The organism is Stenotrophomonas sp. TWI809 (assembly GCF_039673205.1).
Taxonomy (GTDB): domain Bacteria; phylum Pseudomonadota; class Gammaproteobacteria; order Xanthomonadales; family Xanthomonadaceae; genus Stenotrophomonas.
Window position 1 is genome coordinate 1 of record NZ_JBDJLE010000012.1, and the last position, 115,343, is coordinate 115,343.

Genomic DNA, 115,343 nt, shown 5'->3' on the forward strand with positions numbered 1-115,343 from the left:
CGCGTCGACCGCGCCGCGAGGCGCGCGCGACCCGCGGCCGCGGCGCGCGGCCCCCGGCCATGCCGCGCAGCGGCGCCCACAGATCCGTGGCCAGGTACCCCGACCATGCCAGGCCCCACAAGGCGTCGTGCAGCTGCGCGGCGGTGATCTCCATGGGCGGGCTGCCGGCCCGCCCCCCGTGCGTGCCCACCGCGGTGACCAGCTGACGCGCGAAGTACGCGCCACCGTCGGCCAGCACCTGCAGCAGCGCATCCTGCAGCGGCGACAGCGCGGTTGCCACTGCAGGCGCGGGCAGCGTTTCTGCCGCGAATTCCTGCAGGTGCAGCGAGACCAGGCCGTCCTCCTCGCCGAGCCGCCCGTGCCCGGCCCACACCACGGTACCCGTGGCGAGCAGCGCATCGAGCATCGCCGGCGCGTAATCGACCACGCGCGCGGGCAGGATCTGCTGTTCCCACACCGACGCCGGCAGCGCCACGCCCGCCAGCAGTTCCACCACGCGCAGCACGCCGTCGATGCCTTCCAGCGCACCCGGCCCGCGGTGAGCGATGCCACGTGCAGCCTGTTCGGCATCGCTCAGCAGCCCATGCCGCTCCAGCAACAACAGGGCATAGGCGTCGCGCGCGACCGGCCGGGTCGCCTCGCGCGCCGCCTGCAGCGAGCGCACCCGCAACCGACGGAACACCGCCTCACCCACCCATTCGTGACGGGCCAGCGGCGCCGGCTCGGCGGCCGCGCCGACGGCCTCGGCATCGCGACGCGCCACACCGAAACGACCCTTGAGCAGCTTGCCCTGCGCTTCCAGCTGCGTGAGTGCCGCATCGGCCACGGCCACGCCCAATCCAAACGCGGCCGCCACCTCGGCCGTGGTGAACGGCGCATGGGTACGCGCATATCGGCCCAGCAGCTCGCCCAGCGGGTCCGATGAGGCCTGCAGGAAGGGCTCGGGGATGCCGCGCGGGAGGGTGACCCCCAGCGCATCGCGCAGCCGCGCAGCATCTTCGATGGCGGCCCAGTGCAGGCGGCCGGCGATCTGGACCTGGATCGCACGCCGCTCAGCGGCGAGATCGTGTAGATGCCCGGCAGGTTCGTCATCGACCCGCCGCAGCGCCATCGCTTCATCGGTGAGCGGGCCCAGTTCCCGCAGCAGATCGGCCGCCCCTTCCTTGCCGCGCGCACGGCGGTCGGGCGCCAGGCGCTGCAGCTCGTTGCCCACCTGCTCCACCACGGCCGCATCCAGCAGTTCGCCCAGATCGACCTGGCCGAGCAGATCGCCCAACAGGCCGCTGTCCAGTGACAGCACCGACGCACGGCGCTCGGCCAGCGGCACATCGGTGCCGTACATGAACTCGGCGACATAGCCGAACAGCAGGTTCGCCGCGAATGGCGACGGTACCTCGGTAGTGACATCGGCGATCGCCACGCGGCCGTCGGTGAGCCGCTGCATCAGCACGCCCAGCGCATCGAGATCGTAGACGTCCTGCAGGCACTCACGCGCGGTCTCGATCAGGATCGGGAACTCGGGGTAGCCCTGCGCGATGGCCAGCAGTTCACCGGCGCGCAGGCGCTGCTGCCACAGCGGCGAGCGACGACCCGGCGTGCGCCGCGGCAGCAACAGCGCGCGTGCGGCACATTCGCGGAAGCGCGCAGCGAACAGGGCCGAGCCGCCCACGGCGCGCGTGACGTCGCTGCGCAGACGCTCGGGCTCGAACAGGAACAGCTCCGCGCCCGGCAGGCGCCCCTGTGCGTCGGGCAGCCGCGCGATGATGCCGTCGTCGCTGGCGACCACTGCTGGATCCACGCCCCAGCGTTCGCGGATGCGCGCGGCCACCGCCAGCGCCCACGGATCGTGTACGCGCCGCCCATACGGCGAATGCAGCATCAGCCGCCAGTCACCGGCCTCATCGCGGCAGCGCTCCAGTACCAGCGTGCGATCGGTGGGCAGCACGCCGGTGGCCTCACGCTGTTCGGCCAGCAGGCCGGCGATGTTGGTGATCGCGTTGTCGGCCAATCCGCAGGCCTGCAGCCGCTCGCGCAGCCCGGCCGGCAGGCCCGCTTCCGCGGCACCGGCATCCAGCGCACCGATGAAGGCACCCACCGCCTCGCCCAGTTCGGCCGGGCGGCCCACGCCCTCACCGCGCCAGAACGGCAAGCGCGCCGAACGCCCCGGCGCGGGGGTTACCACGACCTGGTCATGGGTGATCTGCTCGATCCGCCACGAGGTGGCGCCCAAGGTGATCACATCGTTGACCCGTGATTCGTGGACCATCTCCTCATCGAGCTCACCGACCCGGCGCGACCCGGCACGCTCTTCGCCTTCCGGAAGCACCACACCGAACATGCCGCGGTCCGGGATGGTGCCCCCGCTGGTGACCGCCAGCTGTTTCGCGCCCGGCCGCGCGCTCAGTGCACCGGTGTCGCGGTTCCAGACCAGCCGCGGGCGGAAGCCGGCGAAATCATCGGAGGGATAACGCCCGGCCAGCATGTCCAGGGTGGCATCGAACGCGCTGCGCGGCAGCGAACGGTACGGCGCAGCGCGGCGTACGCGCGCATACCAGGCCTCCACGTCCAGTGTTTCCATCGCCGCGGCGGCCACTGTCTGCTGGGCCAGTACGTCCAGCGGGTTGCGCGGCGGATCGATCGCCTCGATCTCACCGGCCAGCATCCGCTCCACTGCCACGGACGCATCGATCAGGTCGCGCCGCGTGCGCGGGTAGACCAGGCCGGTGGAGATGCCCCCGACCTGATGGCTGGCCCGCCCCACCCGTTGCAGCGCGCTGGCGACCGAAGGTGGCGCGGCGACCTGGATCACCAGGTCGACCAGCCCCATGTCGATGCCCAGCTCCAGGCTGGAGGTCGCCACGACACAGCGCAGCTCGCCGGACTTGAGCGCCTGTTCGATCTCGCGGCGCTGTTCCTTGGAGACCGAACCATGGTGCGACCGGGCGATCAGCGCGTCCGCTCCGGCGGCCCGCCCGGCGGTGCCGCCGTTGAACGACCCGTAGTGCTCGGGGGCAGCCGCCGCCATCGATGCACGCGCCGGGAGCTTGCCACGGGCGACACGGTCGGCATGCAGTTCATTCAACCGGGCAGTCAGCTTTTCGGCCACGCCCCGTGAGTTGGCGAACACAATCGTCGAACGTCGCGCCAGCACCTGGTCCAGGATGCTGGCCTCCACATGCGGCCAGATCGAGCCGACCCGGCCCGCGGACGCGGGTGCATCGGCGGCAGCGGGATGCGGCGGAATGTCGGCCATGTCCTCGACCGGCACCACGATCCGGACCTCCAGCGCCCGCTGCGACGGCGGATGGACCACGGTGACCGGACGGTCGCCGCCGAGGAACCGCGCGACCTCCTCCACCGGGCGCACCGTGGCCGAGAGCCCGATGCGCTGCGCGGGCACCTGCAGCAGGGCATCCAGCCGCTCCAGGCTCAACGCCAGGTGGGTGCCGCGCTTGCTGCCGGCCACCGCGTGGATCTCATCGATGATCACGGTATGCACGTCGCGCAACGTCTCGCGCGCCTGTGAGGTGAGCATCAGGAACAGCGATTCGGGCGTGGTGATCAGGATGTCGGGCGGACGCCGCAGCAGCCGCGCCCGCTCTGCCGGGGTGGTGTCGCCGGTCCGGATCGCGACGGACAGGGTGACCGCCGGATCGCCACGCCGCGCACGTTCGGCGCTGACGCCCTGCAGGGGTATCTGCAGGTTGCGCTGGACATCGGCGCCGAGGGCCTTGATCGGCGAGAGATACAGCACACGGGTGCCGCGCTTCTTCGGCGCCGACGCCTCCGGCTGCGCATCGCCCGGCTGCTCATCGCTGGGAGGCTCACCGCTGCGGAACAGCTGGTCGATCGCCTGCAGGAACGCGGCGAGGGTCTTGCCCGAGCCGGTCGGCGCGATGACCAGCGTGTGCTGGCCGGCGCTGATCGCCGCCCAGGCATGGTCCTGCACGGGCGTGGGCGCAGCGAAGGCTGCCGTGAACCAATCGCGCGTGGCCGGAGTGAAGGTGGCCAGTGCGCCGGGGGCGGGGTCGTTCGAGGTGGGCATGGATCCGGATGTCATGGGACGCTCGCCCAGCGACGGCCGCGAGCGCAATGGAACCAGACTAGGGTATGCCGCGTCGGGCATCCGTCAATCGGCGCGGGACCGACGCGTCTCCGCCTGGCACCACCCGCCCCTGAGCCCCCGCCACTCGTCCCTTCATCACCCACATCCGGCCCCAGGCCAAGGCCCGCGGGCCTCTGCGGGAACACACTCGCTGGCATCGACCACGCCGCCGCCGCAGGAACGACCCTCATGAAACGACGCGATTGCCTCAAAGCCGGGCTGACCCTCCCGCTGCTGCCGATGCTGCTCAAGGCCGGCCCTGCCTTCGCAGCGATGCGTTCGAGGGTCCGGCCGGGCGCTGCGGGGTGGCCCGCTGCCGCCGAGTGGGACCGATTGTCGCGTGCGGTCGGCGGTCGGCTGTCGGTGCCGCAGTCCCCCTTCCTCGCTGACGCCGCCACCCGGGCCGCCGCGCTGGAACAGTTGCAGAATCCATTCTTCCTCGGCGATGCGCCCGCGCTCACCCAGACCAGTGGTTACTTCGGCGCGTGGCGGTCAGTGCCCAGCGCGAAGATGGTGGCCGCCGCCAACAGCGCCGAGGTGGCCGCGGCGGTGAACTTCGCCCGCACCCACCGCCTGCGCCTGGTTGTCAAAGGAGGTGGGCACAGCTATCACGGCACCTCCTGCGCGCCGGATTCGCTGCTGGTCTGGACCCGCGCGATGAACCAAGTCGAGCTGCACGATGCCTTCCTCGCCCACAACGCCCGCCCGGGCACGGCGCCGCAGCCGGCAGTCAGCGTCGGCGCCGGGGCGATGTGGATCGATGCCTACGATGCGGTCACCACCCGCGGCGGGCGCTATGTCCAGGGCGGCGGCTGCACCTCGGTGGGCGTGACCGGCCTGGTCACCGGCGGCGGCTTCGGCAGTTTCTCCAAGGCGCATGGCACGGCCGCGGCCAGCCTGCTCGAAGCCGAGATCGTCACCGCCGACGGGCAGATCCGCACCGTCAACGCCGACAACGAGCCGGACCTGTTCTGGGCCTTGAAGGGGGGCTGCGCGGCGAGTTTCGGGATCGTCACCCGGATGACGCTGCGCACCCATGACCTGCCCGATACCTTCGGCGGCGTCTCCTGCCAGATCCAGGCCAGCGACGACGCCAGCTGGCGGGCACTGGCGGCAGAGATGCTCCGCTTCTACCGCGACACGCTCTGCAACCCGCACTGGGGTGAGCAGTTCACCTTCAAGGACACGCGGCGGCTGTCGATCTCGATGGTGTTCCAGGGCATGTCGCGGGACGCCGCCGAGGCGACCTGGACGCCGTTCCTGGACTGGGTCCGCGCACGACCGGCCTATACCATCACCGAACCCTTGCAGGCACTGGCGATGCCGGCCAGAGACTTCTGGGACGCGGATTTCTTCCGCCAGCACGCCCCTGCCCTCATCGCCGAGGACACCCGCGAAGGCGCCTCCTCCCGGCACATGCTATGGAAGGGCGACCAGGGCCAGGTCGGCTGGTTCCTGCATGGCTACGCATCGGCCTGGCTGCCGTCGGGATTGTTGGACGATGCGCAGCGTGAGCAGGCGGCCGCCGCGATCTGTGCCGCCGCCGATCACATGGATGTCGGCCTGCACTGCAACAAGGGCCTGTTCGGCGCACCGGCGGCCGCGCTGGCCGCCAGCCGCGACACGGCCACCCATCCGGCGGTACTGGACGCCTTCGCGCTGGCGATCATCGGCAATGCCAGCGGGCCGGTGTATCCGGGCCTGGGCCGGACCGTGGATGAGCCCCGGGCAGGCCGGGGCGCCTTGAACGTGGCGCGCGCCTACCAGGCCCTGAGCGTGGTGGCGCCCTCGGCCCCGGCCTATGTCTCGGAGAGCGACTACTTCCAGCAGGACTGGCAGCAGGCGTTCTGGGGGCCGAACTACCCACGGCTGCAGGCCGCCAAGCGCCGCTACGATCCGCAGGGCCTGTTCGTGATCCATCACGGCGTGGGCAGCGAGGACTGGAGCGCGGACGGCTTCGAGCGCATCGGCGGCTGACGGCGCGTCGGGCAACATCTACGCCGCCGCTCCACCCTGGGCCTTGCCCAGCTGGGCGAGCACGCTGCGCAACGCCTGCTGCGCACGCCGGTTCTCCGCCGGCGTGCCGAGGGTGATCCGTACCCAGGTGTCATACGGGGCGAACACCCGGGCGATGCGCACGCCCTGTTGCAGCAGCCCGGCGGCGACGACTGCATGGGGGTGCCCGGTATCGACGAACACGAAATTGCCGGCCGCTTCAGTCGAGCGCAGGCGCAGCCCGCTCAGGACCTGCTGCCAGTGCTGCCGCTCCGCCGCCACGCTGCGCCGGACCTGGGCCACGTGGGCGGGATCGGCGAGTGCCGCCGATGCAGCGGCCAGCGACAACTGGTTCTGCGCGTGCGCGCCGCCGACGCCGCGCTGGCGCAGTGCCTCGGCGAGCGCCACAGGCACCAGCGCATACCCGACCTGCAGCCCGGCCAGCGCATGGATCTTGCCCAGCGTGCGGAACACCACCACGTTCTGGCCCTGCCGCAGCAGCCGCACCGCGCTCAACGTGGCGGCATCCTCGCGGTAGTCGAGGTACGCCTCGTCGACGATCACCCGCGTGCGCGCCTGCGCGGCGCTCACGAAACGATCGAACTCGGCCCCGGGGCTCAGCGTGCCGGACGGGTTGTGCGGATTGACCACGAACAGCGCGCGGGTATCCGGCGCGATCGCCGCCAGCAATGCGGGCAGATCATTTTCCAGCTGCGCGTTCAACGGCACTTCCACGGCCCGGCCGCCAAAGGGCCTGGCCGCATCCACCAGGGCGCCATACCCGGGCACGCTGTAGATGAAACCGCCCGCGCCCTGGCTCAGCGCAAGATGCTGGCCCAATGCTTCGAGCACTTCACCGACGATGACCTGTTCGGGCGCGACCCCTTCCAGCGTGGCGATCTGGCCCTGCAACGCCTGCAGCTGCGCGGCGCTGACATACCGCGGCGCCTCCGCCAGCGCACGCTGTACCGCGGGCCCGACCCGAGGTGACGGGCCGTAGCTGCTCTCATTAAGATCCAGCCGCAGCAGGTCCGTGGTTCGGCCGGCGGCCGTCACGGCGGCCGGCGCGGGCGGCGCAGCGGATCCAGCGGCCGGCGCCAGCGCGACCGCTGCGGCACTGGTCAGCCCGGCACGCAGCCAGTGGCGGCGCTGCGGGTCGGCAGGCAGGTGGCCTGCAGTCGTAGAACGGGTCATTGGAAACGGGCCTCCAGGCGTGCGTAGTAGTAGGTGCCACTCCAACCGAACGGCGACAGCTCGCTGTACGGGAACACGCCAAAGGTATCCGCGCCGGAGACCTGCGGGGTGGTCGCGATGTTGCGCGTCGGATAGGTGTTGAACAGATTGTTCGCGCCCAGCACGACAGTGACCGTGTCGGTGGCGCGGAAGGCGATGTCCAGATCGGTGACCCAGCGCGCCTCCAGTTTCTGGACCACGTCGACATTGCCAGCACTACCCGCTTCGGTCGGCAGCGTACGGAACCGGGTCGAACCCTGCGCGAAGGCGGCGACATTGGCCGCGCTCTGGTTGGTTGCCGCCACCCCTTCGATCTCACCGTAGCGGTGCGTGCCCAGGTGGATGCCCCAGCGGCCGACATCCCAGCCCAGCGCGACGGTCAGATTGTCGCGCGGCTGGCCTTTCTCCACGCGGGTGCGCTCGGTGACATCGAACAACGGCGTGCGCACGCCGAGCGCGGTGAGCTGCGCCGGGGTCGAGGCGACATGGGTCAGCTCGGTCTTGTTGCGGTTGTACGCGACGGTCGCGGTGAGCCTGCCATAGTCCGCCAGCTCCCAGCGGTAGCGCGCCGAGGCGTCCACGCCGGTGGTACGGGTATCGGCGGCGTTGCTGAAGTAGCGCACGCTGGTCACGCCCGGCGAGCCCAGCGCGGCCAGGTAGTCACGGATCGCGGTCGACCCGGCCGCATCAACGAAGTTGCTGGAGAGGAAGATCCGGTCGTCGATGTCGATCCGGTACACATCCACCGATGCGCTCAGCCCACCGATGCCCCAGGTGAGGCCCGCCGTGACATTGGTCGCCTGCTCCGGCTCCAGCGAGCGCGCCCCCAGGGCACGCGCTTCCACCGTATCCACCGGTGCGGTGCGCACCAGCACATACTCGGGCACCCCGGTCACCGCGTTGTTGAGCGTGCGGCTGCTGGTCGAACTGAAGTACTGCTGGGCCAAGGCCGGCGCATGGAAGCCGGTGCTGACCGAGGCCCGCACCGCCACCCCGCCGTCGAGCTGGTAGCGCAGGGCCAGCTTGCCATTGGTGGTGCTGCCGAAATCGCTGTAGTCCTCCCAGCGCCCGGCCAGCGAGACCAGGAAGCGATCGGTCACATCGGTTTCCGCTTCGGCGTAGGCCGAGACGTTGTGACGGTGATGGTTGCCGGCGTCCGCCGGCTGGATGCCCGCGAAGCCCTGCGAGCCGATCGTCGGCACCGCGCCGGCCGAGGGGCCATCAAGCACCCGCGCCGGCCCCCAAACGTATGCGTTCAGCTCACCGGGTGAAATGCCGTAGGTATCGCGGCGGAACTCTGCCCCGAGCGCCAGCCGCAGCGGTGCATGCCAGCCCAGCTCGATGCTGTTGTTGGCATCCAGATTGGTGGTCCACTGCGAGGCCTCCAGCGCACCGTTGTAGAACGCGGTGGGGCTGGCCGCACCCAGCGTGGCGTTGAGCGTGTTGCGGGTGCGGTAGACCAGCTTGTTGCGGCCGTAGACGCTGCTCAGGTCCCAGTGCCAGTCGCCGAGCAGACCTTTGATGCCTGCGCCGAGCGAGGCGTTGGTGCTCTGGGTATCGACCCACGGCAGGAACCCGTCCGGGTAGATCGCGCGCACGTTCTCGACCTGGCCGGCGCGGCGCAGGGAGGCGTTGGAACTGCCCTCGCTTACTCCGTAGCCGCCAAAGGCATACGCCTCCAATCCTTCAGCCCAGGCGAGCGGCTTGCGCAGGTTGCCGAACACGGTCTTTTCCACGGTGTCGGCCGAGTCGGCGAAGCGCCACAGGGCATCGCGGTCGATGGTGGCTTCGCGTGGGTCGGCCACGGCACCCGCCGCCGCGCCCCCGATCGGTGCCAGGCCGGTGCCGGAGCCGAAGGTGCCCGACGGCGCCACCGGCGCACCGTTGCGACCGATCCCGAAGTACTGCTGACGTGTATCGGGCAGGGCGCGGTTGGCGGCCTTGCGATCACGATAGTCCCAGGTGAGGTGCAGACCGCCGCCGTCGGCAAAGGCCACGCCGGTGTCCAGGGCGACGGCGGTGGTGCCACCGCCGCCATCGCGGGTGGTGCCGCGGCTGACCCGCCCTTCGAAGCCGGCATCCTCGCGCAGCACGATGTTGATCACCCCGGCAATGGCATCGGAACCGTACTGGGCTGACGCGCCATCACGCAGCACTTCGATCCGCTCGATCGCACTCACCGGGATCGCATTGAGATCGGTCGAGACCGCGCCTTTGCCCACCGTCCCGCCGGTATTCACCCATGCACTGGCATGCCGCCGCTTGCCGTTGACCAGCACCAGGGTCTGATCCGGCGACAGCCCGCGCAGCGTTGCCGACCGGATATGCGTGTTGCCGTCCGGTGTGGTCGGGTGCGGGAAGTTGAACGAGGGCAACAGCGACTGCAGGATCTGGCTGATATCGGTATAGCCGCTGCTGCGGATGTCCTGCGCGCCCAGCACATCGATCGGCACCGGCGATTCGAGCACGGTGCGGGCCTGGGTGCGGTTACCCAGGACGGTGAGCTGGTCGAGCTGGGTGACCGCGGGCGCACTTGCCGCGGTTTGAGCATGCACCGGAACGGCGGTGAACAGGCTGGCAAGCACGGCGACGGACAGGCGGCGACGTCGCAGCGCGGTGGTGCGAGGATTCATGACAACTCCGAAGAGATCGGGCATCACGCCCGAGGAAGACGATGGAACAGCGCAGGCGGTACGTCAGCGGCGACATCGCCGTGGCAGATTCGAAGCAGGCAAGACACGTCCCCAGGTGACCCTGCCGGACATGTTGCAAACTTGTTGCAGAGCGTCAATCGGTGCGGACACGTGCATTCGCGCCGGGCTGCTCAGGTGGGTAACGAGCGCGGGGCAAGTCACTGATTTCATTCGGCGCGGCCAACGGCGTCGCACCGAGGTCCTTACTTCCGGGCATATCCAGATAGCCAACCGTGCGCGACCGGCAGTGCCTGTACCCTGCCCGCATCTGCCCGCCTGCGCAGACATGACAATCCGCAGGTGCAGCCGCACCCGTGCAGGCGTAGCCTGCCCGCAGCCTGCCGCCAACGGAGATCGCCCCGTGATTACGACCTCGCCTGCCCGCCGTGTTCCTGTCCTGCTCGCACTGGCCATCGCCGGCGCACTGCTGCTGCCGCGAGCCGACGCACATGCGCAGGCCCCGTCCACGGCGAGCACACCGGCCACCCCCTCGTTCAATGCCCTGCTCGATGCGCAGACGATGGCCGCGATCAACGCCGATCCGGAACTGCGCACGATGCTCGGCATCAGCGACGATGCAGGCGGTGATCTGTCCGGCCAGCTGACCGACGTCTCGCTGGCCCGGCGCGAGATCAACCGCCGCTTTCTTGTCGACAACCTGGCGCAGATCCGTGCCTGGAAAGGTGCACCGCTGGATCCGCAGCAACGCCTCAGCGACGGCCTGGCGCGCTGGTTCTACCAGACCCAGATCGATCTGATGGCCGTGCCATGGGCCGCGGCCTGGTTGCCGGTCGGCGGCAGCACCTACGCGATCGACCAGTTGTTCAGCCTGCCGGTCAACCTGCCGCAGTTCATGGACAACCAGCATGCGGTGACCGACGACACCAGCGCCCGCCGCTACATTGAACGGCTCCAGGCGATGGGCACCAAGCTGGACCAGGTCCGCGCCAACGTCGACATGCAGGCCCAACAGGGCGTGGTGCCGCCGGCGGTTGCGCTGGAAGGGGCGGCCAACCAGTACCGTGCCCTGCTGAAACCGGCGCCGCAGGACAGCCTGTGGGTGCAGTCGTTGCAGCGCAAGCTGGACAAGGTCCCGTCCATCCCGGCGGCCCGGCGCGCTGAACTGATCGCGCAGGCCACCGCTGCGGTGCGAGACGCGGTGAACCCGGGGTATCAACGCCTGCTCGACAACGTGCAGGCCACGCTGGCGACCCATCCCGGCAACAACGGTGTGTGGGCACTGCCCGAGGGCAAGGCCTACTACGATGCCGCGCTGCGCTGGTATACCAGCACCGACCTGGATGCCGATGCGATCCACCAGATCGGCCTGCGCGAAGTGGCGCGGCTGGACACGGCGATGGATGACCGCCTGAAGCAGCTGGGCCTGCGCGAGGGCAGCGTGGCCGCCCGCATCGAACAGCTACGCAAGGACCCGCGCTACCTGTATGAGGACAGCGACGCCGGCCGCAGGCAGCTGATCGGCGACATCGAACAGCGCCTGCGTGATCTTGATCCGATCCTGCCGACCTACTTCGGCCATCTGCCGACGCAGGAGCTGCTGGTTCAACCGGTACCCGCGCACATGCAGACCACTTCGCCCGGCGGCTACTATTACCCACCGGCGATGGACGGCTCGCGGCCGGGCACCTTCTTCATCAACCTGGGCGATATCACCTCCAATACGCGCTGGAGCATTCCCACCCTCACCTATCACGAGGGCTCGCCGGGGCATCATTTCCAGATCTCGATCGGCCAGACCCTGACCGCGCTGCCGATGCTCCGCCGCAGTCTCAATCCCAGCGCCTTCAGCGAAGGCTGGGCACTGTATGCCGAACAGCTGATGGCCGAGACCGGCGTGTACCGCGACGACCCCGCCGGTGATCTGGGCCGCCTGCAGGCCGAGATGTTCCGCTCGGTGCGGCTGGTGGTCGACACCGGCCTGCATCGCAAACGATGGACCCCCGAGCAGGCCATCGCCTACATGCAGGACAAGACCGGCATGACCCCGGCGGATGTGCGCATCGAGGTTTACCGCTACCTGGTGCAGCCCGGTCAGGCCGCCTCCTACAAGATGGGCCAACTGCGGCTGTTGGAACTGCGCGAGCAGGCACGCCGGGAGCTGGGCGACCGCTTCGACATCCGTGCGTTCCACGACCTGATCCTGGGCAACGGCGCCATGCCGATGACGGTGGTCAGCCAGGCCGTGGACGCCTGGATCGCCGCCGGCGGACCGGCCTCCACCCGCACCCCCTGAGCCCACCACGCAGGCACCGGCGCGATGCCGGTGCCTGCGTATAAATACCTAGCGACTTACCGTGTAACTCCGGTTGTCCGTCGCGTGGGCGGTGCGCAGAGTGTCAGCAGGGTCGGCCCGTCGCGCGCCCCACTGACGACACTCTGGAGACTGTCATGCCGCGCACCTCATCGAGCCTGCTGTTGGCGCTGGTCCTGGCCGGCCCCCTGCTGCTGCTTCCTCCTCCGCTGGCGGCGCAGCCCGCGGCGGCCAGCGTTGATGCCCAGGCCGTACAGGCACTCACCCGCATGGGCGCAGCCCTGCGCGCGCTGCCGCACTTCACTCTCAACGCCACCACCAGCACCGAGTACGTGCTCGATGATGGCCAGAAGATCGCCCTGCCGGGCACCGTCGCGTATCGCGTGCTGGGACCGGACCACTTCTTCGTGGAGATACAGAGCGAGGACCAGCACCGCCAGCTGTTCTACGACGGCAAGGCGCTGACGATCTACTCGCCGCGGCTCAAGTACTACGCCACGCTGGATGGCCTGAACAAGAGCAGCCAGGCGCTGTTGACCGAATCGGCGACGACGTATGGCATCGAGTTGCCGCTGGCGGATCTGTTCCTGTGGGGCACGCCGGCGTTTCCGACCGATCAGCTGCAGTCCGCGCTGCGCATCGGCAGCGCCCGCATCGGTGGCGAGGCAACCCAGCACTACGCCTTCCGGCAACCCGGGGTGGATTGGCAGGTCTGGATTTCCGACGCGACCCACCTGCCCCGCCAGCTGGCGATCACCAGCCATAGCGACCCCGCGTTGCCGACCTACCAGGCCACGTTGAACTGGGATACGCGGCGCGCGGTGACCGCCAGGGAGTTGGCGTTCGATCCCAAGGGCGCGACGAAGATCGTGTTCGTACCGGTCGCGCTGGCCGTACAGACCACTGACGGGGAGAACTGAGCATGGACCGTTCCGCTTGCCTGCGCGCCACGCTGGCCCCGGCCCTGATGACCCTGATGCTCGGCGCCGCGCTGCTGCCTGCCGACGCCGACGCGCGCCCCGGGCTGCGCGGCTTTGCCCATCCCTCGATCGCCCATGCCGGCGGCTTCGGCGGCGGCGGTCTGCCTCATGGAGGCGGCGGGTTCGCGCCGCACCCGCCGGGGCCTGGCCCCGCCCCGCATCCAGGTCCGGGCCCGCGCCCGGAGCCCGGCCCGCATCCTGGCCCAGGTCCCGGTCCCCACCCTGCTCCGGGGCCGGGTCCCGGCCCGGGACCTCATCCTCCAGGTCCTGGACCAGGCCCAGGCCCTGGCCCTGGACCTGGACCCGGTCCTGGCCCCGGGCCGCATCCGCCCGGGCCACCCCCTCCGCCGCCCCCGCCGCCGTACTGGGACCATCCGTTCTGGGACGCCGCCGCGTTCACCGCAGGCGTGGCCGTCACGTCGGCCGTGATCGGCTCGGTGGTGTACTCCTTGCCGGTGGACTGCAGCACGGTCGTCGTCAATGGCATCGGCTACCAGCAGTGCGACAACGCCTGGTATCAGCCGCGCTATGCGGGCACGACGGTGCAGTACATCGTCGTGGATGCGCCGCGATGAGGTGTCGGCGGCATCGGGCCTGGCTGGCGCTGCTCGCCCTGCTGGGTGCCGCGCCCCTCGCCGCGCAGCAGGCGCCGGCCGGATCGGCGTCCTCCGACGACATCGCACGCAAGCTGGCCGATCCCGGTGCGGCGCTGATCTCCGTGCCGTTCCAGTACAACTACCAAGGCTCGGTCGGGCCTGGCGGCGACGCGCACAACCAGCAGTTGAAGATCCAGCCGGTGATTCCGTTCGTCGGCGACAGCGGCAAGTTCATCCTGCGCCCGATCCTGCCGCTGAGCTGGAACCAGTTTCCGCAGGACAAACACGGCACCGGCGATCTGTTCGTGCAGGGGTATTACATCCCCAAGACCGCGGCGGAAGCGCATGGCACCGAATTCGGCTACGGCTTCGCCGCGCTGCTGGACACCGCTTCGCACGACAGTCTGGGCACGGGCAAGTACTCGCTCGGCCCGGCCTTCATCCTGGTCCACAAGACCAAGGCGTGGACCGTCGGCGCACTGGCCAACCATGTCTGGTCCGTTGCCGGCGATGACGACCGCGAGGATGTCAGCAGCACCAGCGTGCAGCCGTTCGTGACCCGCAACCTGCCCGGTGGCTGGTCACTCAGTGTCACCTCGGAAACCAATTACAACTGGAAGGCGGCCAGCGGCGATGCCTGGACGGTACCGCTGGGTGCCACCGTCTCCAAAGTGCTCAGGCTCGGGCATACCCCGATCAGCATCGGTGTCGGCGGCTTCTACAACGTGGACCGGCCGCAGTACGCCAGTCGCTGGACCGGCCGGTTGATCGTGACCCTGGTCTTTCCCGAATGAGGCTGCTTCCCATGAACCGTTCTCTTCTTGTCGGCACCGCCCTGATCCTGCTGGGCGTGGCCCCCCTCGGCTGCAGCACCTCCACGCCCGCACGCAGTGACGCACCGCCCTCCACCGAAAAGATCGAGGCGCAGAACCAGGCGCGTACCGCCACCGCCGCAGTGCTCTCGCGGTTGTATGCCGCGCAGCCCGGTGCACGCCAGGCCGTGGAGCAATCGGCGGGTTACGCGGTCTTCCGCAGCTTCGGGGTCAAGGTATTGATTGCCGGCGGCGGCGGCGGGCATGGTGTGGCCATCGACAACCGCAGCGGCCGCGAGACCTTCATGCGCATGGTCGAGATCCAGGCGGGCCTGGGCTTTGGCGCCAAGACCTTCGACCTGGTCTGGGTCTTCAAGACGCCCGAGGCGTACCAGGACTTCATCACCCGCGGCATCGAGATCGGCGGCCAGGCAACGTTGGCAGCGAAAGTGGACAGGGCCGGCGGTGGACTCACCGGCGCGGTGCAGATTTCCGAGAACGTCTGGGTGTACCAGATGACCGAAAGCGGCCTGGCGGCGGAGCTGACCGTCAAAGGCACCCGCTACTACCCCGACAAGACATTGAACTGAGCCAGCAGGCCAAGGAGTTCCCATGCATGGCCATCCGCTGGTCTGGATCGTCAGCCTGTTCGTGCTGCCCCTGGTGGCGGCGCTGGTGCTGAGCCTGTTCGTCCGCCACCGCGGCATCAGTGCCAATGCGGTGCTGGCCTGGTTCGTGATCGTGTGCTGGTGCGGGGCGCTCGGGGTAATTCTCTCGCAGGTGTGGTGACCCGCGCTGCCGGCCAGCGGCCGGCACTACCTGTGCATTGCGTGTTCGCCCTGCCCGCGCTGCCGGCCAGCGGCCGGCACTACCTGTGCATTGCGTGTTCGCCCTGCCCGCGCTGCCGGCCAGCGGCCGGCACTACCCAGGCAGGCGAGCACCCCACGGTTGTGCCGGCCGCTGGCCGGCATCACAGCGATTGCCCCAGCTCGATGAAGAGCACGTTCTCGCCGCCTTCGCGGAATCCCATGCCGAAGATCAGCGGGCCGACCCACGAATCGAAGCCGAGGAATACGCTGCCGTTCCAGATGCCGTCGCTCAGTGACATGTCGCTGCGCCGCTGCCAGGCATTGCCGTACTCCACCGTGCCCCCGACCTGCGCCGAGCGGCCCAACAGCTTGCCCAGCTCATAGGTATAGCCGGCGAACCCGAGCGCATAGTCCTGGCCAGTCAACTGGTTGTGCTGGAACCCGGCCAGCCGCCAGCGCCCACCGAGGCGGTAGAGGTTCTGCACCGGCGCCGTGCCCGACGCGGTCACGTGATAGCGCAGCCCCAGCTGCAGCGCATGCTTGCCAAACGATCTGGCGGCCACGGCATCCAGATCGATCTGCCCGAAGCGGGCATCTGCGCCGAGGCTCGGGCTGGACTGGTACGTCCCCGCCGTGACGAGATAGCCATCGCGCGGGAAGTACACGCTGTCGATATCGTCCAGGGTCGCCTGCGCGATCCACGCGCCCTCGTCGAAGTTCACCCGCGGAATGGTGGGGTCGCCCACTTCCACCTCCGCATTGCCGGTATACCGCTGCACGCCGACCGACAGCGCCAGCACATTGGACACATTGCGGAACACGGCCAGCGTCGCACCGGTACGACGCACGCGATAGCGCGCGATCTTGTCGCCGGCATCGTCGTAGAGATTGAAGCTGCGGGTCTGGAACCCGCCGCCCGCCTGGAAGGCGTAACGATCGTGCAGATCGAACGGATGATAGTACTGGCCGGTCAGACCCGGCTCGCTGCCGATCTGCAGGGCGATACGCGCTTCGGCACCGTAGGGCGACAGCGGCGAGAACAGCAGGCCGGCGCGCAGGTTGCTTTCGTGGTTGCCTTCCAGATCGTTGCTCAGGCTGAGCCCGGCTTCCAGGTACACCGGTCCGTTGGGCTTGGCATACGCGGACACCACCACGCCGGTGCGTCCGTCACGCTCCTTGACCTCATAGTTGATGCTGGCCAGCGTTCCCATGCCGTAGGCGCGCAGTACACCGGCCTGCATCGCCTCGATATCCAGCGGCGCGCCGACGTGGACCGGGAGATAGGACAGCAGCAGCGCATCGGCATAGCCGGTGTGGTTGTCGACCTCGACAAAGTCGATGGTGGCCGGTGCCACCGGATGCGTGCGACCGGCACGCTGGGCGGCCAGTCGGGTGTACTCCTGCGGCGCCTGCGCGAACGCCTGCAGCGCCGGCGCGGCCTGGTCGGCGGCGAGCTGGCCGATCCGCAACGCCTCGGGCGCCTTGTCGAAATCGCCGGTGGCCACCTTGCCGGTCAGATCGGGCGAGATCAGCAGATCCTGCGCGCCCAGACTGTCCAGTTGTGCCTGCGCGCTGCGGGTGGTCAGGAAGCCGCTCAGCTGGCTGATCACATCCACCAGGCTGGCGTCGCGATCCAGCGCGCTCAAGGGCGTGCCGACGTCCACCGCGATGACCCGGTCGGCCCCCATCGCGCGCACCACGTCGATCGGCACCTGGTTGGACAGGCCGCCATCAAGCAGCACGTGCCCGTCGATCACCACCGGCCGGAAGATGCCCGGCAAGGACATGCTCGCGCGCATCGCCATCGGCAGGCTGCCTTCGGCCAGCACCACCGGCATGCCGGTATTGATGTCGGTGGCGACCGCCCGGAACGGGATCGGCAGGTCATCGAAGCGGCCATTGACCCGGCCGCCGCCGGTGGCGCGCTCGAACAGGGCGATCAGCTTTTCGCCCTCGGAGACCCCCCCGGCCAGTGCCACCGCCTTGCCCTCGCCGCCGAGCCCGATGCCGATCGGTGCCAGCTGTGCGTAATCGTCGGCCTTGCGCCGCAGCGAGCGCTCACGGCGTGGCAGGGTGTCGGTGAACAGGCTCAGCCATTCGGTGCTCAGCACCAGCTGCTCGATCTGCTCGGGCGTGGAGCCGGACGCGTACAAGGCACCGACCAGCGCGCCAGCACTGGTACCGGCGATGCAGTCCACCGGAATATGCAGCGCCTCCAGCTGCTTGAGGATGCGCACGTGTGCGATACCGCGTGCGCCGCCGCCGCCCAGCGCCAGCCCGATCCGTGGCCGGGTGTCACCCGGGCCGCGCACGCCGCAGTGGTCTGCCTGGCCTGCGGGCGCGGCAGCGACCACCGGTTCGGCAGCCTGCAGCGGCGACACGGCGACACTGGCGCACAGCCACGCCACTGCGAGCGCCGAGGCGCGCGACGCCGGGTGCCCGGGGCGTTTCAGCGCCACGCGCTGCCGACCTGGATGTAGAACGTGTCGTCTTCCGGGCCCCACGCATAGTCCACGCCGACATGCATGCCCAGCTGGCGGGCGATCAGATAGCGCACGCCGGCGCCTTTCGACACCTGGCTGGCGCCGTCGCTGAAACTGTTGTGCCGGCCCCAGGTGCGCCCCGCACCAACGAAGCCGATCAGCGCCCAGCGCTGGGTCATGTTCCAGCGCAGCTCACTCTCCAGCACCGCAGCCCGCGTGTCCTGGTAACGCGCCGAGCCGATGCCGCGCAGGTCGATGTAGGGCAGTCGATAGAACGGAATGTCACCGTTGGCCCAGCGGGCATCCGCGCGCGCGCCGAGCACGAAATGCCTGCCCATCGGCCAGTAACCGAAGGCATGCCCGCGATAGCTCTGGAAACTGGCATCGCTGCCGATCCCCGGCAGATACGCGTTGCCTTCGATCATGCCAAGCCAGCCACTGGAAGGCGTGAACGGGTTGTCGCGCGAATCGTACTCCAGCGACAGGCCCAGCCCGGAGCTGCGCTTGGACAGTTCGTGTGGCTGGAAACGATCGCGGTCGGAGGCGACATCGAAGCCGATATCCAGATCCATGTAGATCCAGGCCAGGCCGACATAGAGATTGCGGTCACCCAGGCGCCGGAAGCCCTGCTGGAAGGACATCAGGCCGTCCATGTTGTAGTCGATCTTCTGCGCGGGCAGCACCGTGCCGGGCGTATAGAAGCCCAGGTTGAACGACGCTTTGGCCACGCCGCCGCGGTAGCGCCAACGGTCATCGTCGAAGTGCAGCGAGGCGCCCACGCCATACGCTTCGCTGCCGTTGGAGGTGCGCATGGCCCCACCGCCGTAGATGTCCGGCGTAACCATCTTCGGGGCACCGTCCTCGCCCGTCGCCCCCGAGGACGGTGGGCGGTGGAAGAACGCCAGCGCCACGCCACCGCCGTTGCCGACGGCCGGATCGGTGACGATGATCGGAACCGGCAGAAAGCCGCGGTGCTCCAGCAACCAGCGCGACATGTCGAACCGGCCGTCTTCGGCGTCACGGAACAGGGACGCCCGTGGCGCCGGAGCGGCCGCGGGCGCCGGCGCAGGCGATGGAGCGGCGGGCTGCTGGGCAATCGCGGCGCAGGGCGTGAGCACGCCCAACAGCGAGAGCAGGCGTACGGCATGGCCGATCGACACGGGGGCACCTCGGGGATGGGAAGCCAAGTGCGCGGGCCCGTGCCGGTGGGAGGGAACAGCCCGGCGCGGGCCCACGCGGTTGAACGCATCTCAGGCCGTGCCGCAGTGATCAGCGTGCGGCGGTCGTGCCCGGCGGGAACGCAGCAAACAGCTTGTCCAGGCCGGCTTCCACCGCCGCGTTGACCTTGTCCGGCGAGGTCGGCACGGTGCCGCTGGCGGTGCCGCGCCAGACCGCCTGCTTGGTCTTGGCGTCGAACATATCCACGACCAGCGTGCCGACGTCATAGGTGTGCACCGTGGTGGTGGCATTACCCATGGCCATCCCGCCACCCCAGCCGCCGCCACGCCAGCCCCAGCCGCCCATGCCCGTCCCGGAGTAGAACGTATCCAGGGTCTGCTTCTGACCGGTGGCGATATGCGCCGCCAGGGCGATGTCGCCGTTGGGCGCTTCGCGCAGGCCCTTGGCCTGCAGGCGTGCGTTGATGCCGTCGATGATGCGTTGCTGCACCAGCGGCGAGCTCGCCTGGGGTTTCATCGCCCAGGTATAGGTCTTGTAGGAGGCGAAACTGGCTGACGGATCGAAGTCGGTCTTGACGGTCGGAGTGGATGCACAGGCGACCAGAGAAGTCGCCAGGACGGCGATGGCAAAGGCTTTCATGACGCGAGTCTCCAAAGGCGGGATGGAAAGACGCGCTGCGGTCGCAGCCGTCCTGGGGCGGGCCGTGGTGGCCAGTGGTTCCAGCCCCACGGTAGTGCACTGCCGGCCACGCGTAATGCGCATAACTACGGTAGAGAGGCGGGAAAAACTACCGAGTCAACGCGGCGGATTGATCACCACGTATTGCACGGTGGTCCCGGCATAGCGCGGCTCATACCAGACATTGCCGCACTGCTGGTAGGCCATGCCGTTGATCACCGTGGTCACGCAGCTGGGCGGAACCGAATTGACGATCGAACCGATCACCGCCGAGGTCACGGCCACGCCCGCCGTCACCGCTGCAGCGGTGGCGAAGGGATGATCGTCCCAGTGGTTCCAGTGGTCGTCGTGGTAGTTCACATCCACATTGACGTTGCGGTTCACGTTGCGATTGACGGTGCGGTTGCTGTCGATGTTGCGGTTGATGTTGGCCCCGCGGTTCACGTTGCCGCCCTGCGGGCGCTGCACCGGGCGGTTGATGCTGGTATGCGCACTGGCGCGCGCGCCACCGCCATGGAAGCCGCTGCGCTGCGCGCTCGCCGATGCGGACACGGCCAGCAACACCACCAGCAGCATGCCCGCCGCCAGGGAGGAGGCCACGAAAAAGCGGTTGATCACGATACGCATGTCAGTTCTCCTGCCCAGCATCGGTGACGACCACCGCGACCGGCACCAGCTTGATGCGGGCCGCATCGGCCGGCGGCGTGAACTGGAAGGCGGTCGCGGGCACGGCGCTGCGCGTGTCCCAGCGCAGGTGGGCGCGATACTGCGGCAGCGCCGGATCATCCAGTGAGGTGATCACCAGCTTCTTCGGCAATGCGGTGGCCTTGCTGACCCACAGCTGCCAGTCCACGCCATCCTGCTTGAACGCGTACTGCTCGATCGCCTCGCCGTCCACCGTGCCACCGCCGATGTGCAGCGCGCCACGGATGGCGGTTTTGGGCGCCTTGTCGGTGCCCCACAGGAACATGTCGGCCAGCGGCATGTCGATGCCATAGCGGGCGGCGGCATCGTCCACCAGTTCGCCCAGCGTACTGTTCAGTCCGTCCACCTGGGCGTAGTACTTCAGGCGCGGCGAATACAGCGACAACGCCTTGCCGTCGTAGAACAGCTGGCGCAGCTGGCGATCGCTTCGCAGCTCCAGGAACAGCTGGTTCGGGGCGCGCACCTTGTAGGTCACCACACCATCCAGCTCCACCTTCTGGCCGTCCTCCAGCACGATCTCGGTGCTGGCATCGGAGGTCAGCGAGAACTGCTTGAGCGCACGCAGCGCAGCGCCCATGCGGTCCAGAGCGGCCAACGCCTCGGGATCGCGCTCGGGCGCGTCGGCCGGTGCAGCCGGGGGGGAGACGGGAGTGGCAACACGGGTGGCGCCGTGCGCGACGGGCGCCAGCGCCGCCAGCATCAGGCAGGCCGACCACGCAACCGGGGGAATGGCAGAGGACATGACCGTTACTCCATGGCACGGTAAACAGTGGCCGCCGTCAGGCGACCGGGATCAGAAGCCGCCGCTGATCGACAGACTCCACGGGTCGCCTTCGAAGCGGTTCTTGACGCTGAATTCGCCGACATAGCGGAACGACACATCCACATGCTCGCCGCCGGACCATTTCTTGCCGTAGGTCAGCACCGGGCCGATACCAAACGAGCGGCCTTTGAAGCCCCCCAGGCGGTCGGCGGTGTCGCCCTTGTCGTCCTGCAACTGCTGGATCCAGCCACCAGCCGCCCCGAACCCCCAGCCACTGGCGGTGCGCTTGACCAGCAGCGCATCAGCCCGTGCGACCACGCCGTTCTTGTAGTCGGTATCGTCGTTGCGGGTGTACCAGTCGGTGGCGCCCAGCACACTGAATTCCAGCGTGCCCTTCTGGAACAGGTGCGTGTAGCCCACGCTGGGCGAGAACGTCCAGATGTTCATGCCTGGATTGGCCAGCCGGTTCGGGTCGTACTTGGCGGTGGGCGCATATACGTATACGCCGAAGGAAAGGTGCTGCACCTCGCTGATGTGGAACCCGGCGATCACCGGGGCGAAGTACACGTCGAACAGATTGGAGGCATGGTCCTTGGTCTGGAAACGGTTGCCCAGTGGGCCTGCCAGGTTGGCGGTGACCTCGGCATCGATGTACGGCACGGTCAGCATCGAGGCGAAATTCCAACGCCCGGCCTGGGTCGGCCATACGTACACCCCGGTGGCAGCGGTCAGGTTCACGTCGGCCTCCAGGCCCAGCGAGATCTGCCCGGCGATGGGCGCGGGGCGGTCGCCGCTGATCTTGCCGTTGTAGCGGATGTAGCTCAGCGACCACTGCATGCCCGGCTCCGGCGGAATCACACCGGCGTACGAGGTGATCTGCATGCCGGTGATCGAGCGCCCGAGCGCGCCCTCGGTCGCCCATGCCGGCGCGGCGGACAGTGCAGCCAGCGAGCCCAGCGCGAGGGCCAGTGGCCAGCGACGCGGCAGGCGGAGAAAGGACATGGTCATGCGGTGGCCCTCCGGCACGGGTGCAGGTTCATGGATACGCACCTCACAGCGGCTCCGGCTCCGGCGCCGGCCGCGTGGCACGCTGACGTTCGCGGACATCGGCGATGTCGCGCTCCAGGAAATAGTTCAGGAACGTGCGGATCACCGCGATCGCGGCCAACTGACCGATCGCGTCCCAGCTGGTGTAGATCGACGATTCGATGATGTCCGCCGAGAGCTGCATGGTCAGCCCGGCCACCAGCCAACGCCCGTAGCCCAACCACAGGTCGCGGCGCTCGACGTTGGTCAGGTGGCCGCGCAGCGCCAGCCGCACGGCCCTCACGAACACCACCACGGTGGCCATCGCGATCAGCACCAGGGCCATCGCATCGATGATCACCACCACCGGTTCGGTGATGGCGATCAGCCACGCCTTGAGAGGAAGCATCGTCGGGGCTCCGGTAGGCATCGCATTGCGGGGCGTTCGGGTTCATCCGCGCTCCACGCAACGGAAGCCGAGGTGGCAGGTGGAGGTATCGATGGGCTGCGCCATGCGCGCCGCAGGCCGGTAGCGCCTGCAGTAGTTCGGCGCACACAGGTGTGAGCCGCCCTTCATCACCCGGCGCGGAACCGCGCTTCGATCGCGCGGGTCGTGGCTGCGCTCACGCAGCCCGCCACGCGGATTGTCGATCGCGCAGCACGGCTTGCCCTGCAGCTGGTCATGCTGCTGATACCAGTCGCGGGTCCATTCCCAGACGTTGCCGATCATGTCGTACAGCCCGTATCCGTTGGGCGGATAGCTGCCGACCGGTGACGTCCAGCGGTGGCCGTCCTCATCCAGGCTCTGCCAGGGAAATTCGCCCTGCCAGGTATTGGCCTGGTGGCGGCCGCCGGGAATGAGGGTGTCGCCCCAGGCGAACTCACCCCTCTCCTGGCCGCCACGCGCTGCGAATTCCCACTCGGCCTCGGTCGGCAGGTCCTTCTCCATCCACCGGGCATAGGCCAGCGCATCGGCGAAGGTGACGTGGACCACCGGGTGATCCTCCAGGCCTTGCAGGCTGGACAGCGGACCCCGCGGATGCCGCCAGTCTGCCCCGGGAATGTAGTGCCACCAGTTGTGTGTGTTGCCCATGTCCACCGGGTGCGGAGGCTGCACGAACACCACCGAGGCCGGCTGCAGCAGCGCCGGGTCCGCGCCGGGATAGTCGCGCGGATCGGCTGACTGCTCGGCTGCGGTGACGTGGCCAGTGGCCTGGATGAAGCGGGCGAACTCCCGGTTGGTCACCGGGTAGCGATCGATCCGGAACCGCCCTACCCGCGCCTTGTGCGCCGGACGCTCTTCAGGATAGTGATCGTTGGAGCCCATGCTGAAGACTCCGCCAGCCAGCTCGATCATGCTATCGGCCACGACACTCATGCGAACGGCGCCACGTTGAAGGTCATGCTGACGATCGCCAGCAGGCCAAGCAGCCACAGCAGGCCGGCGGTGATCAGGGTCAGCGAGATCGGGTAGTGACTCTCCCCGTGGATCAGGCCTTCGCGGATCATCTCCTCGCGCTCGGCACGCAGGCCCTGCATGTAGCGGATGTGATAGAGGATGCCGAGGGTCAGCAGCACCATGCCGAGGCCGACCAGCGCGATGCCGAAGTTGCGTGGCGCATGCGGACGCAGGCCGACGCCGGGCACCTCCAGCATGTGGCCGAAGAACTGATAGATGGTGAAACCGAAGCCGATCAGCGACAGCGCCGTGCGGATGATCGACATCAGCGTGCGGTCCGCGCTCATGCGCGTGCGCTGGAATGACATCCCGGTGCGCCGCGAGGAGAGCTCCATCGAGGTGGCATCGGCACCCCCCAGCAGCGTTTTGGCCTGCTCGATGGTGAGCGCACGCTCGGTCAGCTGCTCGCGGGGGTCCTGGGCACTCATCGGCTGGTCGTCTCGTGAGGGGGTCATTTGCGGTGCAGGAAGTAGCTGGCGATGCGGGTAGTCGGTCCGCGCAGGATCAGATACGGCAGGAAGCCGAGCACGACCGCGATGACGAAGGCTTCTACCGGATACTTGAACGCGCCGAACATGCGGAACTGGTAGATCACATCCATGCCGACCCCCAGCAGAAGAATGCGGGCGGTTGCGGTGACCCCTTCGCGCCAGGCGACCAGCCGGTCACCAGCAGAGCTGTGCGCCATCAGCCAGGCATAGGGCGCCTTGCCCGCCTTGGCATCCTTGATGCCATCGATCAACGCCGCGATCAGCGCCATCGTCGGCTGCAGGAAGAAGCGGAAGGTCATGGGGCCATCCGCGCGATCGATCATGTCGGTCCAGAAGCGCGTCAGAATATCGATCACCAGGAGCATGGGCGGGATCCTTGCGTCAGGCCTCCAGCTTGGGCGCCGCCCGGTAGCCACACAATCGAGTTGTTACTGCAACCTCTCCAGTATTTTTACTGCGTCCAACGCGTGGAAAGGCAGCGCTATGCTCAGCGATATCGCGTCCGCTGCCCGCTGCAGCCGCGCCTTCTCTTTCTTCGCCACGGGCCCCCCATGCACTTGGACCAGCACCACTACTCCCTGATGCGCGGCGGACTGGTGCATCGGCTGCTGCAGGCCGCCGGCATGCTGCGCGGCACCGCCCGCCTCTCGCTGTGGATGGCCGCGGCATTGGTGGTGATCTCGCTGGCGCCGTTGGTGGTGCTGACCGCGCGCGCGGGCACCCTGTGGACGCTCCCCCCGGGCATGCCGTTGCTGGGGGACTACGCCACCCTCGCCCGCGTACTGCTGGCGATGCCTCTGCTGGTGATTGCCGCACCGCGCTCGGACACCTTGCTGCGCAATGCGTTTCGCCAACTGACCCGCGCCGGCCTGGTGCCACCGCAGCGACAGGGCAGATTGACCGCGCTGCTGGCGAAGGTGCGCCGCTGGCGCGATGGCTGGCTGCCTGAAGCGCTCTGTGTGGTGATCGCATGGCTGCCGCTGTTGTTCGGCACGGACAGCGTGAGCCTGCTGCCGGGCGTCGCCGACTGGCGCCTGGAGCACGGTGCATTGACGGCCGCCGGACGCTGGTACGAATGGGTCGCCGTGCCGCTGTTCCGGCTGGTGGCGTTGCTCTGGCTATGGCGCTTCGTGCTGTGGACCGGCCTGCTCTGGCGGCTGCCGCGTGTAGGGCTGGCACTGCACGCAGAGCACCCGGATGGCGCTGGCGGCCTGGCCTTCCTGGGCATGGCGCAGGAACGCTTCGCGGTGCTCGCCCTGGCCGGCGGCATCCTGGTCGCCGGTGCGTGTGTCAATCATGTTCACTATCTGGGCGAGAGTCTTTATGACCTGCGCCACCTGCTGGCCGGCTATGTCATCGGTGCCACGCTCCTGCTGGTGGCGCCGCTGCTGGTCATGATGCCGAGCATGATGCGGGCCAAGCGCCATGCGCTGTACCGCTTCGATGCGCTGGGCAATCGCGCCGCGGCGCTGTTCGACCAGCGCTGGCGATCAGGGTCACGACAGGAGGCCGACACGGACTCCCTGCTGGACCATGGTGATGCATCCGCGTTCGCTGATTTCAGCGGCGTCTACAAGGGCCTGGCCAGCATGTCGGTGCTGCCGTTGAACCGCTGGAATCTGCTCTGGATCGCCCTGCACGCCGTCGTGCCTCTGCTGCCGCTGGTGCTGCTGGCAATGTCGGTGGATGAGCTGGCCCGCAAGCTGCTCGGCATCCTGGTCTGACGGCCCTCGCCATTAGCGGGATCAGCCCTTGCGCAGGCCGCGCAGCGAGCGCGACACGAACGATTCACCCTTCAGGGCGGCCGCCACCGCCGGCAGCAGGTCATCGCCTGCGTCGGATTTGAGCACATAACTGCACGCACCCAGGGCCATCGCCTGCGACACCATCTGGGGCTCGGCATGCACCGTGATGAACACCACGCCCAGCACGGGGCGTTGCAGGCGCAGCCGACGTGCGGCTTCCAATCCGTTCATTTCCGGCATCGCGATATCGGTGACCACCACATCCGGCAACATGCTCTGCGCCGCCTGCACCAGCGAGGCGCCATCCTGGACCAGGCCAATCACCTGGAACTGCTGGGACAGCAAGCCACGCAGCTGCCGCCCCATCGCGCATCCATCTTCGGCCAGCAACACACGGACAGCATTCATCGCACTCGCCCGCTCGATGCCTGCCACGATGGTGTGGCCAGACACAGTACGGTAACAAGGGAAAAACAACCGGTGGCGGGCAAGTAAATCTACTTGCCCATCCGCAGGCGGGCGGCCTAGTGACGGATCAGACCTTCCAACTCGGCCTTGCGCACCAGCTCCAGCGTGCCATGCACGCCCAGCTCCTGCATGATCGCGTACTTGTGCGATTCGATCGTCCGCACCGATACCCCAAGCTCGTAAGCGATCTGCTTGGAGCGCAGGCCGCGCGCCACGTATTCCAGGATGCGCAGCTGCTTGTCGGTCAGTACATACTGGCAGCGACCCGATGCCACGATCGCGTTGGCCGCCAGTGTCGGGGTCACATAGGTCTGGCCGTCCATCACCCCATTGATCGCGCGGACCAGTTCATCGCCGGCCGCGCTTTTGAGGATGTAGCCCCGCGCACCGGCCCGGATGGCCTCGGCCGCCATGCTCGATTCGTCGTGCATGGTGAGGAACACGAAGGGCGTCAGGCAGCCCTCGCTGCGGGCCTGACGCATCACGTCGATGCCGCTGATACCGGGCATGCTGATGTCAGAGACCACCACGTCCGGCGATTCGCGGCGTAGCGAGTCCAGCAGTTCCTCGCCGGAGGACACCAGTACGATCGATTCGAAACAGTCCATCAGCAATCTCTCGATACCCTGCGCCACCAGCATGTGGTCATCGGCGACGACCACCTTGCGGAACGGTACGGACATCGACTGCGCGCACGAAACGCCCATTGCATTGTCTCCATTGGTTTCAATCTTCCCCTGATTGACCTGCAGGTGCGACCGCCATCGCCCACTACGCCGGGCGTGATGGCATCCCGTTCTGTCGTCCCGGTGCATCTGCAGCCAGCCGAACATGCGATCCGCGCCGTGATGGGATCGTGATGCGATGCACGCCATCACGGCGCTCGACCCGCAGCGTGTTCAGGCCGGCATTCAGCGTCTCAGCGTGTCTCGTGGACATTCCCCGAAGACATTCCGGTACGTCACCGAGAAGCGTCCGAGATGCCCGAAGCCCAGCCGCAGGGCGATGTCGGTCACGCTGTCGTGCGTGTCCCCCTGCAGCAATGCGCTGCGCGCGCGGTTCAAGCGGGCCAGCTGGTGCCAATGGCAGGGCCCATGTCCGTAGGCATCACGAAACAGACGTTCGAGTTGGCGTTCGCCCACGCCCAGCGCGAGCGACAAGGCGGCACTGTCGAAGGGCCGGTCCAGATGGGCTTTCAGATAGCCCTCGGCCCGCTGCACCACGGCAGCGCGGTGGCGTTCGATCCAGCTGCCATCGGCACGTCGTTGCGGCCCGGCATCGGCGGCACTGACGGCATCCACGAACACGCCCAGCAGCACCGCCGACTGCGCCGCCAGCTGCTCCGGCGTGATCAGGCCCTGCCAACGGGCGGCCGTGTCCAGTGCGGAAAAGACGCCGTAACGCAGTGCCTGCGCGTGCGCAGGGGTGGCCGGTCGGCTGCACCAGCCACGGCGTGGCAGGCGCAATTCGCGGCCTACCCGCGCCACGGCCTCGCGCTGCAGGACCTCGCGTGGAATCAGCAGCACGGCCCACTGCCAGCCCCCGGGCTGCGGACGCACATTAAGCTCGCTGTCCTCGGCGAACACCATCACCTGGCCCGCGGGCACCCAGCGTCCGTTGGCCCACATCGGCTGCTGGCAGGACACGGCCATTGCCAGTGCGATCAATCCTTCGCCGAAACTGCCGCTGGCGAAAATCGGCAGCGTATAGGCGCCACTGTCCAGGCTGAACTCCGGAAAGACCAGCCGCTGCAGGCACGCGCGAAAGTGTCCGGCGGCGAGCAGACGCTGTTCGAAGCGGGTGTCGCGCACTACCCCCAGCAACGCATCGGCGTCGAAGCCATCGACGACGAAGCGGCTGTACGGGGCCATCGGTTCGTCCATGCCAGTTCCTCGAACAGGTCGGAAATCGGATAGCGCGACGGAGCACAAGCTGTTTACATCGGCGCGATTGTGGGGCGGAAACGACATCGCTACAAGCGGTGACACGCTGCCCCGCAAGCGTGAAACGCATCACATTAAGACCTGTCCGGGGGAGGCGTTGCGCGCCTCGGGGACGGGCCTCGATCCGAAGCTTCCTCACGCACCCACCGAGGTCCACGTGCGCGTCAACGCGTCTGTTACGCACATCGCTCATGTCGACAGCACCCGTGCAGCAGCATCGGACGATTCGGTCAGCCCCACCACCTCCACACACCCATCACCCGCGCTTCGCATCGCATTCACGCACGTCCTGCCGCTGCTGGTCGGCTGCCTGCTCGGCCAGTTGTTGCCAACGCTGGCGCAGATGCCCGGGTTTCGCCTGCACGTGCTGTGGATTCCAGGACCGCTCTTGATGGGCTGGTTGCTGTTCACCCCGCGCCCGCAGTGGCGCACCTGCCTGCTGGCGGCCGCGACCGGTACCGTGCTGGCGTCCGTGCTGGTGCCATTCGTCGGACTGAGTGGGCTGGTGGCCAGTGCCGGTGAACTCGTCCTCGTGGCCGCCGCGGCCTGGCTGCTGCTGCGCTGGCGCGGCACGGGTTCGCCGCTGGAGGGATATCGCGATATCGCGTTGTTCGTCGTGCTCGGGGGCATCGCGCTTCCCGTATGCGTGGCGTGGTGGCAGATGCTCGTCGTTCCCGATGCGCCCCGCGGGCTGGCCGCACCGGGCGTGCTGCTCACACGGCTGCTCTGCAGCAGCGTGAGCTACCTGCTGATCGTGCCGGCGGTGGTCAACATCGCGCGGGTGCTGCAGACACCGGAACGTCGGGCCGGCTGGCGTTGGCGTACCGTCGCCGTCGCCGTGCTGCTGTTGGGCGTGCTCGGCGTGATCTGGGGCATGGACTGGCCCGAAGGGGTCATGACCCCGCTGCTGGTGCTGGCCCCCATTCCGCTGCTGATCTGGGCGTTGATCGTGTTCGGGGTCAGCGGCGCGGCGGTGTGCATGCTGGTCGTGGCGGTGCTGGCGATGCAGTTGAGCATGGCCGGTATAGGACCGTTTGCCTTCTGGACACCCGAGCGCAACCTGATCACCGCCCAGGTGTGGACCTTGGGCACCAGCTGCGCCCTGCTGTTCCTTGGCGCGCTGTCCGAACAGAAGCTGTCCAATCACCTGAAGCTGCAGCAGGCCTATCGTCGGCTGGGGGAGGTGACCGGGCGGATGCTGGTGGTGCAGGAAGAAGAGCGCACACGCATCGCGCGCGACCTGCATGACGACGTCAACCAGTCGCTGGCGGCGATCTCGATCTGCCTGAGTACGCTGCGCAACCAGATTCCCGACGCCGAACGCCACAGCGTGGTCGAGCTCCAGGACCAGCTGTTGACGGTGTCCAATGACATCCGGTCGATCTCCCACGAACTGCATCCGAGCATCCTGCGTTTCACCGGCCTGGCCAGTGCCCTCGATGCGTTCTGCATCAAGCGCAATGCACGTGGCGCGCTGCGCGTGCGATGCCGGATCGAAAACCCGCCCCGGCTCGGTGACGACCGCGAGCTGAGTCTGTTCCGGATCGTGCAGGAAGCGGTGAACAACGTGGACAAACACGCGCATGCCAGTACCGCCCATGTGCTGGTGACGGTGCGCGGCGAGCAACTGCTGCTGCGGGTCGACGACGATGGCATCGGCATGCCGGTAGCGGGCAGCACGCCGGCGGCGCCGGGGCTGGGCATGATCAGCATGGAAGAGCGCGCACGGCTGCTGGGTGGCAGCCTGCAGATCGGTTCCAGCCCGCTGGGCGGCACCCGTGTCGAAGTGCGCTTTCCGTTGGGTGATGCGGCGACCGGGCTGCCGCCGGTGCGCGTGGTCGCGCACCCGTAAAGATACTGAGGCCGGACGCGTAGAAAGGCGGTTGTACGTGCCGCATCGGCCGGACACAGTGAACCGACACTTGCCCGTGGAGCGCCCCATGCACTGGAATGCCCTGCCCTCCCGCTGCCGCCATGGCGCGGCCCTGCTCGCGCTGACCTGCGCATTGACGGCGTGCACGTCGTCTCCGCCCCGGTCGACCGCGGCACCGCCGACCGCTGCACCCGCCGCCGTGCCTGCCCCCGCCCCGGTGCCGGAGCTGCGCCCCGGCATTCCGGCCGGCTACCTCGGGCGCGCACTGCCGGACAGTCTGGCCCTGTTGCCGGCGCCCCCGGCCAAGGGCTCGGCGGCATTCGCCAACGATCAGGCCGTCCATCGGGCGGCGCAGCAGCTGCGAGGCACGCCCCGGTACGCGCTGGCGACCACGGATTCGGACCTGCACTTCCCGCAGGTGGCCAACACGTTCTCCTGCGCGCTCGGGGTGCCGATCAGCCAGCAGACATCGCCGGCGCTGTACCTGCTGCTGCAGCGCACGCTGGTCGATGCCGGGCTGGCCACCTACGCCGCCAAGGACCATTACAAGCGCACACGCCCCTTCGTGTTCTACAAGGAAGGCACCTGTGCGCCCGCCGATGAGGCCTCCCTGCGGAACGACGGCTCCTATCCGTCCGGGCATACCGCCATCAGCTGGAGCTGGGCCCTGCTGCTGACCGAGCTGAGCCCGGACCGCGCCGACGCCCTGCTCGCACGTGGCCGCGCGTTCGGTGAAAACCGCCTGATCTGCAACGCGCACTGGCAGAGCGACGTGCTCGAAGGGCGTGCGGTCGCTGCCGGCGCGGTGGCGGCCCTGCATGCCAATGCTGATTTCAACCGCGACATGGCGCTGGCGCGGGCGGAGATCCAGTCGCTGCGCAGCAACAGTGTGCAGCCCAGCAACTGCGAGGCGGAGAAAGCAGCGCTGGCCATCCCGATTCCCGGGGTCCTCTAGCGCGCGGCCGTGCGTGACCCGCGACCCGTGCCATCCTGCGCCGATCTCCCCCAAGGCGCAGCGCATGGCACAGGTCCAGATTGTTTCCGATGGCGTGAACTACCGTCATCAGATCCGCAGTGGCGAGCACGTCCTGTTGGCCGACGAGCCCGTCAGCCGCCATCGCACCGTGCAGACACCATCCTCACCTGCGCCTGACAGTTGAAAAATAGTGTGCTCCGCGTGCATCCACCCCGCCACTCCCGCCGTAACTAAGGGTGCGTCATACCGGCGCATCCATTTGGGAGTTTTGGTCATGAAGATCCAGTTCGCAGGCCTCGTACTGATCGGTTGTCTTGCCGCCACCGCGTCCCCGCTCGTCTTCGCGCAGGCCCCGGCCGCGCCGATGGCGGCGCACAGCAATCCGATGGTCGGCGGTGCGGCGATGTATGCCAACAAGGACATCATCGACAACGCCGTCAGTTCCAAGGACCACACCACGCTGGTTGCCGCGGTCAAGGCCGCCGGCCTGGTCGATACGCTGAAGGGCCCCGGCCCGTTCACCGTGTTCGCGCCGACCAATGCGGCCTTCTCCGCGCTGCCCAAGGGCACCGTGGAGGGACTGCTGAAGCCGGAAAAGAAGGCCGACCTGACCAGGATCCTGACCTACCACGTCGTCCCCGGCGCGGTCACCAGCACCGATCTGATGGCCAAGATCAAGCAGGGCGGTGGCAAGGCGAGCCTGACGACGGTGGAAGGTGAAGCGCTGACCGCCCGTGTCGCCGGCAAGGGCATCACCCTGACGGACAGCAAGGGCCAGGTCGCGCAGGTGACCATTGCCGATGTGAAGCAAAGCAACGGCGTGATCCATGTGATCGATAAGGTCCTGATGCCGTAACCGGAAAAGGCGGCCGCAGATCGCCAGCGGCCGCCCCGGGTGGGAGGAAGAGATGACCTGGCGCGCCGTCTTCAGAACGATGACGGGGGAGACATCACGCTGTGCGGACGACGCGCCAGGTCAAGACGGTCCCTCGCCGGCGCACGGGTGCGCCGGCGGGGTATGGGCAGAGAGGTGAGCAGGCGGCCCCGTGCGGCTTCAGCGCGGCAGTGCCTTGCCCGACAGTTCGACGCGCCGGTTCGGTGCCAGACAGACGATCAGGGCCTTGCGCTGCGCCTGCTCGCACTGCACCAGCGGATCGGCCTTGCCGCGCCCTTCGGCGATGATGGCCGCCGTCGGCACTCCGCCGGCCACCAGCGCATCGCGCACGGCTTCAGCGCGCCGCTGCGACAGCACCAGGTTGTAGCGGTCGCTGCCGATCCGGTCCGTATAGCCGATCACCTGGATGGTCTGCACCCGGCTTGCATCCCGGACCTGCTGCAGCAGGGCGTCCACGTTCCGGCGCCCCTCGGGGGTGAGCATGGCGCTGTCGAAGGCAAACATCGCGTCGGCTGCCAGCCGCAGCGGCTCGCTCGGCATCGGCGCGGGTGCGGGGGGCGTCGGGGGGCGCGGCGGATCAAGCACGGCCGCACAGGCCTGCGGCTTCCAGTGCGCCGTCTGGGCGATCCCCTTTCCATCGAAGTCGACCTTGAACTGGCAGGTGAAATAGTCCCCGCCCGGGCTGCTGCGGAAGTTGAACAGGTAGTTCCATTCGCGCACGCCCCACATGCCCTCGCCGAAATGCGGGGTGCCCAGCAGGGCGTACAGTTGGCGCTTGCTCATGCCACGGGCGAACAGGCGCAGAGTGTCGACATCCACGAACAGGCCCTCCTTCAACGTGGCTTTGCGGGGATCCGGGAAGTTCGCCGCATCGGTGTCGGCGGTGTCGGCGGTCGCAGTGGACGGCGTGGTGCGTTGTTCGCCGTGGCTGGCGCAGGCGCCCAGCAGCAGGGCCGCCAGGCTCAGGCCCAGTGACCGCAACAGCGGCACCTGGGTGGTGGATGTGGGCTGCATGGACATGGTGTTCCCCCTGTATGCGTTGAATGCGGACCGCAGGTCCGGTGCCGGCAGCGCGCCGGCACCGGAGGCAGTCACCACTGGATGCCGGCACCTACCGCGACACCACCATCGCCGCGGCTGTTGGTCGAACCGCTGAACTTGTAGATCCAGCGCCCGCCTTCGGAGACCCCCGAGATGCCCACCGCCACGCCGGATTCACCGTTGAAGCTGCCGGCGGCGAGCGAGGCCATGCTGCGGCCGGCCTCATAGGGCTGCGGCAGGGCGGCCACCGCCATCGCCGAGGCGACACCGGCCGAGGCACGGTTGTCGGTCTTCTGCAGGTTGCGGTCGAACGAGTCCATGCGCTCGTCGGTGTAGGCCTTGGACCAGTCCAGGGTCTGGGCCATGCCGCTGCGCAGCTGGTCCACGTTGACGGCATCGGTCCCGGCGGTACCCGGGGCGACGTTGCGCACCGTGGTCGGCCCGGTAGCCGTGCTGCCCAGGGTCACGCTGTTGAGGTTGGTGGTGCCGTTGACGTTGGTGTCGTAACGGATCGTGCCCTGCTGGGAGGCCTGCAGCTGGCGGACGTTGACCGCGTCGGTGGCGTCGCTGCCATCAGCCACGTTGGCGATCTGCCGCTCCGCACCACTGCTGCCTACCGAGACCGTGTTGGCCCGATCGGCCACCGAACCGGCGCCCAGCGCGACGCTGTTGCTGCCCTGTGCGCTGGCTCCGTTGCCCAGCGCCGTGGCGTTGTTGCCCGCGGCGGCGGCGCCGGCACCACCGGCCACGGCGTTGTCGCCGGAGGCCGAGGGCGCAGCCAGGTTCTGCGTGTTGTTGACCTGGAACATGCCGGAGGTACCGTTGTTGATGTTGTTGATCTGCGTATCCGTGTAGGCCTTGGACTCGTTGATCGCGTAGTTCACGCCGTTCTGCAGCTGGCCCACATTGACCGCGTCGTAGCGCTCGGAACCATCGGCCACATGGGTGACCTTGCGCTCGGCCCCGGTACTGCCGACGGCCACTTCGCCCACCGAACTGCTCGCCCCGGTCTGGCCGTAGGCACCGGTGTACCCCGTCTGTGCCCCCACGCTGGCAACCGAGCCGGCGCCGAGCGCAACGCTGTTGTCCGCACTGGCGCTGGCGCCGTCACCGATGGCCGCACTGCCGCTTCCGGCGGCGCTGGCCAGCGGCCCGATCGCGATGCTGTCGGCACCGCCCGCAGTGGCCGCGCCCTTGGTCGAGTTCACCTGCACGTACTGGCTGTTGCCACCCGGCTGGATCTGGTCGATGCGGGTATTGAGGTTGGTCAGCGAGGCATCTACCGCCGAGAAGGCCACGGTGACGTCGCTGTAATCGTTGGCGATGACACTGCCGTCGGTGGCGATGGAGGAGATGCGGAAGGTCGGCGCCGTCCAGATCCCGGTGTTGCCGTCGAAGTTGGTGGTGCCGCCGAAGTACCCCACCAGCGCATTGTTGGTCTGGAACAGCTGGTTGCCATTGACCGCATCCAGGCTGCCGGCCTGCACGCGACCCTCGGCCAGGTTGGTCAGTGCGACCGCCGCGCCACTGGCATCACCGGCCAGGGTGATGGTGTTGGTGGCATTGCCGCTGGCATCGGCGTCGTACTTCACCGCCAGGCGGTCCACGGTGTCGGTCTGGTCGGCGACGTTGGCCAGCGAGGTGCTGACCGCATCGAAGGCACTGCCGACGTTGTCATAGCTGCCGGCGGTGACCTGGCCATCGCTGGCGACGTTGTTGATGGTGTAGCTCGGCGCGGTGACCATGCCGTTGGCATCCAGCGCAGCGCCGCCACCGAGGTGGGTGGCCACGGCCTGGTTGGCAGCGAACAGCTGGGCCCCGTTGATCGCTTCGCTGCTGCTGGCGGTGACACTGCCAGCGGCCAGGTTGCTGAGCGTGGTAGCACCGCCACCGTTGCCCAGTGTGGCACTGGCGTAGTTCACGCTGCCATCGGGATTGAGGTCGTAGCGCAGCGCGCCCTGTTCGGACGCCTCCAGCTGGCCCAGGTTGACTGCATCGGTGGCCTCGGTGCCCGCGGCCACGTTCGCCACCTGGCGTTCTGCACCGACCGCACCGACGGACACCGTGTTCTCGCGGTCGGCCAGTGCACCGGCACCCACCGCGACGCTGTTGGCGGCCGTGGCCGAGGCACCCGTGCCGACCGCGATGCTGTCCAGGCCCGCGGCGGCGGCTTCTGCCCCGGTCGAGTTGATCTTCAGATAGCGGCTGCCAACACCGTTGCGGATATCGGTGATCTGCGTGTTGAGGTTGACCAGCGAACCATCCACCGCGGAGAAGGCATCGCTGGCGTTGTCGTACACCCCCTGCGCGACTGCCCCGCCGGTGGAGATCGTGGAGATCTGGAAGCTCGGTGCGGTCCACGCGCCGGTGACCGGATCGTAGGCAGTGACGCCGCCGAAGTAGTCGACAATCGCACTGTTGGTGTCGAACAGCTGGGCGCCGTTGATGGCCTCGGTGCTGGTTGCGTTGACCGCGCCGTTGGCGAGGTTGGCGATCGTGGTGGTGCCGGTGCCGCCGCCGAGGGTGACCCGGCGGAAGTCGGCGCCGCCCGCGCCATCGTCGTCATAGGTCACCGCGAGCGTGCCGACCGCATCGATCTGCGAGATCGCGCCCTGCAGCTGGGCCACGTTGACCGCGTCGGTGGCGGCGCTGCCGGCAGCCACGTTGCTGATCTGGCGCTCACCACCGGCGAAGCCGACCGAGACTTCACCGGCCGACACCTGCTGCCCGTTCAACCCGTAAGCACTGTAGCCGGCCTGCGCGCCGCGGTTGGCGGCCGATCGGTACCCCAGCGCCACGCTGTTGGCCTGGTTGGAGGTGGCTTCCGCACCGAGGATGGTCTGGCCGTTGGCGGTGCCCGTCGCACTATCGCCGACGACCACGGAATGGCCCATGCGCGCGGCGTAGTCGGCGGTCGGGACGCCGGTGGGGTCGGTCGGATCGTTGAGCCCGGCGCCGGGGAACGCGATGCTGGCGTCCTGCCGCGGCAGCTCATGACGTGCGTTGGCGCCGATCACCACTTCCTTGGAGCCGTTGGCAAACGCCCCATCGCCGACCAGCACCTGGTAATCCTGCGCGGCATTGACCGCCCAGCAGTCCACGCTGGCCACCAGCAGGTTGAGGCACTTGTTCGACCATGCCGGCGACCCGTCCGGCAACACCAGGCCGAGCAGGCCGTTGGGATCGCCGTTGTTGATGTTGTAGATGTAGCTGTCGGAAGTGACGCCGCCGATCAGGGTCAGGTGCGAGCTGCCACCGGTGCTGGCGTTTCCCAGTCCATCGAGCAGCGTGCCGACCGGGCTCAGGTTGACCACCGGCAGGCCCAGCACGTTGGTGACCGAGTAGGTCTGCATCACGTTGGCGCTGCTGACTGCCAGGTTGCCATTGCGCACGTAGCCGTCGCCACCCAGCAGACCCTGCGCGGTGGGTCCGACCAGCTGCGAGAGCGAGCCGACCAGGCCACCGGTACCGATGATAAGGCCGGCGTTCGGATCGGCCGGGGCCGGTCCCTTCGGGCTGCCCGGCGGCAGCGACGTCGGTGCCGGGAACACGGTACCCAGTATCGGCGTGGTGACCGCGCCGACCGCGCCGAGCACGGGAGTCGTGATCGCACCCACCGTCGTGCCGACGCCATCAAGCAGGCCGCCGACCGCACCGCCCACACCGTTCAACAACCCACCGAGCGCGTTGCCCAATCCGTTCGGCGCCAGCGCCATCGAGCTGGTCTGCACGGCGCTGACGCCGGCATCGACGAGCTTGGGATTGCGGTCGGCCGCATCGACCACGTGGCCGAGCGCATCCACGCGCACGCCGCCAGCGACATTGCTCGCCAGCGATGCCTGGACCGCGTCCGGGGCATCGGGCGTGACCGTGGCCTCGGCGATCAGCGTCGCCTTGGCCTCCACCTCGGCCGCCGCCAGCCGTGCCTGTACTGCCGCATCGACGTTGGCCTCCAGTGCGGCCTTCCGCGGCGACGGCGTCGCGACGGCCACGTTCGCCGCCGCCTTCGCCTCGGCGTTCACTGCCCGTGCCGTATCCGCTGCCGCGGTGAGTCGCGCATCGGCCTTGACCGGCACGTGCACCGTCGCTGCGGTCGGCGCAATCGAGGCGACCGCGTTGGTATCGGCATGGGCATTCAACCCGGCACCGTTGCTGGTACCTGCCGCGATGCCCAGATCGGCCAAGGCTGCCACCTGGCCCCCGGGTGCGGCAACGCGCCTGGGCAGGTCCGCGTTGGCCTGCGCAGCGGCATGCACCTGCAGCGCCGCCCGGTGGGCCGTCGGTGTACCGAGGTTGAGATTGACCTTGGCATCCACGCTCAGCAGGGGGGCCGTGCCACGATCACGTGCCGCGGCTGCCAGCGCCACGTCGGCATCGAGCTTCACCGGCAGCGGTGCGGTGTACTTGGCGGTCAGTGCCTGCAGGTCGGTGAGGGTCTGGTTCTCACCCGCCCATGCACTGCCCGTGCACAGGGCCAGCGAGAGGCCCAGCGACAGCACCGACATCGGCACCTTCAGATGCACCACCACCGGACCAGCCGCCAGGCTGCCGCGCGCGGTGGCGATTTCGGAGACGACCACCAGGGCGTTCAGCCGGTGGCTCCACACCAATCGAAAGATACGGTTCATCAGGTATTCCCCCGTTTACGAATGCGTTGAACATCACCGGTGCCTGACGGCACGTGGATGTCATTACAGTCGAGGGGTCAAACCGTGAGCACTTCATTCCGGCAGCGCAAACGTGCGTTCCGGCAAGACGAGGGGTAAAACCGGCAGGCCTATGGGCAATTTCGGCAGGTTGCCGAATATGTGCACGGCGGGCGCGCAGCTGCCCACGTAAACCCTCAGGCCGGGCTGCCCATCTGGGCCGGCGCACGCATCAGCGTGTCGCGCGGCAGCTCGCCGAACACGCGGCGATAGTTGTCGGCGAATCGCGAAAGGTCCCACAGCCCGCAGCTGAGTGCGATGGCTTTCACCGATTTTCGGCTGGAATCGGCCATCGACAACCCACGGCACGCCGCGCACAACCGCAACATCGACAGATACCGGTTCGGCGAGGTACCGAACAGATCTTCGAAGGCATACCGCAATGCGCGCTCGCTTACACCGGCGGCATCACAGATTTCATTCATATAGATATAACGACGCAGATTGAGCCGCATGAAGTTCTCGGCGCGCTGCGCGATCAGATAATGCGTGCGCCGGCCACGGCTGCAGGTGGGGTGGTCATCGCTGCCCGCGCCGAGCAGCGCCTGGATGTGGTCATGCAGAAGGGCGTCCACGGCGTCGGCCGGCAACGTCCCGCCCTGCCCGAGCAGCGCTTGCTGGACATCACCGTAGCGTTGCACCAGTCGCGCTGCGTTGCTGCCTGTGCCGGCCTGGAAGAGGGAGAGGGCCTGCCCTGAGGGCAAGGTGCTGCGCAGGCTCAGCTCGGTCAGCTTGCGCTGAACGCGCTGCATCGGCGCGAGCAGCAACGTCAGGTGGGTGCCGGCGCTGAGCGTGAACTCGCTGATGCCCTCCGGCAGCACGGTCAACGCCATCCCGGCGGCCAGCGGCATGCCATGGCACCAGCTGACGTTCTCATTGGTGGCGTGGATCAAGCCAAGCAGGCACCAGTCCTGGGGCAGCATGAAACGACCACGGAAATGAAACCCGCTCACCGCGGTGCAGAACAGCGCTTCGTCATGCACCTGCGATTCGATCGCGGCACGCGGGCCGTTGCCATCGAGCAGGACCATCTCCAGATCGCACACGCGCAGGACACCGCTGAGCGAGGTCAGGTCGAATGCCCGCAGCCCGCTGTCGATCTGGTCTTCCACCACACCATCTACCATGACAGTGATGCCCCCTTTGGCCTGGAAACCCGATGCCTGCGCCGCATGGCCACCGGGTGCGCACTCCTGCGTTTTCCTGCTGCGCATTCTGTTGCGGCCAACCCGCCGCGACGATGCCCGCCAGCCCGCCCATGTAACTCGTTCGTGACCGCAGCTAAATCATTCACTGATCGCAGCTAAATCATTCACTGATTGCAGCTAAATCATTCACTGATTGCAGCTAAACCCCTCAGCCGATGCGACAGCGATTGTCGGCGAAGCCTTCGATACGCATTTTTGGCAATTATGCCCGAACTGGACGCCAGGTAAACAGAATCACAATCATCGTCACAACTGTGTCCGAAACCGTTGAAACCCAACGTTAAAGCGCGCTCGCATGGCGTCAAATAGTTGACATCACATCGTCATCACATAATCTCTACCCGGGCTTCACTTTGCCGCCATTACATCAGGGCTCATGCACGACGCACACGCGGCGCGAAGTTTCTAAAGTTGACCCCACGCCTGCCGATTTTGTGTATTGGATCCCACGTGATTCGTCGAGCATCGAATTCAGGACGCGCGGCGATACCGACGCGGTGATCGAGAAACAAGGGGAACGCCATGGACAGCAATCTTCGTACGCACTGCCCTCATTGCCGACGCCGCGTTTCGGCAGCAATGACCGCACTGTCCAGCGCGATCCGCCTCCAATGACGTCGCCCGGGCTCCGCCCGGTCGATAGCGCAGGCCTGCAAGGGCCGCACCGCGCAGGATGCGCGGTCGTGATGGCGGTCCTGGCGGAGCCAGGCAACACCATCGGTACCAGGGGCTGTATCCGCCCGTTCGGGCTCTGATTGGGAAATGGAGAAACCGTCATGAATGCATCCGTTCGCAAGTTCCTCGTTGAAGAAGATGGCGTGACCGCGCTCGAATACGGCCTGCTGGCCGCCGTGATCGCGGGCATCCTGGTGGCGGTGGGTAAAGACCAGATCACCGGATTCTTCGAAAATCTGTTCACCAAGCTGGGTGAAGTGGTCGACGACGCAACCGCGGCCGCGGCCTGATCGACTGTCGTTGACTGCCTGCGCTGTCGCCCGGCTCTCCCCGCGGCGACGGCATGGCACGCAAGTGCGTCGTACGACCGATTCGGGGGACATAACGCATATGGAACTCCTTCCCCTGGTGGCACTGCTGCTGGGCGTACAGGTCGCCATCCATGACCTGTACGCCCGACGGGTGTCCAATCGCGGGTTGCTGTTGGCCACCGGCGTCGCGCTGGTCGCGCTGGCGTGGCAGTGGTGGATGGCTGGCCGCGGATTTCCGGGCACGCACCTGCTCGGCTTCGTACTGGGATTGCTGTCGCTGCTGCCGTTCTATGCCATCGGCTGGATGGGTGCCGGTGATGTGAAGTATTTCGCCGTGCTCGGCCTGCTGCTCGGCGCGGCGCCATTGCTTCCAATCTGGATCATCGCCAGCCTGCTCGCCGGTGCGCATGCGACGTGCGTGATCGTCGCGCGGCGCATCGCGCCTGCGTTGTCCCATTCCGGTCCGCGTCCCGAGACGGACAATGCGGCCTCGCGCCGCCTGCAGCCGGTGATCGCGCAGTGGCGGCAGGCGCGCCAGGGCCGGGTCGGCATTCCCTATGCGGCGTACCTGGCCTTCGCCAGTATCTGGTGGGTCCTGCAGCAGCCATCCGGCGGTGCCGCATGAGCATCACCGCCAGCCCCCTCCGCCGCCCGACGCGGCAGCGCGGCATCGCGACCCTTGAGTTCGCGCTCATGCTGTTGTTCGGCCTGTTGCCACTGCTGCTGGTCACCTATTCAGGCGTGATGATCATGGCCGTGCAGCAGACGCTGTCGGCGGCGTCGGCGGAAGGCGCACGTGCTGCGTTCCGCCATGCCACGCCGACCGAACGCCGCACCGCCGCCTGCCTGGCGGCACGACGCTCCATGCAGTGGCTGCTCACTTACGCCAAGCAGACCCCCGATTGCGCCGCGGCTGGCGCGCCACCGATCACCGTTTCCACGCCCGCGCCCTGCGCCGACCTGCCGGCCGCGCAATGCATCCGCGTGGAGGTGAGCTACGACTACCGCGCCCACCCCTTCCTGCCCGGTACCGGGCGCGTGTACGGCTGGGTAATGCCACGGGCGCTGCGCAGCACCGCTGTCGCCCAACTCGACCTCGGCGGCAACTGATGACCTTCCGGAGAACCGCATGCTCAAGTTGACCCGCATCGCCGCAATCCTGTTGATCGGCCTGGCGGTGATCCTGGCCATTGTCGCCTTCGGGGTGAGCCGCCGCGCCAGCGAGGCGCCGCCCGGCACGCCGGCGACCGCCACTGCTCCTGCACAACCTGCCACCTGGCCGGTGGTCGAGGCGGCCGGCGCCTTGCCGGCCGGGCGACCGATCACAGCCGAGGACCTGCGCATCGCCGGCCATCCTCAACGCCCGGAGGGCGCCTACACCTCGATCAACGCCCTGGTCGGCGCGGTACCGATCCAGGACATCCCGGCAGGCACCCAGATCCAGACCGCGCAGATCGCACAGGGCTTTTCGCTGCGCCTGAATCCCGGCGAGCGCGCACTCGCGGTGCCAGTGGACGAACTGGTGGCCGCAGGCAATCGCATCCAGCCGGGCGATTTTGTCGATGTGTTCCTCAACCTGCGCGCGTCGGGCGGGTTGCGCGACGACGGTGACGCGCAGACGCGGCTGCTGTTGTCGCGGCTGCGCGTGCTCAGCTATGGCGCGGATGATCTGCAGAGCGTGGCCAGCATGCCCGCCGATGGCAGCGCGCCTGCACCCGCCGACAGCCGCGCACAGGACATCACTGGCGCAGACTCCTCGGCCGGCGCATCACGCAATGATGGAACCACGCAACCGGCACGCAGCGCGGTGCTGGCGGTGCCGGTCGCCGAGGCGAACCGGCTGCTGCTCGGCGCCCAACAGGGGAAGCTGTTCCTGGCGCTGCGCAACCCGGCTGACATCGCGCTGCCGGACCAGGCCTTGTTCCCGACCCCCGGCCGCGTGCTCAGCCCGCGCCGCGAGCTTTCCGCCGACGAACGCCTTGCCCTGCAGCGCCCGGAAAATGATGCCTACGCCGGCATCGACACCGACGCACTGGCCGGACGCGGGCGCAGTTCCACCGCGGCACTGCCCGTTCCCAGCAGCGTCCCGCGCCGCGCTGCACCGCGCGCGGACCGGGGCATCGAAATCATCCGTGGTGACATTTCCTCCCCTAGCGGGTCGCGTTAAGCCCATGCCGAGACAGCCCATGACCGAACGCCCCACCCTCGCGCGCCGCCTCTCCCACGCCCTGCCGCGCTGCCTGCTGGCCGGCGTGTTGATCAGCAGCCCGCTGCTGGCCAGCGCCGAGGCGGAGCTGGTGCTGCAGACCCGCGAGCAGCGCCCGTGGTCACTGCCTGCCAACCTGGAGCGGGTGGCCATTGCCGACCCCAGCGTGGCCGACGTGGTGATGCTGCGTGGACGCGAGGCGCTGCTGGTTGGCAAGGCGCCCGGCAGCACCACCCTGCTGCTGTGGCGTAATGGCAACCGCGAGCCGGAACGGCTGCAGGTGGAGGTGCGCAGCGCCGTCCAAGGCGCACTGAGCGCGCAGGGCGGTGGCACCGAGCTGATCGTGCAGGACGGTCAAGGCCTGCTGCAGGGTCTGAGCCCCTCGCTGCTGGACCACCAGAACAGCGTCAAGGCAGCCGCCATGGCGGTCGGCAAAGACGGGCAGCTGGCCGATGTCTCCACCATCGCCAGTGGCGGCGTGGTCCAGGTCGAGGTGAAGATCGTCGAGTTCAACAAGTCAGTGCTGCGCCAGATCGGCATGAGCTTCGGTAACAAGAATTTCAACCGCAACAACGGCTTCTACTACGGCATCACCCGGCCGGGCGCGACCCTGCCCGGCGTGTTGCCGGCAGGCGAATCGGCAGGCCCGGACGACGTCATCATCACCAACCCGCTTTCCTCGGCGTTCGGGCTGGTGTTCAAATCCCTCACCCACGGCTGGGACGCGAACATCGACCTGCTGCAGAGCAACGGCATGGCCCGGGTGCTGGCCGAGCCGACCCTGGTCGCTTTGTCCGGGCAGAGCGCGAGCTTCCTGGCCGGTGGCGAGCTGCCGATCCTCGAGCCGCAGGGCCTGGGCACCACCACGGTGACGTTCAAGCCCTTCGGCATCGGCCTGACCGTGACGCCGACCGTACTCGGGCCGAACCGCATCGCGTTGAAGGTCGCCCCGGAAGCCAGCGATCTCAACTATGCCGCCGGCATCACCTACAACGACGTGCAGGTGCCCTCGATCACCACGCGCCGCGCGGACACCACGGTCGAGCTCGGCGACGGCGAAACCTTCGTGATCGGCGGGCTGGTCAGCAACAACGTCAGCTCCAACGTGGACAAGGTGCCGCTGCTCGGCGATCTGCCGATCATCGGCTCGTTCTTCCGCACCCTCAACTACAAGAAGGAAGAGAAGGAGCTGGTCATCATCGTCACGCCACGCCTGGTGCAGCCGCTGGCCCAGGGCACCGAAGTGCCGCTGCCGGGCCAGCGCGAGGCATCGCCGAACCTGCCGGTATGGGGCGCCTGGCTGCTCAGCCCGGCCTCCTCGGACCAGCTGCCCGGCTTCTCGCGCTGAGCCCAATGTCAGGAACCCGCCCCTCATGTCCGCCACTCTGCAACTGGTCCAACCACGGGATGCTTCGATGAAGCTCGTGCTGTTTGCACCGGACCGCGAACTCGCCACCCTGCTCTCGGCGTTGCTGCCGTCGCTGGGCGTGGTGCAGTGGCTGGACAGCGCCGCACCGGCCTCGGCGCTGGAGCCGCTGCGCGACACCGGCTGTGTGGTGCTGCTGGACTATCGGCATGAGCAGGCGGCATTTTCCGCCGCCTTGACCCGGCAATTGCAGGCGCAGGCACCGGAGCTGCCGCTGGTGGCGATCGGCTCCACCCATGCCGACCACATGGATGGCGTCGTGGCTGCGCTGCGCGCCGGGCTGCGAGATCTGCTCGATCTGGACAGCGCGCCGCAGGAGATGGAGGCGGTGCTGCGCCGTGCTGCCTCACTCGCCGCGCAGGGCCGCAGCAGCGTTCCGGCCACATCACCGGCACGTGCACCCATGGTTCTGCTGCTGGGCGTGCGGCCTGGCGTGGGCAGCAGCACCCTGGCGGCGCACCTGGGGGTGCTCGCCCAGCAGACCGATACGGCCCATCAGGGTGCCCCGGCCGCGACGGTGCCCGCCGGTGCGCAGACCCTGCTGCTGGATCTGGGCCAGCCCACCGGCGATCTGACGCTGTACCTCAATGTGGACCCCACCTTCCATTTCGACGACGCACTGCGTAATGCCGGGCGTATCGATGCGACGCTGGTGCGCACGGCGCTGGCCCATCATCCCAGCGGCGTCACCCTGCTCGGCCAGCCGCCCGGCATGGAAGGCGCCACGCTTGCGGATCCGGGCATGCTGATGCAGCGCCTGCGCAGTGTCTTCCACACCGTGCTGTGCGATCTCGGCGGTGTCCCGCTGCGCCAGTTGCCGGTGTCGCTGCTCAACAGCGCCGATGAGATCTGGCTGATCGCCGACCAGTCGATCGGCACCCTGGTCTCGCTCGACCAGATGCTCCGTCATCTCACCCAGGTGGGCGCGCGCGATGCCCGCGTGCAGCTGATCATCAACCGCCACGACGATGCCAGTGGACTGAGCCCGGCGCAGATCGCCGCCCGCTTCGAGCTGCCCCTGTTGGCAGTGCTGCCGGATCGGCCCACACTGCGCTCCAGTGCCAGCCATGGCCGCCTGCTGCTGCAGGATGCGCCACGCGACCCGTATGTGCGTGCCCTTGCCCCGCTGTTGTCGCACCTGGATCCGACGGCCCCCGCGCCGGCCAGGGGCTGGCGGGAACACCTCGCCCTCCGCCTGAGTGGTTCCCCATGGAAGACAAAGTGACCCCGTTCCCGACTGCCACCGCCCGCGCCGACGCCGGCACAGAGGCCGAGCACGGCGTGCAGCCGTTCGAGCAGTCCGAGCAGTACCAGAAGGTGCTGATCGCCGCACATGAGCATCTTCTCAACAGCATCGAGGACGAGCGCATCGATATCGATGCGTGGGCGCCGGACACCGTGTCGCGCTACGTGCACGCGCAGACCGCCGGCTTCGTCCACGAATGGAGGATCCCGATCAACGAAGCCGAGAAGGACATCGTCGCCACTGCGCTGGTCAAGGAGCTGACCGGCTTCGGCCCGCTGGATGACCTGCTGCATGACCCGGAGATCGAGGACATCCTGATCAACGGCTACAAGGACATCCACGTTTCCCAGGGCGGCATGCTCAAGCGGGCGCCGCAGCGTTTCAGCGATGACAGCCACCTGCTGCGGATCCTGCGCCGGATCCTGGCCCCGCTCGGGCGCCGCCTGGACGAGTCCAACCCGATGGTGGATGCGCGCCTGCCCAACGGCGGCCGCCTCAATGCCATCATCTCGCCGTTGGCCGTGGATGGGCCGATGGTCTCGATCCGCAAGTTCCGCAAGGACCCGTTCACCCCCGATGAACTGCTGCGCATGGGCACGTTCGACCGCCCGATGCAGGCGCTGCTGCATGCGATGGTCCTGGGGCGCTGCAACATCCTGGTGTCCGGCGGCACCAGTTCGGGCAAGACCTCGCTGCTCAATGCACTGGCCAATTACATTCCAGCCAACGAACGCGTGATCACCGTTGAAGACACTGCCGAGCTCTCGCTCAACCATCCACACGTGGTGCGCCTGGAAAGCCGTATCGGCGGCGCGGACGGCAACGGCGCGATCAGCATCCGCGATCTGGTCCGCAACAGCCTGCGCATGCGCCCGGACCGGATCGTGGTCGGCGAAGTGCGTGGCGCCGAAGTGCTGGAAATGCTGCAGGCGATGAACACCGGCCATGACGGCTCGATGGCCACCATCCACGCCAACTCACCGCGCGATTGCCTGTACCGGATCGAGATGCTGGCCGGGTTTGCCGGCTTCCAGGGCAGCGAGGACAGTCTGCGCCGACAGATCGCCAGCGCCATTGATTTCATCGTGCAGATCTCGCGACTGGGCAGCGGCCGCCGCGTGCTCATCTCGATCACGGAAATCACCGGGGTCACCGACAACATGATCGCCACCCAGGAGATGTTCCGTCACGAAGTGCAGATCGACGCCGATGGCAACGAGTACGACCGTTGGGTCGGGCTCGGCTTCCAGCCGCACTCGCACAAGCTCGAACCGTTCCGCCGGCAGCTGCGCGAAGCACTGGGCGGAGGCTTCTGAGCATGGCCTTCGTCCTGCTCCTGTGCAGTGCGGCACTGGTGCTGATCGCCCTGGCCGTGGAGCTGTGGGGCGGCGCTGCCGCACGCGAGCAACGCAGGTTGTCGCTGCAGCACGCCGAGCAGCGGCTGGCGCGTCCGGACACCTCGCCGCGCCTGGCAGGCATGGGTGACAGCCAAGCGCCGATGCCGGTGAGCACGGCGCCGGCGGGGCTGCCTTGGGACGCGTTGATGCAGCGCGCTGCACTGCCGACCGGTTGGCGGGTACCGCTGCTCATCCTCGCCGCCGCGTCGCTGCTGGCCTGGATCGCCAGTGCACGCCTCGGCACGGTGTGGGCTGCGCCGATTGTCCTGGTACTGAGCGCTCTGGCGGCCTGGTTCTGGGTGTCGCGGCGGATCAACCGTCTGCAGGCCAAGCTGCTGCGCCAGTTGCCGGATTTCCTCGACAACCTGGTGCGCCTGGCCGGTCTGGGCAACAGCCTGCAGATGGCCTTCCAGACATCGGCCGCGCAGATGCCGATGCCGCTGCGGGGCCTGCTCGATGCCACCCTGTCCTACACCCGCAGCGGCCTGGACCTGGACCGCGCGCTGGCGCAGGCCGCCCAGCCCTATCGGCTGGAAGCCTTGAATGTGCTCTCGGTGGTGTTGGGCGTCAGCGTGCGCATCGGCGGCCGCGCCGATCAGATCCTGCAGCGCATGGCCGATTTCATGCGCGATCTGGATCAGGCCCAGCAGGAACTGATGGCCACCACCTCCGAGACCCGGATGTCGGCCTGGGTGCTCGGCCTGCTGCCACCGATCAGTGCCGTACTGATGGCGATCACCAGCCCGGATTTTTTCCAGCCGATCCTGCACGAGCCGCTCGGCCACAAGCTGCTGCTGTGGGCATTGGGACTGGAGCTGATCGGCGGCTTCCTGCTGTACCGGCTGGCCAAATCCATATGAGTACCTGCCTGCACGTCCAGATCGGAGTCCCGCATGACCAGTAGCAGCTGGTGGATCGCCACGTTGTTGGTGCTCGCCGCCGGCGTGGCCCTGTTGGGGGTGCGTGGCTGGGTGCTGAGCGGACGCGAACAACGCCACCAGGATGCGTTGCAGGCCGCATTGCGGCCGCGCGATGTGGCGGGCACACCGGCCGCCCCACCCCAGCCGGCGGTGAGCCTGCGCCAGCGCTGGCTCAAGGGTGTCGCCGCGTTCGGCCAGCGCTTCAACGGCGGGCGTATCGAAGCGGCACTGCTGGCTCCGGAAGATCGGCTGCTGCTCGATCAAGCCGGATGGAACACCCACGCCGGCACCGCGATCTTCCTCGGCCTGCGCCTGTTGATCGCGGTCGCCACACTGGCCCTGGTGCTGGCCTTCAACCACAGCACCGGCTTCAGCCGCGCGATGGTGATCTTCGGCGCGCTGGCGTTCGGCATACTGCTGCCGAAATTCGCCCTGCGTGCCTGGGCGATGCGCCTGCGCAGACAGGTGACCGCCGAGCTCCCGCTGCTGATCGACCTGTTGCGGCTGCTGCAGGGCGTGGGCTTCAGCATGGACCAGAGCCTGCAGACCCTCGGCGACAAACTGCGCAACGCGGTCCCGGTGCTGGGCCGGGAGATCCACCAGGCCAACATCGCCTACATGCATGGACGCAGCCGGGAGCAGTCACTGCGTCGCCTCGGCGAATCATTCGATGACGAAGACCTGCGCAGCCTGGTGCAACTGATCCTGCAGGTCCATGCACATGGCGGCGCGGTGCAGGAACCGCTGCGTCAATTCAGCCTCCGCCTGCGCGAGCAGCGCCGTTCCACGCTCAAGGAGAAGGTCGGCAAGCTCTCGGTGAAGATGACCGTAGTGATGATGTTGACGTTGTTGCCGGCGTTGATGCTGGTGCTGGCCGGTCCGGCCATCATCGCCCTCGCCTCCGCCCTGACCAAACTGGATTGAACGCCATGCGCCACGCCGTGCTTCCCCGCCTCTGCCTGCTGCTCGCCGCGACGGCTCTCTGCGCGGCCTGTTCGAACGTGCGCAACGGTTACCGCCAGGACCCGATGGCGCTGGCGTCGCCGGAGGTAGCGCCCCAGGACGACAAGCAGCTCTACGCCGAGCTGATTTCGAAGATGCAGCAGCAAGGTGCGTACTACGCCTCGCTCGCGCACGTGGATGCCTATCGGCAACGGTATGGCGACAGCCCTCAGCTGCGGCTGTTGAATGCCGATGCGCTGCGCGAAACCGGCCAGCGCGAGGCCGCGCTGGCCATGTACGGCAGCCTCACCAACGGGCCACAAGCCGCCGCGGCATGGCACGGCCTGGGCCTGATCGCCGCCCGCGATGGCGACCCGGCACGGGCCGAGCAGGCACTGGCGAAGGCGGTGCAGCTGCAACCGTTGAACACGGGCTACCTGGGCGATCTCGGCTTCGCCCGGCTGCGCGCAGGTGACTGGACCCGCGCGCAGGAACCGCTGGCCAAGGCCGCCGAGCTTTCGCCGGGCAGCGCCAAGGCGAATGCCAATCTGGCGGTGTGGGCACTGCTGCGTGGCCAGACAGCGATGGCCGAGACGATCATGCGCAATGCGCGCCTGACCGACGGTGCGCAGGCAGAGGTGCGCCGCCTGGCCGAGCAACTGCGCCAGCAGGCGACCCCCGCACCCTCCGTGCAACGCGCGCCTGCCAGCGTCGCGGCAGCGGCAGCCGCGCCCGCGCCCGGGCCCCGGCCCGTCGCGCTGCCTGCGCCGCAGCCGGCTGCCCCGCGGTCGGCCTCGCGCCACGTGGCGGTGGACACCGATCGCCGCACCAGTGCCGATGCCCGCCTTGCGCCATCGATGCTGGAACGCTTCAGCACGCCCTCTCCTGCCAGCGAGACCACGCCATGAGCCAGCTGCGTCGCATGCCTGTTCCCCTCCTGCACACTGCCCTGCTGCTGATGCTGGTGACCTGGGCGGTGCCCGTGATCGCGCAGCAGGCACCGCTCACCGGGCAGATGCTGGGCGGACAGGATGGCCCCACGGCCGTCACCACGCCGCTGCCCCCGCCCGCACCCGTTGAGCGCGTTGAGCCCGTACCGGCTTACGTGGAACGTGCCCCTGCATACGCAGCCGCCACACCTGCCGAGCGCTACACGCCGCCCGCACCGCCACCGCGCGGCGAGATCGGACAGACCACCCGCGACCTGCTGCGCATGCAGGCCCAGGGCACCCATGCCGGGGCGCGACTGCCGATCCTGGGTGACCAGGCCGCCGCCAGCTACGCGCGCTACCTCAAGAGCTTCGAGCACGAGATTCCCGAGTTCCTCAAGACCAGCGTCAAGAAGGACGGCGCTGACACCAACTAAGGAGGGCAAGGCCATGTACCACTCCAGCGCCTACGCACCCCGGCCGTCCCGACGGCGGCTGCGCGGCGGGATGTCGGTCACCATGATGCTGGTGCTGCTTGGCCTGGTCGGCATGCTCGGCCTGGTCGAAGTGGGCTATCTGTACTGGGCCAAGCGGGATGCGCAGAAGGTGGTCGACCTGGCCTCGATGGCCGGCGCGCAGCGGTTGGACCTGTGCAGTGCCGACCGCCGTGACAACAGCGCCGCCCGCGGCAACGCGCAGAAAGACAACGGCTTCACCGGCACGCTGGCAATCCAGTGCGGCAACTGGAACCCGGGCCGCGGCGCGGACGATCATTTCAGCATGACCCTGGACGCGGCCAGCCCGCTCAATGCGGTCAAAGTGGTCGCGACGCGCTCGGTCGTGCCGTTCTTCGGCCAGAACACGCGCCTGCCCACGCTGCGTGCGGAGGCCGTGGCCACCCGTGCACCGCCAATCGCGGTGTTCTCGGTGGGCTCGCAGTTGCTGCGGGTCAATGGCAATACGCCGCTGGGCAATGTGCTCAACCTGGTGGGCGTCAATCTGGACCGCACCACCCTGCTTGGCTATGACGGATTGGCCCAGGCGAACGTCACGCCGGGCGGCCTGCTGCAGGCGCTGGGGATTCCGGTCAAAGCCAATATCGGCGTCGCCGAGTTCAACGCACTGCTGGCCGCCAACCGGGTCTCGCTCGGCCAGCTGCTGGATGCCACCGCGACGGTACTGACCAACAGTGGGGTCGCCAACGTGGATCTGCGCGCGCTGCGCAATGCGCTCGCGGCGAAGCTCGATCTCAATCAACTCAATGTCCAGCTTGGCAGCACCGATGCCGCGGGCGGCCTGTTTGCACACATCGTGGCTCCCGAAGGCCCTGCATCTCCGGCATTGCAGGCCGACGTCAACGCGCTGGACCTGATCACCACCAGCATCAGCATCGCCAGCGGCGGCAACGGGGTCGCCGTCAACAATCTCGACATCCTTGGCATGGTCAAAACGCAGGCGGCGATCATTGAACCGCCGTCCATCGCCATCGGCGGTGTCGGCACGCGCGCCTACAACGCGCAGGTCCGGCTGAAGATCAACATCGATACTGGCGGCCTGGCGCTGCTCGGCCCCATACTCAACTCGCTGGGCATCCGCCTGAACCTGCCGATCTATGCCGACGTGACCAACGCGATGGGCACACTGGAGGCGTTGAACTGCGGCGCGACCCCGCCAACGGCGACGGTGCGGGTGCAGTCGTCGCTGCTGCGCGCCTGCGTAGGCCGTGTGGATGCGGCCAATCAGTTTTCGCAGCGCAACGTGTGCGATACGGGGCTGCAGAACGAGCAGCTGCTGACCCTGCTGGGGGCACCACTGGTCACCGACAAGATTTCCCTCAATGCGCTGACCCGCGATGAGAGCATTACCCTGGCCGCCGGGGAGACCGCGTCCACTTATTTCAACCAGGCCCAGGTCGGCACAGCCGTCTCCGGCCTGGTCAGCGAACTGCTGCGCGTGCTGAGCAACGTGCTCACCCCGGGCAAGCAGGGCAGTAGTGATGCCACAACGGCCGCCCGCCTGGCAGATCAGTATCTCAAGGCGGCCAATCCGGGGAACGGGTTCTACGATGCCAAAAAGACCATCGAGCTCCTGCGCATGGGTGATCCGTCCCGCGGCATCGGTGCGCTGGGTGACTGGGAACTACCCAACGCCGTGCCCTACCCATGTGGCCTCCTGAACCTCGAGACCTGCTTCAAGCCGGGCTCGGTCTGGGTCGGATACAACGCCACGGTCACGGGTGAAGGCATGGGCGGACTAAGTGGCGTGCTGGGCCCCATCCTCGGTGGTCTGGTCATCAACCGCTGCAACAGCCTGCTCAGCACGCTGCTCAACTACAACAACTGCGTCAAATCCAACCTGGCCGCTTACATGCAGACCCGGCCCGGCGGTCTGCAGGATCTCGGCGACGGCACCGGGGTGATCGACCCGGGCACCGACCAGTTCCGCTGCAGCGGCCTGCTGTGCCTGGCACTGACCCCGGTGCTGGAGAGGCTCAAGCCGCTGCTCAACGGCGTCGGCATCCTGCTCTCGCAGACCCTGGCCCAGATACTCGGGCTGGAGCTGGGCCGGACCGACGTGCACATGCAGTCCATCCAGTGCAGCCCGGCGCAGTTGGTTTATTGACGCTGCGGCGAAGTGCAGACCACGCGATTGTGCGTGCTAGACTTCGGCGGGGACTTTACTTCACTGATAATCCACTCGTGGATGGCCTGAATATGCGAGAGAGAAAAGGGGTTGGCTCCATCGTCGCGCACGCGCTGACCGGTGGGATTGTGTTGCTGCTGACATTGAGCGTCGTCCCGCAGGCCCTGGCCGCGCGCGCACCGCGTGCCGAGCCGGCCGTGGATACCGCCACGCGCCCGGCGCCGGTAGTCCGCAATACCGTGGATGAACTGCGCCAGCTGGTGGATTCCAAGCAGCTCACCGAGCTGCGCACCACCTATAACGGCAGTTATGGTGCCAGCCTGCTGTTCAATACCAGCACGCTGAACTATTACGTGGCGCTGTTCCACGAGAAGGACTTCTGGCGCGTGATCAAGACCGATTCGGTCGACAACGCCGAGAAGGTCTACCGCACGTTCGTCGAGCAGACCGAGCAGCTGGCGCAGGTGTATATCGACACCACCCGCCTGCAGGCCGGCAAGCGCTATACCGAAAACCTGGTCGCCTACAACGAAGAGCGGCTGCGCAGCCTGCAGCAGGAAGCGGATCTCCAGCGCCAGCAGTCGCTGCAGGTCAGCGCCTCGCTGGAACAGGCCAAGCAGCAGGCGGTCAGCCTGAGCACGGACCTGCGCAGCAGCCACAGCGAACTGGACGCGCTCAACCAGCGCATCCAGACATTGCAGGCCCAGCAGCTGAACCCGGCACTGTCGCTGCCCTCGGCCGAAACGGCCACGCCGGACCCTGCTCCGCAGGGCAACCCCGCCAACCTGTAACGGCATCCGGCCCTGTAGTTGCGGGGCACGTGACCGACGGCGCCGATGGCGCCGTCTTTCTTTCCGGTGCAGTACCCTTGATGGCGCAGACGTACTGCGCATCAGCAAGGAGTGCACCATGCCCGTTCCACGCCCCCGTAGCGCCCTGTCCCGCGCGCGCGCCGCCCTGGTGTCCTCCCGCACACGGCTGGCCGCGGCCCTGGTTGCAGCGCTCGCCCTGCCGGTCGCCGCCCCTGCCGCCCCGCCCTCGCCTCCATCGCCTACATTGCCGCCACTGTCGGCCGAAGCATCCGATCCCAGGCTGCTGGGCTGGATGCAGGGCGCGCCGCCGCCGGAAGACAAGCGCATCCGTTACACGGATGACGACTATTTCAGCTTCCCCAAGCTGCGCTGGACGGCCTGCCATTTCCGCCAGTTGATGCCCACCGTGGGCGTCAGCCGGGGACCGGGTGCCGCGCATGACCTGCCGCGTCGGCTGGATGCCGCGATCGACGCGCTGTCGTTCACGCCGACCGGCACCAACAGTCAGATGACCTGGGCACAGTCGCTGTCGGCCAACTACACCGACGGCATCGTGGTGCTGCACGACGGGGTGGTGGTCTACGAACGTTACAGCGGCTGCCTGGACGAGCACGGCCAGCACGGTGCGATGTCCGTCAGCAAGTCGATGACCGGTCTGCTCGGCGAGATGCTGGTCGCCGAGGGGGTGATCGATGAAACCCAGCGCGTCAGCGCGATTGTTCCCGAGCTGAAGGACAGTGCGTTCGGCGATGCCACGGTCAAGCAGGTACTGGAGATGACCACGGCACTGCGCTACAGCGAAGACTACGCCGACCCCAACGCCGAGGTCTGGGCGTTCTCCGCGGCGGGCAGCACTCTGCCCCCGCCTGCCGGCTACACCGGGCCGCGCAGCTATTACGATTACCTGCAGACCGTGCAGAAGCAGGGCCGCCACGGCGAGGCTTTTGGCTACAAAACGATCAATACGGACGCGCTGGGCTGGATCATCGCCCGGCGTACGGGGCAGTCGGTTGCACAGTTGCTGCAATCGCGGATCTGGCAACGGCTTGGTGCGGAGCAGGATGCCTATTACACCGTTGACTCCAGCGGCACGCCGTTTGCGGGTGGCGGCTTCAATGCCGGCCTGCGTGATCTGGCCCGCGTCGGCCAGCTGCTGCTCGACGACGGCACGGTCAACGGTCAGCCCATCGTGCCCGCCGCCGCGATCGCCCGGATCCGCGCGGGTGGCAACAAGCAGGCCTTCGCCAAGGCCGGCTATCCCCAGCTGCCGGGCTGGAGCTATCGCGGCATGTGGTGGATATCGCACAACGACCATGGCGCCTACATGGCGCGCGGCGTGCACGGCCAGGCGCTGTACATCGATCCCACCGCACGCGTGGTGATCGCGCGGTTCGGCTCGCACCCGGTGGCCGGCAACAGCGCCAATGACCCGACCACCCTGCCGGCGTTCGATGCCGTGGCGCGCTATCTGATGGACCGCCACTGACGGCAGTGAGTGCCGACGATGCCTGCATCTCACCGGCAGGCATCGTGCACCAGGTCATCCATCCGCCGGCTCAGGGCCAGGCTCGGGCGGTCACCCGCCTTCGCGTAGGTTGTCTCGCGCTGGCGGCGCGCGGCATCGCATCGGACCGGATCGGCATGCACCGAGATCACTGCGCCCCGGAAGGCGGCTGCCGGCTGCACGTTGCGGCGCGGCGACCGGCGCGGGCGCGCCGGTGCAGTCTCTGCGCGCCGTTTGGCCTTGAGCTCCTGGCGAAGCGATTCGATGTACAACGTATTGGCGCGCGTCTCCGCAGGCGGCGGCATGTCACGGATGCGCTCGGTCCGGCCGGTGCACGGCGTGGACTGGTACTGACGGCTGCCATGCACGACACAGGTGTGCACCTGCTGCGGAAAAGCCTCGCTCGCTGCAGCGCTCATCATGATGGCCAACATCCATACAGACACGGCTCAGCTCCCTCCACGAGGCTGCAGCATGTCCGTGGCCCCTTATCCCCGGCCGTGACCTGCCGCACGCTGGACGCGCGACGCGCATGATCCCGACACGACGTCAGTACTACGCCCTACCCCGATCCTACGGCGTGGCGCCCACATGCAGCTCAAGCACCTCATCGCCCAGCGCATCGATCTCACCGGTGGGCCGCCAGCCGAGGTAACGATAGAAGCCGTGCGAGCGCACCGCCGGATCCGCTGCACACCCCAGGATCAGCCGCGTATGGCCTGCCTCGACCAGATCGGCGATGGCCAGATCCAGCAAGTGCCGACCGATGCCCCGCCCTTCATGAGCCGGCAGCAACGCCAGGACCACGATCTCCCCGCCTTCGCGATCGCCAAAGCAATACCCGACCATCCGCCCGTGTTCGAGTGCGATATGGCCCGGCAATGCATCGTCACGGATACCGGCCGCCCAGCTGTCTTCGGTGATGCCCAGTTCGGCCAGCTGTGCGGCGGAGAAGGCGTTCTCGCGGGTGCGTCCGCGCAGATCGATGCAGGTAGCGGCATCGTCGGGCAGCGCACGGCGGTAGTGAAGGTGATTTATCATGGCGCATGGATTGCAGTGAGTTTCAGGCGGCAAGCATACGCGAGCGCCCCGCTTCCGGCCGCATTGCCTCGGAGAACGACTTCTGGCGGGACCCCCAGCTGCCGTGGGTTGAGTCACGTCGCGCGTGCAACAGCCGGGCCTGTTACCGCCCGCACAGTCATCCCACCTGGTCGATCGGCGCCGTGGACGCGGGTGAGAGCATGTTCAGCGGCGCGCCTGGCGGACAGCACCGCCTTCAACCCGGCACCTTGGTCATCGTGCCGGCGCACCGTGTACACGCCTGCAATCCAGCGCCCAACACCGCCTGGAGCTACCAGATGCTGCATCTGGATGCAGCATGGGTGGCGGCAGTCACGGAAGACAGGCACCCCATCGACAAAGACGCCCCAGCGGCGCCGCTGATCCGGATCGACCGCAGCCCGGTGCGCTACCGGCTGTTCTGCGACATGAATGCCCTGCTGTTCTCCAGTGTCGATCCCGGTGAAAAGGAAGCAGCTGTCGTCGCTTTCATCGACGATCTCGACGTCCTTGCCGGGGCGCCGGTTCCCGCCCCGCACGCAAGTGCAGCGCAACACCGGCGACTGCAGCCAGCATTCGCCCTGCTGGACGCCGCGCCGATGTCGAGCGTGTCGCTGGCCGATCTGGCCACATGCACGGGGATGGACCGCTACGCGATGATCCGGGCGTTTCGCAATGCCACTGGACTGACGCCACATGCCTGGCAGCTCAATCGGCGGATCAATCTCGCCCGCGAGCGCCTTGGTCGAGGGCAACCGCTGGCCGAGGTCGCACACGCGCTCGGCTTTGCAGACCAGAGCCATTTCCAGCGCCTGTTCAAAGCTCACGCCGGTATTACGCCAGGCCGTTATCGCCGCTGAGTACTGCGCAATATCGTGCAATACATCGCCGCGCAACATCGGCACAGTCAGGCGCCCCATTGAAGCCTGCCCGCCCCCTATGGAACAGTTTCTGCTCGTTGCTGCCGTGCACTTTCTGGCGCTGCTGTCGCCCGGGCCGGACTTCTTTCTGATCACCCGCACCGCAATCCATCAGGGCTGGCGTGTTGCAAGCGGCGCATGCATCGGGGTTGCATTGGCCAATGGTGCCTATATTGCGCTGGCGTTCTCCGGCGTCGCGGGGCTGCAATCCGGCAGCGCGCTCTTTCGGGTGATCCAGATAGCGGGCTGCGCCTTCCTGCTGTACATCGGCCTGCTGTTCCTGCGCCATGCCGGGACCGCCTCACTGCGTCTGCCTGGCGAGCAACCGGCGGAGCTGTCCCGCCCGGCTCAGCGTTCCGCGTGGATTCGAGCCCTCGGACTGGGCGCCGTCTCCGCCCTGCTCAACCCCAAGAACGCCCTGTTCTACGCCAGCCTGGCGGCCATGTTGAGTGGGCCGGACAATACCGCCGGAACACGGCTGTTCTACGCGGTGTGGATGTTCGCGGTGGTGCTCGGCTGGGACCTGTTGATGGCCGGTATGGTTGGGCGCGCGGCAGCGATGGACCGATTCAACGCAGCGCTGCCGTGGATCGAGCGCCTGTCTGGCGTGCTGCTGATCATCCTGGCACTGGCGGTATTGGGCGCGATGGTGATCTGAGCAGCTTCGGCGCCTGTGACCCAAACGCAGCGGGCCCGGCATTGCCGGGCCCGCGAGCGGATTACAGGAAGCGGTAGTCGAACTCCAGCCACAGCTGGCGACCGTAGGGGTCGTAGTTGCCGACCGGGTAGAACGGCCAGCCACCGCCGTTCTTGTCCGCCGGTGGGCGGCTGTCGCGCAGGTTGTTGACGATCAGGCCGAGCGTGGCGTTGTCATTGAGCTTGCGGTACAGACTGGCGTTGTAGGTCATGTACGGGGCGATGCGGCCACTGCCATCGGTCTTGGGCAACGAGCCGTAGCGCATGCCATACAGGGTGGCGGTCCAGTCATTGATCGCCCAGGTGACGCTGCCGTTGACCTTGCTGCGCCACTGGTAGGAATCCAGCGAATTGCGCTGATCCTGCACGTCATCGCCAGCGAACTGGCGGTAGCTGTGATCGATCACCAGCGAGTACGCCACGCGGGCCGAGAAGCGACCATAACGGCCTGCATCCCAGCGCAGATTCGACTTCAGGTCGATGCCGCGCACGGTTTCGGAGGCGGCGTTGATCGGGTTGATCAGCACGCGCACGACCTGGTTCGGCTGCACTGCGGCATCGGCCGGGTTGCGGATCACCCGGCGCAGTGCATCCTGGCATTGTGCCGAGCCGATATCGCGTGCGTCACCGCCCACGGTCTGGCCGAGGCGGCAGTCCGCTTCGTCCTTCAGGATGCGGGTCGCATCGAGATTGGTGACCTCATCGTCGATGCGGATGTCGTAGTAGTCCGCCGTGACGTCCAGGTTGGCCGAGGGCGACCACACGAAGCCCAGGCCATACGATTTGGCGGTTTCCGGCTGCAGCTGCGGGTTGGCGCCGCTGGTGTAGTCGATCGCCAGCCCGCTGAAGTCACAGTCGTCATACACCTGGCCGGCACTGCGGCAGCGCCAGTAGTCGGTCATGCCGGGGTTGTAGCCACGCGTTTCGGTCGCGAACACGTAGTTCATGTCCGGCGCGCGGAAGCTGGTCGCCGCACTGGCACGCAGCAGCAGCGTATCGAACGGACGGAACTCCAGGCCGGTGCTCCAGGTCGCCTTGCCCAGGTGGTCACCGGCCGCGCGGTACTGGTCGTAGCGTCCCGCCACGGTGGCGGTCAGGCGCTCCAGCAACGGCAGCTGCAGTTCCACGCCGGCTGCGTAGCGATCACGTTCGCCACCGGCGGGGATGCCTGCGTTGAGATTCCAGAACACGCCCTGCGCCAGTGCCGGGTCCGGGCGGTTGCTGTAGCCCTGGCTGCCCGCTTCGACGACGGCTGCCAGCGCGGCGCGGCCACCGGGCAGATCGAACAGCTGGCCGTTGACGCTGACGCTGGCTGTCTGCAGCCACGCGGCGTTGCGGCTCTCGTAGCGGCCCGACAGGCCTTCATACTCGCCCGGGGTCAGCGGCTGATACAGGCGTGATGGATCCGGTGCATACACCTCCACGCCATTACGGGTGCCCAGCTGCGGGCCGAGCATGTACGTATTGATGTCGATCAGCAGGCCCGGGCGCTGCGTCTTGTTCTCATAGCGCGAGCGGCTGTAGGCCGCTTCGTAATCCCAGTCCGAGCCGCCGATACTGCCACGCGCGCCCACGTTGAATGACCAGGACTGCTCCAGGAACCGGTTGGCATTGCGCTGCACGCCGCCGATCTCTTCCGGTGCGAAACGCCGGTACCAGCTTTCCAGCTGACCGCTGTTCTGGTTGTAGAAGTAATTGCGCGAGGAGGTCCAGCTCGGTGCACGGGTGTTGTTGTAGATACGCGCGGTGCCGATGGCCGCATCGGCGAACAGTTCCTGGCGATCGTTCAAGCGCCACGTCACCGCGCTGTAAGCATCGATGTTGCGCTTCTCGGTCTGCACGGTCCAGAACGTCGGCGCGGCCTCATTACTGCCGCAGTATCCGCCCTGGCGCGGATTCTGCGCGCGGAACACGCTGCCGCCATACAGCGTGCTGGCGGCATCGCAGCCGTCGGTACCGGGATCGATGTAGTTGTTGGTGGAGGCGTTGCGGCGATACGCCACCGCCGTCGCCAGCGGTGCCACGCCACGTGGATCATCGGTCAGCGAATCCATGAAATCGCGCTGCGAGCCGTAGATCGCCTTGCGGTTGGCGATCTCCAGCCCGAAGATCGCGTCCCAGTTCTCACCCGAGCCGCCGCCAACCGCCTGCAGCCGCTGGTTGTCGCCCCCGCCCTGTTCGGTGGTGCCGGCGCGCACATTGATGCCGACGCCGTCGTAGGTCTTCTTGAGGATGATGTTGACCACACCGGCGATCGCATCCGACCCATAGACCGCCGACGCGCCCCCCGCCAGCACTTCGATCCGGTCGATCAGCGCACTCGGGATGTTGGCCAGGTTGACCACATTGACCGAGCCTTCGTAGGCCAGCGGGTAATCCGACTGGCGGCGACCGTTGACCAGCACCAGCGTGCGGTTGGGGCCGAGGCCACGCAGGTTGATGGTGTTGGCAGCCGGCGTGAAGGTGTTGCCGAAATCCTCACCCTGCACGTTGCCGGTGTTCTCGGTCAGCGCGCTGAGCGCTTCGAAGGCGCTGCGGTAGCCCTGCGCCTCGATCTGCTCCTGGGTGATCACGGTGACCGGCGAGGGCCCTTCCACGCTGGCGCGGGGGATGCGCGAGCCGGTGACCGTGACCGCATCGAGCTGGGTGGGCGCATCGGCCGCGTGGACCACGGAACCTGCGCCGAGCAGGGGCAACAACGACATAACCAAGACCCGCCGACGCAGCGGGCGATACAGCACAGACATGCAGATTTCCGGTAAAAGAGCTACGTCCCGGCGCGGACAAGCCCGTGCCAGAGCGTAGTGAGGGAGGGGCCGTGATTCTGCTGAACAGGCGGAAAAGGAGGAAATGACCGCCCGGGATATGCTTATCGGGATTTTGCCTAAGCCCTGCCCTGCAAGGATTCCGCATGCGCTTCATCCAGACCTTCCAGCTGTATCCCTTCCTGGACACCGTGGTCAGCCTGGTCGCCGCGTTCGTGCTCGGCACCTTGATCGGCGCGGAACGGCAGTACCGCCAGCGCACCGCCGGACTGCGCACCAATGTGCTGGTCGCGGTCGGCGCAGCGGCCTTCGTGGATCTGGGCATGCGCATCGCCGGCAACGCTGAAGCCGTGCGGGTGATCTCCTACGTGGTGTCCGGGGTCGGTTTCCTCGGCGCCGGCGTGATCATGAAGGAAGGCATGAACGTGCGTGGCCTGAACACCGCCGCGACGCTGTGGTGCTCGGCGGCGGTCGGTGCGTGCACCGGTGCGGACATGCTGGCCGAAGGCGCGCTGCTGACCGTGCTGATCATCGCTGGCAACACGCTGTTGCGCCCGTTGGTCAACGCGATCAACCGCATCCCGATCAATGAGGCCGCCTCTGAAGCGACCTACGAGGTGCGCCTGAGCGTGGACCCTGCGGCCACGCCCCTGGCACGCGAACGCCTGGTGGACGCACTGGAGGCCGCGCAGTACCCGGTCAGCGACGTGCAGGTGATCGAACACGGCAACGGCCCGGTGGAGCTGGTCGCGATCCTGGTCAGCACCGCCGTCAGTGCCGATGAGCTCGATGCCGTGGTCGCGCGGCTGCAGCGTCAGCCCGGCGTGGTGCATGCCAACTGGGAAGTCAGCACCCGCGATTGATCCGCGCCCTGCCCGGAACAACGAAAAACGGCGGCCCTGCGGCCGCCGTTTCCGTGATCGCCCACGCGCCTTGAATCACGCGTCGGCAGGCAGCGCGCTCTGACGGCTCACCAGCGCGCTGAAACGGGCCAGCGAGCTCAGGTGGTGATGCACCAGCGCCAGCCAGCCGCTGCGGTGCCAGGCCACGACGGTGGCGTCCGGCAACGCGGCGAACTTCTCCACGTCCACGACCTGGAAGCCATTGATCGACATCTGCCGGCCATCGGCCAGGGTGACGTCGATGTTGCGGTCGATCAGCAGTTCGTTCTCGATCAGCGCGGCGGTGAAGCGACGGGTCTGGTCATGCTCGCGCGTGTAATCGCCGCAGAAGCGCATCGCGTTGTCGACAATCTCGGTCGCCTTGCCATCCTGGAACAGCGGCACGCCGTCCTCGCTCTGGCCCTGGTTGACCTGCTTGGCGGCCGAGTCGAGCGCGAGCACGTATTCGTCCTGCTCACCCGCCTGCATGAACACGAACGGGTAGCGGCGCACGTACGCCGGCACGTAGCTCTGCTCGTCCCATACACCATCGGCAACAAACAGGTTGCGCTGGGCCAGGCCGACGGCCACCAGCGGCATCGCGTCCTTCCCGGTGAAAATGATCGGGTAATGCTGGGCCAGCGAGCCGAACTCGCCGATCACGGCGGGGATCGCATTGGTGTCGGCAGCAAAATGCGCGGTGTCGGGCACCAGGCGCCAGGCGGCATGCAGATCCGAGCGCAGCGGCACGGGCGTCTGGTAGAACAGCGGACCGGTGGCCTGGGACGGCGCAGCGGCGGGCGGAGTCGTGGTTTCAGCAGTCATGGATTAAGTCGGATACGTCGCGCCAGTCAGCCCGGGCGCGAAAGCGGGAACCGCATTGAACGGCCACTATAACGTGCCACGTCCGTGGTTTTTATTTCAATCACGCTGGATTCCCCGCGCCGCGCGAGTGTCCGGTGAGTCCACGTCAGTCCGGCACTGCCTGATCGGCGATACAGGCGCCGTCCCGGAAGCGAGATACACGCCGCTACGAGCGGGCCGGATCCGACACGGTGCGCAGGTCCGACGTGTTTACCCGGCCGTGCGCAAGCCACTGCTGCGCGCCCTGCCCCGGCAACGCCTCACAGCACACCGTCCAGCGGGCCGGCGGCACCGGTCAATACGGCGCAGGCGTGATCCTGCAGCTCCTCACCACTGGCTTTGTTGCCCGCTGCCAGGTCCAGCCGGGTGGCCAACAGCACGAATCCGGGCGCACCGGCGGGGTCCGTCTGCCCGGCCACCACCAGCGACCAGTTGCCGATATCGGCGGGCTCGGCCAGATGAGCGGCCAGCAGACGGACCGGATTCGCGGTGAGCGCGGCACCCGGCAGCTGGCGGGCGAGATAGGCATGCCCGCGCAGCGGCTCCGGCAGTGGCTGCCAGTCCGCGCCGATGGAGGGCTGCAGCCGGCGCAGCTGGGTCAGGACATCGGCCCGCAGGCAATCCACGTGGATGTGCAACTGGTGCTGGGAACGCCCATGCGGCGAGTTCAAGGCCAGGCTGGCCACGTCGCGCGGCAGGGACCGGCCCAACGCCTGCTCGGTGTGGCTGCGGGCGGCCCAGGCCGCGGCGAAGTAGTTCGGCGCTCCGGCCCGCAGCAGCGCGGGGCTTTCGATCCCCGTGACCCGGTCCAGCGGCAACACCAGGAACTGGTAGTGGCCGTGCGAATCCTTGAGCAGCACATCGCGGCGCTGCGCCTCGGCGGCCACCGCCAGGCAGCTGCCACGGGGGGCGGCAGCGTCGGCGCAGTCGCGCTGGATGATGCCCCACAGGGCGTCCGGATTGGCGGGCGGCTTGGCCGGCGGCCGGGCCGGCGTGGCGCAGGCTGCCAACAACAGCAGCGCACAGGACAGGAAGAATCGGGCGATCACGGACAGGCTCGGACAAGGATGCGGGCCCGGCCGGCAGTGCCGGTGGGCGGGCGCGATTGTACCGTGCCGGTTCTGTCGCTTCCGTGTCAGTAGGTGCTGTACGGCACCTCGACCACCACCGGCGCGGCCGGTGCCGGCGGCAGCAGGGTGTAGCGATCCAGCGCGCCATTGTCATCGGCGAAGCGCTGCGACTGCACCTGCAGGCGGTACGTGGTGGTACCGAACTTGATGCTGCCACCACTGGCATCCAGCGCGGCCCCGGCCGGCAGCAGCAGGCCGCCGAGGTCGCTGTAGCCGCCGCCTTCCTGCGAGAAGACATGGTCGACCAGCTCGCCCTCGCGCGCCATCGCGAACACATGCGGGTCGCCGTGCCGGCGGTTGTAGTCCTCGTTGCCGAGCAGATCGGCGATCCATACCCCGGGCAGCCGGTAGCGGGTTTCCAGCGCGATCGCATCGAGACGGTCGCTGTCCACCACCAGGCAGCACACTGCCTGCTTGTTCTCGCGGTCCAGGATCGCGAACCGCTCGCCCTTGGCAACCTCGCCCGGCAGGATCGCAAACGGCTGGTTCCTCAGCACCGGCTCGGCGCCACTGGCCGAATGCAGGTTGCGCCAGCCACCGAACACGGGTGCGTCCGGCTCGGCCGCCACGGCGTTGCCGGCCATCATCATTCCCAGCGTCACGATCACTGCTGCGGTGATCTTCCTGCTCTGCATGCGCTACTTCCGTTGGTTGACCTGTCGCGGCGACATCGCCGGACCTCACAAGACCGCGACACTATGCGCCAGCGGGACGGCCGCGGGCAATCGGGGCCGTTCAACCGATCACGATGTAGTCACTGACCAGCGCAATGCCCTGGTGCTCCCCGCGCTCAAGCTGCACATACCGGCCGCCGACCTGGTCGATGGCGAGACAGTCATCGACCTCCAGCAGGGCATCGGTATGCGGCTTGAACCAGCTGGCATCGCGCAGCGCCTTGGCCTTGTGCTTGGCCTCTTCGACACTGGTGGCGACCAGCAGCCGGTAGTCATGGGCCTCGCCCAGCGCGCCGGCGGCATACCCGCCGAGATTGAGGAAGTAGAGCCGCGGCGCGCCCGCGGCCGGGGCCACCTCGCCGAAGCGCACCCGGTACGCCTCGACCCCATCCACGGCGAGCCAGCCATCGACATGCAGCCCTTTGCGTTCGCCGAACCACTCCTGGCGCAACTGCGGGTAAGCCTCTTCGATGACATCGACATTGGCGAAGGCCACATCGTGGACCTCGATCCTGGCCCGGGCATGGCGCCCGCCAAGCATGAACACGTGCAGCACCTGCGACTCCCGGCATGGCCGATCTGAGGGGCCGCCAGTGTAGCGCGGGCGGCCGTTGCGCCCGGCCCCATCAGCCGCGCAGGCTGCGTCCCACGGTCGCGGGGTCCCCACCACGCGGCGATGCACACGGCGGTGGTATGGTCGGCGCCTGACCCCGCAGGAGCGACCCGATGTCATCCCTTTCCCGATATCCCCTCGCCGCGATCATGCTCGCCGGCACCCTCTCGCTGGCCGCCTGCGTCAGCACGCCGGGCCCGGAGATCAAGGGGCCGGGCCTGTGCAAGGCCGATGCCCTGGGCTGGGCCATCGGCCAGCCGGCCGACCAGGCGAACATGCGCAAGCTGCTGCTGCAGAGCGGCGCCGGCCTGATCAACCCGATCGGCCCGGCCACGATCACGTCGCGCGACCTGCGCAAGGATCGCCTGCGCGTGTTCATCGACAAGGACAACGTGATCACCGCCGTCCGTTGCGAATGATGCCCCGCGGGTAGAGCCACCCCATGGGTGGCTGCCCTGAAACCCGCGATACGCCGGCACAGCCACCCATGGGGTGGCTCTACCCGTGGGTGGTGCAGTCGCAGCTGCCCCATCCGCGCGTCTTCGCGGTCTGGCCGATGCCCGGATTGAACGTATTGCTCGGATCCAGCTGCTGATAGAACGCCGCCAGCGGCGGCTTGGCCGGATATAGATGGCCGACGTTGTGTTCGGCTGGATACTCGGCACCGCGTGCATCCAGCAGCGTCCACATCGCGTGCTCGATGGCTAGCGGATCCTCGCCCTTGCGCACGATGTAGTCCTGATGGAACACATGGCACAGGAAGTGCCCGTAATACAGTTTGCCAGCCAGGCGTGCGTCGAGTTCCGCCGGCAGGTGTTCCACCCACTGGCGGTCGTCGCGTCGCAGTGCCACGTCCAGGGCCACGATGTCTGCGACCTCGCCGCGGTGCACTTCGCGATAACGCACGGCCGCGCCGGCCACGGCGAAGCGATGCAGGAACGCCTTGCGCCCCTCCTCGGCCGTGCACTGGAAGAAGTCGCCCTCGCCATCAGCGAAGTGAGTGCGCAGGAAGGTTTCGGTTGCGGCGGCATCCTCCGCCGAGACCTTGAGCAGCAGATGGTGCTCGTAACGGTCACGGAACTGGCCCATGCGCGTGGGCAGATGGCGTGGCAGGCAGCGCATCGCCCACTGGATCACCCGGTCGGTGACCCCGCGCAGGCCCAGGCTTTCGAACCAGCCATCGACGCGGCTTTTCAGCGCGAACGCGGCCGGCACCCGGGCCGTACCGAAGCGATCGATGAGCAGGAAGGTGTCCTTGCCATAGCGCTCGCCGATGTCATACGCCTCGCGGTGCAGGTACTCGCCGGAGATCGGCAGGCGTTCGAACGCGGTCAGCAGATGGCGGCGGATCGCGGTCAGATCCTCCATCGCGTTGCTGCCGATGTAGAACACCTCAGCCGGCTCGCGCGCGAAGGTATCCAGCCGCACCGCGAACACCGCCAGCTTGCCGGCCGAGCCGGAGGCCTCGTAGTGGCGGGAAGGATCGGCGTTGTAGCGGGCCGGCGTGGCCGCATCGACCTGGCGCACCTGCTCGGCATACCGCGGGTCGGAGGCGGCGCGGTCGTTGCCGTTGTCCACGTCGGCCGGCACGTAGTCGCCGCGCTGCAGCCGCTCCAGGATCTGCTCGGGGGTGTCGCCCAGCGCGATGCCGAGATGATTGACCAGCTGCAGCTGGCCGTGGGCATCGACCTGGGCGAACAACGCCATCTCGGTATAAGCCGGGCCGCGCCGCACCAGCGAGCCGCCGGAGTTGTTGCAGACCCCGCCCAGCACCGAGGCACCGATGCACGACGAGCCGATCACCGAGTGCGGTTCGCGGCCCAGCGGCGCCAGTTCCTTCTCCAGCCGGTCCAACGTCGCCCCGGGCAGGCAGACCACCTGGCGGCCCGCGTTGATCAGCTGCACGCCGGTCAGGCGCAGCGTGTTGAGGATGACCACCGGGCGGTCATAGTCGGCACCATCCGGCGTGGAACCGCCGGTGAGGCCGGTGTTGGCCGCCTGCATGATCACGATCGCGTTGGCCGCCACGATGGCCTGCAGGGCGCGCCACTGTTCCAGCAGCGTGCCCGGGCGGACCACCGCCAGCACGGGGCCATCGCCGAAACGGTAGCCCTTGCGGAAGCGCCGGGTCGGCTTGTCGCCGCACAGCACGTGTGCATCGCCGACGATCGCGCGCAGCTGCGCCAGCAGCGCTGCCGTGCCCTGGGATGGGGCGTTCATGGCGCCGCCGCGAGGCGACGCGTGGCGTCCACCAGCGAATCGGCACTGATATCGGCGATGGTCTTCGCGCCGGTGAGCGTCATCGCAACGCGCATTTCCTTGGCCATCAGGTCCAACAGGTTGGCTACGCCGGCCTCGCCCTGCGCCGCGAGCGCATACACGAACGCCCGGCCAAGCAGCACGCTGTCTGCGCCGAGGGCAATCATGCGGACCACGTCCAGGCCGTTGCGGATGCCGGAGTCAGCCAGGATCTTCAGCTCTCCCTTGACCGCATCGGCGATCGCTGGCAGCGCCCGCGCGGTGGACAGCACCCCGTCCAGCTGGCGACCGCCGTGGTTGGAGACCACGATGCCGTCGGCGCCGAACCGCACCGCATCGCGCGCATCGTCCGGATCGAGGATGCCCTTGATCACCATCGGGCCGGTCCAGAACTCGCGGATCCATTCCAGGTCCTTCCACGAAATGGACGGATCGAAGTTGTTGCCCAGCCAGCCGATGTAATCGGCCAAGCCGGTCGGGCTGCCACGGTAGGTGGAGATGTTGCCCAGGTCATGCGGGCGGCCGAACAGGCCGACGTCCCACGCCCAGCGCGGGTGGGTCATCGCCTGCAGCATGCGCCGCGCCGGCGCGTTCGGGCCACTCATGCCCGAATGCGCATCGCGGTAACGTGCGCCCGGCGTCGGCATGTCCACGGTGAACACCAGCGTGGTCACGCCGGCCGCCTTGGCCCGCTCCAGCGCATTGCGCATGAAGCCGCGGTCCTTGAGCACATACAGCTGGAACCACATCGGCCGGTCGATCGCTGGCGCCACTTCCTCGATCGGGCAGACCGAGACGGTGGACAGCGTGAACGGAATCCCCCGGCTCGCCGCCGCCCGCGCCGCCTGCACTTCACCGCGGCGCGCGTACATGCCGGTCAGCCCGACCGGCGCCAACGCCACCGGCATCGCCAGGCGTTCGCCGAACAGCGTCGTTTCCAGGCTCAGATCGGACATGTTGCGCAGGATGCGCTGGCGCAGCGCGATGTCCGACAGATCCGCGACATTGCGTTTCAGGGTGTGCTCGGCATACGCGCCGCCATCGATGTAGTGGAACAGGAACGGCGGCAGGCGGCGTTGCGCCGCTGCGCGGTAATCGGTGGAGGCGGAGATGATCATGGGTCAACCGTGGGAAGAAGGAAGCCGCGACGCGCGGGCGCGCCGGGCTTCGTTGTCGTCGAGCGTGCGCAGGGACGTGTGCACGAATTCCAGGTGCGCGTGCGCGGCGGCACGCGCGCGTTCGGGGTCACCGGAGAGCACCCCCTCCATCATCTCGCGGTGCTGGACCGACAGCGGCTCAAAGGTGCGGGCCGAGGTATAGAGCTTCTCGCGGCTCTGCGAGATGTTGGTCTGCAGCAGTTCGAACAGGCCGCGCATGACCTGCAGCAGCACCAGGTTGTGCGAGGCCTCGGCGATGGCCAGGTGGAAGGCCGCATCGGCCCGTGCCTCACCGGCGGGGTCGTCCTTGCCGTGCGCGGCCATCATGGTGTCGAAGGCCTGGCGGATCTTGGCGCGGTCCTCGTCGGTGGCGCGCAAGGCCGCATGCCAGGCGGTCGCCCCTTCCAGTGCATGGCGGATCTCCAGCACATCGAAGCGGTATTCCGGGTCACCCTGGAACAGCGGCAGGTACGGCATCAACGGCTCATCGATGGTCTGGCGGGCGCGGGCCGCCGGCTCGCTCACGTAGGTGCCGCCGCCGACCCGTGCACTCAGCAGGCCCTGGCTGGCCAGCTGCGCGATCGCTTCGCGCAGCGCGGTGCGCGAGACCCCCAGCTGCACCGCCAGTGGCCGCTCGGCCGGCAACCGGTCGCCCGGCTGCAGGTTCTGCTCACGGATCAGGCCACGCAGCTGCGCGGCCACCTTGTCGGACAGGCGTTCGTTCTTCATGCCGCCATTGTCGCCCGCGTGGCGGGCGATGGGGTCGATGCCAGTGGCCGGACTGCCGCGCATGGGCTCAGGGAATCATCCAGGTCAGCCAGTAGGCCTGCACCGTGGTGAGGATGCCGACCATCACGGTGAAGATCAGGCTGTGCTTGACCGTGAAGCGGAACAGGTCCGATTCCCTGCCGGCCAGGCCGACCGCCGCGCAGGCAATCGCGATCGACTGCGGCGAGATCATCTTGCCGGTGACCCCGCCGGTGGTGTTGGCCGCGACCAGCAGCACTTCGGACACGCCGATCTGCTGGGCCGTGGTCGCCTGCAGCGCCGAGAACAGCGCATTGGACGAGGTGTCCGACCCGGTCAGGAACACGCCCAGCCAGCCCAGGAACGGCGAGAAGAAGGTGAAGGCCTTGCCGGTGTGCGCCAGGGCCAGTGCCAGCGTCGCCGACAGCCCGGAGTAGTTGGCGATGAAGGCAAACGCCAGCACCATGCCGATGGAGTAGATCGGGACCTTGAGTTCATTGGCGGTTTCAGCGAAGGTGCGCAGCGCCGCGGCCGGGCGCATCTTCAGCAGCACGATCGCGATGACCGCACCCAGCATGATCGCCGTGCCGGTCGCCGAGACCGCATCGAACCTGTAGATCGCCTCGTACCCGGTCGGCACCGGCACGATCGGCGGCATCTTCTGTACCAGCTGATCCAGCGACGGCACCGGAATCTTCAGCACCCAGTGCTCCAGCGCGCCACCGGCGGCGAACAGCGCTTTGAATGGCGGGATGCTCCAGATCGTGACCATGGCGGTCAGGATCAGGAACGGCGACCACGCCTTGACGATCTGGCCGGTGGAATGCCGCGGCGCTTCCAGGGCCTGGGCCGCGGCTTCGGCGCTGGTTTGGGTATCGAAGCGGAAGATCCGCACCGGCTTCCACCTGCGCAGGAACAGGGTCAGGCACACCAGCGAGGTCAGCGAGGCGGTGATGTCCGGCAGCTCGGGGCCGATGAAGTTGGAGGTCAGGTACTGGGCGATTGCGAACGAACCGCCGGCCACCAGCACCGCCGGCCAGGTTTCCTTGACACCGCGCCAGCCATCCATGATCGCCATGATCCAGAACAGCACGATGAGGGTCAGGAACGGCAGCTGGCGCCCGGCCATCTGGCCGATCTCGAAGGTGTCCAGTCCGGTCACCTGCCCGGCCACGATGATCGGAATGCCCATCGCGCCGAACGCCACCGGCGCGGTGTTGACGATCAGGCACAGGCCGGCCGCATACAGCGGCTTGAAGCCCAACCCGACCAGTAGCGCGGCGGTGATCGCCACCGGCGCACCGAAGCCGGCCGCCCCTTCCAGGAACGCGCCGAACGCGAAGCCGACCATCAGCATCTGCAGGCGCTGGTCTTCGGTGACCGAGAGGATCGAGGCGCGGATGATGTCGAACTGGCCGGTCTTGACCGAGACCTTGTACAGGAACACCGCGCCGAGAATGATCCAGGCAATCGGCCACAGGCCATAGACGAAGCCATACCCGGCCGCCGCGAATGCCTGCGACAGCGGCATCCGGTAGAACAGCAGGGCGACCGCCAACGCGATCGCCACGGTGATCGTGCCGGCCAGCCACCCCTTCATGCGCAGCACGGCCAGCGCGACGAAGAAGAAGGCGATCGGCAGCAGCGCGATCAGGCTCGACAGCCAGAGGTTGCCAGCGGGGTCATACAGTTGTTGCCAGGCCTGCATCGGCGGATCTCATCAAGACGGACAGGGGTCCGCGCGGTCAGCACCGCGCGAACCAAGAACGCTCAACGACGACCATTGGTAGTACCAATATTCATGCCAGTCGTTGAAACTGCCCGCATTGAAACGCCAAACGCAGGGCGAGCCTATTAGACCATAGGTCTAGGCCCGCCTATTGGTAGTACCACTTAACAGCCGCAGTCGTTCGAGCGGCCTTTGAGCTCGACCGAGTTGCCATCCGGATCGCGCAGGCGCAGCGACAGACCGTCACCCTCCGCGCCGTAGTTGCGCTCGGCCGGTCCACTCAGGACCACGTTCAGCCCCTGCAGATGCGCGCGCACCTGTTCGGCGTCGAACGGCTCCACGCGCAGGCAGACATGCTCGACATTGCGTCCTTCCCGCCCAGGTGCTGCGCCACCTTCGCGCCCCAGCGGGCCGTCGACACTGATCAGATCGATCAGCGATTCGCCGGCATGCAGATGCACCATGCCCAACGAGGGCCGCTCGCGGGCGACCGTGCAGCCCAGGACGTCGCAGTAAAAGCGCACCGCGCGTGGGAGATCCTGCACGCGCAGCACCACATGGTCGATGCGCTGGATCTCGAAGGGACGTTCACTGCTCATGACGACTCCAGTTTTTTAGCGATACGGCTGAACACCACCAGCACGATCAGGCACAACACACTCACCCCGATAGCGATCACGTACTCACCGATGCCGACCGCGATACCGATCGCCGCGGCCATGATCAGTGAGCTGGCGGTGGTCAGGCCGCTGACCTGATCGTCGCGCGAACCGCGCAGGATCGTACCGGCGGCGACAAAGCCGACGCAGGCCACCACGGCTTCGATGAGACGGACCGGATCGACCTGCAGCAGGTCGCGGTAGCGCTCTTCCTGGAAGTGCTCGGCAATGCTGTCACCCAGCCCGACAATGAGGGCGGCAGCACCGGCGATCAGCATGTGCGTGCGCAGCCCGGCCGCATGCTTGCCCATCTCCCGCTCGATCCCAAGCGTGGCGCCGAGCAGCATTGCCACGGCGATCCGCAGCAGGATTGATAGATCTTGTTCCAGTCCCATCTGCACCTCTCATCCGGCAATGGACGGAGCGTCGCAGACAAGGGCGTCTGAGGACCGTGAAGCCAACGGCAGGCCCCGGTGAGCCTGCCGTCGCGGGGCTTACTGCGCCAGGTACCCGCCATCGATGGCGTAGTACGTGCCGGTCGCAAAGCTGGCGTCCGCACTGGCCAGCCAGGCCACCAGCGCAGCGACTTCCTCCGGCGTGCCGAGCCGGCCGAGCGCGTGCTTGCTCTCCAGCGCCTGCTTCACCTTCGGGTCCATCTTGTCGAGCAACGGCGTGGCGATGAAACCGGGGCCCACGGCGTTGATGCGGATCTTGTCTGCGGCGTGTTCCCACGCGGCCGTCTGGGTCAGCCCGACCACACCGTGCTTGGCAGCCGCGTAGGCGGAGGAGTTGCCGAACCCCACCTGGCCCAGAATCGAGGCCATATTGATGATGCTGCCCCCGTTTCCCGCGCTGCGCATTGCCTGGATCTGCGCCCGCTGGCACAGGAACACGCTGTTGAGATTGACGTCGATGACGTTCTTCCAGCCGTCCACCGGGTAGTCGCCGCTGGCCGCCGACGGCCCGCCGATACCCGCGTTGTTCACTGCGATATCCAGCCCGCCGAGTTCCTCGACGGTCTGCTTCACGGCCGCTTCAACGGCGCTCTCGTCGGTGACGTTCAAGGCGATGCCGATCGACTTCACGCCTTTCCTGCGCAGCGCCTCGGCAGTCTTCTCGACGGCATCGGCCTTGAGATCCCAGACCGCCACCGCCGCGCCGGAATCGGCCAGCAGTTCGGCCACGGCCAGGCCGATGCCGGAGACGCCGCCGGTGACAATGGCGACCTTTCCCTTGAGTTGATAATCAATCATCGCGTTGTTCCTCGGGTTGGAATAAGGCTGCGGGCAGTGCCTGCCCATGCGTCGACCATACGCCGCGAAAACGTTACAGAACGTGCACAGCGTGCTCCGCAACAATCCTTCCCATCGCTGCAACGCACCTGCGCCTATGCTCGGGGTCGTACGCCTGCCTCCCTTCTTTCAGCGGCCGATGGCGGTCGCCCTCCCCCAAGGTAAACCCATGACAGACTCCAATGACGGCCAGTTGTTCTCCCCCACCCGTCTGGGGGCCATCGACGTCGCCAACCGCGTCGCGATGGCACCGCTGACACGCAACCGCGCGATCCACGACCGCATCCCCAATCCGCTCGCCATCCAGTACTACGAGCAGCGCGCCAGCGCCGGCCTGATCATCGCCGAGGCCACCCAGATCAGCCCGATGGGCCAGGGCTATCTCGACACGCCCGGCATCTACAGCCAGGCCCAGATCGACGCCTGGAAGAAGGTCACCGATGCGGTGCATGCACGCGGCGGCAAGATCGTGCTGCAGCTGTGGCACGTCGGCCGCATCTCGCATACCAGCCTGCTGCCCGAGGGCGAGGTCCCGGTGGCACCGAGTGCCCTGCGTGCCAACACCAAAACGTTCACGGCCAAGGGCTTTGAAGCGGTCTCCGAACCACGTGCCCTGCGCCTGGACGAGATTCCCGGCCTGATCCAGGACTTCCGCCAGGCCGCGCGCAACGCGATCACCGCCGGTTTCGACGGCGTGGAAGTGCATGCCGCCAACGGCTACCTGATCGATCAGTTCCTGCGCGATGGCAGTAACCAGCGCACCGACGACTACGGTGGCAGCATCGAGAACCGCACCCGTCTGCTGGAGGAAGTGGTCCGCGCGATCGTCTCGGAAATCGGCGCCGACCGCACCGGTGTGCGCCTGTCGCCGGTGACACCGGCCAACGACGCTGCCGATTCCAACCCGCAACCGCTGTTCGAACGCGCCGTCGAACGCCTGGATGCCATCGGCCCGCTGGCCTTCATCCATGTGATCGAAGGGGCGACCGGTGGCCCGCGTGACAACATCGCCTTCGACTATGCCGCCCTGCGCGCCAAGTTCAAGGGGGCCTGGATCGCCAACAACGGCTATGACCAGGCACGCGCGGAAGCGGCCGTGGCGTCGGGCTATGCCGACATGATCGCGTTCGGCCGCCCCTTCATCGCCAACCCGGATCTGGTCGAGCGCTTCCGTCTCGGCGTAGCGCTGTCCGACCTGGACCAGGACACGCTGTACGGCGGCGGTGCGCACGGCTATACCGACTACCCCAGCGTTTCAGGCTGATCCGCGCGCGGTCACCGGTCGCGCATCGCATCGGTCACATCGCCGCCGGCAAGCACCGGCAGCAGCGCCCGGGGCAGCGTGCAGGGGCGCGTGGGCACACTGTCCACGCGCCACCCGCGCCCGAGCAGGATGCCCTTCCCCTTCGAGGGCGGGCCATTGCCGGGTGCCGGACAGCTGATGTCACTGAGCAGCACCTGTCCGTCGCGATCCAGCCATTGCTGGACGAAGTACTCACCCTCGGCAAAGCGCATGGTGCCGAGATTCAACAGCGTCAGCGGCTGACTCTCCACGTCCCCTTCCCAGCTGGACTGCAGTTCCACGCCGCTGAACAGCAGGCGTCGTCGCAGCACCTGATGGTTGGCATCCAGCAGGACCAGTTCCTCATCGCCCCCGTCCAGATAGCGGCGCGTCCAGGTGCGGTCCGCGCCCCAGGGCAGGATATCGAAGCTCTCCGGCGGCGCCGGTTCGCTGCCATCGGCCAGCACCATGCCCAGCTTTCCGTCCCGGCGGAATACCACCCGGCTACCGTCCATGCGCACCACATCGTCGACGGGACGACCCACGATACGGCCACGCTCGAGGTTGTACAGGTGCTTGACGCCGGCGGCCTGATCCCGGAGCAACAGCAACGGCGGAGTGACGTGGTTTTCGTCGATGGCCATGTCGGCAGGCACCGTGTAGGCCGTGCGTCCATCCCACCACAGGCGCGGTGAGGATTCGCTGCCAAACCTGCCGAGCAATCCAGTGCCGACGGCGTCGAACCGGGTCACGTCTGAAGGCGCGAACACGACCTCGCCATGGCAGTCCAGCACCGCTGCGGTCTCGGTCTGGGTGGGATGGCGCACGCGCCACGGCGGTGCCTGCCGCTGTTCGGCATCGGGTTCGTCGAGCACCGCTGCCAGTGCGGCCGGGGCGGCGGTGGGCGGGTGGGCGCCCTCCTTGTCCAGCACCTGCCAGCGGCCACCGCAGTAGTCCAGGCGGACGGTGCCACGCTGCGCGGCAAAGTGTCCGTCGGCCATCAGCCAGCCGGGCTCGGGCGTGTCGTCGGCGCTGCCGGTAGCGTGCCGATAGACCTGCTCGGGCCAGTCGCGCCGGCCTGCGGTACCGCCGTACTGTCGGTAGCGGGGATACAGGCCATCCTGCCGATAGCGGGCGATGTCCGTCGCCCTGCCCTGTGCATCCACCCGCCGCCACAGCTCGCCCTGACGCAGCCACCAGCCACCGTCGCTAACCGGCAACAGCGCGTCGATGTCATCGGAAAACACCGTCGTGCCGTTTTCATCCCGCACCTCGCAGTGCTCAGGCACCTGGACACTGCAAGCAACATACACGTGGCGGCCGGCGAAGGGCCCGGCCACCCACTGGACCTGTCGCTCGTCCAGTTCCATGACCGGGCGCCCCTGCAGGTCATGGAAACGCAGCGGACCACTGCGTGCGTTCCACAGCACGCGATCGGGCACCGCCAACGGCAGCCATTCGCCATCCTTCAGTGCCGGCAGGCGCACCTGCCCCAGCGCATCCACCACACCCCGGCCACCGACCGCCTCACCATCCGCCTGGATGAACGCCTCCCACACAGGATCACCGGGTGGGGCCTGCCGCAGCACGAACCGTTCGTGGTACTCGGTGTAGCCGCGGTCCTCGCGCAGCAGGCGTCCTGCATCGTCGTACCACTGCTGCGGCGTAGTGGGGCCCTGCGCGCGCATCCAGCGGTCGGCGGACAGCCGATGCATGCGCGCACCATTGGGGGGCACCAGCAGACGGCCATCGACGGACACCAGCGCCTCAGCGCCGAAACTGTTGCCCAGCACGGTGAACGACTGGGCGGGCGCGCCGCCTGCCAGCGACATCAGCGCGCCGACCACGAACATCCTTTTCATCGGTCATATCAGGAAAAGCGGAGCTGCACGCTACCGCCTGTCCACGGACGATGCAATGCAACCGGAGCGGCCCGCACGCGGCGTGCCAGCGCAGCCGCGTGGGAAAGCAGGCTGTGTCCGCTCAGTACACCGGCAATGAAATGAAACTGGCCTGCTGCGGCGCGTGCCAGATCTGCTGCGTCGCCTTCTGGTAATCGCCCGGCTTGGCCAGGTAGATATTCGGCACGAACGTCTGCGGATTGCGGTCATACAGCGGGAACAGGCTCGACTGCACCTGCACCATCACCCGATGGCCCGGCTGGAACACATGGTTCACCGTTGGCAGACCGAATCTATAGTCCAGCACCTGGTTGCTCGCGATCGCCTTCGGGTCGCTGAAGCTCTCGCGGTACCGGCCACGGAAGATCGCCATCGAGACCGACAGCTCGTACCCGCCCATCTCGGGCGTCGACGGCGTCTGGTCGGGATACACATCGATCAGCTTCACCACCCAGTCGCTGTCGCTGCCACTCGTCGCCGCCTGCAGATTGACCTGCGGCGCACCACCGATCCGCAGCGGCTCGGTCAAGGGCTCACTGACGAAGGTCAGCACGTCCGGCCGGCCGTCCACGAAGCGCTGATCCTTCACCAACCAGCTCGTCCACATATCGCGGTCAGCGAACCGCACCGGGCGCGGCACGAACGGCACCGGCTTGGCTGGATCGGACACATACGCCTCGAACGTCGCCTCTCCCGCCTGCGGTGCTTCGAAGGACAGTTTGCCGCCCGCGCGCAGATACAGCGGCCTGGATTGGGCCACGCTGCGCGGCCACTGCTGCAGCTTGTCCCACTGGTTTTCGCCGGTGTTGTAGATCAGTACCGGCGGCGTCTGCGCCTTGGGGGCGCCATCCACGAGGTACTGATCGAAGAACGGCTTGAGCACATCGCGGCGGAACTGCAGCGCGGTGTCGCCGTCGAACTTCAACGACCCCAGGCTGCTGCCGTCATAGTTGACCTGGCTGTGCCGCCACGGCCCCATCACCAGATAGTTCAGCGTGTTGCCGGTGTCACGCGGCTCCATCGCCGCATAGCTGTGCACCGCGCCCCACATGTCTTCCTGGTCCCACAGCCCCTGCAGCCACATGGTGGGTACCTTCAACTCGGTCTTGGCCATGCGCGCGTCCAGCGCCTGCTCCTGCCAGAACGCGTCGTAGGCCGGGTGTTCGATCAGCTTGTGCCACCACGGCAACTGATCCAGGCCATTGGCCTTGGCGTAGTCCCCGGCCGAGCCGGCGCGCAGGAAGGTCGTGTAGTCGTCGTAGCCCACGCTGGGAATCGACGGCCCCTTGCCGCGCTTGGCCAGCTGACCGGTGAAATAGCCGAAATTGACCTGCCGGAACGCACCGTAGTTGAGCCAGTCATCGCCCATCCAGCCATCGATCATCGGGCTCTGCGGCGCGGCCACCTTCAATGCCGGGTGCGGGTTGGTCAGCGCCATCACCACGGTGAAACCCTCATAGGACGAGCCCAGCATGCCGACCTTGCCGTTGCTTTCGGGCACATGCTTGACCAGCCAATCGATGGTGTCCCATGCGTCGGTCGCGTGGTCCACCTTCGTGGCGTTGAGCGGCCCGCGCAACGGCCGGGTCATCACATAATCGCCCTCGGAGCCGTACTTGCCGCGGATGTCCTGGAACACCCGGATGTAACCGCCATCAACGAACACCTCATCCCCCTGCGGCAGGATGTCGCGCATGTTCGGCGAATCCATGCGCTTGGCACGGTTGGCGGCATCGTACGGGGTACGGGTCAGCAGGATCGGCGCGTTCCTGGCGCCCTTGGGCACCACGATCACCGTGTAGAGTTTCGTTCCGTCACGCATCGGCACCATCACCACGCGCTTGTCGTAGTTGTCCTGCGCCGTGGGCGTCACGAAGCCCTTGGCGGGAATGTCCGGGGTCATCGGCGAGGTCTGCGCCGACACAGTGGCCGCAACCATCAGACTCAACAACGCAACTGGCAATACACGCACACGCATGGGGCTCTCCCGGCAGTGATGGCAACTCCCGCAGCCTAGCGCCGCAGGCGCGGCCCCGGTAGATGCCGATCGGCCTGTTCCGTGGCCGTTTCGCGCATTCAGCTGCCAACCACCGTTTCGTGCAAAGCCTGCCAGCGCAGCGTGCCGTCCGGGCGGCTCACGAGGACAGCCAAGGCCTCACGTCGATGGCCGGTGCCATCCGCACCGATCTGATCCTCGCGATAGCGCACCGCGCAGGCGGCTGGCGCGAGCGGCAGGTACTGCAGTGCATCGACCGTGATCCGCAACCCGGGCCGGCTGCCATGGGCGGCGGCGAAGAAGCCGGCCAGCGCGGGCGTGTCCAGGCGGACGCCACGGATCCCGACCATGCTGAAGTCCTCGCTGAAGTGGGCCAGCAGTGTGTGCAACGCAGCCACCGGCGAGCGCCCGGTGAACCAGTCTTCGATCAGCACATGCAGGTCATGGATCTCGTTGAAGGCAAGCGTGTCATTCATGGGGAGGTTCTCAAGGCAAGGGAAGACGCCGGCAGGCGCCATAGCAGAAGCATCGGCAGCAGGCTCATGGCCGCCGCCAGCATCAGGGTGAGCGGGAACGCGTGCGCTGGCAGCACGGACGACAGCACTGCCAGCACACAGGCCAGCAGCGCGGCGGCCAGACAGAAACTGAGTTGACGGTTGAGATTCCACAGCGCACTGCCCGGCAGCAGCTCCGCGTCCGCCAGCCTCTGGAACGCGAGCGTCTGTGCGCTGCTGCTGCACAGGCTCCCGCCCAGGCCCATCAGTGCGAAGGCCAGCACCGGCAGCCACGGCTGGCTGGCCTGTATGCCGATCAACAGCGCGATGCCGACCGCCTGGCATCCCATGCCGGCCGTCAACAGCGGGCGCGCCCCGATGCGTGGCAGCCAGTGTCGTGTGGTGGCGATGGCGCAGGCCGAGGCGATCGCCCACGGCAGCATGAAGCCGCCGATGGCCGCGGCGCCGTAGCCCTGGCGATGCAGCAGCAGCGTGGCCACCAGCTGGGTGCCGATGAACGTACCGGGCACCAGCAGATAGACCAGCATCGCCAGCCGCAGCGAGGCATGCCGCAGCAGCGACCACTGCAGGACCGGATGATCCGTACGGCGTGCACTGCGGGCATACAACGCCAGCACCAGGGTGGCGACCACGAGCAGGCCCGCGCCCAGCATCCACTGCCCCGGCTCTGCCAGCAGGCTCAGCGCGACCAGCAACACGCTCAGGCCCAGTGAGCCGAGCAACAGCCCGCGACGGTCCAGCGCAGGTACGGCCACCGGCGCACGCGGGCGTACCCACGCGGCCGCCAGCGCGAAGGCCACCATGGCCAGCGGCACACTGACCAGCAGCACGCCGCGCCATGAGCCCCACTCCACCAGCACACCGCCCAGTGTGGGCGACAGCGCCGGCACCAGCAGCGCCACCGCCATGATGCGGGCGGTCAGGCGCGCGCGGTCGGCCGGTGGGCATTCGCGGTAGGCCATCGCCTGCCCGACCGGAATCAGCAGTCCGCCGCCCAGCCCCTGCAGCAGCCGCCAGCCGATCAGCCCCTCGATGCTGGCCGCGGTGCCCGCCAGTACCGCGCCCACCGTGAACAACGCCAGCGAGACGCACAGCACCCGGCGTTCGCCAAGACGCGCCGCCAGCCAGCTGCCCAGCGGAATGACCAGGGTCAGACCAAGCATGTAGGCATTGCCGATCCACGCCAGCTGGGGCACGGACGCGTGCAGCTCGGTGGCGATGGCCGGATACGCGACGGTACCGATGAACATGTTCACCAGGTCCAGCGAGAATCCCAGCAGGTACAACGTTTCCACCCTGGCCCGGTATGTCATGCGGCGCTCCGATTGCGAGGCGGCAGCATGCGCGTTGGCGGCGGCTGGATATACAGGCAACCGGATGCAAGACTGTCAAACCTTTTTTGACAGTCAGAGCGCCGCCATGGTCAGCCTGGACCGCTTCGAGACCTTCAAGGCGATTGTCGACGCCGGCAGCCTGACCGCTGCCGCGCAGCGCCTCGGCCAGAGCCGCGCCGTGGTGAGCTTCAACCTCAAGCGACTGGAACAGGAACTGGGCGTGACGCTGCTGGTGCGCAATACGCGCAGCCTGGCGCTGACCGAGGCCGGCGAACGCTTTTACCAGCACTGCACTGCCCTGTTGACGACTGCCGAGCTGGCGATCGAGGAGGCACGCAGCGAACAGCTGCAGCTGCGTGGCACGCTGCGGCTGACCACCACGCCGGAGTATGCGATCGCCCGGGTCGTGCCGGTGCTGGAATCATTCCGCGCCCTGCATCCGGAGCTGCGCCTGCACCTGTCCACCTCACCGGCGCCGGCGGACCTGATTCCCGAGCGGTTCGATCTGGCGATCCGGTTGGGGCGCCTGCAGGACTCGCAGCTGCGCGCGACCCTGCTGGACGAACACGCGCTGTGCGCGGTCGCCGCGCCGTCGTTGTTGTCCACGCTGCCCGATGATGCCGCGCGCGATGACCCGGACTGGATCCGCACGCTGCCACGATTGGGGTATCCGCGCCTGGCGGATCTACCGCTGGTGGCGCCCGATGGCAGCGACCAGGTGTTTGCCTGCAACCCCGCCCATGCGGTGGTTACGGTCGACAACGCATCCACGCTGCGCGCCTTCGCGCTGGCCGGGGCCGGCGCGACCGTGTTGCCGCAGTGGTTGATCGATGACGATCTGGCGCAGGGCCGGCTGCTGCCGATCCTGCGCCGTCATCGCTTCCCGCGCCAGGGCGTATATGCGGTGTTTCCGAACACCGCCCAGCCCTCGCGCCGGGTCCGGCTGCTGCTGGCGCACCTGCGCGAGCACCTGCCGGGGTGAGCGGTGGCACGACCACCGGTCGTGCCCTACCCCGCAACGCGCGTTGCGTCCGATCCGCGGCCGGTACCGCCCGTGGGTCGGTACCGGCGCGTTCGTCAGCTCAGCGGACGACCTGCTCGGCCAGCTCCAGCGGCACGCGCTGCACCGGTGCATTGGCCGCGCGCGAGAGCTGCACTTCGTACTGCCCACCGGCGATCTTCCACTGCTTGGCGGCGGTATCGAAGCTGGCCAGCGTCTTTGGCTCGGCTTCGATGCGGATCCGGCGGCTTTCGCCCGGCTGCAGCGTCACTTTCTGGAAGCCGATCAGGCGGATCGGGGTGGTGCTGCCCTGCGGCAGCTGCAGGTACAGCTGCGGCACATCCGCACCGGCGACCTTGCCGGTGTTGCGCACGTCCACGCTGGCGACCACACGCTGGCCTTCCACGACCACCTGCAGGTTGTCGTAGCCGAAGCTGGTGTAGGACAGGCCATGGCCGAACGCGTACTGCGGGGTCAGGCCCTTGGCGGCGAACCACTTGTAGCCGACGTTGGCGCCTTCGATGTCGTAATCGATGGTGTCGTCCGGCTTGTTCTTCGGGTTGAAGCCCAGGCCATTGACGTGCGGGCGCGGCAGCTGGCTGACATCGGTCGGCCAGGTCACCGGCAGGCGACCGGACGGATTGACCTTGCCGGTCAGCAGCGCGGCGATGCCTTCACCGCCCCGGATGCCCGGGTACCAGGCCTGCAGGATGGCCGGCACCTGCTGCAGCCACGGCAGCTCGACCGGACCATTGGTTTCCAGCACCACCACGGTCTTCGGGTTGGCCTTGGCCACACCGGCGATCAGCTTGTCCTGGTTGTCCGGCAGCTGCATGTGCGGCAGATCGACCGATTCGGCCGACCACTGCGTGGCGAACACGATGGCCACATCGGCGGCTGCGGCAGCGCGCGCGGCGGCGGCCACATCGCGGCCATCCACGTAATCGATGCGGGCATCCGGACGCTCGGCGCGCAGCGCTTCCAGCGGCGAGGACGGGTGGAAGATCACCGGGCCCGGCCAGGTGGTCGGCATCACGCCCGGCACCGCATTGGTGCCCCGCGCGGTCCAACCCACCATCGAAGAACCGCCGCCGCCGATCACGCCCTTGTCGGCATGGCCACCGATGATGACGATGCGCTGCACGTCCTTGCCCAGCGGCAGCAGATCATCGGCATTGCGCAGCAGCACGCTGCCTTCTTCAACGGTACGCTGCGCGGCGTGGAAGCCGGCCTCATCGTCGATCGGCTCATGCACCGGCGGCAGATCGAAATTGCCGTGCGCGAACATGGTGCGCAGGATGCGGCCGACCATGTCGTCCAGGCGCGCCTGCGGCACCACGCCACCGGCCACGGCCAGGCGCAGCGGTTCGTCGAAATAGACCGCCTTGTCGAACACTTCACCGGCCGACTGCTGGTCCAGGCCGGCCAGCGCCGCCTTGGAGCCGCTGTGCACGCCACCCCAGTCGGACATCACGAAACCGGGGAACTTCCATTCCTGCTTGAGCACCTCGTTCATGAGGTAATCGTGTTCGCAGCCGTAGGTGCCGTTGATGCGGTTGTACGAGCACATCGCCGAACCGGGCTTGCCGATGTCCATGGCGATCTCGAACGCCAGCAGGTCCGATTCGCGCATCGCCTGCTCGCCGATCTCGGCACTGTGGAAATTGCGCGAGGTCTCCATGTCGTTGAGCGCGAAGTGCTTCATCGTGGAGATGACGTGCTGGCTCTGCACGCCGCGGATCGACTCACCGACCAGCACACCGGCCAGCAGGGGATCTTCACCGGCGTATTCGAAATTGCGGCCATTGCGCGGATCGCGCTGCAGGTTGACGCTGCCGGCCAACAGGATGTTGAAGCGCTGCTGCCAGGCTTCGCGCCCCATGGTGGCACCGCCAGCGAAGGCGATGTCCGGGTTCCAGCTGGAGGCCGTGGACGGGCCGGACGGCATCGCGGTGGCGTGGTCGCCCTTGCGCAGGCCGCCCGGATTGGTCACGCCAACACCGGCATCGGCCGACTGCTGCGCCGGAATGCCCAGACGCGGGACGCCCGGCACGAAACCGGCCGAACCCACCGCGCCCTCCGGCAGCGGACCGCCATCCTTGCCCAGCCCGAAGTAGCTGTGCAGCATCTGGAACTTCTCATCCACGGTCATCTGCGCAACCAGCGCCTTGGCGCGGGCATCGGCGTTCAGGCCGGTGTCCATCCACGGCGTGTCGCCACCGACCGGCGCGGCATAGCCCAGGGTCAGCAGCGTGGCGGCGGTGGTGCCCTTCTTGCCGTCATGGGTGCGCAGCTTTATCGCCGCCGACGTGGCCGACTGGAAGCCATCGCTGAAGTAGCTTTCATTGGCTTCCAGCGCGACACGCGACGGATCGAAGCCCGCGGTGGTGGCCGCATCGGCGCTGACCGCGCCCAGCAGCACGGCCGGCGCGCCCAGGCGCGAACCGGTGACCAGCGGCGGCAGTGCCGCAGCATCGGCGGCGCTGGTGTACAGCGCGACCACGTGGCGGCCATCGTTGAGGCGCAGATAATTCAGCGACGGCTGCTCGGTGCCCGATTCGGCCTCGATCGGCAGGCGGGTGAGCACGACACTGCCGGTCTGCTGCGCGGCGGCCGGATCGGCGGTCACGAAACGATAGTGATAACCCAGCGCATCGGCCAGGCCCTGCAGTGGGTCCACGCGGTCCGCGCGGCGCTCCACGTTGCGCACGGTCACTGCATCGACCTGCAGCTGCTCCAGCTGCGCGGCGACCACGGCGGCGTCCAGGTCACCCGGGGTCTGTTCCAGGGTCAGCACGGTGAACGCGTCGGTGGTGGCGGCCGGGGCAGCAGCCCAGGCGGAAGCGCTCAGCGAGAGCGCGATGGCGGCCGTCAGGGCCAGGGGCTTTGAAATCGTTTTCATGAGCGGACGAAACACCTTTGCTTGCGCAATAAATCCAGGGAGTCTTGCCGCAGAAGGGTGCAGCGCCATGTCGGCGGGAACCACGCGCGGGCGCGCGGAACCGTTTACAACGCAAGGCGATGACGGCTACGTCCAGGCCCCTCCGCCCGTCGTGACAGCCGCACCACCCGGGAGCCCGTGACCGGCGCCCCACCCGGAAGAGTGGGCGAGCGTGTTCATGCCTGTCAACAGGATGCTTACATTTGAGACACCGCAACCCGCGCGAAATCAGGGTGACAGGGGCTTCATCACCCGGGTGTCGGCGCCCTCAACCACCTGCCCACGCTGGTCGCGCGGCTGCATCGGCGCCAACGGCAGCCCATCGCTGTCGGCTTGCAGCACCGAGCGTGGCTCGCCGGGCGCGAACAGGAAGGCCTCGCCCCATTGGCGCAGCGCCACCACCAGCGGGAACAGCGCGCGACCGCGCTCGGTGAGCACATATTCCTGATAGCTGCGGCCTTCGCCCAGCGGCTGCTGCGTCAGCACGTCCGCCTCCAGCAAGGCCTGCAGGCGCTGGCTGAGCATGCTGCGCGACATCCCCAGGCGGCGCTGGAAATCGCTGAAGCGGCGCACCCCGTCGAAGGCCTCGCGCACGATCAGCAGCGACCAACGGTCGCCGACCAGATCCAGCGCGCGCCCCACCGGGCAGGGGGTAGTGGCATCGGTTGTCATGTGCGGCCTCCTTTCGAGGTTTCATTTTAGAACCAAATACTCCAGAATCAAATGGTTCTGTTTTGAGACTACATCATGCCGCTCCCTGCCTCCGCCTCGCGGGCATCCACCTCCCCGCTCCCCTCCGCCTTGCTGATGCTGTTCGCCTGCGCCGCCGGTTTGAGCGTGGCCAATGTCTATTACGCCCAGCCCTTGCTGGATGCCCTGGCCGCCGATCTCCAGATCAGTACGTCCCGCATCGGCGCGGTGATCGCCGCCACCCAGCTGGGTTCGGTGGCGGCGCTGCTGTGGGTGGTGCCACTGGGTGACCGCGTGGACCGCCGCCGCCTGATCGCGATCCAGACCATTGGCCTGGTGCTGGCCCTGCTGGCCGTCGCGCTGGCGGCGCAGGCCTGGAGTCTGTTGCTGGGCATGCTCGCAGTGGGCCTGCTCGGCACCGCGATGACCCAGGGGTTGATCGCCTATGCCGCCGCCGCTGCAGGCGTGCACGAGCGTGGCCGCGTGGTTGGTGCCGCACAGGCGGGCGTGGTGGTCGGGTTGTTGTTGGCACGCGTCGTGGCCGGCGCAGTCGCCGATCTGGGCGGATGGCGGGCGGTGTACCTGCTCTCGGCAGCGCTGATGGTGGTGACGGGCGCGCTGTTGTGGGCGCGTCTGCCACGGCTGCCGGCCTCGACTGCATCCACCGCACGCACCGGGGTGATCGCCTTGCTGCGGCAACAGCCCGTGCTGCGCCAGCGCGGCGTGCTGGGCCTGCTGCTGTTCACCGTGTTCGGCCTGTTCTGGAGCAGCATGAGCCTGCCGCTGGGCGCGCCGCCGTATGCCCTCAGCCACACCGCCATCGGCGCCTTCGCGCTGGTCGGGCTGCTGGGTGCGTTGGCGGCGGCACGCAGTGGGCACTGGAGTGACCGGGGCCATGCCGGGCGGGTCACCACCGGCGCCCTGTGGCTGATGCTGCTGAGCTGGCTGCCGATCGCCGCGATGTCCCACCACCTGGGCTGGCTGGTGCTCGGCGTGCTGCTGCTGGATCTGGCGGTGCAGGCGCTGCACGTGACCAACCAGAGTCGGATTCTGGCCGCAGCCCCGCACGCGCAGGCGCAGGTGATCGCCGCCTACATGCTGTTCTACGCTGCCGGCAGTGGGCTGGGGGCGCTGGCCGGCAGTGCGTTGTATGCCGCGTTCGGCTGGCCCGGGGTCTGCATGGCGGGTACCAGTGTGTCGCTGCTCGCGCTGGTGGTGTGGTGGGCGATGCCGGGTTATCACGCCATCACCGGTGGTCATGAGCCCTGCCCGGTTCCGGGCGGATCGCGGCTCGATAATGACCGCTCACGTCCCGGAGCCGCCGCATGCCCCCACACCGCCACTTCGATCAACTCTGGCGCGACCGCAACGACACCTCCCGGCAACGCAGCCCGCGGGTGCTGATCCGGGTGTTCGTCGGCCCGGGCGAACTGGAAGCACGGGTGGCGTTCTACGAGCAGTTGCAGGGCCTGGTCGCCGATGCGGGCTTTCCGTTCCCCGAGGCCGGCCTGCGCCTGGCGATGGTCGGGGCATTCCTGCTGATCGAGGGCGCGCCGGACAAGCTGGCTCCGTTCACCTCCACCACCGGCACGCTGCTGGTGGATGACGTGCAGCCCTATTACGACCGGCTGGTGGCGGCCGGGGCGCAGATCATCTTTCCACTGCAGGTCGTGCCCACCGGCGCGGCCTTCAACGCCGTGCATCCGGACGGCACCGTGGTCGAGTACGTGCACCACCGGCCCGATCCGCAGGGGCGCTGAGTAGATCCTCGCCATGCGTGGATGCCCTCCATCACGCGCGTGGCCATCCCATCTGGCGCGCTGCCATTCCGCTCTCCTGAAGCATTCATCACCCTCAACCGGTTCGGAATCCGGCCGCCGAATTCGTTAGCATTTTTACTAATTGCGGGTAGGATTGTCGGTCTCAGCCTTTGACACGCGTGCTGCCGATACTCGCCGCCATGCCCTTGTTTCCTGCCCGTTTCCGCCTGCTCCAGCCCTGCCGGGAGGCCCGCTGATGGGCGCCGTGCTGGCCCTGGACCGGCTGCTGGAAACCCGCCGGGTCTGCCGGGGGCAGCCGCGTGCGGCCTTCCCCGAGGTGGCCCCGCACCCGACCGGCCACCCGGCGCTGGATGCCCGACTGCCCGGCGGTGGCTGGCCGCCCTCGGCGCTGTCGGAGGTGCTGCTGGCCTCGCCCGGGGTCGGTGAGCTGGCCCTGGTCTGGCCGACGCTGGCGCGGCTGAGCCAGCAACAGCAGACCGTGGTGCTGATCGCCCCGCCGCACCTGCCGCATGCCCCGGCCTGGGCCCGCGCCGGGCTGGCACTGAACCAGGTGCAGGTGGTCCAGGCCAGCCCGCGCGATGCCTTGTGGGCCGCCGAGCAATGCCTGCGCTCGGCCGCATGTGCGGCGGTGCTGTGCTGGCCGCAGCAGGCCGATGACCGCGCGCTGCGCCGGCTGCAGGTGGCGGCCGAAACCGGCCAGTGCCTGGGCTTTTCCTTCCGCGATGCCCGGCATGCGCGCAACCCCTCCCCGGCCGCGCTGCGCCTGCAGCTCGACGATGGCCAGGTGCGGGTGCTCAAGTGCCGCGGCGGGCTGGCACCGGCGCAGCCGCTGCCGCTGGCCGTGGCTCATTGAGCCGCCGCCGTGGACTGGGCCTGCCTGCTGCTGCCGCACCTGGCGCTGGATGCCGCCCTGCGCCAGCAACCGGACCCGGCTGCGCCGCTGGTGCTGGTCACCGGCCCGGCGCAGCGACGCGTGCTGCATGCGGTCAGTCCCTCGGCCCGGCAGCTCGGGCTGCGCCGCGGCATGCTGCTCTCAGCTGCGCAGGTGCTCACCCGCGACATGCTCACCGTGGAGTACGACCCGCGCGCCGAACAGGCCACCCGCCAGCTGTTGGCCAGTTGGCTGTACGGCATCAGCTCGCAGGTCAGCCTGGATTTCCCGCACGCGCTGGCACTGGAAATCCGGGCCAGCCGCGCGCTGTTTGGTGATTGGCCGAAGGTCGAGCAGCGGTTGACCCGTGGCCTGACCGAACTGGGTTTCCGCCACCGGCTGGTGGCCGCACCGAATCCGCATGCCGCCAGCGTGCTGGCCCGCGTGCATGGCCGGCTCGGCGTGGGTGCGCACCAGGTGGAGGCGGCGCTGGCCCAGGTGCCGATCGAACGCAGCGGGTTGCCGGCCGAGGCGGTCACGGTGCTGGCGCGCTCGGGGTTGCGCACGCTGGGCGCGGCGTTCGGCCTGCCGCGCGAGAGCCTGGCCCGGCGCTTCCCGCCGCAGGTGCTGGCGCACCTGGATGCGCTGCGCGGGATCAGCACGCCGCCGCTGCGCTATTTCCAGCCGCCGGACCGCTTCGATGCGCGCATCGAGTTCGAGTACGAGGTCGAGTCCACCCAGGCCATGCTGTTCCCGTTGCGGCGCCTGACCGCCGATCTGGCCGCATTCCTGTGCTCGCGCGATGGCGGCGTGCTGCAGTTCGATCTGTGGTTCGAGCACGAACACCACCCCGATACGCGCCTCTCGATCGGCCTGCTCGCGCCCGAGCGCGAACCGGCGATGCTGTTCGAACTGGCCCGCAACCGTGTGGATCATCTGCAGTTGCCAGCGGGCAGCCGCGGCCTGCGCCTGCAGGCCGAGCAACTGCCGCCGTTCGTCCCGGCCGCACGCGATCTGTTCGACCCGCGCCCGCAGCAGGCGATGCCGTGGGAGCAGCTGCGCGAGCGTCTTCGCGCCCGGCTCGGCGATGACGCTGTGCAGGGGCTGGGGCTGCGTGCCGACCATCGGCCCGAACGCGCGACCGGTGACGCCCAGGGCGCGCCCAAGCCCCCGCCCCCGGTGCTGCCGATGCGCCCGGGCTGGCTGCTGGCCCAGCCGCAGGCGCTGCAGGATCCGCACCTGCGCATCCTGTCCGGGCCGGAGCGGATCGAATCGGGCTGGTGGGATGCCGGCGACATCCGCCGCGACTATTACGTCATCGAAACGCCGCAAGGCCAGCGCGGCTGGGCGTATACCGCCGCCGATGCACGCAGCGGACCGTTCATGCTGCACGGCTGGTTCGCATGAGCGCACCGCTGCCGGGATACGCCGAGCTGCATTGCCTGTCGGCCTTCAGTTTCCAGCGCGGCGCGTCCATCGCCGAGGAGTTGTTCGCGCGTGCCAAGGGCCAGGGCTACCACGCGCTGGCGATCACCGATGAGTGCTCGCTGGCCGGTATCGTGCGCGCCTGGCAGGCTGCGAAGAAGCACGCACTGCCCCTGATCACCGGTGCCGAATTCCAGCTGGAGGACGGCCCGAAACTGGTGCTGCTGTGCACCGACCAGGGCAGCTACGCCGCGCTGTGCCAGTTGATCACGACCTGCCGCCGGCGCGCGCCCAAGGGCGAGTACCGCTGCCTGCGCAGCGACATCGAACCGCTGCACGCCGGCCTGCTGTGCCTGTGGGCAGACCCTGCCCCGGGCATCGAGGATGCGCAGTGGCTGCAAGCCTGCTTTCCGCAGCGGCTGTGGCTGGCCGTTGAACTGCACCGCGAGGCCGATGATCGCGCGCGCCTGCAGCGCCTGCGTCGTTTCGGCCGCGACCAGGGCATTCCACTGGTGGCCAGCGGCGATGTGCACATGCACGTGCGCCGCCGCCGCGCGCTGCAGGACACCCTCACCGCAATCCGCCACCACTGCACGCTCGGCGAGGCAGGCTGGCGGTTGTTCCCCAACGGCGAGCGTCACCTGCGCACCCGCCAGGCCCTGGCCACGCTGTACCCGCCCGAGCTGCTGGCCGAGACCCTGCGCATCGCCGAGCGCTGCCACTTCGATCTCAAGCAACTGAAGTACACCTACCCGCGCGAACTGGTACCGGCCGGCCACGACCCGGCCAGCTGGCTGCGGGTGCTGGTGGAAGAAGGCATGCAATGGCGTTGGCCCGCGGGCGAGACGCCCCAGCAGCGCCACCAGATCGAACACGAACTGGCGCTGATCCACACCAAGCAGTACGAGTCGTACTTCCTGACCGTGCACGACATCGTGCGCTTCGCGCGCCGGCAGCAGATCCTCTGCCAGGGCCGTGGCTCGGCCGCCAATTCCTCGGTGTGCTACGTACTGGGCGTGACCGAGATCGACCCCAGCGAGATGGAGCTGCTGTTCGAGCGCTTCATTTCCGCCGAACGCGACGAGCCGCCGGATATCGACATCGACTTCGAACACGAACGCCGCGAGGAAGTGCTGCAGTACGTGTTCAACCGCTACGGCCGCGAACGCGCCGCCTTGACTGCCGTGGCGATCAGCTACCGGGGCCGCAGCGCGGTACGCGATGTGGCGCGGGTGCTTGGCCTGCCGCCGGACCAGGTCAACGAACTGGCCGCCTGCCTGGACCGCTGGAGCAGCCATGAGCCGCTGCCGGAGGCCTTGCGTGAGCGCGGCTTCGATCCGGAGACCCCGCTGATGCGGCGGGTGGTGGCGCTGACCAGTGAACTGGTCGATTTTCCACGCCACCTGTCCCAGCACCCCGGCGGCTTCGTGATCTCCGAACACCCCCTGTCCACGATGGTGCCGGTGGAAAACGCGGCCATGGCCAACCGCACGGTGATCCAGTGGGACAAGGACGACCTGGATGTCACCGGCCTGATGAAGGTCGACTGCCTGGCGCTGGGCATGCTCACCGCGGTACGCAAATGCCTGGCGATGCTGGAAGCGCATGGCGGACCGACGATGACCATGGCGAAGATTCCGCAGGGCGATGAGCCCACCTACGACATGATCTGCCGCGCCGACACCCTGGGCGTGTTCCAGATCGAGTCCCGCGCCCAGATGGCGATGCTGCCGCGCATGCAGCCGCGCTGTTTCTACGACCTGGTGATCGAAGTGGCGATCGTGCGCCCCGGCCCGATCCAGGGCGACATGGTCCACCCGTATCTGAACCGAAGGAAGAAGCTCAAGGAAGAAGGCATCGAAGAGATCGACTACCCACCCGCGCTGGAGAAGGTCTTCAAACGCACCCTGGGCGTGCCGCTGTTCCAGGAACAGGTGATGCAGCTGGCGGTCGCCGCCGCCGGCTTCAGCCCCGGCCAGGCTGACGCACTGCGCCGCTCGATGGCCGCCTGGAAGCGCCACGGTGGGCTGGAGCCGCACCGCGACAAACTGCTCGCCGGCATGGCCGCCAACGGCTACAGCCGCGAATACGGTGAGCGCCTGTTCGAGCAGATCAAGGGCTTCGGCAGTTATGGCTTCCCGGAAAGCCACGCGGCCAGCTTCGCGCTGATCACCTATGTCAGCTGCTGGCTCAAGTGCCATCACCCCTCCGCATTCGCCGCCAGCCTGATCAACAGCCAGCCGCTGGGGTTCTATACCCCGGACCAGATCCTGCAGGACGCGCGCCGTCATGGCGTGCCAGTGCTGCCGGTGGATGTGCGCTATAGCGACTGGGACTGCACGCTGGTGCCGCCCACCTCGCCAGGCCGGCCATTTGGCATCCGGCTGGGGCTGCGCCTGGTCGATGGCTTCAGCGAGGCGGTCGCCACCGGCGTGGTGCAGGCGCGCCACCGTTCGCCCTTTGAGAGCGTGGCCGACCTGAGCCAGCGCGCACAGCTGGACCGTCGCCACCAGGGCCTGCTGGCCGATGCCGGTGCACTCAAGGGCCTGAGCGGCCATCGCCATCGCGCGCGCTGGGACGTCTCCGGCGTGGAAAAGCCGCTGCCGCTGTTCGACATGGCCCGCGCCACCGCCGAAGCCGCCGTCGCGCTGCCGCTGCCCAGCGCGTTCGAGGACATGCAGGCCGATTACAACACCACCGGCACCACGCTGGGCCGGCACATGGTCTCCTTCATCCGCAGCCAGCTGCGCCAGCGCCGCTGCCACCGCTCCGACGAACTGGCCGCCCTGCCGCACGGGCGCAGCGTGCGGTTTGCCGGGCTGGTACGCATGCGCCAGCGCCCGCAGACTGCCAGCGGGGTCACCTTCCTCACCCTGGAAGACGAATGCGGCATGGTCAATGCGGTGGTCTGGCGCAAAATCGCCGACCGCCAGCATCGCGTGCTGGTTGAAGCGCAACTGATGCAGATCGACGGCCGGCTCGAGCGCGTGGACGGCGTGCAGCACCTGATCGTCCGCCAGATGCACAACATCGACACCCTGATCGACGGCGTGCGTACCCACAGCCGCGATTTCCGCTGAGCCATCCCGTGACCAACCTCACGCTCTGAATGTAATCCCAGACTTTTCCGACTGGTGCCGTGAAGGGCGTATCCGGTATGGTCGCAGCCTTCCAAGGATCCGGAGAACCCCATGTCGCGCGCGCTGACCGTCACCACGCTGGTCGTTTCCAGCCTCGCCCTGATCGTTTCCGGTTGGACCGCGCTGCGCCTGCACCAGAGCCAGTCCGAGGAGCGTGTCATCACCGCCCGTGGCGTGGTGATCCGCGATGCCAGTGGCCAGGCGCGGGTGATTCTCGGCGCCCCCGTCCCCGATCCGCTCACCAAGGGCATCACCCAGGGGCCGCGTGCGTCACCGCTGTCAGGCCTGATCCTGCTGGGCGCCGATGGCTCCGAGCGTGGCGGCTACGGCACCGCCGATGTCGGCGACGAGGCCATCCTCACCCTGGACGATGCCACCGGCACCACCGAGGTATTCAAGGTCACCGCCAACCCGGATCGCGGCGCCACCCTGGTCGTCAAACACCAGAACAGCACCGGCGCGATGCTGACCTCCTGGCAGGGCAAACCGGAACTGATCTTCCTCAACGACGACGAACAGACGCACTACGTCAGCCCGAACGCCGCCGCCGCGCCCTGACATCGGCGGGCGGTGATTTTCGGGTAGCGCTATGACAACCTGTCCGTTGTTACGGGACCGCCCTGCTGGCGCGCCGACGCGCCGCAGCCGTCCCCGCTTCCGGAGCTCCCCATGCCCATCGCTGCCCCCACCTGGCCCCAGGCCACCACTGTCGACGAGATCCGCCACAACCTGGCGATGGTCCGCGAACGCATCGCCCGCGCCTGCGCACTGGCCGGCCGCGACCCGGCCGGCGTGCGCCTGCTGCCGGTCAGCAAGACCGTCGATGAGGCCCGCCTGCGCCTGGCGTGGGAGGCCGGCTGCCATGAGCTGGGCGAGAACAAGGTGCAGGAAGCCCAGCGCAAGGCGGCGGCGATGGCCGACCTGCCCGGCCTGCGCTGGTCGGTGATCGGCCACCTGCAGACCAACAAGGCACGTGACGTCGCACGCTTCGCCAGCGAGTTCCAGGCGCTGGACAGCCTGCGCGTGGCACAGGCGCTGGATCAGCGGCTGGAACTGGAGCAGCGCACGCTGGATGTGTTCGTGCAGGTCAACACCTCGGGCGAAGACAGCAAGTACGGCCTGGACCCGATCGAGGTCGCCGACTTCGTGCAGCAGTTGCCAGCGTTTCCGAATCTGCATGTGCGCGGGTTGATGACCCTGGCGGTGTTCTCCCCGGATCCGGAACAGGTGCGCCCGTGCTTTGCGCGCCTGCGCGAACTGCGCGACCGGCTGCGCCCCACCCTGCCGACGGGCATCAGCCTGGAGGAGCTCTCCATGGGCATGTCAGGTGATGTCGAGATCGCCATCGAAGAAGGCGCGACCGTGGTGCGCGTGGGCCAGGCCATCTTCGGCGCGCGTTCGACGCCGGACAGTGTCTACTGGCCGACCCCGACATGAGCGGCTATCGCCTGCAATCGCAGCAGGCGGTCGGTGAGCAGCGGCGGCTGCACAGTGGTCCGGATGGACTGAAGGTGCTGAGCAGCGAGGCGGTTTATCGGGATATCCCTGCGCCATGAACGGGCGCACCCCGGATTCACTTCAGCGCACCCATCGCACGCCGATGCGCCGGCCGACACCGGATGTGCCATGCTCGCCTCCGTTGCAACCCACCTGGAGAGCGTCGCCATGGCCAAAGGCCTGAACAAACAGAAAGAGCAGAAGAAGAAACCTGCCAAGACCGCCAAGGAAAAGAAGGCGGAAAAGAACGAAAAGAAGACCACCCGCGGTTTCGCCCCGGTCTGACCGGCGGCACCTCCGCTTACATCGCGGGCATCATGGGAGTGCGGCCACACCACGGTGTCCCGCAGCTCCTCCCGATGTCATCGCGCAACCACCGGGCGGAAGTCCAGCGGGCTCATCGCCGTGACCGCCTTGAAATGGGCATGGAAGCTCGAGCGACTCATGCACGCAACGCGCGCCACCTCATCGGTACGCCAGACACCGCTGAAATTCGCCCGGATCCACACGATCGCGCGGACACTCGCGGCACGTGAACCCGCAGCGTGCCTGCCCGGGCACCGCGCGGGCACCGCGCGGGCACCCGCGCTTGAAAGCGCAAACCGACAGATTCGGTGAAGAGGACCGGCGAATCACCGTGGGATAATTCGCCCCATGACCTCGCCAGACCCTCAACGCCCTCTCCTGTCCAGGGATGCGTGGAAGCGCCGTGCGGCCCTGTGGGGCGGTGCCGTGGCTGTCGCCCTGGTCGCGATCGTGTTTGCCAAGGCCAGCGATGCGGCCTTCCGGGTCTTCCAGTCGATCATCGCCCAGTCGATCTGGTGGGCGCTGCTGCTCACCCCAACGGTGTTCGCGTTGTTGGCGTGGCTGACCAGTGGTGCGCTCAAGCCCACCCGCGGCAGCGGCATTCCGCAGGTGATCGCGGCCCTGGAGATCCCGACGCCCACGTTCCGGCGTGACAATCTCTCGCTGGGCGTATCGGCCGGCAAACTCGCCTTGACCACGCTGTCGTTGCTCGGGGGCGCCTCGGTCGGCCGGGAGGGCCCTACCGTGCACGTCGGTGCCAGCGTGATGTACATGTTCGGGCGATGGTTCGGGTTCCGCGATCCGAAAGAGCTGTCCCACTTTCTGCTCGCCGGTGGCGCAGCCGGCATCGCGGCGGCCTTCAATACCCCGCTGGCGGGCATCGTGTTTGCCATCGAAGAACTCAGCGGCCGCTTCGAGCACCGCTTCTCCGGCACGCTGCTCACCGCGGTCATCGTGGGTGGCGTGGTGTCGCTGGGCCTGCTCGGCAACTACACGTACTTCGGCAAGGTGACTGCCACGTTGCCGCTGGGGCAGGCCTGGCTGGCGATCGTGCTGTGCGGCACCGTCGCGGGACTGCTTGGCGGCCTGTTCGCCAAAGCCGTGCTGCTGACCATGGAAGGCAGACCACGCTGGCTGGGCACGCTGCGCCAGCGCCATCCGGTCCTGCTGGCCGCGCTGTGCGGGCTCGCCCTGGTGCTGCTGGGCGCCGCCTTTGGCGCAGGGGCCTTCGGCACCGGCTACGAGCAGGCCAAGGGACTGGTGCAGGGAGCGCCCTCGGTGGGTCACGAGTTCGGCCTGATGAAGCTTGTGGCCAATCTGGTCTCCTACGTCGCCGGTATTCCCGGCGGCCTGTTCTCGCCCGCCCTGGCCGTCGGCGCCGGGCTCGGCCACAACCTCGCCGCCCTCATGCCTTCGGTCGATGAACGCATCTTCGTGCTGCTGGGGATGTGTGCCTACCTGACCGGCGTCACCCAGGCACCGTTGACCTCGGCGGTCATCTCGCTGGAGCTGACCGACAGCAGCGATATGCTGCTGCCCATTCTGGCCACCGTGCTGATCGCGCGCGGCGTCTCCGGCCTGGTGTGCCGCGTGCCGATCTACAAGGCCATGGCCGAACAGCTGGTCAAGCAGCTGCCGGGCCCCCACCCGGCTTAGTGCCGCGACAGGATCACGCGTTGACGTCGACCACAGTGCGGCCCTGTACACGCCCCTGCAGCACCTGGTCGGCCAGCGCCGGCACCTCGGCCAGCCCGATCATCTGCGTGGTGCGCGCCAGCTTGCCAAGGTCCAGATCGGTAGCCAGGCGCGTCCAGGCCTGCTCGCGCGCGGCGTAAGGCGCGTTGACCGAGTCGATGCCGGCGAGCGTCACGTTGCGCAGGATGAAAGGCAGCACCGAACCCGGCAGATCCGCACCTTGGGCCAATCCGAAGGCCGCCACCACGCCACGATAGCGCGTCTGCGCCAGCACATTGGCCAACGTGTGGCTGCCCACCGCGTCGATCGCACCGGCCCAGCGTTCCTTGGCGATCGGTGCACCTGGCGCGGACAAGGTCGCCCGATCGATGATCTCGGCCGCACCCAGCGCCTTGAGATACGCGGACTCCTCCAGCCGACCCGTCGATGCAACCACCCGATAGCCCAGCGTGGACAGCAGTGCGATCGCGATGGAGCCGGCGCCGCCGTTGGCCCCGGTGACCAGGATATCGCCGTGATCGGGACTCACCCCGCCGTGCTCGAGTGCCAGTACCGAGAGCATCGCGGTGTAGCCGGCGGTACCGACCGCCATCGCATCGCGGCTGGAAAGTGCCGCGGGAATCTTCACCAGCCACTCGCCGGGCACGCGCGCCTTCTGCGCATAGCCTCCGTGGTGGGTCTGGCTCAAACCCCAGCCGTTGACCAGCACGCGATCGCCCGGGGCAAACCCGGGGTGGGTCGACGTTTCAACCACACCGGCCAGATCGATACCGGGAATCAGCGGAAACGTGCGGATCACCGGCGAGCGCCCGCTCAGCGCAAGGGCGTCCTTGTAATTCACCGTGGAGTACTCCACGGCAACGGTGACGTCGCCGGGCATCAGATCCTGCTCGGTCAGCGGGACGACACCGGCCGCGATGGTATCGCCGGTCTTGGTCGCAAGGAGGGCGTTGAAGGACATGGGATCTCCGGTTCCTGTGCATGAGGGACAGTGCAGACAGGACCAGTGTGCGCACCTGGCCGTACCGACGCGTTAAACGGCCCCGGCTAGCGCCCGCTCATGGGATAGGACCCGGCGCACACGTCACCCTCCTCGACCCCGCCAACCCAGGCCTTGAGCTGCTTGATCCGATCCAGGGTCAGCTGCTCGTATTCACCGCTCTGGCACATCGGCAGCACGCTCCCATAGTCGTCTGGAGACGGATACCGCGCCGCGATCTGGGCATCGCGGAACACCAGCCAGGCGCGCTGGGCTGCCTTGAACCGTTCCAGGAACACCGTGTCCTGGGCATTGAGCGCCAGCACCTTGGCATAGATCCGATTGAGCTCGGCATCGGCGCGCTGCGCGCTGTTGCTGGCACATTGGTTGAGCCCGGCCTGCGACTGGTTCGGGCTGTCGCAGGCCATGCCATCGGAGGTATGCGGTGACGCCACGGCCCCGACAGCTGCCTTGGGTGCCTGGGCGTATGTCGCCCCCACCGGGGCCAGCGCGCAGACAAGGAGAAGCGAAGGAAGCATGCGCATTGGATCCGCTCCACACGGGACAGCGGGGAGGCCGCCACAGGCGGATTAACCGCGCCGATCCGTGAAATCCACGTGACTGCGCTTGCTTCCCCAGCACGGTTGCAATCGTGGCTGCCAGCAGCGCCCGCTACGTGTGTCGGCGTCTTCGGGCGTGCGGCCGCGCGCGATGTCGTGCTGCCGCAACCACGCGGTGATCTCCGCATACAGCGCGACATTGGCGATGGCATTGCCACGGTGAAGTTGTCCACCGGCTCAGCCGCGCTTCTTAGGGCGCACGGATGGTCTTCGAGCGCCGACCATCGCCAGACAATCCTCCACCACAGCCGCACTGAATGCCGCCGCATCCTGCTCCGGTGTCGCGATCAAGTCATCGGTTGCGCCATGCACACCGGCATAGATCAACGAGGCCGTCACCCTGGGACTGGGCAGCTGCCATAGCCCGGATGCCACCCCCACTTCCAGGATGCCCTGCAACTGCTGAAGGAGCGCATTCCGCTCGCGGTTGGCTCGATCAAGATGATGATGGTTGGCGTACACCACGTCGTGCACGGCATGGGTCCGGGCATAGAGGGCGATGCTCGCTTCGATCCAGGCGCGCAGGCGAGCCTCTCCATCATCCGCCGGATGCTCTTGCATCGCCTGCTCCAGTGCGTCCACGAAGCGCTGCGTGTAGCGCTCCGCCAGGGCTCTCAGTACATCCGTTTTTGAAGCGAAGTAGGTATAGAACGTGCCCTTGGCCACATCGGCGGCAGCGACGATCTCGCTGATCGTCGTCTGTTCCACCCCGCGCGACAGGAACAGCGTCTCGGCCGCATCCATCAGTTCTTCGAGACGGATGGAGGCGGGTTTGGTGCGTGGCCTGGCCGGGGCTGGGGTCTGCATCGTGGGTATTGAAAGGGGAGCGATGGGTGTCGGTAGTGTAATCCGCCGAGACAGATGACTGACCGTCGGTCATTGACCGACGGTCAGTCATTATCTAGGATAAGCGCGGTCGCTCTACAGGCTCCGTCCCATGCAGCACTTCAAAAAGCCAGCGTTGGTGCTGGCCGCATACCTCGGTACCTTCCTTGCCTCGCTGGACATCAGCATCGTCAACGTCGCGCTGCCGACGCTGCAACGGGCGTTGCAGACCGACCTCGCCGGGCTGCAGTGGGTCATCAATGCCTATGCCATCGCGCTGTCCGCTTTCATGCTCTCGGCCGGTCCTCTCAGTGACCGCCATGGCCATCGCCGGATGTGGCTGGCGAGCGTGGCAACGTTCATTGCCGGATCACTGGTCTGCGCGTGCGCCACCGATCTGCCGGTCCTGGTGATCGGCCGCACGATCCAGGGCGTGGCGGGAGCGCTGCTGATCCCCAGTGCGATGCCCCTCCTCACCCATGCGTTTCCGGACCCCGGCCAACGGGCGCGCGCCATCGGAGGATGGTCCGCCTTCAGCGCGCTGGCGCTGGTGCTTGGGCCGTTGCTGGGCGGCCTGCTCGTACAGTGGACCGGATGGCAGAGCATCTTCCTGATCAACCTTCCGTTGGGGGCGGTGGCACTGGCGCTGGGCGCCTGGAGCATTCCCGAGCGACGTCATCCTCAGCACGCGGCCATGGATCCCGCTGGGCAGATCCTCAGCACGCTGGCCTTGGCAGCCCTCTCCTACGGGCTGATCGGTATCGGCGGGCGCGGGTGGTCCGCACCCGCTACCTGGTTCTCGTTGATCACGGCGCTGGTGGCATTGTTGGCGTTCTCGCTGGTACAACGTCGGGTCACGCGCCCGCTGCTGCCGCTGGATCTTTTCGCCGACCGTCGCTTTGCCCTGCTCAATCTCGCCTCGTTCGTGCTCGGCTTCACTGCCTATGCCAGCCTGTTCTTCCTTTCATTGTTCTTCCAGCAGGTACAGGGAAAGACCGCGGCACAGGCCGGATGGCAGCTGGCCCCTCAATTCCTGGTGATGGGCGTGGTGTCGTTGATGTTTGGCCGCATTGCCGTGCGCCTCGGGCTGCATGCGGCGCTGGCGTGGGGCTATGCATTGGCAGGGCTGGCGCTGTGTGCGATGGCCCGTTTCACTACGGACACCGCCGGAGGCTTTGCCACTATGTGCCTCATGGCGCTGGGAGCAGGCATGGGTCTGGCGGTGCCAGCTACGGGCATGGCGGTCATGGCGCGCACCCCACCGGAACGCGCAGGTATCGCCTCAGCCACCATGAATGCCCTGCGCCAAGCCGGGATGAGCCTGGGCATCGCATTGCTTGGCAGCCTGATGAGCCTGTGGGCCGTACAGCAGTTCCGTACCACTGCGACGGCAACCGGGCAGTTCGTGCTCGCACAGCACGCGCACAGCATGATCCAGCACCCGGCTGCCGTTACGGGGTCCTTGCCAGCAGTGATTTACCGCAGCGCGATGGCCGGTGGCTTCGCCTGGGTGATGGGCATCGCCGGCATCTGCATGCTGGCTACCGCTTTCGCACTTCACCGGCGTACGCCGACGCGCACAGGCTGCCCTCCAGACGACAGCCCTTGAGGCCGGACTACTGCATCTGCGGCTCGCCCAACGGGCGTTCCTGCCGCTCGTCCAGATCGAACGTGATGTAACGGCGATGGATGAGCTTTGCCCCCATGTCCCAGCGATACGTCTCCACCCCGCCGTTGCCTGCACCGTCGGACAGCAGGCCCACGATGCCACGGGTCAGGTTGTCCGTGAGCAGCACCTGGGCCGCACCATCGGCATCCACGCGCAGGCTCAGGCGATCACGCAGGTGATCCTCGCCCTTCCCCACCGGAGCATCGAAGGCAAGACCTACCAGGCCATCTTCGTGGGTTGCCATCCCACCGCGTTCGTCGCCTTTGGCGTCGTACAGCCAGACGCCGGCTGTGCGCGATCGTCGGCCGGCATCATGTGAATCCTGGCCCATCTCAACGCGCATGACGCCTTGGTCATCCAGCACAACGATGCGACGGGCGCGGACTTCATCAACGGTGAGAGCACCTCGCGGCGCCATCGACAGTGCGATGACCGCCACCGTCAGGCCCACGACAAGCACTGCAAGCGCGACAGTCAACCAAGTGAGGCGGCGTACGGAAGTGCGAAGCACATCCAGCGGTTCCACGACATCCATGTGAGTGATGCTCCCTTGCTACTGGCGTCTGGATCATAGCCCAGGCATCGGAGCTGACGTCGTGCTGGCGGCGACGCCAGTCCGCCAGATCCTGCCCTCCAGCACTGCCTACGGCTGCTCGGTCATCACGCGCTCAATCCAATCCGCGTAGTGGCTCATCCGCACATTGCAGGTCACCTGACCATAGCGCCCGGGTCGAGCCGTCAGCACATTACCCTGCACGACCTTCCAGGCGCCCTGCCCGGCCAGCAGCCATTGGCCATCGCGCTCGATGAGCACCGGACCACCGCTGTCGCCGTTGCCCAGCACGCCCTCGAGGGGCAACGCTTCCGGCGGTTCGTCGAACACGTAGCAGAGCCAGCGGTCGTAGGCACTGGTGATCCGGTTGAACGCACGCCGGAGCTCGGTGCGATTGGGGCCGTTGGGAGAATGCCCGGTGGCGCCGGTACCCGTTGCACCCTTTCCTAAAATCTTCGCGATCTGACCGGCCTCGTCGCTGTCGCCGTAAAGGGCCACCGGCGCCACGTCGGTGACCGGCGCCTTCAACCGGATCAGCGCAACATCATCGCCCGAGGCGAGAAACACCACGATCAGCATCGCCTCGCCGCTGGCCATGGCCTGATCGATCAACGTCTGCGGCAGCGTCCTGTAGCCGGGATGGGTGATGACGCGCTCAACCTCCCGCGCAGTACCGTTGATCATCACCTGCTTGAGATCGGCCTGCATCGGCAGCGTGTGCGCGGCAGTCAGCACCCACTGCGGTGCGATCAGCGCGCCGTGGCCCTCGCCGGGCATGTCCACGAGGGCGGGAAACTCGGTGGCGGGAACGCGGTACGCGGCATCCTCCACATCGTGGCGAATGACGATGGCACTGGCGGGTAACGACACTGCAAGCAGCAGCGGAAGCAACGGGAATCCTTTCACGTGTAATGCCTTGAGGTTGTGACTGGGCCAAGCGACGAACAGGTGGGCTGAAACGTCCGCGGTGCGTCGTTACGGCTCGCGCTCCCGCGCTTCCAGCGCGCTGGCGAACTTTGCCATCAAACGCACCAGCTCCGATACATCCTGCGCAGGCCAGGAGGCGAAGATCTCCCGGCCGATCCGCTCACGTGCGGCATCCAACCGGTCCGTCATGTCCTTGCCCTTCGGCGCAATGGTCGCCTCACGGATGCGGCGGTCCTGGGGGTTACCGCGACGCGTGACCAGTTCCATCGCAGCCAGCTTGGCCACCTGACGGCTGATGGTCGTGTAATCCCGGCCCAGGCGATCGGCCAGCTCAACCACCCCGATCGGCCCTACCCGTTCGATCACCACCAGCAGCCGGAACAACGCCTGGTCCAGCGTCACGCCCGCCTCCTGGATCAGCCGTTCATCGTTGCGCGGGCGGTTCATCACACTGGCGAGGCTGACCATCGACAGGTGAAGCGACCTCAACTCGGCCGAATTATGTGTATCTTGCACCTTCTTTTTCATCGGCATAGGATCCCCTCCAAGTAAGTGCATATTACACATACCTGGAGCGATGCAATGGGCAACACCCCTGACGTAGTGATCTGTGGCGCCGGCGCAGCCGGCCTCACCCTGGCCATCGAATTGGCCCGCCGTGGCGTGGCATTCCGCCTGGTGGAGCAGCGGGAACAGCCGTTCCATGGGTCGCGTGGCAAAGGTATCCAGCCGCGTAGCCAGGAAGCCTTCGAAGACATGGGCATCGTCGATCAGCTGTTCGCGGCCGGCGGCCTCTATCCGGTCTCGCGCTCGCATCATGCTGATGGCACCCACACGGACGCCGCCGTCATCGAAGCGGCGCCGGCTTCCCCGGCCGAACCGTATCGACAGCCGCTGATGGTGCCGCAGTTCCTGACCGAGTCCGTGATGCGCGACCGCTTGGCGGAGCTGGGGCACCGGGTCGACTTCGGACACGGAGTGATCGGCGTCGAGCAGGACGACACCGGGGTAAGCGTCCGTCTTGCCACGCCAACGGGCGAGCAGACCGTGCGCACGCGCTACCTGATCGGCACCGACGGCGGGCGCAGCTTCGTGCGCCAGGCGCTGGGTATCGGCTTCCCCGGCAAAACGCTGGGCGTGCGCGCGGTGGTGGCCGACATCGTGCTGCAAGGGCTGCCACGCGACGCCTGGCATACGTTCAACCAGGACGACATGGCGCAACGGATCTCTCTGTGTCCACTCATGGGAAAATGCCTGTTCCAACTGCAGGCGCCGGTCCCGCTGGAGGGTGAGGTGGACCTCTCGGCCGACGGCCTCGGTGCCATGGTGCGTGCGCGGACCGGTCGCCATGATCTCACCGTTCTCGACGTGCAATGGGCCTCGGCCTACCAGATGAGCGCCCGGTTGGCAGAGCGTTACCGCGACGGCCGCGTCTTCCTGGCAGGCGATGCTGCCCATACGCATCCACCCACCGGCGGCCAGGGCCTGAACACCAGCGTGCAGGATGCGTACAACCTTGGATGGAAACTGGCTGCAGTGCTGCAGGGTGCACCGGACGCGCTTCTCGGTACGTACGAACAAGAGCGACGCCCCATTGCGGCCTCCATGCTCGGGCTTGCAACCACGCTGCTTGACCACGCACAACGCGGCGACAATCGACGTGGGCGCGAGGTCCAGCAGCTCGACCTCGGGTACGCCGACGCCTCGCTCTCGCTACCTGCCGAGCCCCGAAGTGGGCGTATCACGCCGGGTTGCCGCGCCCCTGACGCCCTTTTGCAGGGTGCGGGGGGTCAGCCAGTACGCCTGTTCGAGGTTTTTCGCGGGACCCATTGGACGTTGCTGGGTTACGAAACCCGCTGCGCCGCCGCACCTGCGCGGAAGGGTCTGCGCATGCATGTCATCGGCCAGGGCGGCGATCTGCGTGATGCGGCCGGACACTTCGCCGAGGCCTACGGTCTGGAGCCGGGTGAGTGGCTGCTGATCCGGCCGGATGGCTACGTGGCTGCTGTCGTTGTTGAGGCAGACATCAACGTGCTTGAAGCACACTTCGAACGGCATGCACCGTGATGCGATGCGCCCCTCACTTGCCGGCAGGGCCAGCCCGGGTTCCCTCGTCGCCCTGCGTCGCAGCACGGCTCTTCGCGAACTCCGGGAAGGTCTCCGCTATCGACGCTTTGTCCGGCAGGACGTAGAACACCCCGCCCCGCTCGAACGTCGCCTGGATGACCTTCTCGTAGAACCCTGGCGACACATTGATGCAGCCATGGGTAACGCGGTTGTCGTCCGGCGAGGGAGATGCCAGACGTTCCACGCGCCTTTCGGCCGGGACGCCCATCGCCGTCGGATGGATGGAGACGGCGGACTCGTAATCCACCCACAGCACGCGACCGGCATCGATCGACGGGCCGTACCCGCCCACGAAGCGACCTGCAGGCGTCGTACGGTCCCGACCCGGAATCTCGCGAAGCGCAAGACCGGCAATACCGGGGGCCGTATGGTCACCGGTGGCCGAGCCGAACAGCCCGGACGCCGCGCCGCGAAGCCGGCCCTCGCCATCGAAAACCAGCACCTGGGCAGCGGCCTTGTCCATGATGGCGAACGGATAGCCCTGGCTGTCCTTGGTGGCAACCACCCAGCCCGCGAGTTCGATCACGGTGTTGGATACTTCCTGGCCTGGCGGGAGTTCATCGACAGCGGCTGTCGGCTGCGCAGCCGCATCCTCGGCGTTTGCCACGCCGATGCTTGCCAGCGCCAGCGCCATGGTCAGTGCGCCGCGAAGGGCCAGGACTACGGGGTAAGAGTGCGTACGGATGGGACACTTCCTTGCAATGACGATTGCACGATCATCGACAACGGGTGGCCTGCGTAGGCCACCCGTTGTCGATTCAAACGTTGCTCACACACGGAGCACGAGCGATCAACCGCGTGGCTTGCGGCGGGGCGCCTGTTCGAGCTGCTGCACACGGCCTTCGATCTGATCCAGACGCTGGTTGGCCTGCTGCGCGGATTGATTGGCCGATTCGGCGCTCTGGGCTGCGCCCTGCACCTTCGTGTCGAGTTGATCAAGGCGTGAGTTGATCGTTGCGAACTCGTCCTTGTACGTGGCGCAGGAACTGAGGCCTACGGTAGCGATGATTGCCACAGCCAGCGTACGCGCCGTCGTCATTTGTTTTGTGGTCAGAAACATTGCAGTGCCTCCTTTGTCTGGGGTGTTCGGACTATAGCGGCCTTTTCACCAGCGCCATGACCGGCATTCAGTTGAAGCTGGGAGACGTAGAGGGAGCGTGATGATGGGCTGCCACCGGCGTGGTACAAGACGCAGCATCCGATTTTCAGGCCCGGTCAGGCGAACCAAGCAGTGAGGCCAGCGCGCGGCAACGTGCACGCTTTTTCATCACTGAGCGCACGCCACGTGCTGCGCTTTGCGGATCTGGGCCAGCACCCGTCAGCCGTTGGGCACACCACCCAACCGCGCCAGCACGTCTTCCCGGCACACATCCAGAATCTCGTCCGCCAGCGGCGAGTCGTCCGGGCAGGACCTGGACAACACCATCGCGCCGACCGCCTGGGCCATCAACGCGATGCGCCGAGCACGCGCCTGTTCCGACGTGGGGCCGTCGGCCTGCCCTTCCGGGTAGGGAGAGACGGCCAGCTGCGCCTCGATACCTGCAGCGAAGGCCGACTTGACCGGATCCGGCTGACGCGCCGCGTCGGTGCACAGCGCCGACATGGTGCAGCCCTGGCCTGGCGCGTCACGATGCTGCCGGGACAGGTAGTAGCGCATGAAGCTCGCCAGGTCCATGTCGGCGGCGGCATCGGCCGATTTCGCCAGGCCGCAGCTTGCTGCCTCCGCCATCAGGTCGGCCTTGGAGCCGAAGTGCTTGTAGAAGCCGCCATGGGTAAAGCCGGCGGCCGCCATGAGGTCTGCGACGCCCACACCGTCGTAGCCCCGCTCCCTGAAAAGCGTGGAAGCGGTGTCGACGATGTGCGCCCGGTTGGCCTGCGCCTGTGCCTTGGTGACCTTCATGACGGGTGGTCTCTTGCCGTTCTGCCTCGATAGACGCGCACTTTACCACGGATAGATGATCACCATCATCAAACCATTGACATCTAAGATTACGGTCATCATCATTGCGTCACTTCCAGGCGACGCCACTGCCGGCCCGCCCGCGCCATCCCTCACCGCTCACGACCCCGCACCCACCATGACGACCTCGACGCTCTTCCAGTCCTACCCCCTTGGCCCGCTGACCCTGGCCAACCGCATCGTCATGGCACCGTTGACGCGCAACCGCGCCGGGGCCGGTCTTGTGCCCGGTCCGTTCGCCGCCACCTACTACGCCCAGCGCGCTTCGGCCGGCCTGATCATCACCGAGGCCACCCAGATCTCGGCGCAGGCCCAGGGTTACCAGGACACGCCGGGGCTTTACACGCAGGATCAGATCGATGGCTGGCGCAAGGTCACCGATGCCGTGCACGCGCGCGGCGGGCGCATCTTCGTGCAGCTGTGGCACGTGGGCCGCATCTCCCACGTGGATCTGCAGCCCGGCAACGCCGCGCCCGTGTCCGCCTCGGCCATCCGGGCGCACACCAAGACCTTCGTCCACAACGGCTTTGTCGATGTGTCCGAGCCGCGTGCACTGGAGATCGACGAACTGCCGGCCATCGTCAACGACTTCCGTCAGGCCGCCGCCAATGCGATCGCCGCTGGGTTCGACGGTGTCGAAGTCCACGGTGCCAACGGCTACCTGCTCGAACAGTTCATCAAGGACGGCGCCAACCAGCGCACCGATGCCTACGGCGGCTCGATCGAAAACCGTGCACGCCTGCTGCTGGAGGTCACTGCGGCCGTAGCCGCTGAGATCGGCGCCGATCGCACCGGCGTGCGCCTCTCGCCCGTCTCGCCGGCCAACGCCATCGCGACCATCAGCGATCCGCAGCCGCAGTACGACTACATCGTCGATCAGCTCAGCGCGCTGGGCATCGTCTACCTGCATATGGTCGAAGGCGCGACGGGTGGCCCGCGCGATGTCGCGCCGTTCGACTTCGACGGCCTGCGCCGCCGTTTCACCGGCACCTACCTGGCCAACAACGGCTATGACCTGGAGCTGGCCAACGCGCATCTCGCCGGTGGCAAGGCCGACCTGTTCGCCTTTGGCCGTGCCTTCATCAGCAATCCGGATCTGGTCGAACGCCTGAAAACCGGCGCGCCCTTGAACGCCCTGAACCCGGCCACGTTGTATGGCGGCGGCGCGGAAGGCTACACCGACTACCCCGGCCTGACCGACACGTTCGCGCAGTAACCCCGTCGCCATCGCCGCGCTGCATCCCCGTTCCCCCATTACATGTCAAGAGACACACCATGAGCCTGCTTCCTGCTGTCCTCATCACCGGCGCCTCCAGCGGCATCGGCACCGTTTACGCCGAACGATTTGCTCGCCGCGGCCACGATCTGGTACTGGTCGCGCGCGACACGGCGCGGCTGGACGCACTGGCCGTGCGCCTGCGCCACGACACCGGCGTTGCCATCGATGTACTTCCGGCCGACCTCACCCTGCGCAGCGACCTGGCCACCGTTGAAGCCCGCCTCCGCGAGGATGCGCGCATCGGCATCCTGATCAACAACGCCGGCATCGCCCAATCCGGTGGCTTCACCGAGCAGTCGGCCGACAGCATCGAACAACTGATCACGCTGAACACCCTCGCCCTGACCCGCTTGGCCGCTGCGGTTGCACCGCGACTGGCCAACGCCGGTGAAGGCGCGATCATCAACATCGGCTCGGTGGTTGGGCTGGCGCCGGAGTTCGGCATGTCCGTCTACGGTGCGACCAAAGCCTTCGTGCTGTTCCTGTCGCAGGGGCTCAGCCTGGAGCTGACGCCCAAGGGGGTCTACGTTCAGGCTGTGCTGCCGGCGACGACGCGCACCGAGATCTGGCAGCGGGCCGGTATCGACATCAACACGTTGCCGGAGGTGATGGATGTCGGCGAGCTGGTTGATGCGGCGCTGGTCGGCTTTGATCGCCGCGAGACCGTCACGATTCCACCGCTGCATGTGGCCGAACGCTGGGACACGCTGGACGCATCGCGTCAGGGCCTGCTCTCGGACATCCGGCAGGCGCAGGCGGCGGAACGCTATCGCCCCACCGAGTGAAGCCCTGACCCCACAGGTACGCGACCATGACGCTTCCCAGCACGCCCCCCGACTCCAGACGTTCGTTCGAGAATGCACCGACCCGCTCGCTGGAGGTCGATGGCACCCGTTTCGCGTACCGCGAACTGGGGCCGCAGCACGGCTCCCCGCTGGTCATGCTCAACCACTGGGGCGCGGTGCTCGACAACTTCGACCCGCACATCGTGGATGGCCTGGCCAGCAGGCATCGGGTCATCGCCATCGATTACCGTGGCATTGGAGAATCAGGTGGCAAAGCACCGGTAACCGTCGCGGAAATGGCGCAGGACACGATCGCGCTGATTCGCACGATGGGCTTGGGCCGCGTCGATCTGCTCGGCTTCTCGCTCGGCGGTTTCGTCGCGCAGCAGGTCGTGCTGGACGCGCCGGACCTGGTGCGGCGGCTCATCCTGACCGGTACCGGGCCGGCGGGTGGCCGCGGTATCGACCGGGTGGGCCGCGTGTCCTGGCCCTTGATCCTCAAGGGCCTGCTGACGCGGCGCGATCCCAAGTACTACCTGTTCTTCACCGCCAGCGCCCGCAGCCGACAGGCGGCCACCGCGTTCCTGCAACGGTTGAAGGAACGCACGAATGATCGCGACAGGCCGGCCTCACCCGGGGCGTTCCTGCGGCAACTGAAGGCGATCACCGCGTGGGGCAGGCAATCGCCCCAGGACCTGGGCGACATCCGTATCCCGGTGCTCATCGCGAATGGGGACAGCGACATCATGGTCCCCACGCCCAACAGTGGCGATCTGGCCCACCGCATTCCCGATGCAACGCTGGTCCTCTACGACGACGCCGGTCATGGCGGGATATTCCAGTATCACGCCGAGTTCGTTCGGGACGCGCTAGCGTTCCTCGATAACTGATGCGCCCACCACGTTCCCTGCCCAGCAGCCTGACGGCATCCCTCCACCAGAGACACACCGCCCATGAAAGCCTTCCTCGTCGACCGTTATGGCAAAAAGGAGACCGGCCGCATCGGCGACGCCCCACAGCCTCCGCTGCGCGATGACGATGTGCTCATCCGCGTGCACGCGGCCAGCGTCAATGCGCTGGACACCAAGATACGCGCCGGGGAGTTCAAGCTGATCCTGCCTTATCGCCTGCCGCTGATTCTTGGCAACGATATGGCCGGCACGGTGGTAAGTGTCGGCGCCGGGGTGCACCACTTCAAACCCGGCGATGAGGTGTATGCCCGTCCCGACGATGATCGCATCGGCACGTTCGCCGAGTTCATTGCGGTCAATGCTGCCTCGGTGGCGCTCAAACCCGGCAACCTCACCATGGTGGAGGCCGCCTCGCTGCCCCTGGTCGCACTGACCGCATGGCAGGCGCTGGTCGAAACCGCCCAGCTCAAACCCGGGCAGAAGGTCTTCATCCAGGCCGGCTCCGGCGGCGTCGGGACGGTGGCAATCCAGCTGGCCAAACATCTGGGCGCCTTCGTGGCCACCACCACCAGTACCGCCAACGTCGCGTGGGTGAAGGATCTCGGCGCAGACGTCGTCATCGATTACAAACAGCAGGATTTCGCGACGGAACTGCGTGACTACGATGTGGTGCTCAACAGCCTCGGCAAGGATGAACTGACCCGCTCGCTGCAGATCCTCAAGCCGGGCGGGCATCTCATTTCCATCTCGGGGCCACCCACGCCCGCGTTTGCTGCGGCGCGCGGACTGGCTTGGCCGCTCAAGCAGGTCATGCGCCTGCTCAGCTATGGCATCCGCAGCCAAGCCGAGCGGAAGGGCGTGACCTACACGTTCGTGTTCATGCGGGCCAGTGGGCAGCAGTTGGGCGAGATCACCTCGCTGGTGGAGGCTGGTGCGATCCGTCCGGTCATCGACAGGGTCTTCCCGTTCCAGGAGACCCAGAGCGCCTTGGCACATGTCGAGAGTGGCCGGGCCAAGGGCAAGGTGGTGGTGGAGATGCGGTAGGTCGCGACCAAGCCTCTCATCGCTGCCGAGCCTCACTACCGGTGGACATCGCCGCCCTGCACATTCGTCAAACGCCAGCCATCTGATTCCTTCTCAAGACGCCAGCCCGCGTTGAGAACAAGAGTCCAGCCCGGCCCTGTCCAGTTGGAGGCACTACCGGTAACTTCACCGCCACTCAGCGTGACAAGTGTCCAGTCTTTTGACATCAGCGCACCCGATTCCGCCGTCAGCTCGCCCCACTCGTCGCGTACCGTGAGCGGTGTGTACACCGTGCCCACCTCGTCCAGCGGAAAGAGCGCGCGCGGATCGAACGACGCGGACGGTTTACTCAGTGGAAGCCGAACCGCATCCCCACCGAGGTACCGCTTGCGATACCCGGCACTGCGCTGCTCACGGATCCTGGCGCGCTCATGTTCTTGGGCACGTACCTCGTCCATCCCATAAAGGCGACCGACACCTTCCGCCCCGGTGGCGCTGAGCGGCGTACCCAGCTGTTCGGCCAGCAATGCAGGCAGGTCAGACGCGGGCGACAGCCCGCTGCGCCAGCGCGGCGACCACCGATCCAGCAACATCCCGTACCCCGGCCCGGTCACGTACGCCGCCGATCGGACAAAGCTCGGTGAGGCATCTGCTGCAGCCAGAGCCTTGACCAACGCCGGCACCATGTTCCCCCCATTGGCAGCCGCGGCGACCCGGCGGCCCGTGTACTCGGCAAGGCCCTCATTGCGTTCAACCCTCGCCTCTTCGCCCAGCACCCGGGTGCCCGACGCCGAGCCCGCAGAACGAAGTGCCCGGAATTGCAGCGCTGCGGCGACATGCGGCCGGGCATCACGATCATCGGACGCGGACAGCGCCTGCGCCAACGCACGCATCTCCAACCGCAACGCCATCCGGCCAAGCTCACCATCAAGATGCGCTGTATCGCCTTCGGAAGCCGAAAGCCCCAACGTGGCCTGCACGCAGTGCCATTGTTCATGCCACAACAGGGTCGCGAGTCCGTCGTTGTCCGCAGGCAGCGGCAGAATCAACAGCACGTTGGAGGCCCCGTCGATATCAATGCATGTATTCGCAGGCGGCTGATCCTTCCGCAGAACGACAGACTCCACATCCCCCGTGGCGACGTTTCGACGCCAACTCGTTCCGGTGACGCGGTCATGCAGCACCACAGGGGCATCCAGCGGCACTCCCCAAAGTGCCTCTGCCGCCTGCTTCGACGCGGGCGCCTGCGCGACCGTCGCCACGCGTCGCAGCGCTTCTTCCAACCCCGGCGGCTGCACCGCAGCCGAAGCCGAAGCCGCAAACGGAATCAGGCCAGCAACGGCTATCGCAGCTGCACGGAAAGTGCGTATGGACATCCTAGTCATTGCAGGCGCGTCTCCGTGACGGCGGGTTGCCGGACATGATCTGCGACACGACACAGGTCTGCTTCGGACAGTTGCATGTCAGGTTTCTGCCGATTCTAATCCTCGCGGCGCCATCATGGCTGTTGCCGTACGGCCATTTCCGAAGAACAGCCAGCCATGGTGCAGGCGCCTACTCGCACGAATAGTCGACGTGGACGTCCCGTGCCGCCAGCCATTGCCTGAGCGGTTCAGGCAATGCGTCCTGCTCAGCGGCGCAGTAGTTTTACTGGCGGCCGCTTGCAAGTATTGCGGTTGAGTAGCGAAAGGCGCATCGCCAGACTCGCATTACTGGTGACAACCTGCACGCAGTTGAAGTACTGCCAGCGGCGGTCTGTCGCTGCTCTTCATTGGAGAGGCTGCATGGCTGTTCGCAATGACAAGCCTCAGCGCTTGGCCTCCCAAATAGGGGCGTTGCACCTCGCCCACTCCTCACACCTCGCCCACTCCCCCGCCAGCGGCTTTCCGACCGAGCAATCGGTCACGCCACCTTTTGGTACATGCGACGCAAGTCGGAGAGAAGGTTCGGCAGCCATTCTCGGCCATTGCCCCCGGCCAGATGCCAGCGATCAGAGAGAGCAATCATGAGAATTGACGGAGCATCCTCCTCGATCTCCAACATTGTTGGCGTTGGTATCGGTTTCGGCTGTGCCCCACGACGTAACTTGTTGCGGTGGTCGGACACTACTGCAGCACTCATCGCGCTATCCATATTTTTCAGTTCGGATATGGCCCAAGCGCAGGTTTCAACCTGCGCAGGGCAGACCGGCGGCTGCAGAATCGACCAGGTCCTGTTCGGCAATTCTCCAGCAACAGCGCCAATTGGCAACGACACGACTGGAGGGCTGACCATCGGCTACTCCAGCGACGGAGCCTTGGACATCCAGGGAGGCGCGACAGTCGTTAGTGGCTTCTCCTTCAACGGAATTGGAAACACGATTGGGGACTTGGCGACCGGGAATGGCGCGGTGACCGTCAGCGGCCTCAACGCCGCGTGGAACTCATCAGGCAATGCCCTCATCGTCGGCAATGCTGGAACGGGCACACTCAGTATTCAGGGCGGCGCCCAAGTCGTCAGCACGGCGGGCGGGCTCGTTGGCAATAGCGCCACTGGCTCAGGTACCGTGACAATTGACGGGCCGGGCTCACTCTGGCGGACCAACACTGCCAGCATCACGGTAGGCAGTGCAGGAAGGGGCACGCTCGCGGTCCTGAACGGAGCAAGTGTCTCCACCAGCTTCCTGGATATTGGTGGCAACGCGAATGGGTCGGGCGCAGTCACTGTGAATGGTTCTGGCTCGGTAGTGCAGACAACCGGCATGCGCGTAGGAACCGCCGGTTCGGGCACGCTCGCGATTGAGAACGGCGGGACGGTCAACAACAATGGGAACGTGTTCATTGGCAATGGCGCGTCCGGCTCTGGCGTGGTCACACTGATTGGCGCTCAAACCAACTGGAACAACAGCGGCGGTGTCTATGTCGGCCTGTTCGGTACAGGTGCGCTCACCGTTGCTGACGGTGCAACTGCCAGCGCCAGCTCCATCTACGTGGCTGCACGCACCGGAAGTCGGGGCACTGTCAACATTGGTGCACAGGCCGGCGCAGCAGCCGCCGCGCCAGGGACCCTGGCTGCCACCTCCGTCGAGTTTGGCCCTGGCATCGGCCTGCTTGTGTTCAACCACACCGCAGCCGACCATACGTTTGTCCCCGCCATCAACGGCCCTGGCGCGGTCAGCGTTCTTTCCGGGACCACCATCTTCGCCAACGACAAGGCTTACACCGGCGGCACCACCATCTCCGGTGGCACCTTGCAGCTGGGTAACGGCGGTGCTGCCGGATCGGTCGTCGGCAACATTACCGATAACGGGACGCTTGCGTTCAACCGGGGTGACGTCTACACCTTTGGCGGCGTGATTTCAGGCACCGGTGTGGTGAACCAGTTGGGGGCCGGTACCACCATCCTGACTGCCGACAACACCTACACCGGCGGTACCACAATCGCGTCGGGCACATTGCAGCTTGGCAATGGCGGTGCGGCCGGCTCCATCGTCGGCGACGTCACCGATAACGGTACGCTGGCATTCAACCGGAGCGACATACATACATTCACCGGCGCCATCTCTGGCACGGGCAACGTCAATCACGTTGGGACCGGAACCACGGTTCTGACCGCTGGAAGTACATACAGCGGGGGCACCACGATCTCGGCCGGCACGTTGCAGATAGGCAATGGCGGCACATCGGGCGCGCTTGTGGGCGATATCACCAACAATGGGCTGCTTGTCTTCAACCGGTCCAACGTGAGCGCATTCGCGGGCGCGATATCGGGTACCGGTGGGGTCGACCAGATCGGCAGCGGCACTACCCTGTTGAGCAGCACGGCCAACTCCTACAGTGGGGACACCCGCGTCAATGCGGGGGTACTGCAGGCCGGTGCGGCAGGTACCTTCAGCCCCAACACGGATGTGACCGTCGCAGCTGCCGCGATGCTTGATCTCAACGGTTTTTCACAGACCGTCGCTGGCGTCGCCAATGCTGGGCGGATCATCTTCGGTGCAGACGCACTGCCCGGCACCACGCTGACCACGCGAAATTACGCCGGCGTCGGCGGCACACTGGAGATAAACACGCTTCTGGGCGGTGACGGGTCACCGTCCGACCGGCTGGTGATAGACGGTGGCGCCGCTTCCGGCAGCTCGATCCTCGTGGCGCGTAATGCAGGTGGGCTCGGCGACGTCACCGCCGGCAACGGCATTCTCGTGGTGGATGCGGTCAATGGCGGGTTAACGAGCGGCACAGCGTTCGCGCTCACGACACCGGTAGTGGCCGGGCCATACGAGTATGGACTGCGGCGGGGCAGCGTTGACGGCAGCTCGGCCGAAAACTGGTACCTACGCTCCACCCTGGACTGCGGGGCCGCGGGCGCGCCTTCGCCCCCCTGCCCGTCACCGCCTCCTCCTCCGCCTCCTCCGCCTCCTCCGCCGCCGCCGCCGGTGCCACCACCGGATCCGCCGCCGCCACCACCCGAGCCCCCCGTGCCGCCGGCATATCGGCAAGAAGTGTCCTTGGCAGCTGCCCTTCCCTCCATGGCAGCCATCTACGCGCGCGCAGTTGTTGACACGCTGCATGAGCGGGTGGGCGATGAGCACTTGCTGAGCCAGCGCGGAGCCTCCTCACGCGATGCTGGCGTTGGCGGCGCGTGGGTCAGGGCACTGCACCACGACGGCGAACGCGACGGAGGCAACCAGGGCATCTATGGAAGCAGAGGGCCTGGGTTCGACTACGCGTTTGATGTGCTGCAAGTGGGCGTAGACCTCTACCGTTCCATCAGCGAGGACGGCAGCCATCAGCATGCCGGTGGTTATCTGGCCTACGGCAAGGCGCGTGGGAGGGTGCGGCACAATCTGCTCGACTACGATTTCCATGCCGGTACCGACGAATTCGACGCGCGCACCGTCGGCGCGTACTGGACAGCATTCTCGCCCCGTGGTGCTTATGTGGACTCGGTGGCGCAGTACACCTGGTATGACATGCGAGCCAAATCCACCCGGCTGCCGGACATATTCACCAACGGGACCGGCGTGCTGGCGTCCGTGGAAGTGGGCTGGCCCTGGTTGCTGGGCGCGGAACGAATCGGCGACATGTCGAAGCCAGGCTGGCGCATGGAGCCGCAAGCCCAGGTCATCTGGCAGAAGACCGCGCTGGACGACCTTGTCGACTCGACCGCGCGGGTACGATACACGGATGACGACGCTAGCGTTGGCAGATTGGGAGTACGGCTGAGCCGGCTCGGCCAGCGAGCGGCAGACTCAGGTGATCGAGCGACAAGTTGGTGGATCCGCGCCAATGCCTGGCACCAGTTCAGCGGTTCGCCAACCACTGAATTTTCCAGTGCACGCGGCTACGTACCTTTCACCGCTGACCTCGGCGACAGTTGGGGTGAAGTTGGCGTCGGCGGCACCTGGCAGGTGAGTGCCGTCGGCTATCTCTTCGCGGATGCTGACTACACGTGGAGCTTCGATGGCGAAGAATCATCATGGAACGGAAAGCTGGGCATGCGTTGGCAGTGGTAGGGATGGCACGAACAGATGCGGTAATCGCTTGAATAACCCCTGTGCAAAGCCGATTGCACTGTCTGTCATCGGCCAGCAGCTGTCATCGGTAGCTGCCTAGCGTTTTGGGCATCTGCGACGAACGAACCCATCTCCGGGAAGGCTGACCGAGGTCAGCTCCTCGCCGTCCTGGGAGAGTTTGAAGTGTTCCGTGGCGATCCACGTCTCGCCCTCTCCAGAGAGATGAAGGATCAGGGCTATCTCGTACCGCCCCTCTGATACAACTGCCTTGACCGGCCCATCACTCTCCCAAAAGGTGATGTGATCCTTTCCGATCAGGAGCCGGGAGTCGTTGTTGGCCGTTCCACAATCTGAAAGCCACGCATTCCATTCACCAACGAAAATCATGCCGCGCGCACCATGCGGAAGATATCCCTCGCTTGGGTGGCTCGCGCCAACGCGCTAGACTTGGACGCTTTCATTCGCAAAATGGAGGCCACGGGACACTATCGTGAAGGTATTTCCCCTGATTTTTTTGTGTGCTGCGGCATCGGCCACAGACACAATCCATGCTCAAGAAGCGCCCGACACTCAGGCAGAACCGTTTGTCGATGTGGGTGGCGCCGTCCGGTTTAATTATGGCTGGCTGGACTACGGCCCCACAAGCCGTTTGCAACTTGAACTGCTTCGCGCAGACGTCAAGGCCGGCGCTGGTCCCCTTTTCTTATCGGCTCAGTATCGCTGGTATGACGGCTTCGATGCCGTCCACCATGCCTACGCCGGATGGAATTTCACCGACCAAACGCAGCTCAAAGCGGGCATCCAGCAGGTCCCCTTCGGACTTCTGCCTACCGTTTCCCAGAGCTTTTGGTTTGGCTCAGGCTACTACCTTGGCATTGAAGACGATTACGATCCGGGTGTGACGATTAGCCATCGAAGTGGCGACGACCACTGGATAGCCGGCTGGTTCTCGGGCGATGAATACGGAAGCAGCTCCCGCTACGACCGATACTCCTTTGACGTGGCCCAGACCGCTGACCTGCCCTACAAGGAGCGGGAGCGCGTTCATTTCAGATACGAACACACCAGCTCCTTGCATGACGGTGAGCTGCTGCTCGGGGCTTCTGCATTCAGCGGTCAGGTTCAGAACACCACCACCCGCCGTCACTATGGCCACCAGGGTGCAGCGCTGCATGCCCAGTGGAAACGCGATGGCTGGACGACTCAGCTGCAATGGGCTCGCTACCGTTACAGCGTGCCAGGCGACCGGATTGCGATGTCAGCGTTCCTTGCCCCTTTCGAGATTGCGTCGGAAGCCGATGTCCCCAGCGCAAACGTGGCCTACTCCTTCGGTGAGAAGCGTTGGCTCGATGACATCACCTGCTACAACAACCTCAGCATGACGCGCCCGGTGGGGCGCAGCCAAAGCGTGAGGGAGTCATGGCAGAACGTCACCGGATGCAGCCTGCAAAAAGGGATCATGTTGACTTACGTTGACTGGATTGCGGGCAAGAACATGTGGTTTGCGGGCGGCGACGGCATCGGAATCGATGACGGCGGCCCCTCCCGCTGGCATAGCCGGCTCAACCTCAACATCGGGTTCTATTTCTAAGCGCAAGCCGCATTCCTGCTTCAACGATCATCAACCGGAGGAATCTATGCAGAGCCCAGCTCCGCCATCCACTCCTGTTCGCCAGCGCATCTTGCCGCAGGTGTTCATTCCCACTGCGGCCATCGTGCTTTTACTGTTGGCGCTATCCATCTTTGTTCCAGAAAAAGCAACGACTTGGTTCACGGCGGCCAAGAACTGGACCGCCAATGACGCGGGCTGGTTCACCATCTTATCGGTCGCAGGCTTCTTGGTCTTTGTGGTCGGTGTCGCGATCAGTGGCTACGGGCGCATCAAGCTCGGCCCAGACCACAGTCGCCCTGATTACAGCTATGCCTCGTGGTTTGCCATGCTCTTTGCCGCAGGCATGGGCATTGGCCTGATGTTCTTCGGCGTGGCAGAGCCGATCATGCACTACGCCACCCCGCCGACAGGCACGGCCGAGTCTGCCGAGGCAGCTCGCCAGGCGATGCGTATCACCTTCTTCCATTGGGGCGTGCATGCGTGGGCCATCTACGCCGTTGTTGCGCTGGCACTGGCCTACTTTGCCTATCGCCACAACCTACCGCTGCGGGTGCGATCAGCGCTCTATCCACTCATTGGAGAACGCATCCACGGACCTATCGGCCACGCGGTCGA

At 67.2% G+C, this 115,343-nt stretch carries 101 protein-coding genes (1 of these 101 running past the window's edge); 51 read left to right on the plus strand and 50 right to left on the minus strand.

The window, feature by feature from the left end:
• Window positions 1–4,045 (minus strand): ATP-dependent helicase (locus ABE472_RS10725; protein WP_346466166.1); only part of this gene is annotated, 4,045 nt, incomplete at its 3' end.
• A 249-nt stretch (window positions 4,046–4,294) separates the two neighbouring features.
• Here ABE472_RS10725 and ABE472_RS10730 point away from each other — a divergent pair.
• The gene (locus tag ABE472_RS10730) at window positions 4,295–6,082 is read left to right on the plus strand and encodes an FAD-binding protein (RefSeq protein ID WP_346466167.1); all 1,788 of its coding nucleotides are present in this window, start codon (window positions 4,295–4,297) and stop codon (window positions 6,080–6,082) included.
• Window positions 6,083–6,100: 18 nt separating this feature from the next.
• Here ABE472_RS10730 and ABE472_RS10735 read toward each other — a convergent pair whose 3' ends face one another.
• Both ABE472_RS10735 and ABE472_RS10740 read right to left on the minus strand, forming a co-directional pair.
• Window positions 6,101–7,294 (minus strand): histidinol-phosphate transaminase, encoded by a 1,194-nt coding sequence (locus ABE472_RS10735; RefSeq protein ID WP_346466168.1) that lies wholly within the window; start codon window positions 7,292–7,294, stop codon window positions 6,101–6,103.
• Window positions 7,291–9,966, minus strand: coding sequence for a TonB-dependent receptor (locus ABE472_RS10740; protein WP_346466169.1), 2,676 nt, complete (start codon window positions 9,964–9,966; stop codon window positions 7,291–7,293). The genes ABE472_RS10735 and ABE472_RS10740 overlap by 4 nt, the downstream gene beginning before the upstream one ends.
• Window positions 9,967–10,387: 421 nt before the next feature.
• On the opposite strand from ABE472_RS10740, the gene ABE472_RS10745 reads away from it, so the two are divergent.
• The 6 genes from ABE472_RS10745 (at window position 10,388) to ABE472_RS10770 (ending at window position 15,475) form a co-directional block, all read left to right on the plus strand.
• Window positions 10,388–12,280 (plus strand): DUF885 domain-containing protein, encoded by a 1,893-nt coding sequence (locus ABE472_RS10745; protein ID WP_346466170.1) that lies wholly within the window; start codon window positions 10,388–10,390, stop codon window positions 12,278–12,280.
• A gap of 155 nt (window positions 12,281–12,435) precedes the next feature.
• On the plus strand, window positions 12,436–13,218 hold the full coding sequence (locus ABE472_RS10750) for a DUF2092 domain-containing protein (protein WP_346466171.1): 783 nt from the start codon (window positions 12,436–12,438) through the stop codon (window positions 13,216–13,218).
• Window positions 13,219–13,685: 467 nt separating this feature from the next.
• Entirely contained in the window at window positions 13,686–13,853 is a 168-nt protein-coding gene (locus tag ABE472_RS10755; protein WP_217350029.1) for a DUF6515 family protein, read from the plus strand.
• A complete protein-coding gene (locus ABE472_RS10760) occupies window positions 13,850–14,668 on the plus strand; it encodes a hypothetical protein (RefSeq protein WP_346466172.1) in 819 nt (272 codons plus the stop codon). Before ABE472_RS10755 ends, ABE472_RS10760 begins: the two co-directional genes overlap by 4 nt.
• An 11-nt stretch (window positions 14,669–14,679) precedes the next feature.
• Complete coding sequence (locus ABE472_RS10765) at window positions 14,680–15,276, plus strand: YSC84-related protein (RefSeq protein ID WP_346466173.1); 597 nt, start codon at window positions 14,680–14,682, stop codon at window positions 15,274–15,276.
• 22 nt (window positions 15,277–15,298) lie between these two features.
• Window positions 15,299–15,475, plus strand: coding sequence for a hypothetical protein (locus ABE472_RS10770; RefSeq protein ID WP_167390385.1), 177 nt, complete (start codon window positions 15,299–15,301; stop codon window positions 15,473–15,475).
• Window positions 15,476–15,656: 181 nt separating this feature from the next.
• Here ABE472_RS10770 and ABE472_RS10775 read toward each other — a convergent pair whose 3' ends face one another.
• From ABE472_RS10775 to ABE472_RS10820, 10 genes are all read right to left on the minus strand, one after another.
• Complete coding sequence (locus ABE472_RS10775) at window positions 15,657–17,954, minus strand: patatin-like phospholipase family protein (protein ID WP_346466174.1); 2,298 nt, start codon at window positions 17,952–17,954, stop codon at window positions 15,657–15,659.
• On the minus strand, window positions 17,945–19,138 hold the full coding sequence (locus tag ABE472_RS10780; protein ID WP_346466175.1) for a BamA/TamA family outer membrane protein: 1,194 nt from the start codon (window positions 19,136–19,138) through the stop codon (window positions 17,945–17,947). The genes ABE472_RS10775 and ABE472_RS10780 overlap by 10 nt, the downstream gene beginning before the upstream one ends.
• 109 nt (window positions 19,139–19,247) lie before the next feature.
• Window positions 19,248–19,796: a DUF4136 domain-containing protein gene (locus ABE472_RS10785; protein ID WP_070470735.1), complete on the minus strand. Its 549-nt coding sequence runs from the start codon at window positions 19,794–19,796 to the stop codon at window positions 19,248–19,250.
• Between the two features lie 156 nt (window positions 19,797–19,952).
• Entirely contained in the window at window positions 19,953–20,462 is a 510-nt protein-coding gene (locus ABE472_RS10790; protein ID WP_070470733.1) for a hypothetical protein, read from the minus strand.
• Window position 20,463: 1 nt separating this feature from the next.
• On the minus strand, window positions 20,464–21,282 hold the full coding sequence (locus ABE472_RS10795) for a DUF2092 domain-containing protein (protein ID WP_346466176.1): 819 nt from the start codon (window positions 21,280–21,282) through the stop codon (window positions 20,464–20,466).
• A 51-nt stretch (window positions 21,283–21,333) separates the two neighbouring features.
• A complete protein-coding gene (locus ABE472_RS10800) occupies window positions 21,334–22,311 on the minus strand; it encodes a transporter (protein ID WP_346466177.1) in 978 nt (325 codons plus the stop codon).
• 43 nt (window positions 22,312–22,354) lie between these two features.
• Window positions 22,355–22,738: a DUF1622 domain-containing protein gene (locus tag ABE472_RS10805; protein ID WP_121036991.1), complete on the minus strand. Its 384-nt coding sequence runs from the start codon at window positions 22,736–22,738 to the stop codon at window positions 22,355–22,357.
• A gap of 42 nt (window positions 22,739–22,780) precedes the next feature.
• Window positions 22,781–23,707 (minus strand): formylglycine-generating enzyme family protein, encoded by a 927-nt coding sequence (locus ABE472_RS10810; RefSeq protein WP_346466178.1) that lies wholly within the window; start codon window positions 23,705–23,707, stop codon window positions 22,781–22,783.
• Window positions 23,704–24,243, minus strand: coding sequence for a DUF202 domain-containing protein (locus tag ABE472_RS10815; protein ID WP_254427870.1), 540 nt, complete (start codon window positions 24,241–24,243; stop codon window positions 23,704–23,706). Before ABE472_RS10815 ends, ABE472_RS10810 begins: the two co-directional genes overlap by 4 nt.
• Window positions 24,240–24,644: a hypothetical protein gene (locus tag ABE472_RS10820; RefSeq protein ID WP_346466179.1), complete on the minus strand. Its 405-nt coding sequence runs from the start codon at window positions 24,642–24,644 to the stop codon at window positions 24,240–24,242. The genes ABE472_RS10815 and ABE472_RS10820 overlap by 4 nt, the downstream gene beginning before the upstream one ends.
• A 186-nt stretch (window positions 24,645–24,830) precedes the next feature.
• On the opposite strand from ABE472_RS10820, the gene ABE472_RS10825 reads away from it, so the two are divergent.
• Window positions 24,831–26,003, plus strand: a complete 1,173-nt coding sequence (locus ABE472_RS10825) for a hypothetical protein (protein WP_146027620.1) — start codon at window positions 24,831–24,833, stop codon at window positions 26,001–26,003.
• 21 nt (window positions 26,004–26,024) lie between these two features.
• On the opposite strand, the gene ABE472_RS10830 is transcribed toward ABE472_RS10825, so the two are convergent.
• From ABE472_RS10830 to ABE472_RS10840, 3 genes are all read right to left on the minus strand, one after another.
• On the minus strand, window positions 26,025–26,432 hold the full coding sequence (locus ABE472_RS10830; protein WP_070470723.1) for a response regulator transcription factor: 408 nt from the start codon (window positions 26,430–26,432) through the stop codon (window positions 26,025–26,027).
• Window positions 26,433–26,548: 116 nt separating this feature from the next.
• The gene (locus tag ABE472_RS10835) at window positions 26,549–27,199 is read right to left on the minus strand and encodes a response regulator transcription factor (RefSeq protein WP_346466180.1); all 651 of its coding nucleotides are present in this window, start codon (window positions 27,197–27,199) and stop codon (window positions 26,549–26,551) included.
• A gap of 204 nt (window positions 27,200–27,403) precedes the next feature.
• Window positions 27,404–28,375: a helix-turn-helix domain-containing protein gene (locus tag ABE472_RS10840; protein WP_346466181.1), complete on the minus strand. Its 972-nt coding sequence runs from the start codon at window positions 28,373–28,375 to the stop codon at window positions 27,404–27,406.
• A 217-nt stretch (window positions 28,376–28,592) separates the two neighbouring features.
• Between ABE472_RS10840 and ABE472_RS10845 the strand changes: the two genes are divergently transcribed.
• The 4 genes from ABE472_RS10845 to ABE472_RS10860 all read left to right on the plus strand — a co-directional run bounded on the left by ABE472_RS10845 (window position 28,593) and on the right by ABE472_RS10860 (window position 32,140).
• A complete protein-coding gene (locus ABE472_RS10845) occupies window positions 28,593–30,287 on the plus strand; it encodes a sensor histidine kinase (protein ID WP_346466182.1) in 1,695 nt (564 codons plus the stop codon).
• 88 nt (window positions 30,288–30,375) lie between these two features.
• Window positions 30,376–31,263, plus strand: coding sequence for a phosphatase PAP2 family protein (locus ABE472_RS10850; RefSeq protein WP_346466183.1), 888 nt, complete (start codon window positions 30,376–30,378; stop codon window positions 31,261–31,263).
• A gap of 64 nt (window positions 31,264–31,327) precedes the next feature.
• Window positions 31,328–31,468 carry a hypothetical protein gene (locus ABE472_RS10855; protein ID WP_313211406.1) on the plus strand — a complete coding sequence of 47 codons (141 nt, stop codon included), beginning with the start codon at window positions 31,328–31,330 and terminating at the stop codon, window positions 31,466–31,468.
• Between the two features lie 90 nt (window positions 31,469–31,558).
• Complete coding sequence (locus ABE472_RS10860; RefSeq protein ID WP_346462505.1) at window positions 31,559–32,140, plus strand: fasciclin domain-containing protein; 582 nt, start codon at window positions 31,559–31,561, stop codon at window positions 32,138–32,140.
• Window positions 32,141–32,338: 198 nt separating this feature from the next.
• Here the strand turns inward: ABE472_RS10860 and ABE472_RS10865 are convergent, their stop codons facing one another.
• From ABE472_RS10865 to ABE472_RS10875, 3 genes are all read right to left on the minus strand, one after another.
• Window positions 32,339–33,193 carry an OmpA family protein gene (locus tag ABE472_RS10865; RefSeq protein ID WP_346462507.1) on the minus strand — a complete coding sequence of 285 codons (855 nt, stop codon included), beginning with the start codon at window positions 33,191–33,193 and terminating at the stop codon, window positions 32,339–32,341.
• Between the two features lie 77 nt (window positions 33,194–33,270).
• Window positions 33,271–37,848: a YadA-like family protein gene (locus tag ABE472_RS10870; protein WP_346462509.1), complete on the minus strand. Its 4,578-nt coding sequence runs from the start codon at window positions 37,846–37,848 to the stop codon at window positions 33,271–33,273.
• Window positions 37,849–38,063: 215 nt separating this feature from the next.
• On the minus strand, window positions 38,064–39,053 hold the full coding sequence (locus tag ABE472_RS10875; protein WP_313211408.1) for a helix-turn-helix domain-containing protein: 990 nt from the start codon (window positions 39,051–39,053) through the stop codon (window positions 38,064–38,066).
• An 857-nt stretch (window positions 39,054–39,910) separates the two neighbouring features.
• Between ABE472_RS10875 and ABE472_RS10880 the strand changes: the two genes are divergently transcribed.
• From ABE472_RS10880 to ABE472_RS10945, 14 genes are all read left to right on the plus strand, one after another.
• Window positions 39,911–40,099, plus strand: coding sequence for a Flp family type IVb pilin (locus ABE472_RS10880; RefSeq protein WP_019184693.1), 189 nt, complete (start codon window positions 39,911–39,913; stop codon window positions 40,097–40,099).
• 100 nt (window positions 40,100–40,199) lie between these two features.
• On the plus strand, window positions 40,200–40,745 hold the full coding sequence (locus tag ABE472_RS10885; protein WP_313218557.1) for an A24 family peptidase: 546 nt from the start codon (window positions 40,200–40,202) through the stop codon (window positions 40,743–40,745).
• Window positions 40,742–41,230, plus strand: a complete 489-nt coding sequence (locus ABE472_RS10890; RefSeq protein WP_313211410.1) for a pilus assembly protein — start codon at window positions 40,742–40,744, stop codon at window positions 41,228–41,230. Before ABE472_RS10885 ends, ABE472_RS10890 begins: the two co-directional genes overlap by 4 nt.
• Before the next feature lie 19 nt (window positions 41,231–41,249).
• Window positions 41,250–42,287 carry a Flp pilus assembly protein CpaB gene (gene cpaB / locus ABE472_RS10895; RefSeq protein WP_346466184.1) on the plus strand — a complete coding sequence of 346 codons (1,038 nt, stop codon included), beginning with the start codon at window positions 41,250–41,252 and terminating at the stop codon, window positions 42,285–42,287.
• A gap of 19 nt (window positions 42,288–42,306) precedes the next feature.
• Entirely contained in the window at window positions 42,307–43,674 is a 1,368-nt protein-coding gene (locus ABE472_RS10900; protein WP_313211412.1) for a type II and III secretion system protein family protein, read from the plus strand.
• A 67-nt stretch (window positions 43,675–43,741) separates the two neighbouring features.
• Window positions 43,742–44,977, plus strand: a complete 1,236-nt coding sequence (locus ABE472_RS10905; RefSeq protein WP_346462513.1) for a fimbrial protein — start codon at window positions 43,742–43,744, stop codon at window positions 44,975–44,977.
• Window positions 44,962–46,314: a CpaF family protein gene (locus tag ABE472_RS10910; protein ID WP_313211414.1), complete on the plus strand. Its 1,353-nt coding sequence runs from the start codon at window positions 44,962–44,964 to the stop codon at window positions 46,312–46,314. Before ABE472_RS10905 ends, ABE472_RS10910 begins: the two co-directional genes overlap by 16 nt.
• A 2-nt stretch (window positions 46,315–46,316) precedes the next feature.
• Window positions 46,317–47,255: a type II secretion system F family protein gene (locus ABE472_RS10915; protein WP_313211415.1), complete on the plus strand. Its 939-nt coding sequence runs from the start codon at window positions 46,317–46,319 to the stop codon at window positions 47,253–47,255.
• A 33-nt stretch (window positions 47,256–47,288) separates the two neighbouring features.
• Window positions 47,289–48,239, plus strand: coding sequence for a type II secretion system F family protein (locus tag ABE472_RS10920; RefSeq protein WP_346462515.1), 951 nt, complete (start codon window positions 47,289–47,291; stop codon window positions 48,237–48,239).
• Window positions 48,240–48,244: 5 nt separating this feature from the next.
• Window positions 48,245–49,165: a tetratricopeptide repeat protein gene (locus ABE472_RS10925; protein ID WP_346462517.1), complete on the plus strand. Its 921-nt coding sequence runs from the start codon at window positions 48,245–48,247 to the stop codon at window positions 49,163–49,165.
• Between the two features lie 14 nt (window positions 49,166–49,179).
• Window positions 49,180–49,623, plus strand: a complete 444-nt coding sequence (locus tag ABE472_RS10930) for a DUF3613 domain-containing protein (protein WP_346462519.1) — start codon at window positions 49,180–49,182, stop codon at window positions 49,621–49,623.
• 13 nt (window positions 49,624–49,636) lie between these two features.
• Complete coding sequence (locus tag ABE472_RS10935; RefSeq protein WP_346462520.1) at window positions 49,637–51,808, plus strand: TadG family pilus assembly protein; 2,172 nt, start codon at window positions 49,637–49,639, stop codon at window positions 51,806–51,808.
• Window positions 51,809–51,900: 92 nt separating this feature from the next.
• The gene (locus tag ABE472_RS10940) at window positions 51,901–52,620 is read left to right on the plus strand and encodes a DUF2968 domain-containing protein (protein ID WP_346462521.1); all 720 of its coding nucleotides are present in this window, start codon (window positions 51,901–51,903) and stop codon (window positions 52,618–52,620) included.
• 118 nt (window positions 52,621–52,738) lie between these two features.
• Window positions 52,739–54,127 carry a serine hydrolase gene (locus ABE472_RS10945; RefSeq protein ID WP_346462522.1) on the plus strand — a complete coding sequence of 463 codons (1,389 nt, stop codon included), beginning with the start codon at window positions 52,739–52,741 and terminating at the stop codon, window positions 54,125–54,127.
• A 29-nt stretch (window positions 54,128–54,156) separates the two neighbouring features.
• Here the strand turns inward: ABE472_RS10945 and ABE472_RS10950 are convergent, their stop codons facing one another.
• Both ABE472_RS10950 and ABE472_RS10955 read right to left on the minus strand, forming a co-directional pair.
• Window positions 54,157–54,591, minus strand: a complete 435-nt coding sequence (locus ABE472_RS10950) for a hypothetical protein (RefSeq protein ID WP_346462523.1) — start codon at window positions 54,589–54,591, stop codon at window positions 54,157–54,159.
• Window positions 54,592–54,718: 127 nt separating this feature from the next.
• Window positions 54,719–55,186, minus strand: a complete 468-nt coding sequence (locus tag ABE472_RS10955; protein ID WP_346466185.1) for a GNAT family N-acetyltransferase — start codon at window positions 55,184–55,186, stop codon at window positions 54,719–54,721.
• A gap of 5 nt (window positions 55,187–55,191) precedes the next feature.
• Here ABE472_RS10955 and ABE472_RS10960 point away from each other — a divergent pair, with 5 nt between their 5' ends.
• Both ABE472_RS10960 and ABE472_RS10965 read left to right on the plus strand, forming a co-directional pair.
• On the plus strand, window positions 55,192–56,064 hold the full coding sequence (locus ABE472_RS10960; RefSeq protein WP_346462527.1) for an AraC family transcriptional regulator: 873 nt from the start codon (window positions 55,192–55,194) through the stop codon (window positions 56,062–56,064).
• A 79-nt stretch (window positions 56,065–56,143) separates the two neighbouring features.
• Window positions 56,144–56,782 carry a LysE family translocator gene (locus tag ABE472_RS10965; RefSeq protein ID WP_313211426.1) on the plus strand — a complete coding sequence of 213 codons (639 nt, stop codon included), beginning with the start codon at window positions 56,144–56,146 and terminating at the stop codon, window positions 56,780–56,782.
• 61 nt (window positions 56,783–56,843) lie between these two features.
• Here ABE472_RS10965 and ABE472_RS10970 read toward each other — a convergent pair whose 3' ends face one another.
• Window positions 56,844–59,567, minus strand: a complete 2,724-nt coding sequence (locus ABE472_RS10970; protein WP_346462529.1) for a TonB-dependent receptor — start codon at window positions 59,565–59,567, stop codon at window positions 56,844–56,846.
• A gap of 164 nt (window positions 59,568–59,731) precedes the next feature.
• On the opposite strand from ABE472_RS10970, the gene ABE472_RS10975 reads away from it, so the two are divergent.
• On the plus strand, window positions 59,732–60,448 hold the full coding sequence (locus tag ABE472_RS10975) for an MgtC/SapB family protein (RefSeq protein ID WP_346462531.1): 717 nt from the start codon (window positions 59,732–59,734) through the stop codon (window positions 60,446–60,448).
• A 75-nt stretch (window positions 60,449–60,523) separates the two neighbouring features.
• Here the strand turns inward: ABE472_RS10975 and ABE472_RS10980 are convergent, their stop codons facing one another.
• The 4 genes from ABE472_RS10980 to ABE472_RS10995 all read right to left on the minus strand — a co-directional run bounded on the left by ABE472_RS10980 (window position 60,524) and on the right by ABE472_RS10995 (window position 63,690).
• Complete coding sequence (locus ABE472_RS10980; protein WP_313211429.1) at window positions 60,524–61,291, minus strand: SapC family protein; 768 nt, start codon at window positions 61,289–61,291, stop codon at window positions 60,524–60,526.
• A gap of 299 nt (window positions 61,292–61,590) precedes the next feature.
• Window positions 61,591–62,379: a CDP-diacylglycerol diphosphatase gene (locus ABE472_RS10985; protein ID WP_346462533.1), complete on the minus strand. Its 789-nt coding sequence runs from the start codon at window positions 62,377–62,379 to the stop codon at window positions 61,591–61,593.
• Window positions 62,380–62,465: 86 nt separating this feature from the next.
• Window positions 62,466–63,095, minus strand: coding sequence for a decarboxylase (locus ABE472_RS10990; RefSeq protein ID WP_346462534.1), 630 nt, complete (start codon window positions 63,093–63,095; stop codon window positions 62,466–62,468).
• Between the two features lie 100 nt (window positions 63,096–63,195).
• On the minus strand, window positions 63,196–63,690 hold the full coding sequence (locus tag ABE472_RS10995) for a DUF1543 domain-containing protein (protein ID WP_346462536.1): 495 nt from the start codon (window positions 63,688–63,690) through the stop codon (window positions 63,196–63,198).
• Between the two features lie 170 nt (window positions 63,691–63,860).
• Between ABE472_RS10995 and ABE472_RS11000 the strand changes: the two genes are divergently transcribed.
• Window positions 63,861–64,166, plus strand: a complete 306-nt coding sequence (locus ABE472_RS11000) for a hypothetical protein (protein WP_313211434.1) — start codon at window positions 63,861–63,863, stop codon at window positions 64,164–64,166.
• A gap of 79 nt (window positions 64,167–64,245) precedes the next feature.
• On the opposite strand, the gene dld is transcribed toward ABE472_RS11000, so the two are convergent.
• The 7 genes from dld to ABE472_RS11035 all read right to left on the minus strand — a co-directional run bounded on the left by dld (window position 64,246) and on the right by ABE472_RS11035 (window position 71,551).
• Window positions 64,246–65,967: a D-lactate dehydrogenase gene (gene dld / locus ABE472_RS11005; RefSeq protein WP_346462538.1), complete on the minus strand. Its 1,722-nt coding sequence runs from the start codon at window positions 65,965–65,967 to the stop codon at window positions 64,246–64,248.
• Window positions 65,964–67,124, minus strand: coding sequence for an FMN-dependent L-lactate dehydrogenase LldD (lldD, locus tag ABE472_RS11010; RefSeq protein WP_346462540.1), 1,161 nt, complete (start codon window positions 67,122–67,124; stop codon window positions 65,964–65,966). Before lldD ends, dld begins: the two co-directional genes overlap by 4 nt.
• Before the next feature lie 3 nt (window positions 67,125–67,127).
• Window positions 67,128–67,892, minus strand: coding sequence for a transcriptional regulator LldR (lldR, locus tag ABE472_RS11015; protein WP_313211437.1), 765 nt, complete (start codon window positions 67,890–67,892; stop codon window positions 67,128–67,130).
• Between the two features lie 67 nt (window positions 67,893–67,959).
• A complete protein-coding gene (gene lldP, locus ABE472_RS11020; protein WP_346466186.1) occupies window positions 67,960–69,618 on the minus strand; it encodes an L-lactate permease in 1,659 nt (552 codons plus the stop codon).
• 185 nt (window positions 69,619–69,803) lie between these two features.
• A complete protein-coding gene (locus ABE472_RS11025) occupies window positions 69,804–70,238 on the minus strand; it encodes a VOC family protein (RefSeq protein WP_313211439.1) in 435 nt (144 codons plus the stop codon).
• Complete coding sequence (locus ABE472_RS11030; RefSeq protein WP_313211440.1) at window positions 70,235–70,693, minus strand: MgtC/SapB family protein; 459 nt, start codon at window positions 70,691–70,693, stop codon at window positions 70,235–70,237. The genes ABE472_RS11025 and ABE472_RS11030 overlap by 4 nt, the downstream gene beginning before the upstream one ends.
• Before the next feature lie 99 nt (window positions 70,694–70,792).
• Window positions 70,793–71,551 carry an SDR family NAD(P)-dependent oxidoreductase gene (locus ABE472_RS11035; protein WP_346466187.1) on the minus strand — a complete coding sequence of 253 codons (759 nt, stop codon included), beginning with the start codon at window positions 71,549–71,551 and terminating at the stop codon, window positions 70,793–70,795.
• A 208-nt stretch (window positions 71,552–71,759) separates the two neighbouring features.
• Between ABE472_RS11035 and ABE472_RS11040 the strand changes: the two genes are divergently transcribed.
• A complete protein-coding gene (locus tag ABE472_RS11040) occupies window positions 71,760–72,854 on the plus strand; it encodes an alkene reductase (protein ID WP_313211443.1) in 1,095 nt (364 codons plus the stop codon).
• An 11-nt stretch (window positions 72,855–72,865) separates the two neighbouring features.
• Here the strand turns inward: ABE472_RS11040 and ABE472_RS11045 are convergent, their stop codons facing one another.
• The 4 genes from ABE472_RS11045 to ABE472_RS11060 form a co-directional block, all read right to left on the minus strand.
• Window positions 72,866–74,734, minus strand: coding sequence for a hypothetical protein (locus ABE472_RS11045; protein ID WP_346466188.1), 1,869 nt, complete (start codon window positions 74,732–74,734; stop codon window positions 72,866–72,868).
• Between the two features lie 121 nt (window positions 74,735–74,855).
• Window positions 74,856–76,751 (minus strand): CocE/NonD family hydrolase, encoded by a 1,896-nt coding sequence (locus tag ABE472_RS11050; RefSeq protein WP_346466189.1) that lies wholly within the window; start codon window positions 76,749–76,751, stop codon window positions 74,856–74,858.
• A gap of 98 nt (window positions 76,752–76,849) precedes the next feature.
• On the minus strand, window positions 76,850–77,245 hold the full coding sequence (locus ABE472_RS11055; RefSeq protein ID WP_313212394.1) for a hypothetical protein: 396 nt from the start codon (window positions 77,243–77,245) through the stop codon (window positions 76,850–76,852).
• Window positions 77,242–78,597, minus strand: a complete 1,356-nt coding sequence (locus ABE472_RS11060) for an MFS transporter (RefSeq protein WP_313218598.1) — start codon at window positions 78,595–78,597, stop codon at window positions 77,242–77,244. Before ABE472_RS11060 ends, ABE472_RS11055 begins: the two co-directional genes overlap by 4 nt.
• A 106-nt stretch (window positions 78,598–78,703) precedes the next feature.
• Here ABE472_RS11060 and ABE472_RS11065 point away from each other — a divergent pair, with 106 nt between their 5' ends.
• Window positions 78,704–79,600 (plus strand): LysR family transcriptional regulator, encoded by an 897-nt coding sequence (locus tag ABE472_RS11065; protein WP_313218599.1) that lies wholly within the window; start codon window positions 78,704–78,706, stop codon window positions 79,598–79,600.
• Window positions 79,601–79,700: 100 nt separating this feature from the next.
• Here the strand turns inward: ABE472_RS11065 and ABE472_RS11070 are convergent, their stop codons facing one another.
• A complete protein-coding gene (locus tag ABE472_RS11070) occupies window positions 79,701–82,520 on the minus strand; it encodes a glycoside hydrolase family 3 C-terminal domain-containing protein (RefSeq protein WP_346462549.1) in 2,820 nt (939 codons plus the stop codon).
• Window positions 82,521–82,787: 267 nt separating this feature from the next.
• The gene (locus tag ABE472_RS11075) at window positions 82,788–83,231 is read right to left on the minus strand and encodes a helix-turn-helix domain-containing protein (RefSeq protein WP_313212390.1); all 444 of its coding nucleotides are present in this window, start codon (window positions 83,229–83,231) and stop codon (window positions 82,788–82,790) included.
• Between the two features lie 75 nt (window positions 83,232–83,306).
• Between ABE472_RS11075 and ABE472_RS11080 the strand changes: the two genes are divergently transcribed.
• The 10 genes from ABE472_RS11080 to ABE472_RS11125 all read left to right on the plus strand — a co-directional run bounded on the left by ABE472_RS11080 (window position 83,307) and on the right by ABE472_RS11125 (window position 93,925).
• On the plus strand, window positions 83,307–84,653 hold the full coding sequence (locus ABE472_RS11080) for an MFS transporter (RefSeq protein WP_346466190.1): 1,347 nt from the start codon (window positions 83,307–83,309) through the stop codon (window positions 84,651–84,653).
• A complete protein-coding gene (locus ABE472_RS11085; protein WP_313212388.1) occupies window positions 84,575–85,009 on the plus strand; it encodes a VOC family protein in 435 nt (144 codons plus the stop codon). Before ABE472_RS11080 ends, ABE472_RS11085 begins: the two co-directional genes overlap by 79 nt.
• A gap of 256 nt (window positions 85,010–85,265) precedes the next feature.
• Window positions 85,266–85,883, plus strand: coding sequence for a translesion DNA synthesis-associated protein ImuA (gene imuA, locus ABE472_RS11090; protein WP_346466191.1), 618 nt, complete (start codon window positions 85,266–85,268; stop codon window positions 85,881–85,883).
• Between the two features lie 9 nt (window positions 85,884–85,892).
• On the plus strand, window positions 85,893–87,308 hold the full coding sequence (locus ABE472_RS11095; RefSeq protein ID WP_313212387.1) for a DNA polymerase Y family protein: 1,416 nt from the start codon (window positions 85,893–85,895) through the stop codon (window positions 87,306–87,308).
• Window positions 87,305–90,406 carry an error-prone DNA polymerase gene (locus tag ABE472_RS11100; protein WP_346462553.1) on the plus strand — a complete coding sequence of 1,034 codons (3,102 nt, stop codon included), beginning with the start codon at window positions 87,305–87,307 and terminating at the stop codon, window positions 90,404–90,406. Before ABE472_RS11095 ends, ABE472_RS11100 begins: the two co-directional genes overlap by 4 nt.
• Window positions 90,407–90,517: 111 nt before the next feature.
• Window positions 90,518–91,024, plus strand: coding sequence for a hypothetical protein (locus tag ABE472_RS11105; RefSeq protein WP_070470806.1), 507 nt, complete (start codon window positions 90,518–90,520; stop codon window positions 91,022–91,024).
• 111 nt (window positions 91,025–91,135) lie between these two features.
• The gene (locus ABE472_RS11110) at window positions 91,136–91,903 is read left to right on the plus strand and encodes a YggS family pyridoxal phosphate-dependent enzyme (RefSeq protein WP_070470808.1); all 768 of its coding nucleotides are present in this window, start codon (window positions 91,136–91,138) and stop codon (window positions 91,901–91,903) included.
• Window positions 91,900–92,022, plus strand: a complete 123-nt coding sequence (locus ABE472_RS11115) for a hypothetical protein (RefSeq protein ID WP_302476400.1) — start codon at window positions 91,900–91,902, stop codon at window positions 92,020–92,022. The genes ABE472_RS11110 and ABE472_RS11115 overlap by 4 nt, the downstream gene beginning before the upstream one ends.
• A 70-nt stretch (window positions 92,023–92,092) precedes the next feature.
• Window positions 92,093–92,248 (plus strand): hypothetical protein, encoded by a 156-nt coding sequence (locus tag ABE472_RS11120; RefSeq protein ID WP_167390404.1) that lies wholly within the window; start codon window positions 92,093–92,095, stop codon window positions 92,246–92,248.
• 369 nt (window positions 92,249–92,617) lie between these two features.
• Window positions 92,618–93,925, plus strand: a complete 1,308-nt coding sequence (locus ABE472_RS11125; RefSeq protein WP_070470811.1) for a chloride channel protein — start codon at window positions 92,618–92,620, stop codon at window positions 93,923–93,925.
• 13 nt (window positions 93,926–93,938) lie between these two features.
• On the opposite strand, the gene ABE472_RS11130 is transcribed toward ABE472_RS11125, so the two are convergent.
• From ABE472_RS11130 to ABE472_RS11140, 3 genes are all read right to left on the minus strand, one after another.
• The gene (locus tag ABE472_RS11130; protein WP_346466192.1) at window positions 93,939–94,925 is read right to left on the minus strand and encodes an MDR family oxidoreductase; all 987 of its coding nucleotides are present in this window, start codon (window positions 94,923–94,925) and stop codon (window positions 93,939–93,941) included.
• Window positions 94,926–95,011: 86 nt separating this feature from the next.
• Window positions 95,012–95,482, minus strand: a complete 471-nt coding sequence (locus ABE472_RS11135) for a lysozyme inhibitor LprI family protein (RefSeq protein WP_313212383.1) — start codon at window positions 95,480–95,482, stop codon at window positions 95,012–95,014.
• Window positions 95,483–95,740: 258 nt separating this feature from the next.
• Window positions 95,741–96,370, minus strand: coding sequence for a TetR/AcrR family transcriptional regulator (locus ABE472_RS11140; RefSeq protein ID WP_313212382.1), 630 nt, complete (start codon window positions 96,368–96,370; stop codon window positions 95,741–95,743).
• Between the two features lie 130 nt (window positions 96,371–96,500).
• Here ABE472_RS11140 and ABE472_RS11145 point away from each other — a divergent pair, with 130 nt between their 5' ends.
• A complete protein-coding gene (locus tag ABE472_RS11145; protein ID WP_313212381.1) occupies window positions 96,501–97,997 on the plus strand; it encodes an MFS transporter in 1,497 nt (498 codons plus the stop codon).
• A gap of 7 nt (window positions 97,998–98,004) precedes the next feature.
• Here ABE472_RS11145 and ABE472_RS11150 read toward each other — a convergent pair whose 3' ends face one another.
• The 3 genes from ABE472_RS11150 to ABE472_RS11160 all read right to left on the minus strand — a co-directional run bounded on the left by ABE472_RS11150 (window position 98,005) and on the right by ABE472_RS11160 (window position 100,065).
• Window positions 98,005–98,592 (minus strand): hypothetical protein, encoded by a 588-nt coding sequence (locus ABE472_RS11150; protein WP_346466193.1) that lies wholly within the window; start codon window positions 98,590–98,592, stop codon window positions 98,005–98,007.
• Between the two features lie 108 nt (window positions 98,593–98,700).
• A complete protein-coding gene (locus ABE472_RS11155) occupies window positions 98,701–99,501 on the minus strand; it encodes a trypsin-like serine protease (RefSeq protein ID WP_346466194.1) in 801 nt (266 codons plus the stop codon).
• A gap of 84 nt (window positions 99,502–99,585) precedes the next feature.
• A complete protein-coding gene (locus tag ABE472_RS11160; protein ID WP_346466195.1) occupies window positions 99,586–100,065 on the minus strand; it encodes a MarR family winged helix-turn-helix transcriptional regulator in 480 nt (159 codons plus the stop codon).
• 54 nt (window positions 100,066–100,119) lie between these two features.
• On the opposite strand from ABE472_RS11160, the gene ABE472_RS11165 reads away from it, so the two are divergent.
• The gene (locus ABE472_RS11165; protein ID WP_346466196.1) at window positions 100,120–101,604 is read left to right on the plus strand and encodes an FAD-dependent oxidoreductase; all 1,485 of its coding nucleotides are present in this window, start codon (window positions 100,120–100,122) and stop codon (window positions 101,602–101,604) included.
• 13 nt (window positions 101,605–101,617) lie between these two features.
• Here the strand turns inward: ABE472_RS11165 and ABE472_RS11170 are convergent, their stop codons facing one another.
• From ABE472_RS11170 to ABE472_RS11180, 3 genes are all read right to left on the minus strand, one after another.
• Window positions 101,618–102,298 (minus strand): hypothetical protein, encoded by a 681-nt coding sequence (locus ABE472_RS11170; protein WP_313212376.1) that lies wholly within the window; start codon window positions 102,296–102,298, stop codon window positions 101,618–101,620.
• 156 nt (window positions 102,299–102,454) lie between these two features.
• A complete protein-coding gene (locus ABE472_RS11175; RefSeq protein WP_121037094.1) occupies window positions 102,455–102,724 on the minus strand; it encodes a hypothetical protein in 270 nt (89 codons plus the stop codon).
• A 258-nt stretch (window positions 102,725–102,982) separates the two neighbouring features.
• Complete coding sequence (locus tag ABE472_RS11180; RefSeq protein WP_346466197.1) at window positions 102,983–103,564, minus strand: TetR family transcriptional regulator; 582 nt, start codon at window positions 103,562–103,564, stop codon at window positions 102,983–102,985.
• A gap of 178 nt (window positions 103,565–103,742) precedes the next feature.
• Here ABE472_RS11180 and ABE472_RS11185 point away from each other — a divergent pair, with 178 nt between their 5' ends.
• From ABE472_RS11185 to ABE472_RS11200, 4 genes are all read left to right on the plus strand, one after another.
• A complete protein-coding gene (locus ABE472_RS11185; RefSeq protein WP_346466198.1) occupies window positions 103,743–104,840 on the plus strand; it encodes an alkene reductase in 1,098 nt (365 codons plus the stop codon).
• Window positions 104,841–104,899: 59 nt separating this feature from the next.
• The gene (locus tag ABE472_RS11190; protein WP_313218622.1) at window positions 104,900–105,688 is read left to right on the plus strand and encodes an SDR family oxidoreductase; all 789 of its coding nucleotides are present in this window, start codon (window positions 104,900–104,902) and stop codon (window positions 105,686–105,688) included.
• Window positions 105,689–105,714: 26 nt separating this feature from the next.
• A complete protein-coding gene (locus ABE472_RS11195; RefSeq protein WP_346466199.1) occupies window positions 105,715–106,578 on the plus strand; it encodes an alpha/beta hydrolase in 864 nt (287 codons plus the stop codon).
• A gap of 63 nt (window positions 106,579–106,641) precedes the next feature.
• Complete coding sequence (locus tag ABE472_RS11200; protein WP_346466200.1) at window positions 106,642–107,643, plus strand: NADP-dependent oxidoreductase; 1,002 nt, start codon at window positions 106,642–106,644, stop codon at window positions 107,641–107,643.
• A gap of 35 nt (window positions 107,644–107,678) precedes the next feature.
• Here the strand turns inward: ABE472_RS11200 and ABE472_RS11205 are convergent, their stop codons facing one another.
• Window positions 107,679–108,998 (minus strand): hypothetical protein, encoded by a 1,320-nt coding sequence (locus ABE472_RS11205; protein WP_346466201.1) that lies wholly within the window; start codon window positions 108,996–108,998, stop codon window positions 107,679–107,681.
• A gap of 629 nt (window positions 108,999–109,627) precedes the next feature.
• Here ABE472_RS11205 and ABE472_RS11210 point away from each other — a divergent pair.
• Window positions 109,628–113,116, plus strand: a complete 3,489-nt coding sequence (locus tag ABE472_RS11210; RefSeq protein ID WP_346466202.1) for an autotransporter outer membrane beta-barrel domain-containing protein — start codon at window positions 109,628–109,630, stop codon at window positions 113,114–113,116.
• 96 nt (window positions 113,117–113,212) lie between these two features.
• Here the strand turns inward: ABE472_RS11210 and ABE472_RS11215 are convergent, their stop codons facing one another.
• Window positions 113,213–113,503 (minus strand): hypothetical protein, encoded by a 291-nt coding sequence (locus tag ABE472_RS11215; RefSeq protein ID WP_346466203.1) that lies wholly within the window; start codon window positions 113,501–113,503, stop codon window positions 113,213–113,215.
• Between the two features lie 103 nt (window positions 113,504–113,606).
• Here ABE472_RS11215 and ABE472_RS11220 point away from each other — a divergent pair, with 103 nt between their 5' ends.
• Window positions 113,607–114,707 (plus strand): hypothetical protein, encoded by a 1,101-nt coding sequence (locus ABE472_RS11220; protein ID WP_346466204.1) that lies wholly within the window; start codon window positions 113,607–113,609, stop codon window positions 114,705–114,707.
• A 46-nt stretch (window positions 114,708–114,753) separates the two neighbouring features.
• Window positions 114,754–115,343: part of a BCCT family transporter coding region (locus ABE472_RS11225; RefSeq protein ID WP_346466205.1), annotated on the plus strand (this coding region is incomplete at its 3' end). The annotated region continues 1,321 nt past the right edge of the window; the window shows 590 of its 1,911 annotated nt.

Coding starts and splice junctions, on each gene's coding strand:
- ABE472_RS10730 (WP_346466167.1), top strand. CDS start 4,295: ATGAAACGACGCGATTGCCTCAAAGCCGGGCTGACCCTCCCGCTGCTG.
- ABE472_RS10735 (WP_346466168.1), bottom strand. CDS start 7,294: ATGACCCGTTCTACGACTGCAGGCCACCTGCCTGCCGACCCGCAGCGC.
- ABE472_RS10740 (WP_346466169.1), bottom strand. CDS start 9,966: ATGAATCCTCGCACCACCGCGCTGCGACGTCGCCGCCTGTCCGTCGCC.
- ABE472_RS10750 (WP_346466171.1), top strand. CDS start 12,436: ATGCCGCGCACCTCATCGAGCCTGCTGTTGGCGCTGGTCCTGGCCGGC.
- ABE472_RS10760 (WP_346466172.1), top strand. CDS start 13,850: ATGAGGTGTCGGCGGCATCGGGCCTGGCTGGCGCTGCTCGCCCTGCTG.
- ABE472_RS10765 (WP_346466173.1), top strand. CDS start 14,680: ATGAACCGTTCTCTTCTTGTCGGCACCGCCCTGATCCTGCTGGGCGTG.
- ABE472_RS10770 (WP_167390385.1), top strand. CDS start 15,299: ATGCATGGCCATCCGCTGGTCTGGATCGTCAGCCTGTTCGTGCTGCCC.
- ABE472_RS10785 (WP_070470735.1), bottom strand. CDS start 19,796: ATGAAAGCCTTTGCCATCGCCGTCCTGGCGACTTCTCTGGTCGCCTGT.
- ABE472_RS10790 (WP_070470733.1), bottom strand. CDS start 20,462: ATGCGTATCGTGATCAACCGCTTTTTCGTGGCCTCCTCCCTGGCGGCG.
- ABE472_RS10795 (WP_346466176.1), bottom strand. CDS start 21,282: ATGTCCTCTGCCATTCCCCCGGTTGCGTGGTCGGCCTGCCTGATGCTG.
- ABE472_RS10800 (WP_346466177.1), bottom strand. CDS start 22,311: ATGACCATGTCCTTTCTCCGCCTGCCGCGTCGCTGGCCACTGGCCCTC.
- ABE472_RS10805 (WP_121036991.1), bottom strand. CDS start 22,738: ATGCTTCCTCTCAAGGCGTGGCTGATCGCCATCACCGAACCGGTGGTG.
- ABE472_RS10810 (WP_346466178.1), bottom strand. CDS start 23,707: ATGAGTGTCGTGGCCGATAGCATGATCGAGCTGGCTGGCGGAGTCTTC.
- ABE472_RS10815 (WP_254427870.1), bottom strand. CDS start 24,243: ATGACCCCCTCACGAGACGACCAGCCGATGAGTGCCCAGGACCCCCGC.
- ABE472_RS10820 (WP_346466179.1), bottom strand. CDS start 24,644: ATGCTCCTGGTGATCGATATTCTGACGCGCTTCTGGACCGACATGATC.
- ABE472_RS10825 (WP_146027620.1), top strand. CDS start 24,831: ATGCACTTGGACCAGCACCACTACTCCCTGATGCGCGGCGGACTGGTG.
- ABE472_RS10830 (WP_070470723.1), bottom strand. CDS start 26,432: ATGAATGCTGTCCGTGTGTTGCTGGCCGAAGATGGATGCGCGATGGGG.
- ABE472_RS10835 (WP_346466180.1), bottom strand. CDS start 27,199: ATGGGCGTTTCGTGCGCGCAGTCGATGTCCGTACCGTTCCGCAAGGTG.
- ABE472_RS10840 (WP_346466181.1), bottom strand. CDS start 28,375: ATGGACGAACCGATGGCCCCGTACAGCCGCTTCGTCGTCGATGGCTTC.
- ABE472_RS10850 (WP_346466183.1), top strand. CDS start 30,376: ATGCACTGGAATGCCCTGCCCTCCCGCTGCCGCCATGGCGCGGCCCTG.
- ABE472_RS10855 (WP_313211406.1), top strand. CDS start 31,328: ATGGCACAGGTCCAGATTGTTTCCGATGGCGTGAACTACCGTCATCAG.
- ABE472_RS10860 (WP_346462505.1), top strand. CDS start 31,559: ATGAAGATCCAGTTCGCAGGCCTCGTACTGATCGGTTGTCTTGCCGCC.
- ABE472_RS10865 (WP_346462507.1), bottom strand. CDS start 33,193: ATGCAGCCCACATCCACCACCCAGGTGCCGCTGTTGCGGTCACTGGGC.
- ABE472_RS10870 (WP_346462509.1), bottom strand. CDS start 37,848: ATGAACCGTATCTTTCGATTGGTGTGGAGCCACCGGCTGAACGCCCTG.
- ABE472_RS10875 (WP_313211408.1), bottom strand. CDS start 39,053: ATGGTAGATGGTGTGGTGGAAGACCAGATCGACAGCGGGCTGCGGGCA.
- ABE472_RS10880 (WP_019184693.1), top strand. CDS start 39,911: ATGAATGCATCCGTTCGCAAGTTCCTCGTTGAAGAAGATGGCGTGACC.
- ABE472_RS10885 (WP_313218557.1), top strand. CDS start 40,200: ATGGAACTCCTTCCCCTGGTGGCACTGCTGCTGGGCGTACAGGTCGCC.
- ABE472_RS10890 (WP_313211410.1), top strand. CDS start 40,742: ATGAGCATCACCGCCAGCCCCCTCCGCCGCCCGACGCGGCAGCGCGGC.
- cpaB (WP_346466184.1), top strand. CDS start 41,250: ATGCTCAAGTTGACCCGCATCGCCGCAATCCTGTTGATCGGCCTGGCG.
- ABE472_RS10900 (WP_313211412.1), top strand. CDS start 42,307: ATGACCGAACGCCCCACCCTCGCGCGCCGCCTCTCCCACGCCCTGCCG.
- ABE472_RS10905 (WP_346462513.1), top strand. CDS start 43,742: ATGAAGCTCGTGCTGTTTGCACCGGACCGCGAACTCGCCACCCTGCTC.
- ABE472_RS10910 (WP_313211414.1), top strand. CDS start 44,962: ATGGAAGACAAAGTGACCCCGTTCCCGACTGCCACCGCCCGCGCCGAC.
- ABE472_RS10915 (WP_313211415.1), top strand. CDS start 46,317: ATGGCCTTCGTCCTGCTCCTGTGCAGTGCGGCACTGGTGCTGATCGCC.
- ABE472_RS10920 (WP_346462515.1), top strand. CDS start 47,289: ATGACCAGTAGCAGCTGGTGGATCGCCACGTTGTTGGTGCTCGCCGCC.
- ABE472_RS10925 (WP_346462517.1), top strand. CDS start 48,245: ATGCGCCACGCCGTGCTTCCCCGCCTCTGCCTGCTGCTCGCCGCGACG.
- ABE472_RS10930 (WP_346462519.1), top strand. CDS start 49,180: ATGCCTGTTCCCCTCCTGCACACTGCCCTGCTGCTGATGCTGGTGACC.
- ABE472_RS10935 (WP_346462520.1), top strand. CDS start 49,637: ATGTACCACTCCAGCGCCTACGCACCCCGGCCGTCCCGACGGCGGCTG.
- ABE472_RS10940 (WP_346462521.1), top strand. CDS start 51,901: ATGCGAGAGAGAAAAGGGGTTGGCTCCATCGTCGCGCACGCGCTGACC.
- ABE472_RS10945 (WP_346462522.1), top strand. CDS start 52,739: ATGCCCGTTCCACGCCCCCGTAGCGCCCTGTCCCGCGCGCGCGCCGCC.
- ABE472_RS10955 (WP_346466185.1), bottom strand. CDS start 55,186: ATGATAAATCACCTTCACTACCGCCGTGCGCTGCCCGACGATGCCGCT.
- ABE472_RS10960 (WP_346462527.1), top strand. CDS start 55,192: ATGGATTGCAGTGAGTTTCAGGCGGCAAGCATACGCGAGCGCCCCGCT.
- ABE472_RS10965 (WP_313211426.1), top strand. CDS start 56,144: ATGGAACAGTTTCTGCTCGTTGCTGCCGTGCACTTTCTGGCGCTGCTG.
- ABE472_RS10970 (WP_346462529.1), bottom strand. CDS start 59,567: ATGTCTGTGCTGTATCGCCCGCTGCGTCGGCGGGTCTTGGTTATGTCG.
- ABE472_RS10975 (WP_346462531.1), top strand. CDS start 59,732: ATGCGCTTCATCCAGACCTTCCAGCTGTATCCCTTCCTGGACACCGTG.
- ABE472_RS10980 (WP_313211429.1), bottom strand. CDS start 61,291: ATGACTGCTGAAACCACGACTCCGCCCGCCGCTGCGCCGTCCCAGGCC.
- ABE472_RS10990 (WP_346462534.1), bottom strand. CDS start 63,095: ATGCAGAGCAGGAAGATCACCGCAGCAGTGATCGTGACGCTGGGAATG.
- ABE472_RS11000 (WP_313211434.1), top strand. CDS start 63,861: ATGTCATCCCTTTCCCGATATCCCCTCGCCGCGATCATGCTCGCCGGC.
- dld (WP_346462538.1), bottom strand. CDS start 65,967: ATGAACGCCCCATCCCAGGGCACGGCAGCGCTGCTGGCGCAGCTGCGC.
- lldD (WP_346462540.1), bottom strand. CDS start 67,124: ATGATCATCTCCGCCTCCACCGATTACCGCGCAGCGGCGCAACGCCGC.
- lldR (WP_313211437.1), bottom strand. CDS start 67,892: ATGAAGAACGAACGCCTGTCCGACAAGGTGGCCGCGCAGCTGCGTGGC.
- lldP (WP_346466186.1), bottom strand. CDS start 69,618: ATGCAGGCCTGGCAACAACTGTATGACCCCGCTGGCAACCTCTGGCTG.
- ABE472_RS11025 (WP_313211439.1), bottom strand. CDS start 70,238: ATGAGCAGTGAACGTCCCTTCGAGATCCAGCGCATCGACCATGTGGTG.
- ABE472_RS11030 (WP_313211440.1), bottom strand. CDS start 70,693: ATGGGACTGGAACAAGATCTATCAATCCTGCTGCGGATCGCCGTGGCA.
- ABE472_RS11035 (WP_346466187.1), bottom strand. CDS start 71,551: ATGATTGATTATCAACTCAAGGGAAAGGTCGCCATTGTCACCGGCGGC.
- ABE472_RS11040 (WP_313211443.1), top strand. CDS start 71,760: ATGACAGACTCCAATGACGGCCAGTTGTTCTCCCCCACCCGTCTGGGG.
- ABE472_RS11045 (WP_346466188.1), bottom strand. CDS start 74,734: ATGAAAAGGATGTTCGTGGTCGGCGCGCTGATGTCGCTGGCAGGCGGC.
- ABE472_RS11050 (WP_346466189.1), bottom strand. CDS start 76,751: ATGCGTGTGCGTGTATTGCCAGTTGCGTTGTTGAGTCTGATGGTTGCG.
- ABE472_RS11055 (WP_313212394.1), bottom strand. CDS start 77,245: ATGAATGACACGCTTGCCTTCAACGAGATCCATGACCTGCATGTGCTG.
- ABE472_RS11060 (WP_313218598.1), bottom strand. CDS start 78,597: ATGACATACCGGGCCAGGGTGGAAACGTTGTACCTGCTGGGATTCTCG.
- ABE472_RS11065 (WP_313218599.1), top strand. CDS start 78,704: ATGGTCAGCCTGGACCGCTTCGAGACCTTCAAGGCGATTGTCGACGCC.
- ABE472_RS11070 (WP_346462549.1), bottom strand. CDS start 82,520: ATGAAAACGATTTCAAAGCCCCTGGCCCTGACGGCCGCCATCGCGCTC.
- ABE472_RS11075 (WP_313212390.1), bottom strand. CDS start 83,231: ATGACAACCGATGCCACTACCCCCTGCCCGGTGGGGCGCGCGCTGGAT.
- ABE472_RS11080 (WP_346466190.1), top strand. CDS start 83,307: ATGCCGCTCCCTGCCTCCGCCTCGCGGGCATCCACCTCCCCGCTCCCC.
- ABE472_RS11085 (WP_313212388.1), top strand. CDS start 84,575: ATGCCCCCACACCGCCACTTCGATCAACTCTGGCGCGACCGCAACGAC.
- imuA (WP_346466191.1), top strand. CDS start 85,266: ATGGGCGCCGTGCTGGCCCTGGACCGGCTGCTGGAAACCCGCCGGGTC.
- ABE472_RS11100 (WP_346462553.1), top strand. CDS start 87,305: ATGAGCGCACCGCTGCCGGGATACGCCGAGCTGCATTGCCTGTCGGCC.
- ABE472_RS11105 (WP_070470806.1), top strand. CDS start 90,518: ATGTCGCGCGCGCTGACCGTCACCACGCTGGTCGTTTCCAGCCTCGCC.
- ABE472_RS11110 (WP_070470808.1), top strand. CDS start 91,136: ATGCCCATCGCTGCCCCCACCTGGCCCCAGGCCACCACTGTCGACGAG.
- ABE472_RS11115 (WP_302476400.1), top strand. CDS start 91,900: ATGAGCGGCTATCGCCTGCAATCGCAGCAGGCGGTCGGTGAGCAGCGG.
- ABE472_RS11120 (WP_167390404.1), top strand. CDS start 92,093: ATGCTCGCCTCCGTTGCAACCCACCTGGAGAGCGTCGCCATGGCCAAA.
- ABE472_RS11125 (WP_070470811.1), top strand. CDS start 92,618: ATGACCTCGCCAGACCCTCAACGCCCTCTCCTGTCCAGGGATGCGTGG.
- ABE472_RS11130 (WP_346466192.1), bottom strand. CDS start 94,925: ATGTCCTTCAACGCCCTCCTTGCGACCAAGACCGGCGATACCATCGCG.
- ABE472_RS11135 (WP_313212383.1), bottom strand. CDS start 95,482: ATGCTTCCTTCGCTTCTCCTTGTCTGCGCGCTGGCCCCGGTGGGGGCG.
- ABE472_RS11140 (WP_313212382.1), bottom strand. CDS start 96,370: ATGCAGACCCCAGCCCCGGCCAGGCCACGCACCAAACCCGCCTCCATC.
- ABE472_RS11145 (WP_313212381.1), top strand. CDS start 96,501: ATGCAGCACTTCAAAAAGCCAGCGTTGGTGCTGGCCGCATACCTCGGT.
- ABE472_RS11150 (WP_346466193.1), bottom strand. CDS start 98,592: ATGGATGTCGTGGAACCGCTGGATGTGCTTCGCACTTCCGTACGCCGC.
- ABE472_RS11160 (WP_346466195.1), bottom strand. CDS start 100,065: ATGAAAAAGAAGGTGCAAGATACACATAATTCGGCCGAGTTGAGGTCG.
- ABE472_RS11165 (WP_346466196.1), top strand. CDS start 100,120: ATGGGCAACACCCCTGACGTAGTGATCTGTGGCGCCGGCGCAGCCGGC.
- ABE472_RS11170 (WP_313212376.1), bottom strand. CDS start 102,298: ATGGCGCTGGCGCTGGCAAGCATCGGCGTGGCAAACGCCGAGGATGCG.
- ABE472_RS11175 (WP_121037094.1), bottom strand. CDS start 102,724: ATGTTTCTGACCACAAAACAAATGACGACGGCGCGTACGCTGGCTGTG.
- ABE472_RS11180 (WP_346466197.1), bottom strand. CDS start 103,564: ATGAAGGTCACCAAGGCACAGGCGCAGGCCAACCGGGCGCACATCGTC.
- ABE472_RS11185 (WP_346466198.1), top strand. CDS start 103,743: ATGACGACCTCGACGCTCTTCCAGTCCTACCCCCTTGGCCCGCTGACC.
- ABE472_RS11190 (WP_313218622.1), top strand. CDS start 104,900: ATGAGCCTGCTTCCTGCTGTCCTCATCACCGGCGCCTCCAGCGGCATC.
- ABE472_RS11195 (WP_346466199.1), top strand. CDS start 105,715: ATGACGCTTCCCAGCACGCCCCCCGACTCCAGACGTTCGTTCGAGAAT.
- ABE472_RS11200 (WP_346466200.1), top strand. CDS start 106,642: ATGAAAGCCTTCCTCGTCGACCGTTATGGCAAAAAGGAGACCGGCCGC.
- ABE472_RS11205 (WP_346466201.1), bottom strand. CDS start 108,998: ATGTCCATACGCACTTTCCGTGCAGCTGCGATAGCCGTTGCTGGCCTG.
- ABE472_RS11210 (WP_346466202.1), top strand. CDS start 109,628: ATGAGAATTGACGGAGCATCCTCCTCGATCTCCAACATTGTTGGCGTT.
- ABE472_RS11215 (WP_346466203.1), bottom strand. CDS start 113,503: ATGATTTTCGTTGGTGAATGGAATGCGTGGCTTTCAGATTGTGGAACG.